This is a genomic window from Mesorhizobium sp. B2-2-3, assembly GCF_006442405.1.
In the GTDB taxonomy this organism is placed as follows: Bacteria; Pseudomonadota; Alphaproteobacteria; order Rhizobiales; family Rhizobiaceae; genus Mesorhizobium.
This window is the reverse complement of record NZ_VFWC01000010.1, coordinates 1-110,036: the sequence shown is the minus strand read 5'-3', so window position 1 is coordinate 110,036 and position 110,036 is coordinate 1. Positions and strand designations below refer to the sequence as shown.

The following is a 110,036-nucleotide window of genomic DNA, read 5'->3' as shown; positions in this document are numbered from 1 at the left end:
ATTCCGGGTAGGTGAGGAAGGTCGATTCCTCAGGTCGCTGGTAGCCGGGGATTTCGGCGCGCACCCTGGCGGCGAGCGCCGGCTGCGGTGCACCTTCGGCGATACCCGGCAACGGTGTCTTGTCCAGCGACGGCGTCGTCAGGAAACCGTAGGCCAGCCCGGCGATCGGGATCAAGACAATGATGACGATCAGCCAGAGGATCGTCCTGATGATACGCTTCATGAAGCGAAACAGGACCATGGCCGGTCAGGCCATGGCGGCGGCAAGCTTCTGGATCAATGTCATGAAATATCCCCCTTCAGCGAACCCGCCAGCAAACGCAAACGGACTCTGACAGGGCGATACTAACCGATTTTGGCGCGCGGTGAAGCGGCGCCCGCAACTTCGCCGGGAAGGCGCTTGAGCGGGAAGCAAAAAGACAGTCGGCGCCGGGATTTCTCCCAGCGCCTCCCTGTCAGACCAGGACACGGTCACGGCAGCAACTCCCCTAAAGTCGTCGCACCAAGCCGGCCTTGATTTTGACGGTCCTGCCAGTCGCCGCCCGAAGGCCGCGCCCGTTCCAGACCACGCCGGTCTGCACCCTTGCGGGCTTTGCCCTGCGGCCATCGAAGGTTTTTGCCGTCCTTCATGGCAGCATCGGTCCGCCGTCGGCGTTGGCACGCTTTCCGCGGCCCCGTAGGTCTCGGCTTCCGTCCCTCGAAGCAGGCGAGCCTGCTCTCGCTTCGGGCCGTACGGGCCTCAGGAAATCCGCCTTTCACTTTCGCCTTTCGGCTGGGCGATCGGTAGCCGCCTGAGATGGGTTGAACTTACGCCGGCCAAGGGTGCTGGGGAATGCCCGCGGGCCTGTGGATAGCGGGATTATCGGGGACCATTGCCAGATGCCTCGGAATTTCACGCTCCAAGGCCTTACACAGCCTGCCCTGCTTTTTTCGGCACGCGAACCGAGAGCGCCTATTGCTCCGCCAACGGGCGCGGGCTTCAATGCCGGCAAAGGGTCGGGCAGTGCGTGCCTGGCGCCTTGCGGGGAGGGATGCGCATTGAAGGTCGGGGTGGTGCTCAATCCGATTGCCGGCGGCGGCTGGCTGAAACGGCACTGGTCGGAGGTCGCCGCTTCGTTGAAAACTCACTTCGGCGATTTCGAACTGCGCGAAACGCAGGCCGAAGGCGATGCCGAAAGGCTGGCGCTCGACCTCGCGGCAAACGGGTTCGACCTGGTGATCGCGGCCGGTGGCGACGGCACGGCCAGCGAGGTGGCCGACGGCCTGTTGCAGGCGTCCAAGGAAAACGGCCGCGCGCCCGAACTCGGTCTGCTGCCGTGCGGCACGGGTATCGATTTCGCGCGCGGGCTCGGCCTGCCGAAGGAGGTGGACGCGACGCTGAAGCGGATCGCCGGGGCCAAGGGCAGGGCGGTCGATGCAGGGCGCATCTGCTATATCGACGACCATGGCGCGCTGGCCAGCCGGCACTTCGTCAACATTGCGAGCCTGGGGCTCTCGGGCACTACCGATCGCGCCGTCAACGCCGACAAGCGCAAGGGCAAGGTTGCGGCCAAGATGTTGTTCCTGTGTCGCACCGTGGTCGAATTCGCCCGCTACCGGTTCCAGGATGTAACGATTTCAGTCGATGACGGCGCGCCGGTCGAGGCGCGCATGGCGCTGGTCGCGGTGGCCAATGGCAAATTCTTCGGCGGCGGCATGATGATCGCGCCGGACGCCGAACTGACCGACGGCCAATTCGACATCGTCATCCTGCGCGCGGCCAGCAAGCTGAAGCTGATCTGGGATATCCGCCTGCTCTATGGCGGCAGGCATCGCAACCATCCGGCCATCACCATCCTGCGCGGCAAGAAAGTGGTTGTCGAACCGCTCGGCGACGTGGAAAAGAACGGCGCGCTGGTCGACATCGACGGCGAGTCGCCCGGGCGCATACCAGCGACCTTCGAGATCCTGCCCGGCGCTCTGACGCTCAGATATTGAATCAAGACGTTGCGGCTTTGATTCAGGTCGCTCCGGTCCTGATTCCAGATGAGCGCTCAACCTTTTGAAACCGCTTCAAGTTTCCCGGATTCAGATTTCCAGTTTGGACGGAAAACCGGGCGCGCGCAGGTCGGCGCCGACAGCGTCCTCGAGCAATTTGACGATCTGGGTCGACCAGGCGCCGCCGCCGTAAGCCGCCTTGCCCTGCTCGAAAATCGCATTGACGCGCGATGCCAGTTCCACCGGCACACCGAAATCCCGACCCAGGCCGAGCGCGAAGCCGAGGTCCTTCAGCGCCAGGTCCATGGTGAAGCCGATGTCGTAGGAGCCGTTCAGGATGAGTTGGCTTTCGGTTTCGTGGACGAAGCTGTTGCCGGAGGAGGCAACGATGGCGTGATAGGCTTGGGCGAGGTCGAGCCCGCCTTGCCTGGCCAGCATCAGCGCCTCACCGGCGGCGACGAGATGGATGAAGGCCAGCATGTTGGTGATGACCTTGATCACCGCCGCCGAGCCGATCGGGCCCATCAGGAACGACTTCGCGCACATCGCATCGATGGCAGGGCGATGACGCTCGTAGAGGGCGGCATCGCCACCGACCAGCGCGGTGATTTTCCCGGCCGCCGCCAAATGCACGCCGCCGGTAACCGGGCATTCCAAGGTCTCGATTGCGCTGGCCGAGGCAAGGCCCGCGAGGCGCACGATCTCGTCGCGGCCGTTGGTCGACATCTCGATCCAGGTGCCGCCGGCGGGCAGGCCCTTGAGCAATCCATCAGGACCGGCGAGAACCGCCTCGCTGGCCTTCGGCGACGGCAGGCAAGTTATGGCATTGCCCGCCCGCTCAGCCGCCTCGGCGGGGCTGCCGGCAGCAATAGCGCCGAGCGCCACGAGGCGCTGGACGGCGGTGGGCTCCCGGTCGAACACGGTGACGGCAAAACCGTTGCGCACCAGGCTGGCGGCAAGTTTGCCGCCGAGATGGCCAAGGCCGATGAAGGCGTAGCGTTCGCTCACGGCACCAGCGGCGTTTGCATCATCTGCAAATGCAGGTCCTTGCCGGTGTAGGGGTGAGCGTCGCAGACGTCTTCGTTGAGTTCGACGCCGAGGCCAGGTTCCTTCGACGGGATGACGTTGCCGTCCTGCCACTCGATCTTCTTCTTGAGCAACGTCGCGTGGAAACCGTCCCACTGCTTCAGCGATTCCAGGATCAGGAAGTTGGGCAGCGTCACCGCCAGCTGGATGTTGGCGGCGCCGACGATCGGTCCGCAATAACAATGCGGTGCGATCTGGATGTGGTAGGCCTCGGCCATGGCGGCGATCTTCTTGGTTTCGAGAATGCCGCCGGAGCGGCCGAGGTCCGGCTGCAATATGGTCGCGGCGCGGTTCTCGATGACGCGGGCGAATTCGAACTTGGTCGTCAGCCGTTCGCCGGTGGCGATCGGGATGGAAGTCGCGCGGGCGACCTGCGCCATGACTTCGGGCATATCGGGCGGCACCGGCTCCTCGAACCACAAGGGGTCATAGGGCTCGATGGCACGGGCAAGGCGCAGGGCGCCGGAGGCGGTGAACTGGCCGTGCGTGCCGAACAATATGTCGGCACGCGTGCCGACCGCCTCGCGGATCGCCTTGATCATGCGGGTCGAGACGTCGATGTCGAGCAGGCGCGGCTGGTGGCCGTCAAAGGCGGTGTAGGGACCGGCCGGGTCGAGCTTGACGGCATTGAAGCCCTGCTCGACATATTCGAGCGCGCAGGCCGCCGCCATTTCGGGGTCGTTGTAGACATTCCTGCCGTCCGGGGCGTCCTCGGAATGGACGCTGCCGGTATGCGGATAGAGATAGGTGTAGGAGCGCAGCGTCTCGTGCACCTGGCCGCCGAGCAGCTTGTAGACGGGTTTGTCCGCTTCCTTGCCAATAATGTCCCAGCAGGCCATTTCCAGCGCCGAGAAGCAGCCCATGCCGGACACGTCGGGCCGCTGCGTGAAGCCGGAGGAATAGGCGCGGCGAAAGAAATTCTCGATGTCGTGCGGATCGCGGCCGACGAGATAGCGCTCGGCCATGTCCTCGACCATCCCGGCCGTGACATGGGCGGAGAAGGTGGCGTTGTAGGCCTCGCCGTAACCCACCACACCGCCATCGGTGGTAAGCTTGACGAAGATGAAATACTTGCCGCCGATGCCGGGCGGCGGATTGCCGACAACCCAGGTCTTGACGTCGGTGATCTTCATTCTTGGTCCTCCAGAACCAGTTCGGCGCCTTTCCATCCGGTCAGTATCGAGGCGGCGTTGGTGTTGCCGGTTATGTTGTCGGGAAAGATCGAGGCGTCGATCACGCGCAAGCCTTCTAGCCCATGTACCTTGAGCCGCGGATCGACCACGGCGCGCGCGGGATCGGGTCCCATGCGGCAGGTCGAAACCGGATGATAGACGGTGCCGGAGCGTTTCCTGAAATCCGTGATCAGGTCGGCGTCCGAAGTGATTGATGGGCCTGGCAAAACCTCCTCCGCGATGATCTCGGCCATAGCCGGCATCGAGGCGATCTTGCGCACGAATTTCACCGCCGCCAGCATCTCCTCGACATCGGCATTGGTCGAATAGGCGTTGGCGGCGATCTTGGGATGGTCCAACGGATTGCTGGAGCGGATCATGATCTCGCCGCGGCTCGACGGGCGGCAGTTGGACAAGCCGATGGAGAAGCCAGGCCAAGGGTCCGGCGTCAGGATCGGGCGCTCGCCACTCTTCGGGATGACGGTCGAAAACGCCTGGAAATAGAGCTGCATGTTGGGGCGCGAAAAGGCCGGGTCGGTGCGGAAGAAGCCACCGCCGTGGTTCATCGACAGCGACAGCGGGCCGGAACGCGTCAGGATGTACTGCATGCCGACCATGAGCTTGCCCCACCAGGGACGCAGGATCTGGTTCAGCGTCGGCAACCTGCCCTTGAAGGTGTAGTTGATGCCGACATGGTCCTGCAGATTGGCGCCGACATTCTCGTTGGCGTGAATGACCGGGATGCCCAGCCCGTGGAGCAGCGCCGCCGGACCGACGCCGGAGAGTTGCAGAAGCTGCGGCGAGTTGATCGAGCCGGCGGACAGGATGATTTCGCGGCCGGCGCGGGCCGTCTTCGTCTGGCCCTTCTGCAGATATTCGATGCCGACCGCACGCTTGCCTTCGAAAAGGATGCGGCTTGCCAGCGCGTTGGTCTCGACACGGACGTTTGCGCGCTTCATCGCCGGGCGCAGGAAGGCGCGCGCGGCCGACATGCGGCGGCCGTTGCGGGTCGAGATCTGGTAGACGCCGACGCCTTCCTGGGCAGCGCCATTGAAATCGGAGTTGAACGGCAGTCCGGCCTGCTGGCCGGCGGCGAGGTAGCGCCTCGTCAGCGGGTGGACGGCATCAGACGTATCGCTGATGTGCAGCGAGCCACCTCTGCCACGCCATCTGTCGGCCCCGGCTTCATTGTCCTCCAGCGCCTTGAAGGCCGGCAGCAGGTCGTCATAGCCCCAGCCGGGATTGCCCGCGTCGCGCCAGTCGTCGAAATCCTCGCGCGCGCCGCGGATCCACACCATGGCGTTGATCGAGCTGGACCCGCCAAGCAACTTGCCGCGCGGCCAGTGGTCGACATTGCCGCCAAGACCGGGATCCGGCTCGGTCTTGTAGTTCCAGTTGACCGTGGGATCGAAGAAGGTCTTGCCGTAGCCGAGCGGCATCTGCACGTAGAAGCGGCGGTCGCTGCCGCCGGCTTCGAGCACAAGCACCGAAAAGCGGCCCGAGGCCGACAATTTATCGGCGAGCACCGAACCGGCCGAGCCGGAGCCGACGATGATGAAGTCGTAGGTCTGCATGATGGGTATGGCCGGCTCCGGAAATCTGGCCGCAGCCTAGACGGGGCGGGCTTGCCGCGTCGCTGGGCCTTCCGGCATGCGTTGTGAAAAAAGCGACCGCGATGCCGGATCCAGTTGCGGGGAACCCTTAACAATCCCGCTTGATACGCATGGGGTCGACAGCTTATGCGAGGACATCGGCCAATCTGCGCAAGGCAGGAGATCCCATGCGCGTCCTGTCGGATGCTTTCATTCCCGAACTGCCGGGTCACTACAAGGGCAAGGTCCGCGAGAATTACGACCTCCCGGACGGGAGGCGCATCATCATCGCCACAGACCGCCTCAGCGCCTTCGACACCATCCTGACCTCGATCCCGTTCAAGGGCGAGGTCCTGACGCAGACGGCGCGGTACTGGTTCGAGGAAACCGCCGATATCTGCCCGAACCATGTTCTCGAATATCCCGACCCGAATGTCGTCGTCGGCACCAGGCTCGACATCCTGCCGGTCGAGATCGTCGTGCGCGGCTATCTGGCGGGCACCACCAGCACCTCGATCCTGACCCGCTATCGTCGCGGCGAACGGGACATGTATGGCATGCGGCTGCCGGACGGCCTGCGCGACAATGAAAAGCTGGCCGAACCGATCATCACGCCGACCAGCAAGGCCGCGCATGGCGGCCATGACGAGCCGCTGTCCAAGGCCGAGATCATCGAACAGGGCCTGCTCACCCAGGCGCAGTGGGACACCGTCTCGGGCTACGCCTTGAACCTGTTCGCCCGCGGCCAGGCGCGCGCCGCCGAACGGGGCCTGATCCTCGCCGACACGAAATACGAATTCGGCATCGACCAAAACAGGACGATCATCCTGGCCGACGAAATCCACACGCCCGACAGCAGCCGGTACTGGATCGCCGGGAGTTACGAACAGGCCCTGGCGAACGGCACTCGGCCGGAAAGTTTCGACAAGGATTTCATCCGATCGTGGGTGACGGCGCGCTGCGATCCCTACAGGGAGCCTATTCCGGAAATCCCGGATGAGATCGTCGAACAGGCCTCCAAAGTCTATGCGCAGGCTTACGAGGCCATCACCGGCAAGACGTTCGTCCCCGACGTTTCCGGGCATACTGTTCTGGATCGCATTCGAGCGAACCTCGAGCGCTATTTCTAGAAGGCCGCGAGCCCTTGCGGGGGGATTCGAAATGAAGGTCCGAGCCGTGGATCGCGATCGTCTCGCGTTGACGCGTTGGCGCCTTGACGATACGGGATCAGGGCAGTCAATCTCTGGGGATAACTCGCATGGTGCATTACGCGGACGGGCGGCCGATCGGCGATCTGACGCTGCGCACGCTGGCCATGCCTTCGGACGCCAATGCCGCCGGCGACATTTTCGGCGGCTGGGTGATGGCGCAGATGGACCTGGCCTGCGGCATCCGCGCCGCCGAGCGCGCCAAGGGCCGCGTGGTGACAGCGGCGGTCAAGGAGATGTCCTTCGCCAAGCCGATGAAGATCGGCGACACGCTGTGCATCTACACCCATGTCGAGCGCGTCGGCCGCACCTCGATGACGCTCAAGGTCGAGGCCTGGGCGCAGCGCTATCTCTCCGACCTGATGGAAAAGGTCACGCACGCCGATTTCGTCATGGTGGCGCTGGACGGCGAGGGCAAGCCGAAGGCCGTTCCGGCCGAAAGCTAAAGCCTGGGACCGCTGTGAAACTGTCTTTCAGCCCTGCGGCGGCGGTGCGGACACGAAGACAATCAGTCAATGATTGCTGAACGACTGTAGAATTTCAGCCATGCAGGCCATCGAATTTCGCACGCGCGGCCCGCACGCGCGTGGTGTTCCTGCGCGCCCATTCGCCGAGCGCGCTGACGGGGACCAGCAGTTCATGGCCGAGTTCGGTCAGCTCGTAGTCGACGCGCGGCGGAATGGTCGGGAACACGGTGCGGGTGACGAAACCGTCGCGTTCCAGCCCTCGCAAGGTGGTGGTCAGCATCTTCTGCGAGATGCCGCCGACAGCCGCGCGCAGCTCATTGAAGCGCAGCGGTCCGTCGCCGAGCTTGCCGACGACGAGCACGGTCCACTTGTCGCCGACGCGCTGCAGGATTTCCGAAACGGCACGGCAGTCTTCGGTGTTGTGCGGGTTCCTCAGTAACAAAAAGGTGCCTCCTTGCGCATGAAGTTGACAGGAACTCATATAGCCCCGGTATCCAAATGATACCAGTCTTACCTGCCCAGGAATTGCTTACCAGGAGAGCCCCTATGTCCAAACCCAAGATCGCCATCATCGTCGGTTCGACACGCGCCGCGCGCTTCGCCGACGTGCCCACCCAATGGATCGCCAAGATCGCCAAATCGCATGCCGATATCGAGGTCGATGTCGTTGACCTGCGCGATTTCCCGATGCCCTTCTTCGACGAGGTCGCATCCTCCGCCTGGGTGCCATCGACCAACGAGGTGGCGCAGCGCTGGCAGAAGAAGGTCGCCGAATATGACGGCTTCATCTTCACCGCCGCCGAGTACAATCACGGCCCGACGGCCGTGCTGAAGAACGCCATCGACTACGCCGCCAATGAATGGAACAAGAAGCCGGCCGGCTTCGTCGGCTATGGCAGCGTCGGCGGTGCCCGCGCTGTCGAGCAGCTGCGCCTCCACGCGGTCGAATTGCAGATGGCGCCGGTCAAGTCGGCCGTCCATATCGCCTGGGGCGATTTCCTCGCGGTGCGCCAGGGCGAGAAGAAGCTCGAGGAGATCGAGCACCTGAACCAGGCCGCGACCGCGCTCGTCAACGACGTCGCCTGGTGGGCCAAGGCGCTCAAGACCGCGCGCCAGGCCGACGCCATAGACGAGGAAATCAAGGCGGCCTGACCGCCTCGAAATCATCCTCCCAAGAATGTGGGGCGGCGCTTGCGCCGCCCTTTTCAATTGCGAAAGGCTGCTTGCTCGTCCCGCCCTGGTCGTGGCCGGATGACGCAGTCGGCAAGACGATGCTTTTCGTTCAGTTCGTCGGCGTGGTGCTGGCCCCATTGGCACAGCGCCAGCAGGATGGGCTCGAGGCTGAGGCCGAGCGGGGTGGCCGAATATTCTACCCGCACGGGCACTTCGGCGAAGATTTCGCGGCTGACGAGACCGTGCTCCTCCATTTCGCGGAGCTGCTGGATCAGCACTTTCTGGGTGATGCCCGGCATCAGCGCCTTGAGTGCGGTCAGCCGCCTTGGGCCGTCGAAGAGATGGTAGAGGATGACCGCCTTCCAGCGCCCTGCGATCACTTTCAGGGCACGCTCCGCCGGCAGCAACGGCAGTCTCTTGGTTATTCCGGCCATGGTCACTACCTGGTCAGCAGGGGACAAATGAGTGTGTAGTCGAGGCCCCGCAGATAGTGGCAAACCGCGGCCGATGCCATAGCGATCGGAGTTTGCCATGAAAGCCGTACAATTCAGCCGTTTCGGCGGCCCCCAGGTGCTGGAGATTGTCGACCTGCCGACACCGGAGCCGCAGGCCGGCGAGGTGCTGATCCGCGTTCATGCCGCCGGCATCAACTTCTTCGAGGTGCTGATGCGCGCGGATCGTTATGCGGTCACGCCGCAATTGCCGATGGTTCCCGGCGTCGAGGCGGCGGGGGTCGTGGAGGCCGTCGGGCAAGGGGCGGACGATACGCTGATCGGGACCCGGATCGCGGCGCCTTTGTTTGCCTCGACACGCCCCTTTGGCGGCTATGCCGAGTATGTGACGATCGACGCAGGCTTGGCAGTGCCCCTGCCGGATCCGCTTTCGTCCGAGGAGGCGACGGCGTTGATGGTGCAGGGGCTGACCGCCTTTCATCTGTTGCGGCAAAGTCCGCCGGCGAACAGGACGGTTTTGGTTCCCGCCGCCGCGGGCGGGGTCGGTTCGTTGCTCGTCCAGTTGGCGAAGCGCCAAGGCGCGCGCCGGGTCATTGGGCTCGCCGGCGGCAAGGCCAAGCTCGACGTCGCCATGTCGCACGGTGCCGACATCGCCATCGATCGTCATTCCGGAGACTGGGTGGCCGAAACCAGAGACGCCGCGCAGGGTGGTCTCGATACGATCTATGACACCGTCGGCGGAACGATGACCGGGGACTTCCTCGATATGCTGGCGCCCGGTGGCGAGCTCGTGTTTGCAGCACTTGGCCGCTATGCGCTTGGCGTTGCCCGGCTTGAGGCGATGATCGGCAGGAATCAGTCGTTGAAGGGCTTCGCGCTGCTCCCGCTGCTGTCCCCTGGAGTGCTGAGAGCGAGCCTTTCGGAGCTTTTCGATCTGGCTGCCAGCGGCGACATTGTCGTCACGACTGGCGGGCGCTTTCCGCTCGACCAAGCCGGCGAGGCGCATCGCCTGCTCGAAGAGCACCGCTCGATCGGCAAGGTCGTGCTGATGCCTTAGTGTCGGGCTGCCGGGCAATCCGCTGGGGATGGAAATAGCCTTCGGCCCAAAATCGTGCGTGTCAAACGCCCGCGATCGCGAACAGCCAGGCGAGGATATCGAACAACAAAAGAACCAGCGCGATCTGCAATGCTACCCGAAGCCGCTGGATGATGCGCCAGTTGCTGGCCATGTCGGCCTTGATGCGAAGGGCAAGCGCGCGCTGCATGGCCGATATCTTCAGCGGCCTGTCGCCATCGACATATTGATGGAGCAGCTCTTCCGGATCGAAGCGGAACGTGTATTTGTGATAGGGCCAAAGCAGGAAGACGATTAGTCCGCCGATGCCGAACAGCAGGGCGACTGCGATCCAATCCCAGAGCCCGAGCCCGTCGGAAAGCGCCCTTGCGCCAAGCAACGAGTTTACAAACGCGGTGGCGAAGATGAGGCTGCCCGCGCGCGTGTTCATGTTCTCGACGAGATTCTGCTGATGATTGAGGCCTCGCACCGCCTCCTGATAGATAAATGCCAGGCGAGGATCGTCGTCGGCAGGATCGCTTGCGACTGCCGTGTTGCTGTCTCCGGCGCCGGTACGTTCAGTCATGAGAATGCTCTATGCCGCATCGGTGATGCGTCACCTTAGCTCAAAATCCCTTGGCGCTAAAACGTGCCGGAGCATCAGTGGCGAGGTGAAACCACTTGGCGTCGCAGAAAAGCCGAACCAGGCGGCAAACGCCATGCACGTTTCCTGGAGTTGTTCTAGCCACCCCATGAAAGCGCGAAGCGCCGATCATTGTAGTCCTTGAGATATCGGGAGTGGATCGGCGCGGCGAGATGCCGGGATTTCATGTAGACATATGCCGAGACAGGCGGCCCGCCATCGACAGGCTCTGCTTCGATCAGCACGCGCAAATTTCCGGGCGTGCCAACGGATTCGATCCTGTCGAGGTTTGCCAAGGCGCGATCGTCCACGGCGTAGAGTTCGCCGCCGACCTGGAAGCCGACGCCTGGTTCATTGAACATCATCGGAGCGAAGCGAGGTCCAGCGATCAGCATCGGGAAGCGCTCTCGCGTCCTGTAGGCGCCCAGAAATGCGGCTTCGGACAAACCCTCGCCGTGAAGGGGAAAGCCTTTCTTCAAGGTACCAAACACGAAGAGTTTCCGCATCATGCGCGGGGAACGCCGGCCAAGCTTGGGAGTTCATCTGTTTTCATCGGCGTTCGGGGCAGCGGAAGTGAGCAAGACAGCGGATTCAGCATCGTATCCGGGCTGAGGCGTGGAGCTGTGAAGGTTGCTTTCGCGCGATGCCGGACCGATACGGGTTGGCCCTCCATATGGGCGGAGCTGCCATCTGGCTCGGCCGTTCTGCCCTGATATATCCGGCCGCGATCCATCACATGAGCAAAGCCCCGTGAAGTCATCCAGCCTGGCAGGCGTCGTTTCCCCCATGATCCCGGTGCTGGTGTGCGCGCTCGGCATCTTCCTTCTGTCGGGGATGGATGCGGCGATGAAGGTTCTGGTCATTGCCGTGGGCGTCTACAACACGGTGCTATGGCGCAGCATGCTGGCGACCGTGGTCGCGGGCGCCGGCTGGTCGGCAGGGTCGCGTTCATTTCCCGCCCTTTCCGTGTTGAGGCTGCATGCGCTGCGTGCCGTTGTTGTCGGCATTGTCTTGCTGTCGTTCTTCTGGGGGCTTGCCAGGCTGCCGCTGGCGGAGGCGATCGGCCTCAGTTTCGTGGCGCCGCTGTTTGCGCTCCTGCTGGCCGCGCTGTTGTTGGGCGAACGGATACAACGGCAGGCGATCTGGGCATCGCTGGCCGGCATTGCCGGTGTCGCAATCATAATAGCCGGGCAGTTCGGGCATGCGACCTATGCCGAGGATGCCCTGCTCGGCACGGCCGCCGTGCTGGTATCGACGGTGTTCTACGCCTACAATCTGATCCTTGCGCGGCAACAGGCGCTGCTGGCCAAGCCGATCGAAATCATGCTGTTCCAAAACCTTTGCGTTGCCGTCATCCTCGGTCTCGCGGCACCCTGGCTTGCCATTGCGCTGCCAAGCGAGCTCTGGCTTCCTCTCGCAGGGGTGACGGCGCTTTCGCTCGCCGGCCAATTCCTGATGAGCTGGGCCTACGCGCGCGCCGAAGCGCAATATCTGATCCCGACCGAATACTCCGCCTTCATCTGGGCGATTGCGCTTGGGTGGTTCTTCTTCGACGAGGCGGTGACCTGGACCACGCTGGCGGGAGCGGGCCTCATCGTGGCCAGTTGCCTGATCGCCTCGCGCTCGAACCCGAAGCTTTCCGAACCGATCGAAGCCGCGGTTTGACGGTGTTCCCCTGCGACAAATAGCAGGCACTGCGCCGCCGGCCCGAGGCCTGTTCCCTCGCTCGATGCGCCAGCCCTCGAATTCTCCCATCGCTCCAGAGCGGCAATGTTACGGCCCGCCAGAAAGCCGGAATCGCTTTTTTGTGACCTACGCCAGGCGTGGCAGCAAGTATATCGCCGTTTTCTCGGTATAAGCGAAAATTTTATTAAAAGTTTTACTGACTTCATTACGATTTATAGACCATTTCTTGGCCTCTAGTGCTTTCGTTTCGAAAAATGTCACCCAACAGTCGATGTAATGCTGAACTGTGTGGCAAGCTCCTGGAACGACATCGTGCATGGCAACGTTGCTCCGTAAGCGGTTGCCGTTCGAATGACCTGAACAGGCGCGAGGAAAGGATTTCCTGATGAGCACCGTCGTGAACGCCAAAGGCATCCCTCTCCCCTACACGGGCACGTCCACCCATTGGTTCTCGGCGACCGGATCCGGGCCGGAATTGCACGGCACCTCCGGCAACGACTCCTTCTGGGGGGACGCCAGCGTCAACGTCACCATCTATGGCGGCGCGGGCGACGACTACTATCACCTCTATTCCACCAACAACAAGGTGGTGGAGGATCCCGGGGCTGGCATCGACACGATCGACACATGGATGAGCTACAAGCTCCCCGACAATTTCGAGAATCTCGTCGTCACCGGCAACAATCGCTATGCGTTCGGAAATGCGTTGGACAACATCATCAAGGGTGGCTCGGGCCATCAGACGCTGGATGGCGGCCAGGGCAACGACGTGCTGATCGGCGGCAGCGGCGCCGACACTTTCATCATCACCAAGGGCAATGGAAGCGACCTGATCACCGATTTCGGCGCGGACGACACGGTCCGCCTCAATGGCTACGACTTCATGTCTTTCGACGACGTCAAGGCACATATGACCCAGGCAGGATCGAACCTTCTGCTGAACCTCGGATCCGACGAGGTGCTGGTCTTCAACAACACGACGGTGGACAAGCTGGCGCCCAGCCAGTTCGAACTGCCGATCGACAAGTCCGGAATGACGCTGTCCTTTTCCGACGACTTCAACACGCTCAGCCTTTGGAACGGCCATGATGGCACCTGGAATTCCAACTTCTGGTGGGGAGCGCCGAACGGAAGCACGTTGAGCAGCAATGGGGAGCTGCAATGGTACGTCGACGCCAATTACGGCCCGACCAGCTCAGTCCACCCGTTCAGCGTGGAAAACGGGGTGCTCACCATCACTGCGGCGCAAGCGCCCGAAGACATCAAGCCACTGATCAACAATTACGAATACACCTCGGGCATCCTGACGACCCACGAAAGCTTCTCGCAGACCTACGGCTATTTCGAAATGCGGGCGGACCTGCCCGAAACGGCCGGAGCCTGGCCGGCCTTCTGGCTGCTGCCGGAAGACGGCTCGTGGCCGCCGGAACTGGACGTCCTGGAAGCGCGCGGGCAGGATCCGAACACGCTCATCATGACGGCGCACACGAACGAGACGGGACAGCACACCAAGGTCTCTTCCTCGGTGAATGTTTCGGACACCGACGGCTTCCATACCTATGGCCTGCTGTGGACACCGGATACGCTCGTCTGGACCTATGACGGCGTAAAGGTCGCCGAAGCCGCGACGCCGTCCGACATGCACACGCCCATGTACATGCTGGCCGATCTAGCCGTCGGCGGTTTTGCCGGCGCGCCTCCCGACCATCTCGCCACGCCGGCGGAGATGAAGATCGACTATATCCGCGCCTATACGCTGGATGACCTGCAGCACCACCCCCTGGACGTTGCGGGCGACCACTCGGTCTGAGCGCCGATGTCTCGGGACATGAGCCGCCAAGGGAGCGCGGGAACGATGGGACAGTCAGGTCTGCGGGCGGTCTTGTGGCGCGCCATCGCCGATGTCGGCGTTTTCTCGTTGCTGATCAACGTCCTGCTGCTGGTGATCCCGCTCTATCTGTTGCAGGTGTATGATCGGGTCCTGCCTTCCTCCAATGTCGAGACGCTTGTCTACCTGTCGGTCATCGCGGTTCTCGCGCTGGTCTTTCTGGGCTTTCTGGACGCGGTGCGCTCCATTTACACGCAGCGCGTCGCGGCCAGCATCGACAGCAAGCTCGGGGCGGAGACGTTCGCCGCTTCGCTTGGCGCCGACCACGCCTCCGCAGGCCTGTCGCCATTGCGTGATCTCGCCTCGGTATGCGCCTTCATCAGGTCGCGCGGCGTGGCGGTCCTGTTCGACCTGCCGTTTGCTCCGTTCTTCCTCGGACTGCTCTACCTAATCCATCCCGTCCTGTTCTGGCTCACCCTGGCTGGCGTGGCGATGCTGCTTGCACTGGTCCTGGCAACCCAGCTTGCCATCGGCAGGAACGACGCTTTGTTTTCACGACGTTCGGCGGTCGCCAGCCAGTCGGAGCAGGCCTTTGCCCGCGACGCCGAGACGCTGCGCGCCATGGGCATGGTCCAGAACGCCGCGCGGGCTTGGGGAAAGCACGTCGCCGAAGCGCTGATCGTTCACGACCGCGCGTCGACGGCTAATGCGATCTTCAGCGGAACGTCGCGGGCGGTGCGGATGATGCTGCAGCTGGCGATACTGGGCGTGGGTGCGTGGCTGGTCCTGCAAGGCAAGATGACGGCCGGGATGATATTCGCGTCTTCCCTGGTATCGTCGCGCGCGCTGCAGCCGCTCGACCAACTGATCGGCTCGTGGCGGCAGATCGTCGACGCCAGACGATCGTGGAAACGGCTGGAGGCAACCCTTTCGGCACGTCCGTCCGCGGTGCAAAAACTGGCCTTGCCTGATCCGTCAGGCGCGATTTCGGCGCAGGATCTGATCTACGTCGCGCCGAATACGCCCGGCGGTCCGCCCATCGTCAAGAGGCTGAATTTCCACATCGGGGCCGGCGAGGCGGTGGCGATCGTCGGCCCGAGCGGAGCCGGCAAATCGACGCTCGCCAGATTGCTTGTCGGTGCGCTCCAACCGGTCAGCGGCTCGGTCAGGATCGACGGTGCCGATCTCAGGACCTGGGACGAAAAGCAGCTTGGAAGGCATATCGGCTATCTCGCGCAGGAGGTGGAACTGTTCCCGGGATCGATCGCGGAGAACGTCGGCCGCTTCGACCCCGACGCGGATGACGCCTCGATCGTCGAGGCGGCAAAGCGTGCCCAGGCCCATGAACTGATTTTGACGCAGCGCGACGGCTACCAGACGATGATCGGTCTCTCTGACAGGGCGCTGTCGGGCGGCGAGCGCCAAAGGATCGGGCTGGCGCGCGCCCTGTACGGCAACCCCAGAATTCTCGTCCTGGACGAGCCCAACGCTCATCTCGACGGCGCCGGCGAAGCGGCGCTCGAAGCGGTGCTCTCGGATGCGCGGTCGGCGGGGATTACCTTGATCGTGATCACGCACCGCCCTTCGATCGCAGCGGCCTGCGACCGCGTGATGCTGCTGCGCGACGGCGCGATCGAAGCCTTCGGCCCGAGCAGCGATTTGCTGCGGCAGCCGCTCGCCGGCAATTCTTCCCGGCAGAATACAGTGGTGACGGGGTCGTTCGCCACGACCCTCCGCAGCGCCCCGCAAAAAACCCGCTTTGGATCGTAGATGATGGCAGTGCACAGCCTCGCCGGGGAACGCAATCCACGCACCGACACAGGGCGCGTGGCATTCGGCGGCTATGCGGCGATAGCGATATTTGCAGGTTGCTTCGGCTATTGGGCGGCCTATGCCCCCTTGTCCGGCGCGGTGATCACGCAAGGCACGATCTCGGCGATGGGCGGGAACATCCTCATCCAGCACCCCGAGGGCGGCATCGTCCAAGAGTTGCTGGTCCACGAAGGCGATCGCGTGCAGCAGGCGCAGGATCTGATAGTGCTGGATCCAACCGCCGCGCAGGCCGAGCTCAACCGGCTGACGAGGCAGTCGATCGCGCTCAGGGCAAGCGCGGCGCGGCTGGAGGCGGAGCGGGACGGGCTGGACAGGCTGGCGCCGATCACAACAGCGGCGCCGGCGCCGCTTCAGCACGATTTCGAAATGCTGGTTCGGGAACAGCAGAAGGAGTTCGACGCCAGGCTCGCCCGGTTCCGGTCGGAACGATCGATCCTCCAGCAGCGGGTCGTCATGCATCGGCAGTCCGTCGTGGGATTGGACGCCCAGAAACAAGCCATCCAGCAGCAGGTCGAGGTGGTGAAGAAGGAGCTCGGCATCAAGACCAGCCTTTTGGACAAAGGCCTGACCAACCGCACCGAATACTCCCAGCTTCTGCGCAGCGAAGCCGACCTCGTCGGCCAGGCGGGAGCGCTGGAGGCCAGTCTTGCATCGGCCAGCACCCAGATCGTCGAGGCGCAGGAGCAGACCGAGCGCTTGACCACGCAACGGGTGGAGGAGGCGCTGACGAAGCTGGACGAGGTTCGCTCCAACCTGGCCGACGTCGAGGAACAGATCAGGGCGGCCGCGGCGGTGCTGCGGCGCACGACAATCAAGGCGCCGGCAGCGGGCATCGTGGTGTCGTCGACCTACAATTCCAAGGGCAGCGTAATTGCCCCGGGCGAAAAGATCATGGAAATCCTGCCGACGGCATCGGGGTTGGTCGTGGACACGAAGCTGCGGCCGAAGGACATCGATCAGGTACGCGTCGGCCAGCCGGCGAAACTGCGATTGTCCGCCTTGAACGCGCGGCTCACGCCCGAGGTTCCAGCCACCGTGACACAGGTTTCCGCGGATCGGCTGATCGACGAGGCTACGCGTGAACCCTATTTCCGGGCGAAGCTGAAGATCGACGCCCTGCCATCCCGCGTGAAGCCCGAGCAGCTCTATCCCGGGACGCCGGTCGAGGCGTTCATCAGCACCGGCGACCGGACTTTCCTGGAATATCTCGCGCGGCCGATGCTCGATTCGTTCGCCCGCGCCTTCACGGAGCAGTAGGCGCGGACGGACGGCCAATGACCGCTTGACTCGAGGCAACGTTGGAAAAGTCAGCGCACCACTTCGCGGTGGCCGCTGGGCAGGCGCGTGGCGATCAGCTTGTCGATGCGGCGGCCGTCGAGATCGACCACCTCGAAACGCCAGCCTTGCGCGTCGACGCATTCGCCGGTCGCCGGCAGATGGTGCATGTGCGACAGCACATAGCCGGCGACGGTCTCGTAGTCGCGGTTTTCCGGCAAGTCGATGCCCAGCACCTCGGCCATCTCGTCGGCCTGCATATAGCCGGCAAGCAGCCATGAGCCGTCGTCACGCTTGACGGCATTCTCTTCCTCGCCGGCTTCGAGGTCCGAACGGAAGACGCCGGTGATGGCCTCCAGAATGTCGGCGGGTGTGACGATGCCTTCGAAATGGCCGTATTCGTCATGCACCAGCGCCATCGGCACGTCGGATTCCTTCAGCGTCTGCAGCACGTCGAGCGCGTCGGCCTGATCGTGCACGATGGGCGCGGTGCGCACGTGCCGACGCGGGTCGAGCGCGCGGCCGCCCAGCAATGCCGCGAGCACGTCGCGCGTCTGGACGACGCCGATCATGGCGTCGACGCCGCCGTCGCCGGCGGGCAGGCGCGAATGCTGCGTGTCCATCAGGAGCTTGCGGATGGTCGCATCGTCGGACTGGAGGTTGATCCAGTCGACCTCGGTGCGCGGCGTCATGACGGCGCGCACGGCGCGGTCGCCAAGCCGCATGACGCCGGCGATCATGCGGCGCTCGTCGGATTCGATGGTGCCGTGATGCTCGGCCTCGGCGACCAGCATCTTGATCTCCTCGTCGGTAACCTTCTCCTCGCTCTCGCCGCGCTGGCCGAGCAGCCAAAGCACGGCGCGGCCCGAAATATCGAGCAGGAAGACCAGCGGCGCCGAGACGGTGGCGAGGACGGTCATGGCCGGGGCGGCGCGCACGGCGACCCGCTCGGGGTCGCGCAGCGCGATCTGCTTGGGCACGAGCTCACCGATGATCAGCGAGGCATAGGTGATGATGGCCACGACGATGCCGACGCCGAGCGGATCGGCGATGTTTTCGCGGATGCCGTTCGAGGCCAGGAACTGCGCCAGCCTTTCGCCGAGCGTGGCGCCGGAAAAGGCGCCGGACAGCACGCCGACCAGGGTGATGCCGATCTGTACCGAGGACAGGAACTTGCCGGGGTTGGAGCCAAGCGCAAGCGCCCGGCCGGCGCCCTTAACCTCGCGATCGATCATTGCCTTGAGGCGGGCCGGCCGCGACGAGACGATGGCAAGCTCGGACATTGCCAGAAGGCCGTTCACGCAGATGAGGACGACCACGGTGGCGATTTCAACATATAGCATCAGGGGTCAATAGCATTGCCGTGCTGGATTGGAAAATAGTCAGCAGCCGTTTTCAGGAAGATGACAGCGCATGCGGCCCCGTCAGGCGGCATCCCAGGGCGGCGCCGAAAAATGCTCGACCAGCGCATCGACTACGACGCGGACCTTCGGCGTCACTGCTCGCGTCACCGGCCAAACGGCGTGGACGGCAATGTTTTCGACGAGGCGGTCCGACAGCACCATTTCGAGCGCACCGCTCCTGAGGCTGTCCGCCGCCAACCATGTCGGCAGGAAGGTGATGCCGCAGCCGGCAAGGGCGGCGTCGAGCATCGGCTCGCCATTGTCGAGGACCAGCCTTGCCCGCGGTGTGAACTTTCCGATTTGGCCGTCGGCGTGCCTTATGGTCCAGGGATGGGCGACGCCGTTACGGGTGTAGCCGATCAGCTTATGAGCGGCGAGCTCCTCGATCGTTCGCGGCCTGCCGTGCTCCTCGAGGTAGGCGGGGGCGGCCAATACGCACGAGCGTTGGACATAGAGCCGCCGCGCCGCGAGCGACAGGCTGTCGTCGAGCTCGCCCATGCGAACTGCCAGGTCGATGCCTTCTTCGATGAGATCGACGCGACGGTCGTTGAAGGAGATCTCCATCGCCAGATCGGGGAAGCGCTTGGAAATGTCGAACAAAACTGGGGCAACGCAGCGCTGGCCGAAGGCCGACGGCAAATCGACCCGAAGCCGGCCCGAGGGCACTTGCCGGTGCGCGGCAAGCAGCGACTGGGCGGCTTCGATTTCGGACAGCGCCCTGACGCAGGCTTCGTAATAGCTGAGGCCTTCGCTTGTCGGGCTCAGGCTGCGGGTGGTGCGATTGAGCAGACGCACGCCAAGCCGATGCTCCAGCTGTGCGATCGATTTGCCGACCGCCGATTTCGTCACGCGCAGCCGTTCTCCCGCACTGGTGAAGCTGCCGGCTTCGATCGTTTGAACGAAGGCGACAATGCCCTGCAGATCGGCGGATTCCATGGCTGTGCCCCTATTGTAGAATAATGATCTTCAATTCGTTTCCAATTATGCCACATAGAAGCACTTTTTTCCATAGTGGAATGACGTAAAGATCTCGCCAGCAACTCAATCCGGAGCAGACGAGATGAACAGGGACATCAACAGATCCTGGCAAATGACCGGTTTTGGCCTGTCCAAGCTGCAACCGGCGCAGGGAAAGGTACCCGCACCCGGGCCTCGTGAGCTGCTGGTGCGGATCAAGGCCATATCGCTGAATTACAAGGATCGAATGGTCCTAGACGGGGTGCTGATCCCGGACCTCGTCTTTCCCTTCGTGCCGACATCGGATGCGGTGGGCGAGGTCGTGGCGGTCGGCGGCGGCGTCAGCCGCTTCCAGGCCGGGCAACGCGTGCTGGGCCAAGTGATCGCCGACTGGCCTGACGGCGATGCGCCGCCGGTGCTTCACCAGCACACGTTGGGATTGTCACTGCCCGGCACCTTGTCCGAGTACGTGCTGCTTCACGAGGATGCCATCGTGCCGGCGCCGCCTTCGCTCAGCGACGCCGAGGCCTCGACGCTGCCGATCGCGGCGCTGACGGCGTGGTTTGCCTTGGCGGAGGCGACGAAGCCGGTGCCCGGCCAGACCATTCTTATCCAGGGTACCGGCGGCGTGTCGCTGTTTGCACTGCAATTCGCGGCCGCTTTCGGCCTGCGCGCCATCGTCACCTCGAGCAGCGACGACAAGCTCGAACGGGCCAGGAAACTCGGCGCCTGGCAAGTGATCAACTACCGCACCCAGCCGGCATGGGACGAAGCCGCGCGTGACCTGACGGGTGGAACCGGCGTCAACCATATCCTGGAGATGGTCGGCGGCGACAATGCGCGGCGATCGCTCGATGCCCTGGCCGCCGACGGCCGCCTGTCGGTCATCGGCCTGCTGGGCTCGATGGAACTCAGCTTTCCGATCGTGCCGTTCCTGCGCAATCGCATCGTCGTGCAAGGGATATCGATCGGTCATCGCCGCGCCTTCGAGCGGATGAACCAGGCGATCGAGGTGCTCGGTATCCGGCCGGTGGTCGACAAGGTCTTCGGCTTCGAGGAGGTGGAGCAGGCCTTCCAGCATCTGGAGAAGGGACCGTTCGGCAAGGTCGTGGTCGCCACGAGCTGACTTCAGGCATCACGGCAGTTGCTTCAGCACGCCGAGCACGGCCTTGCCGTCGGTGAAATAGGGGTCGCCGCCGCCATTGCGCCCGTGCGTGGTGGCGCCGATGCCTTCCAGGTCGCTGGTTGAGATCAGCATTCCGGCGGCGGTCAAATCCTGCATAAGAAAGTCGCGTTCGGCGTCGATGTCGGGGCCGATATGATGGGTGATGGCGCCGGTGTCGTGGCTCAGGCCCACGCCACGGTCGAAACTGGCCGAGCCCAGCCACAGCGGACGGCCATCGTCGCCGGTGGCATCAGTCTGCCAGAAGCGCACATGGTGACGGCGGTCGGCGCTGCCACCTACCGGCTTCTCGAAGGCAAGATCCTGGGCGCGACCTTCGAACAGCAGCCGGCTCACCGGCGCGTCCGGATAGGGGCGCGAAAACAAGACGCTTTCGCCGATGTCGATCGCTGTCCTCAATGTGATGGCGTCGGCCGTGTCCCAGCCAGCGACGGCGAAGGCATGGACAACCTCCTTTTGCGTGCCGATCAGGCCGACATTGATCGGGTCGCCCGGAATGCCTTGCGGGGTGTGCGTCACCATCTCGAAGCTTTGGCTGCGAAAGCCGCGATCGCGAAACGTCCAGAATTCCGGCGCGGCGACATAGGCCAGCACCAGATAGGTCGCCAGGAGCAACACCAGCCAGGTCGCAGCGCGTCGTCGGAAGCTTCTTTGGCTCATCGATGCCGCTCGAGTTCTACGACGTCACTGTAGGCGGCGAAGCCGCCGCCAGGCAAAGGGATCAGCGGCAGGCGCGATAGCCGCTCTTGCGGTTCTTGATGTCGAAGTGGAAATGGTTGCGGTGGTCGTAGTTGTAGCCGGGGCCGAGCACGGTGGTGAAATACTGGCAGCCGTCGGCGCGCACATTGTTGAGGAAGCCGCGGGTGCGGAAGGCGAACAGGCCGGGCTTGCGCACGTCGATGTCGTCGCCATTGTTGAGTTCGATGCTCATCACGTCGAGCGCGTTGCCCTTGCCGTGTTCCGACAGCACGCCTTCGCCGGCGATGTTGCGGCAGGAATAGCTGGAACCCTGGTGGATGGTCCTGACGCCGGAGAAGTAGCGCCAGCGGGCGGAAGGAACGAGCTCGTTCTTCGTCCACGCGGCGAAGCTGGCGGCCATGTCGCAGGTCAGCGTCGCGGCGGGCTTCATCTCGACGCTGCCGATGGCCGAAACCTTCACCGGATAGTCGATGCCGCACTGGCCTTCATGGATCGGCGCCAGGTCGGTGAAGGTGACGCCGAGGCGCCTCAGCTGCTGACGGCAGTCGGTCTCGCTGGCCGGCATCTGCTCGACCGGCGACATCGGCTCGTCCATGCGTGGATAGGCGGCCTGCGTCATGTAGGGATTGGAAGGAACCAGCCGCTGCATGCCTGAATATTGCGGCACGGCCGCGGTCTGCGCGCCGACATCGACGGCTGGCTCCAGTGCCAGCACGTTACCGGTGTTGCAGGCCGACACCGCGGCCAGCGCAAGCAGGGCGGCCAGCCCGCCGGCAGCGGCACGCGCGCGTTTCGATTGCCGCGCAAGCGCCAGCGCGGCACGAAATATCCCGTCCATCGGCAGTCCCTTTCCCGATAGGCGGGATTTTAACGATCAACGGTAAAGGAAAAATCAGCGCCGGCGTTCATGCCTGCGGCCGAATTGCGGCATCGCTTCTGAGCCGGCCCTACTGGCAGAAGGTACCGCCGTGGCGGCGCGGCTCGAGGTCGAGGTGCAAATGCAGCGAATGATCGGCATCGCTGCCCGGGCCCAGCACGGTCTTGAACGGCCCGCAGGCGGCCTTGCGCACCGCGTCGAGGAATTTGGCGTCCTTGTCCGGTGGCGCCGGGCCGACCTCGATCGTCCTGCCGTCCGCAAGTGTGAAGCTGGCAATATCGAGCGCATTGCCGAAGGCATGTTCGGACAGTTTGCGCGTGCCGTTGCGTGGCCGGCACACAAAGGCCGATGCCTGGCCGATCGATTTCAGGTCGGTGCCGAATTCGGCTTTCGCCGCCGGCTGGATGACGTTGCCGGCAAAGCGTGCCGCCGCCTCGGCCATTGCGCAATTGAGCTCGGCGCCCGGGGCAATGGCGATCGACTTGCCAAGGCTCTTCAGCACCAGGGGATAGGGGATCGAACAGCCGATATCGCGATCGCTTTCAGCCTTGTGCTCCTCGAATTCGACACCGAGACCCCTCAGCCGCTCGCGGCAGGCGACTTCCTCGGCAGGCATTTTCGCGTCTGGCAGGTCAGCCGAACGCGGATCGGGAAGCATCTCCTTTTTGTCCGCGTCCGCCGGCTTTGGCGGCGGTGGCGGGGCGAGGGCCGGCGGCTCAACCTCCGGTTCCGCAGTCTCAGGCCTTTGTGTCGGCGTCGGCGCCACGGCTGGCGGCTCCGGTTCGCCTTTCGCATCGGCTGGCGGCTCGGGCCGGGCTTGTTGCTTCCGAGGGGATCCTTCCTCCTGAAACCGGTCGGATGTTGCGGCTGGATTTTGCGTGTTCGGTTCTGTCGCCTCTGGCGCGTCAGCGGGGCGCGGTTCAGGCACGGGGACATCCGCACGTACCGGCTTCGGATTTTGCGTCCTCTGCCGTGCCGGCTTCGGCTTGCGATGCCTTTCGCCGCGCGGTTTCAGCGGCCGGTCAACCCGCGGCGTCAGTGGCTGTTCCACCCGTGGTGAAAGCGGCTCGTGATGCCTGTGACGATGCCTGGCATCGGCCGGCGTCACCAGCAGTGCTGTCACGGCCATGACCAATGCAATCCTGTATTTTCGGGAAAAGCTCAGTGTTGCCATCGCCTCGAAACGGTGCGGGGATGCTCGAAGTTGCCTGGAAGGCGCTTAGGCCCGATCACAATCGATTACCGGCGCGTTACGCACCGATCGCTTCCAGCCCTTCCTCCAGCCAATCGGCGAGCAACGGCAAGCCGAGCAGGTATTTGGCCGTGTGCTTGTTGGCGCGCTCGCGCGCGGCGGCGACGGCGTCGGCCCATTCCGAGGCATCGTAGTCGCCACGGCCGACCCAAGCGAGCGCGACGAGCTCGGCCGCCTCGTCGACATTGAGGTCGTTGATCAGCTCGCGCAGTTCCTCTTCGGTCAGGTTTTCCGAGCTTTCCTCGGCGAGTCCGTCATGATGATGATTGTCACGGGTGTGTCCATCGAACTCGATTTCGTGTTCGGCGCCGTCGGCATAGTCTTCATTGATCGCGGCGCTCAACGCCTTGCATTTGAGGATGAACAGCCGCACGGTGTCGGGCCCGATCGTCAAATCCCAGTTCTTTTCAAGCCGTCGCTGCACTGGCGGTCTCCGCTGGCTCAGCTTTCATCGCCGCCGATGATAGCGGATTTCGAGCATCCGTCACCTCATGTTAGCCCCTTGCTTTTTTCCGGGATGAAACCGCCGACACGCTGCGTTAGTGTTGCATTCTCACCCCTCCAGGAGGCTCCGATGCATAAAAGAGTGCTGATCCAGGCGGCGAGCGCGCTTCTCGCTCTGCAGTTCCTTGCCGTTCCGGTGTTTGCCGCAGGCAGCGGTGACGACACCAGTACGACCACCAAATGCAAGAAAGGCATGGTCTGGGACAAGAAGAAGAACAAGTGCGTCGCACCCCAGGAAGGCATGCTGGACGACGACAGCATCTATGATGCCGGGCATGACCTGGCGATGGCCGGCCGCTATGACGAGGCGATCGCCGTGCTCAGCCTCGCCGCCAACAAGCAGGACCCGCGCATCCTCAACTATCTCGGCTATTCGCACCGCCATTCCGGCCGCGTCGCCGTTGGCCTCGGCTATTACGAGGAAGCGCTGCGCATCGATCCCAACTACACGCTGGTGCGCGAATATCTCGGCGAAGCCCATCTCCAGATCGGCGACCTGGCCGGCGCCCAGCAACAGCTGATGGAGATCGAAAAGCGAACCGGCAAGGGTTCACGCGAATACGGCATGCTGGCCGAACAGATCGACCATTTCATGAGGAGCTGACCCCCCTCAATGCCTTTTCGAACCGGCCGCGAGCAATCACGGCCGGTTTTTTGTTGCCATGCCGGCTCCTGCGACGGCGCGCGCGAAAACGGTGATGATTTCTTCAGAAACCGATTTTTGGGCGTGAAAAGCCCGCAAAGATTGCTATATTCAGGGAAATTGCGGTGAACGGTTCCGTTAGCCCGAGGCTGCCGGACCGTTTTCTTTTTGCACCATCGATAAGGCTTTCCCCGAAATGCGGGGGTGGCGGCAGGAAAGGTCAGGTATCATGAACAAGGTCCCGATGACAGGCGAGGGGTTCGCGTCATTGAAGGAAGAACTGCGCTGGCGCCAGCAGGAGGAGCGGCCGCGCATCATCGAGGCGATCTCCGAAGCGCGCTCGCACGGCGACCTATCCGAAAATGCCGAATACCATGCCGCCAAAGAGGCGCAGAGCCTCAATGAGGGCCGTGTCAACGAGCTCGAGGATCTCATCGCCCGGGCCGAAGTCATCGATGTCACCAAGCTCAGCGGCGACAAGGTCAAGTTCGGCGCCACCGTGGTGCTGGTCGACGAGGACACCGAGGAGAAGAAGACCTACCAGATCGTCGGCGATCAGGAGGCGGACGTGAAGTCCGGCCGCATCTCGATCTCCTCGCCGATCGCGCGGGCGCTCATCGGCAAGGAAGTCGGCGACGCCATCGAGGTCAACGCGCCGGGTGGTGCAAGGGGCTACGAGATCGTACAGGTGCAGTTTATCTAAGGAGTTCGAGGGGCGCTGATCTGCGCGTTTTTAGCCAACGTTGGCGCCGCCCCTCATCCGCCTGCCGGCACCTTCTCCCCGTATAGTGACGGGGAGAAGACGGCTGAACGCGAAGTCGGCGTCTATTCTGCAAACGCTTAAAATTGGCGCAATCATCGGTGAAGGTGTCCTTCTCCCCGGCAGGGCGATGAGGGGCAGCGCCAGCTTTCCGATTGAATAGATCAGTTCTTGCCAGCGCCGGCCTGGCCATGCGTCTGGTGCTCCAGCAGCCTCTCAGCCTCAGCCACCACCCTCGCGGGCGACACTCGCTCACCGGGCGCGGCCTGCAGCGTCGATGCATAGGGGCCGCGCGGGCCGGTCAAACCCGGCTCCGTGGCCAAAAACACCGCGACCGTCGGCAGGCCGAAGGCGCTGGCGAGATGCGTGAGCCCCGTGTCGGCGCCGATTACCAGCCTCGAGCTGCCCAGGATCGCCGCGATGTCGGCCAATGGTGATTTTGGCACGATGCTCGTCGATGGAACTGCCCGGGCGATCGCTTCGGCCACCGCCTGTTCGCGCTCGTCCGACCAGGTCGTGACCGGCGTCATGCCGCGCTCAACCAGCAGGCGGCCGGTTTCGATCCAGTCTTCAACAGGCCACTTCTTGTCCTCGCGGCTGGTGCCGTGCAGCAGGAAGGCCGTGTTGCCGGCTATGCCGGTCAGATTGCCGGGCGGCGGCACAATGCCCGAATCCAGCATCGAAAGATCGGGCCGGTAGCCCAATGCCAGCCCGAAAAGCCGCCGCGTCCGTTCGATGGCGTGGAGGTTGCGAGGGACGGCGTGGCCGACGTCGTAAAGCAGCGTTGCCGAAGGCTCGCGCGCGCTTGAGCGGTCGAAGCCGGCGATCGGCGCTTTCGCCTGCCTGGCCACCAGCGCCGACTTCAACAGGCCTTGCGCATCGATGACCAGATCATAGCGGCACGCACGCAAGGCGCGTCGCAAGGCGGTCGCCTCGCGCCAGGTGGCCTTGTCGAAGAGATGTTTTCGCCAACGCCGGATGGCGACCGTGTGGATGGTTCCGACTGCGGGGTGCAGCGCGACGATGCCGGCGAAAGCCTCCTCGACGCACCAGTCGAAAGCAATATCGGGCCGTGCGCGGCGCGCATCCTGGAGCGCCGGAAAGGTGTGGACGACGTCGCCCATCGACGATGTCTTGACGATCAGCACCCTCATGCGCCGGCCGGGATGTCCAGCAGCCGGTCCGCCGCCGCCATGACCCGTGCGACCTCGAGCGTCTTCAGGCAATTGAGGTGGCCGAGCGGACAGATCTTGCGGTGGCAGGGCGAGCAGGACAGGCCGAGCCAGACCAGTTCGCGCCGTTCGGCCAGCGGCGGCGTGTTCTGTGGCGAGGTCGAACCATAGACGGCGACAACCGGCGTGCCGACCGCCGCCGCAACATGCATCAGCCCGCTGTCGTTGGAGACCGCCAGCCGCGCGGCCGCGATCAGGTCGATGGCGTCCTCCAGCCGCGTCTGGCCGGCCAAGTCGACCACGCCAGGAGCGAGGGCTGCGATCTCCGCTGTCACCTCGCGGTCGTTCTTCGACCCGAACAGCGCGACCTTGAACCTTCTGGCCATGAACTCCCGGGCAAGGCCGGCATAGTGTTCGCTCGGCCAGCGCTTGGCCGGGCCGAACTCAGCACCCGGCATCAGCGCCACGAATTTCTGCGGCCCCAGGCCGAAACGGTCGAGCAGGGTGGCCTGGTTTTTGGCGTCCACCGTCAGATGAGGCGCCCGAAAATCGCCACCCCGTGCAAGGCCGAAATAGGCCTGCGCGGTGCGCCGTTTCACGGCCTCCGGCAGCGGAACGATATCGGTCAACAGGCCGTAGCGCATTTCCCTGAGATGGCCGAAACGGCGTGGAATGCGGGCAAAGAACGGGATCAGCGCCGACTTCCAACTGCCCGGCAGGATATAGGCGCTGTCGTAACGGCCGCGCAGCAGGCGGCCGAAGCGGCGGCGGTGTGCAAATTCGAGCGCGCCGGGTTTCAGCGGGAAATCGATCTGCTGGCGGACCTCAGGCATACGCTTGACCAAAGGGGCCGCCCAGGCTGGCGCCAGCACGTCGATCGCCGCATTTGGATGAAGCTCCTTCAGCGCCGAGAACAGGCACTGCGCCATCACCATATCGCCCACCCAGCGTGGGCCGATCACGAGGATCGCTGGGCTTTCAGCCATTCGACATAGTCTCTGACGCCGGTTTCGACGCTGCGGAATTGCCCGTTGTAACCGGCCGCGCGCAGACGCGACATATCAGCTTGCGTGAAGCTCTGGTAGCTGCCCTTGAGGTGGTCGGGAAAGGGGATGTACTCGATCTCGCCCTTGCCCAGCGTGTCGATGACGGTTTCGGCAATGGCGCGGAAGGGTTGCGCCCGGCCGGTGCCGCAGTTGAAGATGCCGCTCGCGCCGCGCTTCCACAGCCACAGATTGACATCGGCGACATCGCCGACATGAATGAAGTCGCGGCTTTGCTCGCCGGGGCCAAAGCCGTCATGGGCGCCGAACAGCTTTGGATTCTCGCCACGCCCGACCTGGTTGAACAGATGAAAGGCGACCGAGGCCATGGCGTCCTTGTGCGCCTCGCGCGGCCCATAGACGTTGAAGTAGCGCAGGCCCGCGACCTGCGAATGATCGGTATCGAAGACATTGCGCCTGACATAGTCATCGAACAGCTTTTTTGAATAGGCGTAGACGTTGAGCGGCCGCTCAAGCTCCGCGTCCTCGCGGAACTCGGAGCCGCCGCCATAGACCGATGCCGAGGAGGCGTAGAGGAAGGGCACGCGCAGCGCCAGGCAGGCATGCAGCAGCCGCTTCGAATAGGCGTAGTTCACCTCCATCATGAACTTGCCGTTCCATTCGGTGGTGGTCGAGCAGGCGCCCTGATGGAAGACGGCCTCGATGCGGCCGAGCCCGCCGTCCTCGAGGCGGGCCAGGAAATCGTCCTTGTCGAGATAATCGGCGATCCGCAAGTCAGCAAGGTTGGCGATCTTGTGGCCATCGCTCAGGTCGTCGACGACCAAAATGTCGTCGTGGCCCTCCGAATTGAGCGCGGCGACGATGTTGGAGCCGATCATGCCGGCGCCGCCCGTGACGATGATCATGAACGCCTCTGGTTGCTTGCGATTCCGGCCCTTATAAGGGAGGCTTGCGAAGCTGTCGACAAAGCAGCGTTGCCGGGCGGCACTGGGATCCGCAAGAACAATCGAGGGGTGGACCCGCCCGCGATTGTCCTGCACGGCACAGCGCGCCACAGTGGCGCCGCAAAGCTGACGCTTCAGTCGGCTCGCGCCGCCGGACGCGATCATGAGGGCCAGGAATGCCATCGACAGAGCTGCTCGTCGCGTTTTTCGCCACCACCGCGATCTTCGCCTATATTCCAGGCCCGGCCATGCTCTATGCCGCCGCGCAGACGATGGCGCGCGGCCGCTGGTCCGGCCTGACGGCGGCGCTCGGCATTCATCTGGGCGGCTATGTTCACGTCTTTGCCGCCGCCGCCGGCCTGTCCGTGCTTTTCCACGCCGTGCCGCCGCTCTACATGGCGGTCAAGCTCGTCGGCGCGCTCTACCTGATCTGGCTCGGTGTGGCGCTGTTCCGCAAGCGCGCGGAAGGCGACATGGCACTGCCGGCGATCGAGCGGAAATCGGCTTACCGCGCCTTTTTCGAGAGCATCGCCGTCGAGGTGCTCAATCCGAAGACCGCGATCTTCTTCATGGCCTTCCTGCCCCAGTTCATCGATGCCTCTGCCGCATTCCCGGTCTGGCTGCAATTCGTCGTGCTGGGCACGACAGTCAACCTGATGTTCTCCTCGGCCGATATCGTCTGCGTGTTCCTGGCTGGTGCCGTGATCGGCAGGCTGCGCCGCTCCAGCAGCGCCCAGCGCATGATGCAGCGAGCCGGCGGCGCGGTGCTGGTCGGGCTTGGCGTCCATGTCGCCTTGCAGAAGAGTTGACGAGGCCAGCCGGCGTTGCGCTGGCTCGAATTGCGGTATATCGGCATCGCCATGAACGACCGATCCCGGCCAATTTGTCCTCCATGCATCTTCAAAACCGGTTTTTGCGCGTTGCCAGTGACATGACCAAGCACGACCCACTTTCCCCCGAGCCCTTGCACCGCGCCATCGCGCACTTCGGCCAGGCCACCGTGCTGGTGGTCGGCGATCTCATCCTTGACCGGTTCGTCAACGGCATCATCGAGCGGATTTCGCCTGAAGCGCCGATCCCGGTGCTCCATGGGCGCGGCGAGAGCCTGGCGATGGGCGGCGCCGGCAATGTCGTGGCCAACATCATCTCGCTCGGCGCCGCCGCCATTCCGGTCTCGGTGATCGGCTCTGATACGGCAGGCGACAGCCTGGTGCGCATGCTCGGCGAGCTTGGCGCCGACACGACAGGCCTGGCGCGGGAGCGCGGCCGCATGACGTCGTCCAAGAGCCGCTTCAGCGCGCTCAACCAGCAGGTGCTGCGCTTCGACGAGGAAGAGATCAAGCCGCTCGGCGCGGCGGAGCGCGCGGCGCTGGTCCGGCATTTCCGCGCCGCGCTGGCGCACGCCGACATCGTCATCCTGTCGGATTACGGCAAGGGCATCCTGCTCGACGGCGTCGCCGGCGAATTGATCGCGATCTGCCGCGAGGCGGGAAAGCCGGTGCTGGTCGATCCGAAGGGCCGGGATTATGGACGCTATGCCGGTGCGACCGCCATCACGCCCAACCGCAAGGAACTCGGCGAAGCGGTCGAACGGCCGGTGTTCAGCGATGACGAGATCGTGGCCGCTGCGCGCGAGCTGCTTGCGGCGCATGGCTTCGACTTCGTCGTCGCCACGCGCAGCGAAAAGGGCATGAGCGTCGTCAGTCCGACGGAGGCGCGCCACATCGCCACGCAGGCGCGCGAAGTGTTCGATGTGTCGGGCGCCGGCGATACGGTGATCGCGACCTTCGCGCTGGCGCTTGCCGCCGGCGCCGATCCGGTCGCGGCCGCCTCGATCGCCAATGCCGCCGGCGGCGTGGTCGTCGGCAAGCGGGGCACGGCGCGGCTGACGGTCGAGGAACTCAATGGCGCGCTGTTTCGATCGCACGGTCCGAGCGTCCACAGGGATGCCATCCTCGACGCCAAATCGGCCGCACGGCTGGTGGCGGCTTGGAAGGAGGAGGGCCTCAGCGTCGGCTTCACCAATGGCTGTTTCGACATCCTGCATGCCGGCCATGTCAGCCTGCTGCACGCGGCGCGCAGCCAGTGCGACCGGCTGGTGCTCGGCCTCAACAGCGATGCCTCGGTGCGCCGGCTGAAGGGGCCGGAACGGCCCGTCAACGACCAGCACGACCGCGCCTGCGTGCTGGCGGCGCTCGCGTCGGTCGACGCGGTGGTGGTCTTCGACGAGGACACGCCGCTGGCGCTGATCGAGGCGCTTCTGCCCGACATACTCGTCAAGGGCGCCGACTACACGGTCGACACCGTGGTCGGCGCGGACGTGGTGCAGAAAGCCGGCGGGCGCGTGGTCCTGGTCGATCTCGTCGCCGGCAAGAGCACGACCGGCACCATCGGCAGGTTGCGCTCGGCCGGCAACAAGAATTGAGGGTTTCATGTCCGAACTGAACGATTACCTGGTCCGCTCGGCGGCCGCGATCACGGCGCTGGTCGAGCGCGATCTCACAGGCGCGATGGAACGTGCGGCGACCGCGATCGTCGCCGCCCTTTCGTCGGGCAAGGCGCTGCTGATCTGCGGCAATGGCGGTTCGGCCAGCGACGCCATTCACATCGCCGGCGAACTGGTCGGCCGCTTTCTCAAGGAGCGCAAGGGCTACAATGTCATCGCGCTGCCGGCCAATGCCGCGGTGCTGACCGCCTGGGGTAATGATTACGGCTTCGACACCGTTTTTTCGCGCCAGGTCGAGGCGCATGGCGCGGCCGGCGGCGTGCTTCTGGCGATCTCGACCAGCGGCAATTCGCCGAGCATCCTGGCGGCCGCCGAACAGGCACGGACCATGGGCATGACGGTGATCGGCCTGACAGGCGACACAGGCGGCAAGCTCGCGCCGCTCACCGACATCCTGCTCAACGTGCCCTCGACCTCGACGCCGATCATCCAGCAAGGGCATCTGTGCCTCTACCATCACCTGTGCGAGGTGGTGGAAGCGCGCCTCAGCAATGGCTGACAAGGCGCCGCACCCGTTGGCCGAGCCGGGCCTGTGGGTGGAGCGGATCGGCGGCAGGGTTTTTCCCGCCGGCCAGCCGGCGCTGTTCCTCGATCGCGACGGCACCATCAATGTCGATACCGACTATCCCAGCGATCCGGCCGAGATCGAGCTCCGGCCGCAGATGTTGCCGGCGATCGCCGCCGCCAACAATGCCGGCATCCCGGTCGTGGTGGTGACCAACCAGTCCGGCATCGCGCGCGGCTATTTCGGTTGGAGTGCCTTCGCCGATGTGAACCGCCGCGTGCTCGACCTGTTGCGCGATCAGGGCGTTGTCGTGGACATGGTGCTGGCCTGCGCCTACCACGAGGCTGGCGTGGGGCCGCTGGGCATATCGGATCACCCGATGCGCAAACCCAATCCCGGCATGCTCTTCGAGGCGGCGAGACGCCTCGATCTCGATCTCCGGCGGTCCGTGATCGTCGGCGACAAGCTGGCCGACATGGAGGCAGGCCTGGGCGCCGGCCTGCCGCAGGGCTGGCTCGTCGGCGGCGAGGCGCAGCTTCGCTCCGGCTTCGTCATCAGGCCCTTGCGGGACAGCAGCGACCTCGACGGTCTCATCGCCGCCATAGGGCGGCTCGATGGCCGGGATAAGCGGTCTTGATCCGGACCTGACCGCTCACGCCGGTTCGCTGCCTTGCGAGGCCTCATACAGTTTGGCCTCGGTGGCGAAGGAATAGATCATCACCGACATCGAATAGACGAAGCCGTGCCGGCCGCACAGGAAGTAGCGCTTGGCCAGATAGAATTTCAGGAAGTTGCCGAGCGGCGAAAGCACCAGCCGCACCAGGCCCGGCTTCTTGCCTTTCTCGACCAGGGTGGCCGCCTTGAGGCTGGAATAGGCATTTGCCCGGGCCAGATCCTCCTCGACCGATATTTCGCGGCGATGCAGCAGCACGCCGTTTTCGATCGTGCTGGTCTCGCCGGAAACGCCGAAGGATTCATGGACCCGCGCGGTCACGTCCATGGTCGCACCTTCCCGGCGGAAAAGCCGCAACAGCCTGTTGTGCAGCACCCAGCGATGGGCATAGCCGTAGCCCTTCAGCCAGTCGCGGCGGCGGATGTACCATCCGCTGATGCCGGCATTCGCCGTCTCGACCGCCGCCACGATCGACTGCCGCAGCCGGTCGTCGACGCGTTCGTCCGGGTCGATCGAAAGACACCAGGGCTGCGTGGCGTGGTCGAGCGCGAATTGCCGCTGATGCGGAAAACCCGGCCAGCCATTGTGCAGCAGCTTTATCGGATAGCCCTCAGCGACAAACTGCCGAACGATGTCCAACGTGGCGTCGGTGGAGCCTGAATCGACGATGACGATCTCGGCGCAAAAATCGATGCTTTCGAGGCACGGGCCGATCATATCGGCCTCGTTCATGCAGATGATGAGCGCCGAAATCGGGCTTGCAAACCTGGTCATGGTCCCTTCCACGGCGGATTGTCCTTGGAACTTACGCTGCTTGGGCAAGGAAACCAATCAGGCGCCAAATCGCACAGGACGATCCGGCTGCCTGCGCCTGTCCGTTATCAACGCGGCGGCGATGTGGCGAAATTCCGGAATTCGCTTTGGCCGGGCGCCGCAATCGATCGGCGTCACGGCCGCTCGAACGAGACCAACCCTTCATCCTTGACCCGGCGGATGGTGAGGGCTGTGCGCACCGTGTCGACGTTCGGCGTGGAGGTCAGTTCCTCGATGACAAAGGTCTGGAAGGCGCCGAGGTCGCTTGCCACGCAGTGCAGGAGGAAATCGGATTCGCCCGACACCATCCAGGCATCGCGTACGACCGGCCAGCCGCGCGTGCGCTCAGCGAAGATGCGAAGCTCGGCATCGGCCTGATGGTGCAGGCCGACCAGGCAGAAGGCGACCACGTCGAGACCGAGCGCCGGCGCGTTGAGCAGCGCCCGATAGCCGCGAATGATGCCGGCTTCCTCCAGTCGCTTGACGCGGCGCAGGCAAGGCGGTGCCGAAATGCCGACGCGGTTCGACAGTTCGACATTGGTCATGCGCCCATCTGCCTGCAATTCGCGAAGGATCTTCCAGTCGATTGCGTCGAGGTCGGCCTTGAGCGGCATTTCGGGGCTTTCGATGGTTACGGGTGGCGAAAGAATCTTGCGGGATTTTGTAATTAAACGACTTTGCTGTCCACGCCATCCCCCACGCGGAAATCCACGCAGCACCAGAGCGGTTCGCCCGGTGCGACAAAGCTTTCCGGGGACGAGCGCCAACTTGCCTTGCTGGCGTCGTGGGCAACACTTACATTACGCGCGACATCGACGAGTTTTCCATGCCGCAAACGCCGGCAGCCCTCCGCAGAGGCTTTTCATGACCACCAAGCACGCGCCTGTCCTCATCATCGGTTCCGGCCCGGCCGGTTATACCGCGGCGATCTATGCCGCCCGCGCCATGCTGAAGCCGATGCTGGTCGCCGGCCTGCAGCAGGGGGGCCAGCTGATGATCACCACCGACGTCGAGAACTATCCCGGTTTCGGCGAACCTATCCAGGGTCCATGGCTGATGAGCGAGATGCTCAGGCAGGCCGAGCATGTCGGCACCGACATCATCGCCGACATCATCACCGAGGTCGATCTCAACGTGCGGCCGTTCCGCGCAACGGGCGATTCCGGTACCGTCTACACAGCCGATGCCCTGATCATCGCCACCGGCGCGCAGGCCAAATGGCTTGGCATTCCGACCGAACAGGCGTTCATGGGCTTCGGCGTATCGGCTTGCGCCACATGCGACGGCTTCTTCTACCGCGGCAAGGATGTCGCGGTGGTCGGCGGCGGCAATTCGGCAGTGGAAGAAGCACTCTATCTGTCGAACCTCGCCAAGAGCGTGACGGTCATCCACAGGCGCTCGGACTTCCGCGCCGAACGCATCCTGCGCGAGCGGCTCTTGAAGAAGGACAATGTCCGCGTCATCTGGGACACGGTTGTCGACGAGATCACCGGCCGTCCGGGCAAGACGCCACTGCCGCCTTCGGTCGAAGGGTTGAAGCTGCGCAACGTGGTGACGGGTGTCGAGACGCAGCTCGAGGTCGACGGCGTGTTCGTCGCGATCGGCCATGCGCCGGCGGTCGAGCTGTTCGTCGGCAAGCTGAAGCAGAAGCCGAACGGCTATCTGTGGACGGCGCCGGATTCGACCCGCACCGACGTGCCCGGCGTGTTCGCCGCCGGCGACGTGACCGACGATATCTATCGCCAGGCGGTGACTGCGGCGGGGCTGGGCTGCATGGCGGCGCTCGAGGCGGAGAAGTACCTGGCCGGCATCGAGGTGCATCGCGAGGCGGCCGAATAGCGGTTCGCAAACTGTTGAAAGAACGGCTTAGAAACGCCGTGTAAAAGCCTGATTTTTCATTCAGACGCCAAACAGGAACGAGGGGAATCATGGCGTTGGACTGGGACAAGCTACGCGTGTTTCACGCTGCGGCGGAAGCAGGGTCGTTTACACATGCGGCCGAGACGCTGCACCTGTCGCAATCGGCGATTTCGCGCCAGGTCAGCGCGCTCGAGCATGATGTCGGCGTGCCGCTGTTCAACCGCCACGCCCGCGGCCTGGTGCTGACCGAACAGGGCGAGATGCTGTTCCGCACGGCGCATGACGTGCTGATGAAGCTCGAGACCATCAAATCGCGGCTGACCGAGACCAAGGACCGCCCCTCCGGCGTGCTCAGGGTCACGACCACGGTCGGGCTCGGCGCCGGCTGGCTGACCGAACGCGTGCAGGAGTTCATCGAGCTCTATCCTGAAATCAGCCTGCAGCTGATCCTCGCCAACGAGGAGCTCGACCTGACCATGCGCCAGGCCGATTGCGCCATCCGGCTGCGCCAGCCGCAGCAGCCGGACCTTATCCAGCGCCGCCTGTTCACGGTGCATTTCCACCTCTATGCTTCGCCAGGCTATATCGCCAAGCATGGCAGGCCGGCTTCGGTGGCCGAGCTCAAGGCGCATCGCATCGTCACTTTCGGCGTGCCGGTGCCGGCGCATCTGTCGGAGCTGAACTGGCTGGAGACGGTCGGCGATTTCGAGGGCGGCCAGCGCGTGCCGACGCTGCAGATCAACGATATATTGTCGATCAAGCGCGCGGTCCAGGGCGGCGCCGGCATCGCCATGCTGCCCGACTATGTCATCTCCAAGGATTCCGGCCTGGTGCAGCTCCTGCCGGAAACGGAGGTGCCTTCCTTCGACACCTATTTCGCCTACCCCGACGCGATGAAGAACCAGGCGAAGCTGCACGTGTTTCGCGACTTCATCATCGCCAAGGCGCGGAGCTGGTCGTATTGACCCCGGAGATCGCGCAGACTCTCACCTCCGCCAGCGCGTCAGGCGGGGCAGCCAGGCGGGCACGTTGCGGCGGTAGGTTTCGTATTCATCGCCATAGCGGCGTGCGAGCGTCGGCTCCTCGTACAGCTTGACGAAGGTGGCCATGGCCGCGGCTGCCATGACGGCGTAGGCGACAAGCGTCCAGCTTGAAAACAGCAGTGCCTGGCCGATGATGATCGACAGCACCGCCACATACATCGGATTGCGGACATGGCGGTAGAGCCCGCCGACCACCAGTCTCTCGGTCGGAGCGACCGGAGCAGGCGTGCCGAGGCCTTCAAGCGCAAAGCAGGCGAATGCATGCAGCAGCGCCGCCACGGCGACCGCGATGAGGATCCAGCCGAGCGGGGCAAGACCCGGCAGGCTCGACCATGGCCGGTCCCAGCGATCCGTCAGCAGCCACGGCACGAGGCCGGCGACGATACAGGGTGCCGCGATGAAGAACGCAGCACTGCCGGCGATCGCCGAAAAGGTCCGCATTGCTTGTCTCCCGCCTGAAGCATGTCACGCCCAAACCGATTCCCGCGACGCGCTCAAGTCTTTGTTGTTCACGTCGCTGCCGAACCGAGGACACTTTGCGCGACATGCATTAGTTGCCTCGGAAATAAACGCCTGCTGCCTCATTCCACGCCATTGCGCATTTTTGACATTTCGGGATGAAAACCGAGCGTGATTCGCGATTCCGCCGTGACAATTGTCTCATTGCGGGTTCCGCTTCGGTGATTCTGCTGGTCCTATTGGGTCCAGAAATGGCTTAGACCACAGCCTGCGTCTTTTTGCATGCGTGTGTTGCAAAATAGATGCTTGTTTCTTGGGCATGATGAGCACATATATAGTTCATCTCCTGGGCGCGTTCTCCTCCCATTAGCGCCCTCGAGTGTTCCCCTCTGGAGGTTAGCCTTAACAGGCACTTCCAATCAAACTCAGCCGGATCTTCATTGATCCGGCTTTTTTGTTGCCCGGACGCTGCCGGAAGGGCGGGAAAATCCACCGAAATAGCCACGTAACAGTGACATGTAACCTCTGGTAACATGTCAAAGGCGCTCGGCTCCTGCTAAGCAGATCATAGGACGCGGTGTGGTCGGACGGGAGATGGGGGCATCACTCGGACGATCCGGGCTCAGGCGGCTACCGCGTCCGAACCTTCTTCCGCCGAAGCGGCGACTTCAAGATGCGGCGGACCTGCCGTTTCTCCTCCCAAGAAAACGGTCCGCAAACAAAACGGCGTCCGGCCCCCCCCGGGCGTCGTTTTTTGTTTGCGCCCTCTCGAACAAGGTCGAGAGGGCACTCACCCAAATCTTTGTGGATGTCGATGTCCCAAAGCCGAGATCACTTTAGACGACATGCATCAGTATCAGGCTGCCTTGCCGTTGGCATTCATCGCTTCGTCGGCGAGCCGGCCGGTGAGTTCGGCCATGTGGTCGAAGACGGCGCGGTAGCTGGCGACGCCCGAGGTGGCCGAGCGCAGCTCGATGATCAGATCGCCGATCTCGGATTGCGGCATGGTCGCCTCGACGACATCCCATCCTGGCCAGCCGGGCCGCGCGTCGTAGCCGAGGATCTGGCCGCGCCGCTGCGGGATCAGCGCGATGATCTTCGAGGTCGCATCGGAGGGCGTCACGATCTCGACCTTCATCACTGGCTCCAGGAGCACGGGCGAACAGCCCGCCATGCCTTCCTTCATGGCAAGCTTGGCCGCCATCTGGAAGGCCATGTCGGAGGAATCGACCGCGTGGTAGGAGCCGTCCGACAGGTTGACGGCGACGTCGACGACGGGAAAGCCGAGCGGGCCCGACTTCAGGTAATCGCGTATACCGCTTTCGACCGACTGGATGTAGGTCTTGGGCACCACGCCGCCGGTGATGGTATCGGTGAACTGGAAACCTGCGCCGCGCGGCAGCGGCTTTATCTCGATCACCACATCGCCGAACTGGCCGTGGCCGCCGGACTGCTTCTTGTGGCGGCCGCGTTGCTGCGCCGATTTGCGGATAGTCTCGCGGTAGGGCACCGCCGGCGGATGGCCTTCGACCGGAATCTGGTTCTTGCCCTCGAGCCGTTCGCGTACGACGCGCAGGTGCATTTCTCCATGGCCCGACAGCACGGTCTCGGCCGAGTCCTGGTTATGATGCAGGCTGAGCGAGGGATCTTCTTCGGCCAGCCGTTGGATGGCGGCCGACATCTTCACCTCGTCCTTGCGCTCCTTCGGCCGCAAGGCGAAAGCGAAGACAGGCTGCGGCGGCTCGAACTGGAGCAGCGGCTTCATGCCGCCCTTGGCCGAGGTCAGCGTCTGGCCGGTCTTGACCGCGTCCAGCTTGCCGAGCGCGACCGTGTCGCCGGTCTTCGCCGCGGTGAGCTTCGACTGGTCCTTGCCAAGCATCCTGTAGATGCCGGACACCTTTGCCATGTCGCCGCCGGGCAGCCAGAGCTCGGAGCCATCGGCGACCTGTCCCGAAAGGATGCGCGACACCGACAATTTGCCTCCGTGCGGCGTATGGATGGTCTTCATCACCTGAACCACGGTCGCGTTGCCTTCGGGGGCGCCGAGCCGTTTGCGGGTCGCGTCGATGTCGGGCGCATCATGGCGGATCGCCTTCAGGAGACGCAGCACGCCATTGCCTTTCTCTGCGGTGCCGATCAGCACCGGCGTGACGGCGCCGTCGCGCAGGTCGGCGGCAAGATCATCGAAGACCGCGTCCTTGGGCGGCTCGATCTCCTCGAGCAACTGTTCCATCAGCTGGTCGTCATGGTCGGCCAGTCTTTCCAGCATCGAAAAACGGGCTTCCAGCTCGCGCGCCTTTTCGTCGCCAGGGATCTGGGCCACCTCGCTCTCGGCATATTCGCGGTAGATATAGGCGCGTTCCAGCGCCAGATCGATCGAGCCGATGACGACGCCGTCCTTGCGCAGCGGTATCTGGCGCAGAAGCAACGGCACCGCACTTGCCGGCTGCAGCATCTTCAGCGTGTCGCGCACGCCCGCGATCGCCTTGTCGACCTTGTTGAGAAACAGGATGCGCGGCACGCCGAGATCGTCGAGCTTGCGCATGATGAGCTGGAGGGCGGGGATCTTCTTCTCGTCGGCCTCGGCGACGACCACCGCGAGGTCGCAGGCGGCCAGTACCGGTTCGGCCTCGAAGGAGAATTCGATCGATCCGGGACAGTCGACGAAGGTGAACTGCTCGCCCATGAATTCCGTGGTGGCGAAGGTCGCCTCGACGCTCATGGCGTGGGCGCGCGCCTCGGGCGAATGATCTGAAACGGTGTTTCCCGAGGAAACCGGGTTCTGGCGGGGAATGGCGCCCGTGCGGGCCAATATGGCTTCGAGAAGTGTCGTCTTACCGCTTGCGAAGGGACCGACTATGGCAATGCATTTCGGTCCCGTGCGTCTTCCTCCGGCGCGATTACCCATGACTGACCTCCACTCAGGCGTTTCCCTGGAGACCGACTGGCATTCATGGTTCAGGCCAAGGTCAGTCGGTCCTGAGCGGCGGCCGGCCTGTTCGACCGTCGCGGGCGGGCTTGTCTTCAACCGGCCCAAAGGTATCGTCCCACTTGTTTGCCGGCAGGGCAAGGAAAATAGGTAGCCTCAAGGGCCGAGCGCGCGGTGCGGTTGCCGCTGATTTGCAAAGCCGAACAGACCGGTTGCGTCGACGGCCATATCGGCCGAAACTAGGGTCTCGAAAGAAGAGCGGCGTCGCCGCCGCCCGCATCGCCACCAGTTCCAGGGATCGAACGATGAAGATCATTGCTTGCGGCAGCACGCCGACCGTCATCGCGCCGGAAAAGTACTTCACCGGCCGGGTGCTGCAGACGCCGATCATCGAGAAGGAGGCTCCGGCACGGCTGCGGGCGACATTGGTCAGCTTCGAACCGGGCGCGCGGACCCACTGGCACACGCATCCGCTTGGCCAGACGCTGTACGTCACGTCGGGCGCCGGCCTCGCCCAGACCTGGGGCGGTCTCATCCAGGAGATCAGGGCAGGGGACGTCATCTCGTTCGCGCCAGGCGAAAAGCACTGGCATGGCGCCGGGCCGAAAACGGCCATGACGCATATAGCCATGCAGGAAGCGCTCGAGGGCGTGCATGCCGACTGGCTGGAAGCGGTGACGCCGGCCCAATATGGCGGCTGAGTACCGTGTCGAGCCGATCTAAAAACCCGGCGTTTGGCCGGGTTTTGTTTTCACGATCAGGTCAGTGATGCCGTAAAGCGCTGGATGCGCGTGCACGCCTCCTCCAGCAGCGTCTCCGACGTGGCGTAGGAGATGCGGAAGTTCGGACCGAGGCCGAAGGCCGAACCGAATACCACCGCCACGCCCTCGGCCTCGAGCAGCTCCGAGCAGAAGGCCTCGTCAGTGTCGATCACCTTGCCGGCCTTGGTCTTCTTGCCGATCAGCTGGGCGCAGGACGGATAGACGTAGAAGGCGCCTTCCGGCGACGGACAAGAGATGCCGCGCGCCTGGTTGAGCATCGAGACGACGAGATCGCGGCGCCCCTGGAAGATCGCCTTGTTCTTGGCGATGAAGTCCTGCGGGCCGTTCAGCGCTTCGACCGAGGCCCATTGCGCGATGGTGCAGGCGCCCGACGTCTGCTGGCCCTGGATCATGTCCATCGCCTTGATCAGCTGGACGGGACCCGCGGCGTAGCCAATGCGCCAGCCGGTCATCGCATAGGCTTTCGACACGCCGTTCATGGTCAGCGTGCGCTCATAGAGCTTCGGCTCGACCTCGGCGATGGTCTTGAAGACGAAGTCGCCGTAGGTCAGATGCTCGTACATGTCGTCGGTCAGCGTCCAGACATGCGGATGCCTGAGCAGCACGTCGGCGAGCGACCGAAGCTCGGCCTCGGTGTAGGCGGCGCCCGACGGGTTCGACGGCGAGTTCATCAGCAGCCACTTTGTGCGCGGCGTGATGGCCTTTTCCAGCACAGCGGCAGTGAGCTTGAAGCCATTGTCGATCGAAGTGTCGGCGAACACCGAGGTGCCGCCGCAGATCGCCACCATCTCGGGATAGCTGACCCAATAGGGGCGGGGGATGATGACCTCGTCGCCGGGATTCAGCGTCGCCATGAAGGCGTTGAACAGGATCTGCTTGCCGCCGGTGCCGACAATGGTCTGCTCCGGCTTGTAGTCGAGATTGTTCTCGCGCTTGAATTTCTTCGCGATCGCTTCGCGCAGCGGCGCGATGCCAGACACCGGCGGATATTTGGTCTCACCACGGCGGATGGCCTCGATCGCCGCATTCTTGATGTTGTCGGGCGTATCGAAATCCGGTTCGCCGGCACCCAGGCCGATGACGTCGCGGCCGGCATTTTTCAGCTCGCGGGCTTTCTGCGTCACCGCGATGGTGGCGGAAGGCTTCACGCGGGAAAGGGTGTCGGCAAGGAAGGCCATGACCTTTTTTCTCTCCAGAAAGGATCAGCGCGGCCAGGAGCGGCCGCGGCGCTTCTCATGTCGCATCATTCCCGTGAGTGCAAGCATTGTCGGCTGGGCCAGTGCCGCAAGGAGGTCAATGAGCCGTGATCGGCAACAGAAAGTTCATTAACGGGCGGTAGAGGCTTGCGTGGCAGGATCGTAACCCAATTGCGCCAGTTCGCGGAGCGAGGAACCTTGTCGCGCAGCATCGGGCTTGCCCATATCATCCGTCATGATGACGGCACCTCGTCAGGTGTCTGGGGCATTTATACGTTGCAAAGCGCCTTCCAGCCGATCTTCGCCTTCAGGGAAGGCAAGCTGTCGGTTGCCGCCTTCGAGGGCTTGATCCGGCCGTTCCGCAACGGCGAGCCGCAATCGCCAATGAGCTTCTTCAGCACCTGCCCGGCCGCCGACCGGCTTCATGTCGAGGCGCTGACCAGGACGCTGCATCTGCTGAATGCCGGCGCCTGCCTGCCGCAGGAAGCGTCGATCTTCGTCAATTTCGATCCGTCGGTGTTCACCGAGCGCGCCGTTGCCGACAATGCCTTGCGCGAAATGCGCCTGGTGCTGCACGAGGCCGGCATCGATCCGGGCCGTGTCGTGTGCGAGGTGACCGAGCAGCGTCCAGCCTCGCAGGAGACCCTGCACGGTTTCGTCGCGGCGTTGAAGGGCAACGGCTTTCGCATTGCCGTCGATGACTATGGCGCCGACGATTCCGACATCAACCGCATCAAGGAGTTGAAACCCGACATCGTCAAGTTCGATGCCCACTGGATCACGCAGTTGATGGAGTCCGGCGCCGGCTTCGCGCTGCTGACGTCCATGGTGAAAAGCTTCGAGGCACAAGGCATCCGCACCGTGTTCGAGGGCATCGAGGAAGGCTGGCAGCTGGAGCTGGCCGAGAAATCCGGGGCTTCGATGGTCCAGGGTTTCGTGCTGGCACGGCCGGAACTGGCGCCGACCAGCTTCCGCGTCTTCGGCGAGGACGGGCCATCGCCTGCCGCCGACAGTGCCTCTTCCGTCCCGGCAGCCGCGCCGCATACCGCGCGGGCGGCGAAAGCCTTTGGGCGCAGGGGCACACGATGAGGCCCGAGCGGCGGCGCGATGTCGGCGATGCGATCTTCATGGACGAGGTCGGTATCGAATATGGCGTTTATGGCGACTTCCGCCTGCGCAGCGCCTACCAGCCGATCTTCGCGCCGCGCGGCCGCTTCCTGCACGCAATCGCGGTCGAGGGCCTGATAGAGCCGCATCGCGCCGGCCGGCCGGGCGCCGCACGGGCGTTCTTCGAAGGCGTCGCGGCCGAGGACCGGCTGTTCGTCGAAACCATGTGCCGCGTGCTGCATCTCAGGAACTTCCGCAACATCGGCGTCGACGGGCTCGATCTGTTCTTCAACTACAATCCATTGGTCAACGCCCATCGGGGCCGGGCCTTGGCCGAAATCCGGCTGATGAGCAGGCATCTCGGCGAGCTCGGCCTGGCCCCCGGCATGCTGGTCTGCGAAATCACCGAACAGGCGGCCGACGACACGCTGCTGGCCAGGCTGGTGCGCGAGATGCGCCGCGACGGCATCCGCATCGCCATCGACGATTTCGGCACCGGCCACTCGACCGAGGAGCGGGTCAGCCTGCTCAAGCCCGATATCGTCAAGATCGACGGTGGCTGGTTCGCGCAATTCTGCCGCCACGCCGCCGCCGAGCGGTTCTTCCGCCCGCTGGTCTCCAGCCTGCACGACCGCGGCGCCAAGGTCCTGGTCGAGGGCATCGAACAGCCCACCCATCTGCGCGTCGCGCTCGATGGCGGCGTCGACCTGCTGCAAGGTTTTCTACTCGCCCGGCCGGCGCTGGCCGGGGTGATCTTCGACGAGCGACCGCTCGCCATCGACGCGCTGCTGGGCAGGGACAGCAAGGTGGTGCCGCTGTTCGGGTAGCGCCGTGTGCTACACATCAGCGGCGCTGATCGTCGCGCCAAAACTAATCATTGGTGAGGACGGCGCGGCTACGATAATCGCGTCTGCACATGGCAGCGCTCGGGGGACCAGCGATGATACTTTACAGCATGATCGACAGCGGCAACTGCTACAAGCCGCGCCTGCTGATGGCCAAGCTCGGCCTCCCTTTCACCACTGTCGAGGTGAGTTCGCACACGGGCGATACGCGAAAAGCGGATTTCGTCGCCAAGAATCCGAACGCCATGGTGCCGCTGCTGGAGCTCGACGACGGAAGGCGGATCGCTGAATCCAACGCCATCCTGCTCTACCTCGCCGAGGGCACGCGCTTCCTGCCCGCGGACAAGTATGAGCGCGGGCTCGCCTATCAATGGCTGTTCTTCGAACAGTACAGCCACGAGCCCTATATCGCCGTGCGCAAGGCGCTGCTGACCTTTCCCGAAAGGGCCAAGGACGCGACGCCCGAGCGGCTGGCGGTGACACTGGAGCGCGGCAACAAGGCGCTCGGTGTCATGAATAAATACCTGGAGAACAACGCGTTCTTCGCCGGAAGCGCCTACAGCATCGCCGACATGGCGCTTTACGCTTATACGCATACGGCGGAGCAGGGCGGCTTCCAGCTCGACGCCTATCCGGCGGTGGCTGCGTGGCTTGACCGCGTGGTGGCGGATCCGGGGCACGTCTCTATGGAGTGGGCAGGGTAGCGATGCCGGTGATTGGCGAAAGCGGCGATTAGAGCGTCCTTCGCCCCGTTCACGGGGAGAGAAGATGGCGGCAGCCAGATGAGGGGCGCAGCCGCCCTTCGTTGTGCTTGGCTCTGCGATCGTTCCTCTTGAAGTGCCGGCGCGCCGCCCCTCATCGCCCTGCCGGGCACTTCTCCGCGTATAGTGGCGGGGAGAAGGACGCTGTGTCGCCGTTTCGCCTGAATCCAGGCAAATAAAAAGGCGGGACAATGCCCGCCTTCCCATTTCGGTAGCCTGATCGGGAGCGTCCGGTCCGGGCTGGCAGCTATCTGCTGATCCGGCTTGTCGGGTCTTTCCGCTCCGGCGCGCTTCTCGCGCGACCGTCAGTACATCCGTGACTTGCCGCGCGCCCCGGGCTGTCGCCCGGCGCGCGCCATTTTCAAAATCAGGCTGCCTTGCTCAGAGATCCAGCGGACGACTTGCCAGTGCGGCGGTCCTGCTCGATCTCGAAGTTGATCTTCTGGCCTTCGACCAGGGTCGACAGCCCAGCGCGCTCGACAGCGGAGATGTGGACGAAAACGTCCGCGCCGCCCGCGTCAGGCTGGATGAAGCCGAAGCCCTTGGTGGCGTTGAACCACTTGACCGTTCCAGTTGCCATAAAAATAGTCCTTCACATTTGCTTTGGTTTGACCGAACCGAGGTCCAGCCGGTGTGCATCGAGATTTTGGAGATAGACGTCAGCAAACGCGAAGATCGCGAGGCCCGGATCGATCGGCCGAAATATCAATGGGGCTGATATAGGCTGCTTTCGCACGAAATACAAGACTGCGTGAGAAAGCCGTGATCGAGGGACCGCCCAATGGCCGCCCCAATCCGGTGAAACCGTTGCGTCAGATGGCGCTGTCCGTGAGCCGCGCATCAGGGGAGAGGACCATGAAGACCATTCTGCTGGCAGCATGCCTGACGCTGATTGCCGCCGAGGCGCAGGCGATCTCGCGCTACGATCCGACGCGGATGGAGTGTGGCCGCGTGCAGGCGACGATCGCGCGGCAGGGCGCCGTCATCCTGCGTTACCAGTCGAGGCGGGTACCGGGACTGCCACTCTACGACCGCTATGTGCAGAGCCAGCAATTCTGCACAACGGGCGAGGTGAGGACACGCGCCTATGTGCCGAGCGCCGATACGAAATCCTGCCCGGTCTATAATTGCAAGCGCCCGGACAACGATCGGCATTTCCGCCGGCGGTTTTTTCATAACGACTAGGCCATAGCCTGGCGCGGCGGCTATCGTTTCAAAATCCGAATGAGACCTGCGCGGGCGGCGGCGGGCCGACGCGCACGCCTTCCATGGCCAGCATCTTTTCCTTGGTGGTCGAACCGCCGGGCGCCGAAAAGCCGCCGATCTTGCCGCCGGCCGCGAGGATACGGTGGCAGGGAATGACCAGCGGCACCGGATTGGCGCCAAGCGCGGCACCGGTTTCGCGCGGCAGGCCGGCATGGCCGGCGCGCTTGGCCAGTTCTCCATAGGTGGTGGTTTCGCCATAGGCTAGCTTTCGCGCCGCGCCATAGATGGCGAGGCGGAAATCGTCGATGCCGTCGAGATCGACCGGCACGCCGGAGAAATCGATATCCTCGCCCGCCGCATAGGCCTTGATCGAGGCGATCAGCTCGACCACCCACGGCGGCTGCACGGTAGCGGCCGAAACGCCGGCGTGGCGCATCAGCCGCCGCTCGACCGCCTCGCGGCTGCGTTCGGGCAGGCAGAGCCGGATCAGGCCCTTTTCGCTCCAGGCAATACCCATGAAGCCGATCACTGTTTCTAACACTGCGTGGCCGGCTGTGATCTGCGACGGCGTTTGCATGGCGTGCTCCTTTCGCAAAATGGCCAGAAACCGGCATTCGTGCCGGTACATATCAGGAACAATATGGCATTTCGGCCCGAGTCTCGCCACCCGAAAACCACCTGAGCGCCCCGATTGCTCGCCAGGAATCGCTGGTGTAAGGGATTTCTTAACATCCGACGAACCGGACCCGAACGCGGCTTGCCAGCAAAACAAACCCTTATCGCGCTCGGCGTGATCGCGGCCATGGCCTGCGTCAGCGGTTGCACGTCGACATCGCAGATGAAATCCGCGTCTTCCCTCACCGAAACAGCGACCGTCGCCGGCACCGATGCCGGCTTCACCATGCCGTTGCCGGAGACGGTTTCGGTGCTGCCGGAATCGTCGGGGATTACGCCCGTTCAAACCGCTGAGTTGTCCGCCGGCCCGACCACACAGGCGGCCGCGGCAACCGCGGCCTTTGCCGGAGCGACCCCAACCGCACCGGCCGTGCCGGCGGTGATGACCGCCAATGCCTGGCAGGCGCCGCCGCCGGCTGGCGCCGGCGCACCAATCAAGGCGGCAGCCACCTACGCCACCGCCGGGCTCATCGTGCCGGCGATCGCCAGGAACGATCAGAAAGCCATGCCCGGCGTGCAGCAGGCGGCCTATGTTGTGCCGCAGAATCCGGCTGCCCTCGTCCAGTTTCCTGCCGCTCCGGTGCAGGAAGAGCATGCGACCGGCGTGCGCGGCGATATCGACCGGCTGATCGTAAAATACGCCGCGTTTTATCAGGTGCCGGTCGACCTTGTGCGCCATGTCGTCAACCGCGAAAGCACCTTCAATCCCAAAGCCTACAACAACGGCCATTGGGGGCTGATGCAGATCAAGCACGCGACGGCGCGCGGCATGGGCTATGACGGACCGGCCAGGGGCCTGTTCGATGCCGAAACCAACCTGAAATACGCCGTCAAATACCTGCGTGGCGCCTGGCTGGTGTCGGACGGCAACGCCAAGCGCGCCGACTGGCTCTACCAGACCGGCTACTATTTCGACGCCAAGCGCAAGGGCCTGCTCGAGGCGACCGGCCTCGGCGTCGACCGCAAGCGGCGCCGCCTGCTGCCCGACGCCTGAGCGAAATGCCCGAACCGCGCCCGCCGGCTCCGAACGACATCCGGCTGCGCAAGATCCTCGACGAGACGCTGGTTCCCGCGCACTGGTCGGATGGCTTTGTCATGCGCACCCTCGAGCCCGGCGATGCGCCGGCCTTGCATGCGCTGCTGACCGAAGTGTTCGACGATGGCGCCGACGGCCCGTTCGACGAATGGTGGCCACGCATCTCAGGCGACCCCGAATTCGATTCTGCGCTCTGTTTCCTCGTCATCGACGCCAAGGGCCTGCTGGTGGCGGCGGCGCTGTGCTGGACGAGCGCCTTCGTCAGGGATCTCGCCGTGCATCCGCAGGCGCGCGGCAGGGGCATCGGCGAGGCGCTGATGTGGCACGCCTTCGCCGTCTTTCGCGAACGCGGCGCAGACCATGTCGACCTCAAGACCAACACGGTGGAAAACGCCGCCGCTGTCAGGCTCTATCAGCGGCTTGGGATGAGCCCTGTCGCCTGGGAAGGCTGAAGCCGCGGCCCGGCCCACCGCCGCTCGCGGGCATCGCTCGGGAACCCAGAGCGCCGCTCCGCATTCAAAGAATGGTGGAGGGGTCCGACGAGCTTCCGGAGCCTCGAAGGCTTGCGTCGCCGTTCCGAAAGGAGATCCTCCGCCGCCATGAGGCTCTTTCACGCATTTGCCACGTTGGTCGCTGCCGCGATGATTGCGGCTGTGCCTGCGCGAGCCGTCGAATTGTCGATCGTATCGGGCGACACAGGCATCGGCATCAAGGTGCTGCGTGAAATCCTCGACCGCTATGAGAAGGACAGCGGCAACAAGGTCAGCATCGCCGTCATGCCGGCGTCCGGGACCGACCAGTTCGGCCAGTACCGGCTGTGGCTTGCCGCCGGCAATAGCGATATCGACGTCTACCAGACCGATGTGATCTGGGCGCCGCAGCTCGCCAGCCAGCTCGTCGACCTGACCGCGGCGACCAAGGATGTCGTCGGCGCCCATTTCCCCTCGATCATCCAGTCGCAGACCGTCAACGGCAGGCTGGTGGCGCTGCCGATCTTCACCGATGCGCCGGCGCTCTACTACCGCAAGGACCTGCTCGACAAATACGACGCCAAGGTGCCTGCCACCTGGAAGGAGCTGGCCGACACCGCCAGGCTGGTCATGGACAAGGAGCGGGCTGCCGGCAACAAGGACATCTGGGGCTTCGTCTTCCAGGGCAATGCCTATGAGGGGCTGACCTGCGACGCGCTCGAATGGGTGATGTCGAATGGCGGCGGCCAGATCATCGAGCCGGACGGCACCATCTCGATCAACAATCCAAAAGCGGCGGCAGCGCTCGACATGGCCAAGGGCTGGGTCGGAAGCATCGCGCCACCCGGTGTGCTCGCCTATCAGGAAGAGGAATCGCGCGGCGTGTGGCAGACCGGCAATGCGGTCTTCATGCGCAACTGGCCCTACGCCTATGCACTAGGCAATTCCGAAGGCTCGCCGATCAAGGGCAAGTTCGACGTAGCGCCGCTGCCGGCCGGCACCGGCGAAGGCGCGCGTCCGGCGGCGGTGCTGGGTGGCTGGAATCTTGCCGTGTCCAAATATTCCAAGCACCCGGACGCGGCGATCGGGCTCGTCAAATTCATCGCCTCGCCCGCGATGCAGAAATACCGCGCGCTGAGGAACTCCAGCCTGCCGACCATCCAGGCGCTCTATGACGATGCCGACATCGCCAGGCAACAGCCGATCGTCCCGCGCTGGAAGCAGATATTCCTCAATGCGGTGCCGCGTCCCTCGGCCGCGGCCAAGATCAAGTACAACGAGGCGTCGAGCCAGTTCTGGAACGCCGTCCACAAGACGCTGTCGGGCGATGGCACCGCCGGCGACAATCTGGCCGACCTCGAAGCCATGCTGACAAGGCTGAAGGGGCGTGGCTGGTGACGCCACAACGCGCCTCCATATCCCGCCCAGCAGGAGGGATGAAAGAAGCGGAGCCGATGCCTGAAGCCGTGGCGACCCACCGCCCGCGTTCGCGGCTGATGCGCCAGCGCGTGCGCTCGGCCTGGCTGTTCTTGGCGCCGATGCTCCTGGTGCTTGCCGCCGCCGCCGGCTGGCCGCTCGCCCGCACCATCTATTTCAGCTTTACCGACGCTTCGCTGGCCGACCTCGACGCCCGCCAGTGGGCAGGCTTCGCCAATTACTTCTCGGTGCTGCGCATGCCGAGCGGCCGGGTGCTCTACGATGGCGTGCTGGCCGACCCGGTGTGGTGGAGCGCCGTCTGGAACACGGTGCGTTTCGCGGTGATTTCGGTCACCTGCGAGACGATCCTCGGCACGATCGTCGCGCTGGTGCTCAATGCCGAATTCCCGGGCCGCGGCATCGTCAGGGCGGCGATCCTCATCCCCTGGGCGATCCCGACCATCGTCTCGGCCAAGATGTGGCAGTGGATGCTCAACGACCAGTTCGGCATCATCAATGTGGTTCTGCTCAATCTCGGCCTGATCGACACCAAGATCGCCTGGACGGCCAACGCGGACACGGCGATGGCCGCCGTGCTGGTCGTCGACATCTGGAAGACGACGCCGTTCATGGCGCTGCTCATCCTTGCCGCGCTGCAGATGCTGCCGCGCGAGATCATCGAGGTCGCCAGGCTCGACGGCGCCAATCCGTGGCAGATCTTCTGGCGGGTGACCTTGCCGCTGATCCGGCCTGCGGTGATGGTGGCGGTGATCTTCCGCGCGCTCGATGCGCTGCGCATCTTCGACCTGATCTATGTGCTGACGCCCAACAACGTGCACACCAAGTCGATGTCGGTGTTCGCGCGCGAGAACCTGTTCGAGTTCGACAAATTCGCCTACGGCTCGGCCGCTTCGACGCTGCTCTTCCTCATTCTTGCGCTTCTCACCATGGCCTATATCCGGATCGGTGGGGTCAGCCTCGAGGGCGGGCGCTGAGATGTGGATCCTGAAGCGGACGGCTTTCTACCTGCTGGTCGCGGCCATCGTGCTGGTCGCGGTATTCCCCTTCTATTACGCCATCGTTACCAGCCTGAAATCGGGCACCGAACTGTTCCAGGCCGACCTCTGGCCGAAGACGTTCAGCCTCGGCAATTATCGCAACGTGCTGACCGAAGGCGCCTTCGCACGCAACCTGATCAACTCACTGGTGGTCTCCGGCGCGGTCGTCGCGCTCTCGCTGTTCCTCGGCGTCACCGCGGCCTACGCGCTGGCGCGCATCCGTTTTCGCGGCCGCTCAGCGCTACTATTCGCCATCCTGTCGGTATCGATGTTCCCGCAGGTGGCGGTGCTGGCCGGACTGTTCGAACTGGTGCGGATGTTCGGCCTCTACAATTCGCTTGTCGCGCTGATCTTCTCCTACATGATCTTCACCTTGCCGTTCACCGTCTGGGTGCTCACCGCCTTCGTGCGCGACCTGCCGGTCGAGGTCGAGGAGGCGGCGATCCTTGACGGCGCGACGCCGTGGATCATCATCACGCGCATCTTCCTGCCGCTGATGTGGCCGGCGTTGGCGACCACCGGGCTTTTGGCGTTCATCGGCGCGTGGAACGAGTTCCTGTTTGCGCTCACCTTCACCTCCAACAACGCGCAGCGGACCGTGCCGGTGGCGATCGCGCTGCTGTCGGGCAATTCGCAGTTCGAGATTCCATGGGGCAACATCATGGCCGCATCGGTGATCGTCACCGTGCCGCTGGTGGTGCTGGTGCTGATCTTCCAGCGCAAGATCGTCTCGGGCCTCACCGCCGGCGGCGTGAAAGGGTGAAGGGGAAATTGTCGGAACCGGCCGCAGCGGTCCGTCCTTAGGTCTTAGAGCAACCGCGCCGGGACGCCGGCGCTGTGACCCAAGGAGCCGATCATGATAACCTTCCCCAACGAATCCGCCAAATACCGCGCCGCCCGCGAAAAGCTGCTGAAGAAGGAAATCGCGCTGCGCCGCGCCATGGAGGATGTGGCCGTGGCACGCCGCGCGTTGCCGCCGGGCGGGCTGGTGCCACAGGATTACGTGTTCGACGGGCTGGATGCCGAGGGCAGGGCGGCCGAGATAAAGCTGTCGGAACTGTTCGCGCCCGGCAAGGACACGCTGATCCTCTACCAGATGATGTTTCCGCGCCATCCGCAGGAGACGCGCGACGTGGCAATGACGGGCGGCACGGCGAAGCTGGCACGGCCGGACCAGCCATGCCCGTCCTGCACGGCGCTGCTCGACCAGTTCGACGGCGCGGTCGGCCATCTCCAGGCGGCCGGGTTCAACTTCGCCGTGGTGGCGAAAACGGCGCTCGAAAACCTCGTCACGCTCGGCCGCGACCGTGGGTGGCAAAAGATGCGGCTGGTGTCGTCGGCCTCCAACAGCTTCAAGCGCGACTACAATGCCGAGGATGCCGACGGTGCGCAGATCCCGCTTTTGTCGGTGTTTCATCGCGACGCTGACGGCATCAGGCATTTCTGGTCGTCCGAACTCGGCTTCGCCCCGCCGGAGCCCGGCCAGGACCCGCGCGCCATCGGCACCTGCGAGATCCTGTGGAACCTGATGGATTTCACCCCGGAAGGAAGGCCGAACTGGCACGAGCAGCTGCAATATGGCGAGGCATGCTGCCATTGACGGCAAGGTGCTTTGCGCAACTTCCGCTCATCTGCGGCGTTGGAATCCCGAGGGAACCATTCCGACCGGAGATTGCAGATGAAAACGCTTCTGACCATGACCGCCGCGGCCTTGCTCGCCGCCGCGCCCGCCGCGCTTGCCCAATCCACCGCCCAAACGACGCCGTTGGCGGCCGACAGCAAGGTCGACACGCAGACCTTCATCAAGACGGTGCCCGGCGCCAACGAGTTCGAGATTCAGTCGAGCAAGCTCGCCGAGCAGAAATCGGCGTCGGCCGACGTCAAGGCCTTCGCCAAACAGATGATCGAGGACCACACCAAGGCCGGCGAGGACTTCAAGGCGGCGCTCGCGCAGGGCCAGACCACCGCCTCGACCAAACCGGCCGGCCCGGCGCTTCAGCCGAAAGAACAGGGCCAGCTCGACGAGCTCAAGGCCGCCAGCGGCAAGGACTTCGATACCAAATACATCATGATGCAGACAGCAGCTCACAAGGACGCCGTCGCGCTCTTCAGCACCTACGCCCAATCGGGCGATGATCCGGCGATGAAGGAATTCGCCAAGAAGACGCTGCCGACGCTGAAGATGCACGAGAAGCATGTGAAGGAACTGGGCGCGGCGCATCAGGGGTGAGGGCGTGAACGGCAGGAGCTGAATGGCAGACGAAAGCACTCTACGGCGCCCCCCTCTGTCCTGCCGGACATCTCCCCCACAGGTGGGGAGATTGGCTGTCGCGAATGCTTTCGCTAATCTTCAGCGCTGGAAGAAAGAGCGCCGTCGCCGAAGCTGCCACTCTCCCCCCTTGAGGGGGAGATGTCCGGCAGGACAGAGGGGGGCGCCGTAGGGCGGCGCGACGGCCAGGGTTCTTCCCATGCCTGCGTGGGACTACACTGCCGCACCACCCACCCGGGGAAGTACCCATGCCCAAACTCGACCTCGCATTCCTGCCCCTCCGCAAGGGCTCGGGCTATCCCGCGCCCTTCGATGGCCCTTGCGCCGGCCGCACGCGCCGCCGGCTTGGCGATGCCGGCGGGCTCACCGATTTCGGCGTCAACCTGATGACGCTGCCGCCCGGCGGCTGGTCCAGCCAGCGCCACTGGCACAGCCACGAGGACGAGTTCGTCTATGTTTTGGAAGGCGAGCTGACGCTGGTCGAGGATGGCGGCGAGACGCTGCTCAAGCCCGGCGACTGTGCCACCTTCGCCAAGAACAGCGGCAACGGCCACCATCTCATCAACCGGTCATCCACGACGGCGCGCTACCTTGAGGTCGGATCGCGGAACCCGGACGATGTCATCACCTGCTCCGACATCGACATGATTAGTCCGAGTTCGGATGGACGCTTCCTGCACAAGGACGGCACGCCTTATCCGGGGCAAGGGTGAAGGCTGGACAACGCGTCGGCGCCAGCCCCCCTCCGTCCCGGCTTCGCCGGGCCACCTCTCCCCCACCTTGTGGGGGCGAGGAACCCAAGCGTTCCGGTGTCGCGACCTCAGTGATTGGCTTTTCCTCGCCCCCATGAAATGGGGGAGAGGTGGCCCGGCGAAGCCGGGACGGAGAGGGGGAGCGCCCGACGAGATTTCGCAGGCGAGGGACGAGTTCCGGCTCTGGACTGCGGGTCGGCGCTGGCGTTCCCCGGCCGGCACTATAAGCTCCCCCAAACCCAGGGAGCACCACCATGAAGAAAGAACTCATCGAAGTGCCCGTCATGTCGGCCAAGGTGCGGGCGCTCGGCCTGCCCTGTTCGACAGCGGTCAAGGCCAACGGCTTCGTGTTCATCTCGGCGACCCCGCCGGTGGACATGGTGACCGGCGAGATGGTGCGCGGCGACATCGAGACGCAGACCGAGGCATCGCTCAAGGCGCTGAAGCACTGCCTGGAGGCGGCCGGCACCTCGCTCGAAAATGTGGTGATGGTGCGCATCTACGCCGTCAATTCCGGCTTCTACAACGCGATCAACCGGGTTTATGCTAAGTACTTCAGCGTGAACCCTCCGGCGCGGAGTTTCGTGCCGGTGGCGTCGTGGCCGATGGAGTTCGATATCGAGATTGAGTGTGTGGCTGTGGGGTGACGCCCCAAGGCTCGCTGGCAATGATAAAATGTCTTCGGCCGACTAGGGACTGGCACTTTGATCGTGGGTTCTTTGCTTCGCGGCAGTTGCTCGATCAAACATAAACATTCGTGAGCGCTGAGCTTGCTAATCTCTTCGGCGCGCTGTTATTAATTTCACGGGCTATTCCAGTCGACATATTTGAAAAAGGGGGGAAAAATGGCCGAGTCGGTAGTTCTTGACGCTATGATTAAGCGGGATGATTTTGCTATCACAAGCACGGCGCCCTCCTCGGGAGAACCGATAAAGACTCTGTCTATCGAAACATTGAGTTCTAGTGGAATGCTAGTTCCACTGCTTAGGAAGCCAGATTTTCAACGTGAAACTAATCATTGGTCTCCCGCTCAGGTCGTATCGTTTCTCGAAAGCTTTTTGGACAACGAGCTTATACCTTCAATAATCTTGTGGCGGTCTACTCAATTTGTCTTTGTGATTGATGGTGGTCATAGGTTGAGCGCTCTTCGAGCCTGGATAGACGATGACTACGGCGATGGACCAAATTCAATAGGATATTATTCAAACGAAATTAACAACGCGCAAAAGAGAATTGCAAACAAGGCAAGAGCCCTGGTGGAGTTAAAGATTGGCAAGTATTCATTGCTGCGAGACGCTTTGATAAAACCTGAGAATCATCCTGAGCAGCGTGTTGTTCGTGCGAGAAATATGGCGACCAGATCACTCTCGCTGCAGTGGGTTGAAGGCGATGCCGATAAGGCTGAAACGTCATTTTTCAAAATAAATACGCAAGGAACTCCCTTGGACGACGCGGAGGAGACGCTCCTCCGAAATCGCAATCGTTCAATCGCAATTGCCGCCCGCTCGATTATTCGAGCAGCCACCGGCCATAAATACTGGTCGAAATTTCTGGATGACAATCGAACAAAGATCGAGGCTTCTGCGAAGAAATTGCACTCTCTTTTCTTCAACCCTGAGATAAATCAACCCATAAAGACATTGGATTTACCCCTTGGTGGTACTAGATCCCCGATACAATCTTTGGACATGCTTATGAACTTGATCTCGCTCACGAATGCTGAGCAGGGTACAATTCGGCGACCTCTAAGCGAATTTCCCGAAGATCCTGATGGGAGCGAGACCGTCAAGGTTTTGGAGACGTGCAGCAGGGTTGCAGCTAGATTGACAGGTACGGGTCCTGGCAGTTTGGGACTTCATCCCGCCGTGTATTTTTATACCGAGCGCGGGCGGCATCTTCCCGATTTACTCCTTGGATTTTTGCTTCTGTGTAGAAACAAATTGCAGAGCAATGATCCTGCTTTCTTTCGAAAATTTACTGAGAATAGGGAAAAAATAGAAAACTTCTTAATAGAGAATAAAGCAATAATTACTCAAGCCTTGCAGATTGTGAGAAGCAAGAACCGTGTTGAGAAGGTTTCTGATTTATTCAACTATTTGATACAATCTTACGCGGAAGGAAAAAATCCAACAGACAATGAGATTATTGCAGTCATTGCGCCCAATTCGGTTTCGAAGATTTTATCGATAACTCAAGGAGCTGATGGGGAGCGTTTTTCTGATGATGCAAAAAGTGCAATATTCATTAGACAAGCATTAAAGAACGCAATGAAATGCCCAATTTGTCACGGCTATCTCGATCCCGCAAAGTCAGGCTCCTACGATCATGTAGTGCGAGTGCAAGATGGTGGAAAGGGTGGTGATTCTAACGGCCAGATAACGCACCCTTACTGCAATACTGCGATGAAAAATTGACGCCATCTGGCTTACAAACCAGTGCTGCCCCTCATCCGCCTGCCGGCACCTTCTCCCCGTTCAACGGGGAGAAGGAAGCTTCCTCAAGCAAAATACTCCTGCAGCGGCCTTACTTCCAAACTCCCCGCCTTCAACGCCGCGATCGCCTCGGCCACTGCCGCCGCACCCGACAGAGTCGTGTAATACGGCACCTTCTGCATCAGCGTCGCTCGCCGCAACGACTTCGAGTCCGACACCGCCTTCTGGCCATCCGTCGTGTTGAAGACGATCTGCACCTGGCGGTTGCGGATGGCGTCCTCGATGTGGGGGCGGCCTTCGAGCACCTTGTTTATTTTCTCGGCGACGACGCCGTTTTCGGCGAGGAAGCGGGCGGTGCCTGATGTGGCCATCACCTTGAAGCCGAGGCCGGCGAGGCGCTTGACCGCCGGCAATATGCCTTTCTTGTCCTCGTCGCGCACCGAGACGAACAGCGTGCCTGAGCGGGGGAGATCAACACCCGCCCCTAACTGGCTCTTGGCGAAGGCCAGCGCAAAGTCGCGGTCGAGGCCCATGACCTCGCCGGTCGAGCGCATTTCCGGGCCGAGCAGGATGTCGACGCCAGGGAAGCGGGCGAAGGGGAAGACGGCTTCCTTGACCGCGATGTGGCCCGGGTTCCTGGGGTCGGGCATGGCGCCGTAATGGGCGAAGGCGTCTTCCAGGCTCTCTCCGGCCATGATGCGGGCGGCGATCTTGGCGATGGGGCGGCCGATGGTCTTGGCGACGAAGGGCACGGTGCGCGAGGCGCGCGGGTTGACCTCCAGCACATAGACCGTGCCGTCCTTGATCGCGTATTGCACGTTCATCAATCCGCCGACATTGAGCGCGTGGGCAAGGGCCGCCGTCTGCCGCTCCAGCTCTTCGACCAGCTCCGAAGGCAGCGAGTGAACGGGGAGCGAGCAGGCCGAGTCGCCCGAATGGATGCCGGCCTCCTCGATGTGCTCCAATATGCCCGACACGAAGGTCGCCTTGCCGTCGCAGAGGCAGTCGACATCGACCTCGATTGCGCCCGAGAGATAGGTGTCGAACAAAAGCGGGTTCTTGCCCAGCAGCGTGTTGATCTGGCCGGTCTTGTCGTTGGGGTATTTCTGCTTGATGTCCTCCGGCACCAGGCCGGGCACGGTGTCGAGCAGGTAGGATTGCAGCATGCCCTCGTCATGGATGATCTGCATGGCGCGGCCGCCCAGCACATAGGAGGGGCGCACCACCAGGGGGAAGCCGAGCTCGCCGGCGACGAGGCGGGCCTGCTCGACCGAATAGGCGATGCCGTTCTTCGGCTGGCTAAGGTTGAGCTTGTGCAGCAGTTTCTGGAAGCGGTCGCGGTCCTCCGCCAGATCGATCATGTCGGGCGAGGTGCCGAGGATCGGGATGCCGGCCTTCTCCAGCGCGTCGGCCAGCTTCAGCGGCGTCTGGCCGCCGAACTGGACGATGACGCCGACCAGCTCGCCCGAGGCCTGTTCGGCGCGCAGGATCTCCAGCACGTCCTCCGCCGTCAGCGGATCGAAGTAGAGCCGGTCCGACGTGTCGTAGTCGGTCGACACCGTCTCCGGGTTGCAGTTGATCATGATCGCTTCATAGCCGGCATCGCGCAGGGCAAAGGCGGCATGGCAGCAGCAATAGTCGAACTCGATGCCCTGGCCGATGCGGTTCGGCCCGCCGCCGAGGATGACCACCTTCTTGCGCGACGAAACCTGCGCCTCGTTTGCAAGCGCGCCGGCGAAGGGCACTTCATAAGTGGAGTACATGTAGGCGGTCGGCGAGGCGAACTCGGCCGCGCAGGTGTCGATGCGTTTATAAACCGGATGAACGTCGAGCTTTTCGCGAATCTTCTGAACGACTTCCACGTCGCTCTTCGTCAGCGACGCGAGGCGGGCGTCCGAAAAGCCCATGGCCTTCAGCATGCGCAGATTGGCGGCATCCTCAGGCAGGCCGTGCTCGCGGATGCGGGCTTCCATGGCGAGGATGCCGGCGATCTGCTCGAGGAACCACGGATCGATCTTGCACATTGCGTGCACGTCTTCGAGCGAGGTGCCCATGCGGATCGCCTGCGCCACCATGCGCAGCCGGTCGGGCGTCGGCGTGCCGAGTGCTGCACGGATGGCGTTGCGGTCGTCAGTGCTGTTGGCCGAGCCGAGGCCGGGGATCTCGATCTCGTCGAGACCGGTGAGGCCGGTTTCCAGCCCGCGCAGCGCCTTCTGCAGGGATTCCTGGAAGGTGCGGCCGATGGCCATGACTTCGCCGACCGACTTCATGGCGGTGGTCAGCACAGGCTCGGCGCCGGGGAATTTTTCGAAGGCAAAGCGCGGGATCTTGGTGACGACGTAATCGATAGACGGCTCGAACGAGGCCGGTGTCGCGCCGCCGGTGATATCGTTCTCCAGCTCGTCCAGCGTGTAGCCGACGGCGAGTTTCGCCGCGATCTTGGCGATCGGGAAGCCGGTCGCCTTCGAGGCCAGCGCCGAGGAGCGGGAGACGCGCGGGTTCATCTCGATGACGACAAGGCGGCCATCGGCCGGGTTGACGGCGAACTGAACGTTGGAGCCGCCGGTCTCGACGCCGATCTCGCGCAGCACCGCGATCGAGGCGTTGCGCATCATCTGGTATTCCTTGTCGGTCAAGGTCAGCGCCGGCGCGACGGTGATCGAATCGCCCGTGTGCACGCCCATCGGATCGATGTTCTCGATGGAGCAGACGATGATGCAATTGTCCGCTCTGTCGCGGACGACCTCCATCTCGTATTCCTTCCAGCCGAGCACGCTTTCCTCGATCAGCACCTCGGTGGTCGGCGAGGCGTCGAGGCCGGACTGGACGATGTCGAAGAATTCGGCCCTGTTGTAGGCGATGCCGCCGCCGGTGCCGCCCATGGTGAAGGAGGGGCGGATGATGGCGGGCAGGCCGACATGGTCGAGCGCCTGGGCGGCGACCGCCATGGCGTGGCTGATGTAGCGCTGCTTGCGGTCGCCTTCGCCGAGGTTCCAGCTTGTCTCCAGCGCGTCGAGCGCGGCATCGAGATTGTCGGGCTTTTCGGCCTTCAGTGCCGCGCGTTCGGCTTCATGCGTCTTGCGGTCGGCATTCTTGACGTCGGTGGCGTTGGCCAGCATCGACTTCGGCGTTTCCAGGCCGATCTTCTTCATCGCTTCGCGGAAAAGCGCCCGGTCCTCGGCCTTGTCGATGGCCGTGGCGTCGGCGCCGATCATCTCGACATTGTAGCGCTCCAGCACGCCCATGCGGCGCAGCGACAGCGCGGTGTTGAGCGCGGTCTGGCCGCCCATGGTCGGCAGCAGCGCATCCGGGCGCTCCTTGGCGATGATCTTGGCCACGACTTCGGGGGTGATCGGCTCGATATAGGTGGCGTCGGCCAGTTCCGGGTCGGTCATGATGGTGGCCGGGTTGGAATTGACCAGGATGACGCGGAAACCCTCTTCCTTCAGCGCCTTGCAGGCCTGCGTGCCGGAATAGTCGAACTCGCAGGCCTGGCCGATGACGATGGGGCCGGCCCCGATGATCAGGATCGACTTGATGTCGGTGCGTCTTGGCATCTTTATGAATTCCGTTCGGCGAGCGGCTTGCACGAAAAACCGGGACGGGAGACCCGGCCGGTTGTGCTTGCGATTCTGGTATCAGGCTAGGAGGGCCTTATAGGGAAGAGTTTTGCCTGATGTAACCCCGAAAATGAGGGCAGTAGGGCAGTAGCTCCAGGCACTTCACATATTGCCTTACTGCCCTACTGCCCTGTTGCCTTCCAAACTAATGCCCAAACGCCACCGCGTCCGTAATCTCGAATCGCTCCGAGACGCCGACGCGGATCATGCTGAGGCCGCCTTCGCGGGTGAAGCGGAAATCGCTGTCGCCATCGGAGCCGGCGGGCAGTCCGCCGTAGAAGGAGATGACGCGGCTGCCGCCGTCGGGCCAGGTCACGGTGACGTCGGCCTTGTCGCTGCCCTTGTGCTCGACGCTTGCCGCGCAAAGGGTCATCGGCTGGCCGACATTGCGCGCGCAGGGAATTTCAATGGCGGCGCCTCCGGCGGTGGCCTCCGCCTGAGGCGGATTCTCCCCAGTGGGCAGCGGTTCATTCGCCACCAGCGCCAGGCCGTAAGCATCCTGCATGGCGATTACTGCGGCGGATTTCGGCGTGGTTGCGGGGGCAGCCGCATTGTCGGCTCCGCCCAGCCTCGCCGTCAGGTCGGGCGGCAACGCGGGCGGCGGAGCGGCAGCGGGGCTAGCCGTTGCGGCGCCGAGCGCCTGGCCTGCATCGTTGGTCGCGGCAGCGGACGCATCCGCCTGACCCGGATCGGGCGGCGAAGCCGGATTGACGGGGTTCAGGTAGCGGGCAGGGGTCCAGCCGCTGATTTTCGGGTTCTCGGCCTCGACCTTGCACCATTGCCGGCCGTCTACGTCGATGCAGCCGAGATTGTTCACGCTGGCGCCATTGGCCAGACGCGCCTCGGTCTTGCCGATCGGCGATGGCTGGGCGCGGACGTTGAGGAGATCGTCCGGGGCGAGGCCGGTGACGATGGAGATGAACGGCCCATCTTCGGCATGAGCCACCGTCAGAAGCACAGGAGCGGCGATCAGCGCGAAGAGCGTCGTTCGGAACGTAGACCGGCGTTTCATCGCTTCGCCGTGGCCGATAGATTGCATTACCAAAGGCACCGCCAGATACGAAAACGCCGCCACACGCGAAGCCGATTTTATAGGCGACGACGCTGCGCCATGTCCAGAAGCGAGATTTTCTTCCGGCAGGGACGGATCTGCGTGAAGGCGATCATCGGAGGAGCGAAGAGCGAGCTCAGCCGGGCGGCATGAATGCGAAGAGCATTCAGCCGGGCATGCAAGGGCATTCAGTCGGGCATGAATGCAAAGAGCATTCAGCCTGGCGGCATGAATGCAAAGAGCATTCAGCCGGGCATGAAGCCGGTTCGCAGCGCATGGGCCCATTCGGGCCGTCCCGCCTGTTCGGCCTGGCTGGCGGCTGTCTCGTGATCGTAGTCGACGGCGATGGCCTCGAAACGGTCGGGCCGGCCGGGCTCGCCTGAAATGACGATGCCGTAGCGCGCATGCGGCGCGCCCTGCTCGGAGGAATGCGACGGCGGCGTCGAGTCTTCATAGGCGGGACAGCCGACGCTGCCCGGGTTGAAGATCATCGGACCGCCGGGCAAGCGGATCAGTTCGGCCCGGTGGCTGTGGCCGCACAGGGCCAGGCGGCAGGCCGGATCGAGCGCCTTCAACCGCCGCCGGATCGCCGCCAGCGGCGCGCGCACCAGCCGGCCATCGGTGATCGTATCGAGCAGGTATTTCTCGTCGTGATCGGGCCTGGCATGGAAAGCGATCACGCCGAGCGCGATCTCCAGCGTCAGAGGCTGGGCGAACAGCACCTCGCGCTGCGCCCCGGTCAGTCGTTCCTGCGCGTAGATGTCGGAGGCCCACATGGTCTCATCGGCCGGATCGGCGGCGACGCGGCGGTCATGATTGCCGCGCACCGTCGGCAGGTCCAGCGCTTCCAGGCGCGCAAACGTCTCGCGCGGCCAGAGCGGACCCGAAACGCTATCGCCGAGATTGACCGTAAGATCGGCACCGCCGCGCTGCTTGAGGTCGTCGAGCACGGCGTCAAGCGCCAGCACATTGCCGTGGATATCGGCGAGGACAGCGATGCGCATGGGGAGCTCCGGTTGTGAGGCAGCGTTTCCTCTCCCCACTACCGTGGGCGAGAACCCAGATCCCGCGAGTCAGGCCGTCACTTCGATATCATGGCCGCCGACCGCCGGCAGCGCCGGATCGTCGCCTGCGGCGGCAATAATGCTGTCGAGCAGGCCGGGGAAGCGGGCATCGAGATCGGCGCGGCGCAGCGTGATCATGCGGTTGGTGCCGGCCACTTCTGCGCGGGTCACGCCGGCCTCGCGCAGCTTTGCCAGGTGGTAGCTCAGATTGGTCTTCGAGGCGAGATCGAGGAATTTGCTGCAGTTCAGCGGCACGCCTTCCTTGCTGGCGAGATAACGCACGATCGCCAGCCGCGTCGGGTCGCCGAGCACGGCGAGCACGATCGGCAGGCTGATCTGGTCCGTATTGGGATGTGGCAGGCTCATGGCTGCAACCTAAGCACAGTTCCGGCCGATTTCAACGCATCCGCTCCGCGTCTGCCGTGCACACGGCTCTCCCCTTCACGACCGTGCTGACACAGGGCTGTCAGGATGGTTGTGCTATTTTTCCCTGGCTTCATTGACATCCTGCCCGGTTATGTCCAATTGTTCAATAACCTTTGAACTAAGGACACATCGCCATGGACAAGCGGATCTTCTGGCTTGCGCTCGGATCGTTTGCGATCTCGACCGAAGGCTTCGTCATCTCCAGCCTTCTGCCCGACATCGCCAGGGACGCCGGCATCTCCGTTCCGCTCGCCGGCACGCTGATCACCGCCTTCGCGCTCGCTTATGCGGTCGGCACGCCGATCCTGGCGACGCTGACCGGCGAATGGGACCGGCGCCGCGTCATCCTGTGGACGCTGGTGTTCTTCGTCATTGGCAACGTTGCCGCGGCCTTGAGCTCCTCCTTCGAAGTGCTGCTCGCCGCGCGCATCATCATGGCGCTGTCGTCTGGCCTGTTCGCGGCGACCGCGCAAGGCACGGCGGTGGCGCTGGTCGATGACCATCACCGGGCCCGCGCCATTGCCGTCGTCGTCGGCGGCACCACGGTGGCGGTAGCGGTGGGCGCCCCGCTCGGCGCGCTGGTCGCGGCGATAGCCGGCTGGCGCGGCACGTTCTATGCCATCGCAGGCCTCGGCGCGCTCGCCGGCGCCATCCTCTGGTATCGGCTGCCGCGCGGCATCATCGGCACCAAGCTGCCGCTGAAGCGCCGGCTGGCGGCGGCAATGCGTCCCGGCGTGATGCCGATCCTGGTGACGACCACGCTTGCCCTCATCGGCGCCTTCACCGTGTTCAGCTTCATCGCGCCGCTGGCCATCGAAGCCAGCGGGCTCTCCCCGATAGCGCTGCCCGGCATGCTGCTCGCCTTCGGTGTCGGCGCCGTCATCGGCAACATCGCCGGCGGCCAGGCCGCGGACCGCTTCGGCGCTACGCGCACCGTCGGCTGGTCGCTGGCGCTGAGCGCTGCCATGCTCGTCACCTTCTCGCTGATCCCGGCCTTTCTGCCGCATCATCTCGCCGGGCCGGCGCTGATGGGCATGATGGTGCCATGGGGCATCGTCGGCTGGGCCTTCCCGCCGGCGCAGGCGAGCCGCATCATCAAGCTCGCCCCCGACGCTGCCCCGATCGTGCTGTCGCTCAACGCCTCGGCGCTCTATCTCGGCGTGGCGCTCGGCGCGGTGGTTGGCGGCGCCGTGCTGCGCTATGGCGGTCCGGCCGATCTGGGCCTCATCGCGGCCGTCTTCCCCGTCGTCGGGCTCGGCATCGTGCTGGCCGGCCGGATGCTGGCGCGGCCGGTCGCCATGCCGGCGGAGTAGAGGGCGCCGAGCTTTTCGTCACTGGTTCTTACGCGGCCGCTTCAACTGGAGGGAGCGGCCGCCGGCGTTTCGAGGTCCAGAGAGGCCACGTCATCCAGCGTCGCACGCAGCTTCGCGGCTTGCTCCGCGCCGATCATCTCCTCGAAGCGCTGCTGGGCGACACTCCACAGCCTGATCGCCTCTTCGAGCTTGGCCTGGCCGTGCGGCGTCAGCCGGACGCGCTTGACGCGGCGATCGTCCTTATCGGGGAAGGTTTCGACATAGCCGTCGCGGACCAGCGGCTTCAGCGTATGGCCGAGCGCCGAGAGATCCATGATCAGCGCCTCGGCAACGGTCCCCATCGCCGGTTCGCTGCTGGCACTGATCTGAAAGAGCAGGCCAAATTGCGTGCCTTTCAGCCCGGAAGGCGCAAGCGCGTCGTCGTAGAAGCGGCCGAGCCTGCGCGCGGTGCGCCGCAAGGTGGCATTGTTGCATCGGCTGAATCCCGGTTGCTGAAGATCGGTCATGTCAACTCCTCGCTGGCAAAGCCTGTGCCAGCCTGCCGCAGAAATAGTTTTCGCGGCCGCCGTTGACAAGATAGTGGCATATACCTACTTCGCCGAAAGTGGCATATGCCACCAATTGACGATCGAGAAGCTCGGCAGCCGGCGCATCCGTCGAAGCCGAACCAGAGCGAAGAGCGCGAAAGGAACAGGACAATGAGCAAGAATGAGAACAAGGGCACCGCCGTCGTCACCGGCGCTTCCTCCGGCATCGGCGCTGTCTATGCCGACCGGCTGGCGGGGCAGGGCTATGACCTGGTGCTGGTGGCGCGCCGCGCGGACCGGCTCGAGGAATTGGCTGAAAGGCTGCGATATGCCTACAGCCGCAAGGTCAGCGTGATCAGTGCCGATCTGGCCAACGACGATGATGTGCGGCGGGTGGAGCGGGCGGTATCGACGGATGACAGCGTCACGCTGTTGGTCAACAATGCCGGGCTTGGTGGTGCACAGGTGGTTGCGACGGCGGACGCCGATGCGGCTGAACGCATGATCAAGGTCAATGTCATCGCTTTGACGCGCCTGACCCGCGCGGTGCTGCCGGGATTTCTGGCGCGCAACCGCGGCGCTATCGTCAACATCGCCTCGGTGCTGGCCTTCGACACCTCGTTCGGCGGCATCTACAGCGGCACCAAGGCCTATGTCGTCAACTTCACCGAAGCCCTGCAGGGCGAGGTCGCCGGCACCGACGTCCAGGCGCAGGTGGTGCTGCCGGGGGCGACCCGGACCGATTTCTGGGAAGCCGCGGGAAGCGATATCGACCAGCTTCCGAAGGAAATCATCATGACCGCCGACGATATGGTCGATGCTGCCCTTGTCGGCCTGGCCAGGGGCGAAGCCGTCACCGTGCCCGCGCTTGCCGATACGGCCAAGCTGGACGCCTTCCTTGGCGCCCGGCAGACCTTCTACGGCAGCCTGCACGCCGATAAGCCAGCCGCGCGCTACGCGGCTTGACAGGATTCGGGTTCCTCGCCTCGCCTTGCGGGGGCGAGGAACCCAGGTTCTGCAGGCCCATCTTACGGCTGCCGCCACATCGGAATGATCGATGCCGCCAGCACCAGGCCGAGCAGGATGTTGAGCGTGCGCCATTGCTGCTCGGTCTTCAGCAGCCGGGCGAGCAGCATGCCGGCCACACACCATAGCGACAGCGAGAAGGCGGCGGTGAGGCCGAAGGTGGAGCCGAGCAGCAGGGCCAGCCGCGCCGGCCCGTCGGCGAGTGCGGCGAAGGATGCCGCGGCTCCAAGCCCCATCGCCCAGCCCTTGGGGTTCAGCCACTGAATGCCGGCACCGCCGAGAAAACTGTTCGGTTTGATCATCGTCACATCGAGCTTGGGCGCCCCCGCACGGCCGATCTTGAGCGCCAGCCAGACGAGGTAGAGCGAGCCGGCGATCTTCATGGCAAGCTGCAAGGACGGCATGGCGAGAAGCAGGCCGGCCAGCCCGGCGGCCGCCGCCCCAGTGACTGTGGCTAGGCCGGCCGCGCTGCCGACCACCAGCGGGATGGAGCGGCGAAAGCCGAACTGCGCGCCCGACGCCGTCGACAAGGTGGTGGCGATGCCGGGCGTGCTGGTCGCCACCAGGGCGAACAGGATCAGCGGGATGACGGGTTGGAGCATGCGGCGTCCTCTGTCGAAGGCCCCATGTTAGATGCAGCCGCATATCAGTAAATGCAATGTTTACGATGACAAGCATTAGCATCTATAATGCAGGACATGATCCGCAACCTCGATACGACGCTCATGCGCACCTTCGTAACCGTCGCCGACAAGGCCAGCATGACGGCGGCGGCCAATGCGCTGCACCTGACGCAAGGCGCCGTCAGCCAGCAAGTCCGGCGGCTGGAGGAGGCGCTCGGCCGCAGCCTGTTCGAGCGCGACCGGCGCGGCTTGCGGCTGACCTCTGCCGGCGAGCGGCTGTTCGGCAAGGCAAAGCGGCTGCTCAGCCTCAACGACGAGATCTGGGCCGAAATGGCTGCCAATGCCGTGGCCGGCCAGGTGCGGTTCGGCGTGCCTTACGACCTCGTCGGCACGACGCTGGCGCCGGTGCTGAAAGGCTATGCGCAAACCTATCCGCAGGTCGAGATATCGCTGGTCTGCGCCTCCTCGCCGGAACTGGCCGCGGCGCTCGCGGCCGGCACCATCGACCTGGCGGTCATCGAGGAACGGGTGGGGGCATCGGATGGCGAGTGCCTCGCCATCGATCGGCTGGTGTGGGTCGGCGCCAAGGGCGGTGTCGCGCGCGCCAAGCGCCCCCTACCGGTCTCGATGGTCGCCGACAGCTGCGCCTTCCGGCCGGTTGTGCTTTCGGCGCTCCACGAGCATGGGCTGGAATGGCGCACCGTGTTCGAGAACGGCAATATCGACGCGACGACCGCAACGGTGCGTTCCGATCTGGCCGTCACCACCTGGCTGGCCTCCACGGTGCCGGCCGATCTCGACATATTGCCGTCCGAATCCGGCCTGCCGCCGCTGCCGAATTTCTCGATCAACCTGCATCTGCCGAGGCACGGCGTCGGCCCGGCGGCGCAAGCGTTCGCACGGCATATACGCGACGGGCTGGCGCGCCGGCCGCAGGCGGCTTGAGGGAATTTTCAGAACCTGGTTTCCTCTCCTCCACGTTCTTGGAGGAGAGGAAAAAAAGCGTTTACTTCCAGGTCCTGCGCCGGTCGAGCTCGGCGTCGGATGGCTCCCCCGTGACGAAGGAACCGGTCCTGATTTCGCCGGCGCGCTCGTAGGTCGCCATGATGACGCCGGTGCTGGAAGTCTGCGAGCGGGTCAGCTTGAAGGCGGCCGGCATCGCGTCATCGCCGAACAGCCGCTTGCCCTTGCCCAGCAACAGCGGGAAGATCATCAGCCGAATCTCGTCGATCAGCCCATTGGCGAGCAGGGTCTGAATCAGATTGGCCGATCCCTGGATGAGCAGGTCAGGTCCATCTTCCTGTTTGAGGCGGCGCAACGCCGGGACGATATCAGGCCCAAGCGATTGCGTGTTCTGCCAGGTGAGCGAATCCGGACGATGCGTCGCCACATATTTGGTCGCAGGGTTGAAGGCATCGGCGATCGGATCTTTCTGATACGGCCAGTACGCGGCGAAGATGTCGTAGGTTCTGCGGCCGAGCAGCAGGGCGAAGGGTTTGGAGAATAGTTCATCCATCGCCGCGCTCGCCACTTCGTCAAAATAGTGGAACGTCCAGCCGCCGAACTTGAAGCCGCCGACGGGATCCTCCTCCGGGCCGCCCGGCGCCTGCATGACGCCGTCGAGGCTGACGAATGTCGCCGCTATGATCTTTCTCATGGGATGCTCCTCCTGTTTCGATCCACGCCGTCAGGGCCGGACTTCAGCCCAAGGACGGATGACTGGCTGGCCGTCCGACAGGGCGTGCCGAATTTCGGTTCGTCAGACCCGAGGCCGCGCATCGAGGCTGCGTGACGAAAACCAGACATGCTCAAAGGTCGCGGTGGCGGTGCGGTCCGGCAACTTGTCCGCTGTCAGCCAGATCGAGCGGCTGCGCGCGGCCTGGTCGCGCGTCGGGATTTTTGCCGCGGGGCTTGCAACCGACGCGCCGGAGCAAGGGATGAACCAGGAGCGCATGAAAGGGTCGCAGGCAAAACCTTTTTCGGTGCGGGTCACCAGAACGGCCAGGGGAACGCGCTCGGCCGGGCGCCACGGGAAGATCATGCGGCCGTCCGGCTTCAGCGCCTTGAGCCAGCCGGGTGGAGGTGCCGCGACGCCGGCATTGACATAGATGACGTCCGACGGCGGCAAATCCGATGTGACGGCATCGCCAGGAATGACAGTGACGTTCTCGTAGCCCGCAAGGTTTGCCTTTGCCCGCGAGGCAAGATCGGCGTCCAGTTCGAAGGCGGCAACGGTGCCGCCAGGTGAAACCAACCTGGCCAGCAAAGCCGTGTAGTAGCCGGTGCCGGCGCCGATGTGAGTGACAGCCTCGCCGGGCCTGGGCGCGAGTTTCCCGATCCACATGGCGTGCAGGAACGGCTCGCCATTGTTGATGCCCTTGTCGGCATCGAGCACCACCAGCACGTTCTGGTAGATGAAGCGCGGGTCGGCGCTCGGGGTCTCGACCGCCCCTTGGCCGGCGACGATCGTCCATGGGCCAGGACCGAGAAACGCCTCGCGCGGCACGGCCGCGAACACCTCTTCAAGACGCGGATCGGCGGAACGCGCCTGGGCAGCCATCAGCTTGGCATAGAAGCTTCGGGATTGGGCTATCGTGGTCATGATCGAGCGAGAAATAGCGCGGGCCGCGTCTTTGTCGCGGCCGATCTCAGCCGATCCCGAATAGCGTGTCGTAGAGCAGCTTGAAGTTGAGCACCAGGATGATGGCGGCGACCACCCAGGCGAGCGCCGCAACGCCGCGCGGAATGGCGAGATTGCCCATCTTCTTCCCGTCGGAGACGAACTGGACCAGCGGGATCACCGCGAAGGGCAGCTGCATCGACAGGATCACCTGGCTGAACACCAGCAACTGGCCAGTGCCCTTTTCGCCGTAGAGCGCGGTGACGACCACGACGGGGATGATGGCGAGGCCGCGCGTCAGCAGGCGCCGCGCCCATTGCGGGATGCGCAGGCGCAGGAAGCCTTCCATGATGATCTGGCCGGCAAGCGTGGCGGTCACCGTCGAGTTCAGGCCGGAGGCAAGCAGCGCCACGGCAAACAGGATCGAGGCGATGCTCAGGCCGAGCAGCGGCGACAGCAGTTCGAAAGCCTGGCCGATCTCGGCGACGTCGTGGTGGCCGGTGTTGTGGAAGGCGACCGCCGACACGATCAGGATCGAGGCGTTGACGAACAGGGCCAGCATCAGGGCGATGGTCGAGTCCGTCGTTGCCCATTTGATGGCGTCGCGCTTGCCTTTGTCGGTGCGTTCATAGGCGCGGGTCTGCACGATCGAGGAGTGCAGATAGAGATTGTGCGGCATGACGGTTGCGCCGATGATGCCGATGGCGATGTAGAGCATCGCCGGATTGGTGACGATTTCGGATGACGGCACGAACATCGAATGCAGGATGGTGCCGGCCGGCGGCGCGGCGACGAAGATCTGGATGGCAAAGCAGCTGAAGATGATGATCAGAAGCGCGACGACGAAGGCTTCGAGATAGCGGAAGCCCTTGTTCATCAACAAAAGCACCAGGAAGGCGTCGAGTGCGGTGAGCATGGCGCCGCCGATCAGCGGAATGCCGAACAGGAGCTGCAGCGCGATCGCGGTGCCGATCACTTCGGCGAGGTCGCAGGCGATGATGGCGAGCTCGCAGGCGATCCACAGCACGAAGTTGACCGGACGCGGGTAGTAGGCGCGGCAGGCCTGGGCGAGGTCGCGGCCGGTGGCGATGCCGAGACGCGCGGCCAGCGCCTGCAGCAGGATCGCCATCAGGTTGGACAGCATGATGATGAACAGCAGCGTGTAGCCGAACTGGGCGCCGCCGGCGAGGTCGGTCGCCCAGTTGCCCGGGTCCATATAGCCTACCGAGACCATGTAGCCCGGCCCCATGAAGGCAAACAGCCGACGGAACCAGACGCCCGAATTCGGTACGGCGATCGAGGAATTGACCTCGCGCAGGCTCGGCTGCTCATCGCCTGGCCTGTCGAACCGCCACGCTGGTCTGGCTATGGCGGTGGCGTCGGTCTCGGACATGGCGAATTCCGCTTGATGCAATGGATGATGTCTCCTATCTATGCCACGGCTCAACATTATGCAATATGCTATGTTTCATTGATCATGCTTTTGTGATGCGATCGATCGTGTTCCGACGCGGCGGCGATGCGGTTGCGCCTGGGCCCGAATGCAAATAAACGCCAGGATTGTCGGGGCCCGTGCTATGAATGCGGGCCGATTCAATCTTCGGGCAGCCAAGGAGGAGCGCATATTGGCGCTGAAGAACAGACCGGTCCCGCGTGAGCCGCTGCCCGATGCCGATGTCCATTCGGAAGGGTTCCGGCAGACGCGCGAAGCGCGCCGCAGCGCGCTGGTCGAGGACTATGTCGAGTTGATCGCCGACCTGATCGAGGACGGCAACGAGGCCCGCCAGGTCGACATCGCAGCCAGGCTGGGGGTCGCTCAACCGACAGTGGCCAAGATGCTGACCAGGCTGTGTGCCGACGGGCTGGTCTCCAGAAAGCCCTATCGCGGCGTGTTCCTCACCGAAGCCGGCCGCAAGGTCGCGGAAGAGAGCCGCATCCGCCACCAGACGGTGGAGGCTTTTTTGCGTTCGCTCGGCGTCAGCGCCGAGACGGCGCGCATCGATGCCGAGGGCATAGAGCACCATGTCAGCGCCGAGACGCTGGAAGCGTTCCGCAGGGCGATGACGGCGGGCTAGGGACTTTGCCAAGCCCGCAGGGCCCCGTTTCGGCGATGCCATAGACATTCCACAGTCGCGGCCAGAGCAGCGGAGCCATCATGCCAGCACGGCCACGGCTGCGAAAAATGCTGTGACTTGGCGCAACCATTGAGATAATTGTTCATGAGGTGGAGCCGGCCTCACGCCGGATCGATCAATAAATTCGCAGCGCGGGGAGTTGCCATGCTCTGGAGAGGCCGTCGTCAGAGTGACAATGTCGAGGACCAGCGCAGCAGCGGCGGCGGCGGATTTGGTGGCGGCGGACCCGGCCAGTTCCGCATTCCGATCGGCGGCAGCAGCGGCCGCGGCATGTCGCTCTCAACCATCATCATCCTCGTCGTGCTCTATTTCGGCCTGAAAGCCTTCGGCATCGATCCGATCCAGGTGCTGAGCGGCGGCGGTGGAGGCCTGCTGCCTGGCGGCGGCGAGATAACCGACAACAGCGGCAGCCAGGACGGCGGCACCGGTGCGCCGGCTTCCGACGAGATGAAGCAGTTCGTGGCAACCGTGCTGGCCGAGACCGAGGACACATGGACCGGCATTTTCAAGGCCAACGGACTGACCTATGAGGACCCTAAGCTGGTGCTGTTCAGCGGGCAGATCCGCTCGGCCTGCGGCTTCGCCTCGTCGGCGGCCGGACCGTTCTATTGCCCCGGCGACCACAAGGTCTATCTCGACATGACATTCTTCCAGCAGCTGGACCAGCAGTTCGGCGCCTCGGGCGAGTTCGCGCGGGCCTATGTGATCGCGCATGAGGTCGGCCATCACGTGCAGAATCTGACCGGCATCATGTCCAAATTCAACCAGATGCGGCAAAGCATGGGCGAGGCCGAAGCCAACCAGATGTCGGTGCGCGTCGAGCTTCAGGCCGACTGCTTCGCCGGCGTCTGGGCGCATTACACGGCGCAGAAGGGCATATTGGAGCAAGGCGATATGGAAAGCGCGCTCAATGCCGCCAGGCAGATCGGCGACGATACGCTGCAGAAGAAGATGCAGGGCTACGTAGTGCCGGAAAGCTTCAACCACGGCACGTCGGCGCAGCGGCAGACCTGGCTGGCGCGCGGCTACAAGAGCGGCAAGCTTTCCGACTGCGATACGTTCAACAACCCGATCTGAGCATCCGGTTCTTTCACGGGTGACCTGACGGCAAGGATGTCGTCAGGGGGTGTCAGGATGCGAACGTCCTGCTTGTTCCCTCATTGTTCCTGATGGCGGGCTCGCCTATAAGTGCCTCCGCCTGCGCGCCAGGCGCCGGGAAGGAGCAGACGAAACCATGATCGATCCCAAAACCGCCAAGCGGGGGCTTGCGCTCGTCTTCACGACGCTGCTCCTCGACATCATCGGATTCGGCATCATCATGCCGGTGCTGCCGGCCTATCTGCAAGAATTGACCGGCGTCGGCGTCTCGCAGGCGGCGATCGAGGGCGGATGGCTGTTCTTCGTCTATGCGGCCATGCAGTTCTTCTTCGCGCCCATCATGGGCGGGTTGAGCGACCGGTTCGGCCGGCGGCCGATCCTTCTCGCCTCCGTGCTGACGTTTTCCATCGACAATCTGATCTGCGCCATAGCCTGGTCCTACCCGATGCTGTTCATCGGGCGCGTGCTGGCCGGCATTTCAGGCGCCAGCTATTCGACCACATCAGCCTTCATCGCCGACATCTCGAACGATGAGAACCGGGCCAAGAATTTCGGCCTGCTCGGCATCGCCTTCGGCGTCGGCTTCGTCATCGGGCCGGTCCTTGGCGGGCTGCTCGGCACCTTCGGGCCGCGCGTGCCGTTTTATTTCGCCGCCGGACTTGCCTTTGTGAACTTCCTGATCGCGCTGTTCCTGCTGCCCGAAACGCTCGATGAAAAGCACCGCCGGCGCTTCGAGTGGAAGCGCGCCAACCCGGTCGGCACGCTTCTGCAGATGCGCCAATATCAAGGCATTGGCTGGATCGGGCTCGTCTTCTTCCTGATGACGCTCGGCCACATGATGTATCCGGCGGTCTGGTCGTTCGTCTCCAACTATCGCTATGGCTGGAACGAGCAGCAGATCGGTTTTTCGCTCGGCGCTTTCGGCCTGTGCGGAGCCATCGTCATGGCAACGGTGCTGCCACGCATCATTCCCAGGCTTGGCGAGTGGAGGACGGCGGTGATCGGTCTGGCGTTCACGGCGCTCAGTGCTTTCGGCTACGCCTTCGCGACGCAGGGTTGGATGATTTATGCGGTGATCGTCGTCGGCTGCCTGGAAGCGCTGGCCGACCCGCCGCTCAGGAGCCTCGCCGCCGCCAAGGTGCCGCCTTCGGCGCAGGGTGAATTACAAGGCGCGATGACGTCGATCTTCTCGATCACATCGATCGTCACGCCGCTGCTCTATACCGCGATTTTTTTCTGGTTCACCGGGCCAAGCGCGCCAGTGACCTTCGGCGGTGCGCCTTACCTGGTTGGCGCGGTTTTCCTAGTGCTGGCGCTCGTTGTCTTCGTTACGAAAGTGGCGAGGCCTGCGGCACTCGGAACCGTCACCAAAGGCGTCGCGGAAGATGGGGCACGAATATGAGGATCTGTCGGAACTAAGCCCGTTCGGCCAGCAGTTCCTCGCCGCGCTTTTCGCGGATCAGGTTGACGAAGCGGCGGAACAGATAATGCGAATCCTGCGGGCCGGGCGAGGCCTCGGGGTGGTGCTGGACCGAGAATACCGGCCGGCCTGTCAGCGCGATGCCGCAATTCGAGCCGTCGAACAGCGAGACATGGGTTTCCTCGACGCCTGACGGCAGCGAGTCGGCGTCGACGGCAAAGCCGTGGTTCATCGAGACGATCTCGACCTTGCCTGTAGTGTGGTCCTTGACCGGATGGTTGGCGCCGTGATGGCCCTGATGCATCTTGGCGGTCTTGCCGCCCAGCGCCAGCGCCAGCATCTGGTGGCCGAGGCAGATGCCGAACACCGGAATCTCGGTCCTGAGCAGGTCCTGGATGACCGGCACGGCGTAGGCGCCGGTGGCTTCAGGGTCGCCGGGGCCGTTGGACAGGAAGATGCCGTCCGGCTGCATGGCGAGGATTTCCTCGGCGCCGGTCTTGGCCGGAACCACGGTCACCTTGGCACCAAGCCCCGCAAGCAGGCGCAGGATGTTGCGCTTGACGCCATAGTCGATGGCGACGACATGCATGGAGGGCTCGTCCTGTTCGCCAAAGCCCTCGTCCCACACCCAAGGCGTCTCGCGCCACACCGAGGACTGGCCTGACGTGACCTCCTTGGCGAGGTCGAGGCCGATCAGGCCGGACCACGCGGCGGCGCGGCGTTTCAGGTCGTCGAGATCGAAGACGCCGTCGGTCGCATGCGCGATAACGGCGTTGGGCATGCCCTTTTCGCGGATCAACGCGGTCAACGCGCGGGTGTCGATGCCCGAGAGGGCGACGATGCCGCGCTTCTTCAGCCATTGATCGAGATGGCCGGCAGCGCGGTAGTTGGAGGGATTGGTGACATCGGCCTTGAACACGGCGCCGACGGCACCGGCGCGAGCAGCCGGATTGAGGTCCTCGACGTCTTCGCCGTTGGTGCCGATATTGCCGACATGCGGGAAGGTGAAGGTGACGATCTGGCCGGCATAGGACGGATCGGTGAGGATCTCCTGATAGCCGGTAAGCGCGGTGTTGAAGCAGACCTCGGCGACCGCCGAACCCGTTGCGCCGAGACCGCGACCCTCAATGACGGTGCCGTCGGCCAGCACCAGCAGGGCGGTCGGCTTTTGCGTGGCCCAGGCGGGCGTCATCTCGGCCATGGCGGCACTCCTATCAGGCCGCGCGCTTCAAACTGGCCCGGCGGACCATTTGCGCGGCAAACGGCGCGGAGCGGCGAATTCGCGGCCTCCACGCACTCAAGCTTCAGTTCATGCAAGGCCCAGTACATAGGGGAAGGGGGCAGGTCGGTCAATGATGATGGGAAATGCTGCTGCGATTTATTTCATTGAGCAATATCATAGGCTTGCCTCGACATATCAGGGTTTGCGTTGGTCTGCAGCCGGCGCTATTGTCCGCGCCGACCGAAGGAGAGAGCACGATGCGCGCAAAAATCGCCGAATCCCTGAAGAGCGCGATGAAGGCGCAGGACAAGCAGCGGCTGCCGACATTGCGGCTGATCCAGGCCGCCATCCACGATCGCGATATCGCCAATCGCGGTGCCGGCAAGGAACCGGCCAGCGACGAGGAGATCCTGCAGATCCTGGCCAAGATGGTGAAGCAGCGCGAAGAATCGGCCAAGGCCTTCGAAGACGGCAAGCGTCCGGAACTGGCCGCGCAGGAGCGCGGCGAGATGGAGATCATCCGCGATTTCCTGCCGACGCAGCTCGACGATGCCGCCATCACCGCCGCGGCGCGCGAGGCGATCGCGGCGACCGGTGCCGCCAGCCAGAAAGACATGGGCAAGGTGATCGCGGCGCTTAAGCAGAAATATGCCGGCCAGATGGATTTCGGCAAGGCAAGCGGCATCGTCAAGGGACTGCTGCAGTAGCCGGCGCGACCGTCGGTGCTTGCCTGCCCTATGGAACAACCTTCTGGGGCTCCAACGCGTGGCGCAATGCCGGCGCCTCCTGCTGGATATGATCCCACAAACGGTTGGCGACCGGCCCGTGGGGACGGTCGCGGCGGCGCGCCACCACCAGTTCGTCGGTGCGGCCCGGCATATGAGGGCCGGCGATGGACCGCAGGCGTCCATCACGCAGCTCCTCATCGATCAGGAAGCGTGGCAGGTGGCCCCAGCCGAGGCCCTGCAGGATGATCTCCTTCTTCATGCCCTGGTCGGCGACCAGGCATTGCGGCGCGCCTTCGACCATGAAGTAATCTTGTTGCGGTGAATGGCGGGCAGTGTCGCGCATCACGCATTGGGTGAGCGCCTGCATCTGGTCGGGTGTGATCGGCGGCTCGATGCGCTCCGGCAGAAAGCCCGGTGCCACCACGGGAATGAACGGCACCTTGCACAAGTCGATCCATTCCACCCGCGCATCGCCCTTGTCGATCCAGTGCAGGACCAGATCGGCCTCGTCGTCGAAAAGACGCTCCCAAGGGCCGCCGACGGCCTCGAAGTGCAGGTGCAGACGCGTGCCGGGACATTGCGCGAAGAACCGCCCGAGCAGGCCCAGCACCTGCGGTCGTGGGCAGAGGTCGCCGATCACCACATGGATTTCGCTTTCTTCGCCCATCGAGAGCTGGGCGGCATGCACGCGCAGGCCTTCCAGTTCGCGCAGCAGCGATTGCGCCCGGCGGTGGAACGACAGCCCGGCCTCGGTCGGGCGCACGCGATAGCCGCTGCGGTCCAGGAGAACGAGGTCGAGCTGCCGTTCCAGCTTGGCGACAGCGGCGAATACAGCCGGGTGTGAACGATGCAACAGGGCCGCCGCCGGCTGAAAGCCGCCGGTGCGGATCACGGCGTCGAAGCACTGCAGGTCGTGCAAGGTGAAGTCAGCCATGTCAGCTTTGATTACAGAGATTGTCCTGACTTTGTAATATCAACAAAACAACGACATGGCTACGCTCTGTCTCATTCAACCCTTCCAGAAGGATCTTTCATCATGAATGAGCTGAATTTCGTAACTGTTGGCGATGGCACGCGCATCGCCTACCGCTTCGACGGCGATGCGGCAAACCCGGTGCTGATGCTGTCGAACTCCATCGGCACCACGCTGCATATGTGGGATGGACAGGTCGGCGAGCTGTCCAGGCATTTCCATCTTCTGCGCTATGATTTTCGCGGCCATGGCGGATCGAGCGTGCCGGCCGGCGCCTATTCGCTCGATCGGCTCGGCGGCGACGTGATCGAGCTGCTCGACGCGCTCGGCCTTGGCCGCGTGCATTTCCTCGGCCTGTCGCTGGGCGGCTTCGTCGGGCAATGGCTCGGCATCCACGCGCCGGAGCGGATCGACCGGCTGATCCTGAGCAACACCTCATCGCATCTCGGACCGGCAAGCTATTTCGACGAGCGCATTGCCGCCGTCCGGCAGGCGCCCGACATGGCCGAAACCGCCGAAACGTTCCTCAACAATTGGTTCCCGGCAAAAATGGTGGCGGCCAACGAGCCCGTCATCGAGGAATTTCGCGCCATGCTGCTCGCCATCGACCGGCAAGGCCTGGCGGGCCTCTTTGCGGCGGTGCGCGACGCCGACCTTCGCCGCACCGTGGCGCTGATCTCGCGGCCGACGCTGGTGATCGCCGGCGAGCACGACACGGTGACGGCGGCCAGCCACAGCGAACTGATCGCCGCGGCGGTGCCCGGCGCGAAACTGGTCGTCCTGCCGGCGGTTCACCTGTCGAATGTCGAATATCCATCCGGTTTCATGCAGGCGGTGTTCGATTTTCTGCGCTGAGGGATGCGATCCCGTAGACCCCGCATCCCCGGAGCCGGGACGGACCTCACGGCTCCTTGCAGATCGGCACCGGCTGCGGCGGCGGTGCCGGGTGGTCCTTCCTGTATTGGGCAATGATCGGCTCGAGCGTCTTTCGCGGCCAGAATTTCGGCGTGCCGATTTCCTTCAGGCAGGATGCGTTCCAATAGGGGCCAGCGTCCGACAGCGAACGGCCCGCCGCCACGATTTGCGCAACGGCGGCGATGTCGCGCGATTCAGGGTAGATGTAGAGCGTAGTCGGATTGTCCTTCACCATCGGGATGATCTGCTGCGCATCCGCCGCCGACCAACTGGTGCAGCCATTGCTGCGGCCGCCGGCATAATCCACCAGTTTGCCGAACGGCACGTAGCCGTCATGGTCGGCATGCGAGCTGGCCGGGTCTTTGCGAAGACACATTCCCTTCAGCACTTCCGCCGGATGCCCGCCGATCACGCGCTGCCTGGCGTTCGCGGCCTCGCCCTCGCCATCGAACTGCACGAAGGTACGCATGAAAGCCACGTCCTGCTTCGCTGCGGTGCGATAATAGCCCTTGAACGAGGTTTTCGCCTCGCCGGTCATATAGGCGCCGCCGGCGGTCAGTGACGAATCCAGCGCATTGCCGAAGTTCTTCGCGCAGCGCTTGCCATTGGCGAAATCTGCGACGCCCTTCAGATTCCGGCCGCTGCCGTGGCCCGCCGAAACGGCGCGAAACGCCTGGCTGGCCTCGCAGATGATGTAATAACGGTGACCCAGTTTGTTGTTGCCCAGATCGCTAGGGCGCGTCGCATCCATGGCGAAGTAGCAGGGATTGTTAACGGCTCCTGCGCCGACTTTCTTCAGGTAAAGCGCTCGGGCCCGCTCCAGGACCACAGCTGAGATCTGGCCATCACCTTCGCCGACATGGGCCTGCAGCCAGGCCGGAATGGCCGAGGGCGCGGCAAAGGACCGTGCCGTCAAAGCGACGACAACGAGGAAGAGGCTGGCGACGACACCCAGCGGGATAGATCTCAACCGCACCAGACCCGTTCTCCTGTCGAAGCGTTTGTGTTTTGGCGGTGAATCACCCCCGGCACGATCATAAATCGGCTTATGCCGGCCGGCGAAACACATCTTGTTCAGCATTCCCGGCACGTATGCGCGTTTTCGACCCGTCAGCATTGGGGTATTGTCTGATTCCGGCGCGCCCACGCCTCCTCCCTCCGTCGGGAAAGCATCATTCATGCGGGGCAATCCGATCATCGAACCGACTGTTCGAGCACCAGGCATAAGGAGGGGTTGCGAAGACTGCTCGCACCAGGAGGTTTGCGATGATTGCGCCCATTTACCATCTGAAGCGTCAAGCCAGGCTGTTGTCCCGCAAGGAGAAGATTCCGCTCCATCAGGCGCTTGACCGTGTTGCAGCCCGCGAAGGTTTTGCGAGTTGGAGTCTGCTTGCGGCCAAGGCAGCCGAGACGACGGCCGCCGGCAGGCTGTTCTCGCGGCTGATGCCCGGCGACCTGGTTCTGGTCGGTGCGCGACCAGGCCACGGCAAGACGCTGATGAGCCTCGAGCTCGCGGTCGAAGCCATGAAGCGTGGCCATCGCAGCGTGTTCTTCTCGTTGGAATACACACATCGCGATGTGCTGGACCGGTTTCGCGCCATCGGGGCGGACCCCGCCCAGTTCGACCGATTGTTCGCGTTCGACACTTCCGATGGCATCAGCGCCGACTACATCGTCGAGGTGTTGGGATCGGCGGCGCGCGGGACGCTCGCCGTCATCGACTATCTGCAACTGCTCGACCAGAAACGGGACAATCCGGAGCTGATGGATCAGGTCCGCACGCTGAAAGCTTTTGCGCGTGACACGGGCGTGATCCTGGTCTTCATCTCGCAGATCGACCGCTCCTACGATCCGTCGACGAAGCCGCTTCCCGATCTGAATGACGTTCGGCTGCCGAACCCGTTGGATCTGTCGCTGTTCAGCAAGGCATGTTTCCTCAACAGGGGCGCGATCCGGTTCCAGCCCGCTTGAGCGTTCCAGTGGCCATCGCTATGCCTGCTTGCTTGCAAGGAAGCATGGATCATGATCGAAATCATCAAGCCCGGGCTCAAGCATCTGGCGTCCTACAAGGCTGCGCTCGAGCGCGGCTGGTCGCCCGACAATGTACGGCTCATGGAGGCAGCTCGCGAGCAGCTTGCCGCAATCGAGGAGGATCCGGCGGCGTTCCTGGCCAGCCTCGATGATCCCGAGGCCAAGGGGCCGCCGATCACCTTGCCTGACGGCAGACAGGTCCCGCGCCTGCCGGGCTTCAGGCGCTGGATGTGGGACGGCGAGACGTCAGGCTCGATCGGCCTGCGCTGGCAGAAGGGCACGTCGGCGCTGCCGCCGCACGTGCTTGGCCATATCGGCTACGCCGTGGTGCCGTGGAAACAGCGACGCGGCTACGCGACGGAAGCGCTGCGGCTTATGCTGGATGAGGCGAGGGCGGTCGGCCTGGCTCATGTCGACATCACCGCAAAACCTGGCAATCCGGCCTCGCACAAAGTGATCCTGGCCAACGGCGGCAGACTGGTCGAACGTTTCCTCGAAGATGCCGCCTATGGCGGAGCGGAGAGCCTGCGGTTCCGCATCGATCTGTAATGCGTTGGAGCTGCGCAGCCGCTGGGCGAGACATGACTGTTCATCGCGTCGTGCTTGCGCCGGTGGACGCCCGGATCAGGCATGATCGGTGGTGGATGTCCTGACGCGGATAATCTACTCAGCCGCTGCCGTCAGCGGTGGCGTGGCGTTGCTGCGCCACTCCCAGATGTGCGAGGCGAGCGCCACCGCGACGGCGACGAGCATCGCCACAGCGCCAAGCAGCGGCAGGCTGCGATAACCGTAACCGCCATTGAGCATGGCAGCACCGAGCGATGCCGCGAGCGCTATACCGACATTGAAGCCGGATGGGATCAGCGAGGAGGCCAGGTTCGAGGCATCCGCAGTCCAGGACAGGATGCGGGTCTGGATCGGCGTACCGACGGCGAAGTTGAGGCCGCCCCAGATGACGATCGCCACGATCATCGGCACGGGATAGGGGCTGACGGCATAGATCACCGCAAGCGTCACCGCCTGCAGGGCCAGCATGGTGATCAGCGAGGGCATCAGCTTCCAGTCGGCTAGCCTGCCGCCGAGGAAGACGCCAAGCGTGGCGCCGACGCCATTGAGCAAGAGCACCCAGGGCACCAGGTTCTCGTCGAGGCCGGTGATCTCAAGCAATGTCGGGGTGATGTAGGTGAACAGGCCGAACTGGCCGATCATCAGCATCAGCATCAGGATCAGCGAGGTCCAGACCTGCTGGCGGGCAAGCACGCGGACCTCGCGGGCGAGGCCGGCGGGTTTGGCCTGATAGCCTGCGGTGCGCGGCAAAAGGGCTGCCATGGCAAGCGTGGCCGCCACGCCCAATGCGCACATAACCCAGAAGGTCGCGCGCCAGCCCCAGATGTTGCCGATGGCAGTGCCCGCTGGCACGCCGATCACGTTGGAGACAGTGAGGCCCGACAGGATGACGGCCACCGCCATGCCGCGCTGGTCCCCGCGCACCAGCCCGACCGCAACCACCATGGCGACGCCGAAATAAGCGCCATGCGCGACTGCGACGGCAATGCGCAGAAGCAGCATCGAGGTGAAGTCGGGCGCCAGCGCGCAGGCCGCCTGACCGATGGTGAAGGCGACCGCGAGGCCGAGCAGCAAGGTTTTGCGCGGCAAGGACTTGGTGGCAAGTGCCAGAAGCGGACCGCCGATGGCAATGCCGCAGGCATAGCCGGAGACGAGATAGCCCGATGTCGGAACCGAAACGCCAAGCCCTTGCGCCACCTGCGGCAGCACGCCGGCGATGACGAATTCGGTGGTGCCGAAAGCGAAGGCAGCGATGAACAGGGCGATGAGCGGAAGCGACATGGCGGGAATTAAATCCTCGAATGCAGGCCTCAAACCACGGATGCGCGCTGCCGGCAATCCAGAAATTTTTGTCGCCGCTTTAGCTTTTCTTGATCTCCGGGTTCAAAATCTTGACCCCGGGTTCAGAACGGGGTCTTGCGTCCATAAGGAACCTTCAGCCATGCCCGCTCATGAAAATAATAGAGCAGCGACTTGGTGAAGACTTCTGTCACGCCGATGGCGGCCGCCAGCTTGACGCTTCCGGTCACCACCAGCGAGATGATCATCGTATCGATGGTGCCGGTCACGCGCCACGAAAGCGCCTTGGCGAAACTGCGCGAATGGGTGTCCATCGATCTCCTCCGAAAGCTTTGGCTGATATGCCTAGCCCGAGCGATGGAAACGCGGCAATGGCAATTTTGCCGCCGAAGGACCGACGCCATGCAATTCTGCCGCAATACAATTTTTTCGGCAGAGTGCGGCGCTCTTCCTTCTGCCCTTGTTTGTTGGGAGGTGGCGTCGCAAAGCGAGGTGGGGATGAGGTGTCTCAAAGAAGGGAGAGATGTCGTTGATCAGCTCGCCTTCAACCTGGATCCGCCGAGGAGGCCGCGTTCTTCCAGCACGGGATAGGCCATCGATGCCAGCAGCGAGTTGATCTGTTTGAGATCGCGGATGGTGTCGAGGTGGATCGAACTGGTCTCGACGCTTTTGGCAGTGCCTTCGCGCAGCCGCAGGAAATGGCTGGCGCTGGTCTCTTTTTCGGCGTCGCGCAGCCGTTCCTTCTCCAGCACCAATTGGCGAGCCGTCTCGGCATCGCGCGACACCAGCACGTTGAAGGCAAGCCGCGCATTGGCGAGCACCGAAGCGTGGAAGGCGCACAGCTCGCTCCAACCCTCGTCGGTGAATTCCAGTCCACGGTCGAACTTCTTCTTCACATGTACCAGCATGTTGCGCACGATGATGTCGCCGACCTGCTCCAGCTTGACGCAGGCGCCGATCAGTTCCTGGCAGCGCAACGCCTCGTCCTCGGTCAGCGGGTTCTTGGTGACCTTGGCGAGGTAGAGCTTGATCGCCGCGTGCTTGCGGTCGACGCGGTCGTCAAGGGCGGCCAGCGCCTTGATCTTGCCAGCATCGGCGCTCTCGTAGAGCTCGATGATGCGCTTGAGCATGATCTCGACCGTCTCGCAGACCCGCACCACCTCGCGGGTGGCATTGGCCAGCGCCTGGCTCGGCACGTCGAGCGCGCTTTCGTTGAGCGCCGAGAGTTCGACGACGTCGAGCGTGGCGGCTGGCGCCTTGGTGCCGAGCGCCACGATCTTCTCCGAGGCGCGGTAGACGAGACCCGCCAGCGGCAGGCCGGCGAGCAGGATCAGCACATTGAACAGGATGTGGGCATTGACGATCTGGTCCGCTGCCGTCGCGCCAAGGAACGCGAAATGCGGCCTGAAGATCATGACCAGGATCAGCATGACCAGCGAGCCAAGCCCGCGCATCAAGAGGTTGCCGATCGGCACGACGCGCACTTCGGGGCCGGAGGAGCGGGTCAGCATGGGCGCGATGATCGACGAACCGAGATTGACGCCCAGGATGAGGACGACGCCGAGTTCGGGCGTGATCAGGCCGCGGCCCGCCAGCGTCGCCATCAACAGGACCGCGGCGATGCTCGATTGGAACAGCCAGGTGATCAGCGCCGCCAGCAGATAGGCGGTGATGGAATCGCCGGAGAAGTAATTGATGATGACCGGCATCAACTGGCTGTTGCGCAGCGGCTCGGATGCCTGACCGATCATTTCCAGCGACAGGATCAAAAGGCCGATGCCGACCAGGATGCGACCGGTCTGGCGCCAGTCGCGCCGCTCGGTGGCCATGAACATGACCGTGCCGGTGATCAGGCAAAGCGGCACCAGCAGCGTGAGATCGAAGGTGAGCAGCTTGACCACGAGAGCCGAACCGATCTCGGCTCCGCGCACGGCCAGTTGCCCGGCCGCGCCCGAGACGATGCCGGAGCCCGCGAAGGAGCCGACCAGCAGCGTGACGGCGGTGGAGCTCTGCAGCGCTATAGCGAGGCCGGTGCCGGCCAGCACCGCCATGACAGGATTGCGCATGGTGGCGCGCAGCTTGTGGCGCAGCACGTCGCCATAGGCGCGCTCGACGCCGGTCTTTACCATGCGCGTGGCAAACAGCATCAGCGCCACGGCGCCGGCCAGATGCAGGAGAACCACGGAGCCGCTCATTGCGGCGCACCGATACGGACAAGGCCGGCGACACGGGCAGCGCGGCGGTCGGGAGAAAGAGGAGGGGTGCGAATCATGATCATGACGTTGGCCGATAATAGCTCGAATATTTTAGCCGGATAATAAAAATTTGTCGATTTCAAGGGCTGCCGGCGCGCGACGGGGCGTGTCGGAGAATGGACGGATGCCGAAATGGTTGCATGAGCCTCGCCGCCTTGACGCGGCGGATCGGCCGGTGTTGCCGCCCGCCCTTCGCCCGGAATTTGCGAAGATGTTCAACCAATCGATCTAAAGCTTCGGATTTATTACGGAATTGTAATGCTCATGTTCAGTTTCGGTTCATTCTTCGACGGCTATTTCTGCGGCATCGACAACCAAGGAGATTCCTTCATGAAACGCATCGTTCTTTCCGGTCTTGCTTTCTCGATGCTGGCCGCCACGTCCCTGACGGGCCAGGCCGCGCCGCTCAATGCGCCGGTCGCGCCGCAGTCGAACTATACCAATGTCGACTGGCAGAAGCCCACCAACCGGGATGTCAGGAAGCGCGTCATCCAGAAGCGGGTCATCCAGAAGCGCATCATTCAAAAGAAGGTCGTCGTGAAGCGGAACAACTGGCGCAATGGCCAGAAATATTCCGGCTGGCGGCAGCATCAGCCGGTCCGCGATTATGGGCGCTACGGCCTGCATCGTCCGGGCCGTGGCCAGGAATGGATCCGCGTCGGCAATGACTATGTGCTGGTCGGCGCCCTCTCCGGCATCATCTTTGGCGCCATCGCCGCGCAGTAAAGTCCCGATAGTGCCAGACTGGAGGAAGGGCGGCCCGCAACGGCCGCCTTTCCTTTTGCCCTGTGGAAACCGGGCATCGTCAGCATTAGGGGTCGCCGGACTTCGCGGGCATGATTATATGGGGGATAAACGAGTTCCCCGATGCGCTTTCCGCCCGCCTTCCTCGACGAGATACGCGACCGCGTGCCGATTTCGCAGGTCATCGGCCAGCGCGTCGCCTGGGATCGCAAGAAGACCAATGCGTCACGCGGCGATTATTGGGCCTGCTGCCCGTTTCATGGCGAGAAGAGCCCATCCTTCCATTGCGAGGACAAGAAGGGCCGCTACCATTGTTTCGGCTGCTCGGTCTCGGGCGATCACTTCAAGTTCCTGACCGAACTTGACGGACTGAGCTTTCCCGAGGCGGTCGAGAAGATCGCAGACATGGCCGGCGTGCCGATGCCGGTTCGCGACGTGCAGGAGGAGCGGCGCGAGAAGGAACGCGCCAGCCTTACCGACGTCATGGAAATGGCGACTGCCTTTTTCCAGGAGCGGCTACAGGGCGCGGAAGGCGCCAAGGCCCGTGCGTATCTGCGCGACCGCGGACTGACGCCCGCGACGCAGCATGCTTTCCGGCTGGGCTATGCGCCCGACAGCCGCAATGCGCTGAAGGAGCATCTGGCCGCAAAGGGCGTGCCGAAGGCTGATATCGAGGCCTGTGGGCTGGTGCGCCATGGCGACGACATTCCGGTCTCCTATGACTGGTTCCGCGACCGCATCATGTTCCCGATTCCGGATTCGCGTGGCAAGATCATCGCTTTCGGTGGGCGAGCGCTGGCGCCGGATGCGCTCGCCAAATACATGAACTCGCCCGATACCGAGCTCTTCCACAAGGGCAACGTGCTCTACAATTTCGCCCGCGCGCGAAAAGCGCTGGCCAAGGGCGGCACGGTCATCGCCGTCGAAGGCTATATGGATGTCATCGCATTGGCGCAGGCCGGCTTCGAGAATGTCGTCGCGCCACTCGGCACGGCGCTTACCGAAAACCAGCTCGAACTGTTGTGGCGTATGGCCGCCGAGCCGGTGCTGTGCTTCGACGGCGACAAGGCCGGGCTGAAGGCCGCATGGCGGGCCGCCGACATGGTGCTGCCCGTAGTCCAGGCCGGGCGCACGGCGCGTTTCGCGCTGCTGCCGGAAGGCAAGGATCCCGACGACCTGGTCAAGGCGGAGGGGCCGGATGCCTTCCGCGCCGTGCTGGCGGAAGCGCGTCCTCTTGCCGATCTGTTATGGATGCGCGAGACGGCGGGCGGCGTCTTCGACACGCCGGAGCGGCGGGCCGAACTGGAGAAGCGGCTGCGCGAACTGACCAGCCGCATCCGTGATGAAAGCCTGCGATATCACTACCAGCAGGAGATGCGCGAGCGCGTGCTTAGCTTCTTCGGTTCTCAGCGCGGAACGCGGCAAGGTCGTCCGGACTGGAAACCGGGGCAGGGCAAGGCGCCCGCTCCCGGCGGACAATTCGCTAAAGCCGGCGGTGGTCGCATCGCCATCACGGAAAGCCTCGGCCAGTCGGCACTGGTCAAGCGCGGCAACGAAGGCATGTCGGTGCGCGAAGCGACGATCATCGTCGCACTGGTCAACCACCCGGCGCTGATCGACCAGAATTTCGCCCATGTCGAGTTCCTTGATCTCGCCAACCCCGAGCTGAGGCGGCTGCACGGTGCCATCCTCGACGCGATGGCACATGACATGGCCAATGACCGCCACGCCGTGGTGGCGACGATCGAGCGCGCCGGCTGCGCCGAGATCTGGGAGCGTGCCGTCGGCCTGATCAGGCGGGCGCGGCAGTGGCCGGCGCTGGAGACGGCAGCGCTCGAGGATGCCCGCGACGCTCTGAACCAGGCGCTGCACTTGCAGCGCAGCGCGCGCACCTTACATAAGGAGCTGAAACAGGCGGAAGCGGCGATGGATGCGGATCCTTCGGACGAGAATTTCCGCCATCTGATCGAAATTCAAGCGCAATTTCGGGATGTACAAGCGACGGAAGCGCTGATCGAAGGCTTCGGTGTTTCGTCGGGCAGGGTTGGTCGGGCCTGAAGCATGGTTCCGAAAAGCGGGACCCGGTTTTCGGGAACGATCCTACTCCAGTAGTAGAAGAAAAGCGGAGCTCATTTCGGCCCGAGGGTTGGGACGGGCTCATGCCAGCAAGTGCAGGAAAGACGGCGTTGTCATGGATCTTCTAGAGCCGGACCGCGCTAAGTCGGGTAATTGATTCGCTTTTTTCATGCGAATCATGCGAGAGGCGCTTGACCTTCCGGCAGAATGGCGGAATCAGGACGATTCGAAACGTTAACCCGCACCCGCGTCGACGGGAAAAGCAGCGATGTGAGGTCTTGGTCACTGGACAGGCAGCCAGCCTGCCACAGATATCAGGGTTAATCTGGACTTAATGCATGTCGCCCAAAAATGGAAACCGGTTTTGGGCGACGACAGGGCACCAACAAAGAGATGATGCAGTTATTGGCCCGGTGAAGCGCGTTGCAAAAGCGAGCCCAGCCGATTTGACCGGTCCGACAGCTTGCGCGGCCTCGATGTCGGGCCGCTAGGAGAAGATAAAGACTATGGCGACAAAGGAAAAGGAAGAGGTCGAGACCGAACGCGAAGGCGCCACCGATGGCCCTCTGCTCGACCTTTCCGATGATGCTGTCAAGAAGATGATCAAGGCCGCCAAGAAGCGCGGCTATGTCACCATGGACGAGCTGAATTCGGTGCTGCCCTCCGAGGAAGTGACCTCCGAGCAGATCGAGGACACGATGGCGATGCTGTCCGACATGGGTATCAACGTCGTCGAGGACGACGAGCAGGGCGAAGAGGCCGAGGCCGGCGACACCGCGGCGGATGCCGAGGAAGACGCCAACGAACTGGCCGAGCAGACCGGCACCGCCGTCGCCGCCACAACCACGAAGAAAGAGCCGACCGACCGCACCGACGATCCGGTCCGCATGTACCTGCGCGAAATGGGTTCGGTCGAGTTGTTGTCGCGCGAGGGCGAAATCGCCATCGCCAAGCGCATCGAGGCCGGCCGCGAGACGATGATCGCGGGCCTGTGCGAAAGCCCGCTGACCTTCCAGGCCATCATCATCTGGCGCGACGAGCTCAACGAATCCAAGATCCTGCTGCGCGAGATCATCGACCTCGAAGCCACCTATGCCGGCCCCGAGGCCAAGCAGGCGCCAGTGGTGGAGCGCGTCGAGGAAGCGCCCAAGGTCGAGGAAAAGCCGCGCCGCGGACGCGACGATGAAGACGACATCACCAATGTCGGCGCTGACACGCGCGGCATCGGGGATGACGACGAGGAGGACGAGGACGAGGCCAGCCTGTCGCTGGCGGCAATGGAAGCCGAGCTGCGCCCGCAGGTCATGGAAACGCTCGACGTCATCGCCGACACCTACAAGAAGCTGCGCAAGCTGCAGGATCAGCAGGTCGAGAACCGGCTGGCCGCGGCCGGCACGCTGTCGCCCAGTCAGGACCGCCGCTTGAAGGAGCTGAAGGATCAGCTCATCAAGGCGGTGAAGTCGCTGTCGCTCAACACGGCGCGCATCGAGGCGCTCGTCGAGCAGCTCTACGACATCAACAAGCGCCTGGTGCAGAACGAGGGCAAGCTTCTGCGTCTCGCCGAAAGCTATGGCGTGCGCCGCGAGGAGTTCCTGAAGGAATATCAGGGCTCCGAGCTCGACCCGAACTGGACGCGCTCAATTGCCAATCTGACCTCGCGCGGCTGGAAGGAGTTCACCAAGAACGAGAAGGACGCGATCAGGGACCTGCGCGCCGAGATCCAGAATCTGGCCACGGAAACGGCCATCTCGATCCTGGAATTCCGCAAGATCGTCAACCAGGTGCAGAAGGGCGAGCGCGAAGCGGCTATCGCCAAGAAGGAAATGGTCGAGGCCAATCTGCGCCTCGTCATCTCCATCGCCAAGAAATACACCAATCGCGGCCTGCAGTTCCTCGACCTGATCCAGGAAGGCAATATCGGCCTGATGAAGGCCGTCGACAAATTCGAGTATCGCCGCGGCTACAAGTTCTCGACCTACGCGACATGGTGGATCAGGCAGGCGATCACGCGTTCGATCGCCGACCAGGCGCGCACCATCCGCATTCCGGTGCATATGATCGAGACGATCAACAAGATCGTGCGCACCTCGCGCCAGATGCTGCACGAGATCGGCCGCGAGCCGACGCCGGAGGAACTGGCCGAGAAGCTCGCAATGCCGCTCGAAAAAGTGCGCAAGGTGCTGAAGATCGCCAAGGAGCCGATCTCGCTCGAAACCCCGGTTGGCGACGAGGAGGATTCGCATCTGGGCGACTTCATCGAGGACAAGATGGCGATCCTGCCGATCGACGCGGCGATCCAGGCCAATCTGCGCGAGACCACCACGCGCGTTCTGGCCTCGCTGACGCCGCGCGAGGAGCGCGTGCTGCGCATGCGCTTCGGCATCGGCATGAACACCGACCATACGCTCGAGGAAGTCGGCCAGCAGTTCTCGGTCACCCGCGAGCGTATCCGCCAGATCGAAGCCAAGGCGTTGCGCAAGCTCAAGCACCCGAGCCGCTCGCGCAAGCTGAGAAGCTTCCTGGATAGCTGAGGCCTACCGATTGCGAAGAGATCAAGGGCGCCCATCGTGGCGCCCTTTTTCTTTGGCGCTCGCCATTGCGGCACGCGCCCTTAGGGAGGATAATTTCGTGTCGGATGCATTTTTCTGGGCGACAGCCCGGGAAGCCCGCCCCGGTCGAGGCCGTGTCGACATCGCCATGGCCTGAGCACCGTGCTCCGTGGCCCCGGAGGAGGCGTGCCATGACGACTTACATCATGCTGATGAACTGGACCGAGCAGGGCGCGAAGAACGTGCGCGAATCCCCCAAGCGCCTCGATGCCGCCAAGACGCAGCTGGGCGAGATGGGGGGATCGTTCAAGTCGTTCTACCTGACCATGGGCGAATTCGACATGGTGGCGGTGGTCGAAGCGCCCGACGATGCGGTGCTGGCGCGTTTCGCGCTGATGCTGGCCGCGGGCGGCAACGTCAAGTCACGGACCCTGAAGGCTTTCCCGGAGCTTGCTTACCGCGAGATCATCTCGTCGCTTGGATGATGCAAATCGGGACGTTCCGGAGCCGATGAGCAGGTGCCGGCTCGACGGCGCCTTGCGGCAAGACGGTGCGCTCCATCGTGATAGAGTGCAGCCAGCGGAGATCGCGATGAAGAAAGTTTCGATATTGGCTATCAGCTTTGCCGCGTGGTCGTCGATGCCGATTGATGCCCACACTGCCCCGCAAAAACCGGTCGGCATGTCCAATCCCGCATCGGTCCATTGCGGAGAGATCGGCGGGCGCCTGGTGGATCAAGAAGGACAAGGCTGGCAATGAATATGGATTTTGCCGCTTGCCCAATCGGCGGCTGTGGGAGCTGTTTCGCGACAACAAATGCGTCAGGCCGAAGACGGTGATGGGCCTGAAGTGATCGACAGCAGAACCAGGCCCTTGCTGACCGTCTGGTACAACACGCGCTGCCCGGTCTGTGATGCCGGAATTGCCAGGCAGAAGCGGCGGCTGATCGAGGCGATCAAGGCCGGGCGGATCGAATTTCGCGACATCAATCATGAACCGGAAGCCTTGGCCGGATTTGGCGCTTCGCTGGAAGACATCCGCCGCCGGCTGCACGCGACCGATGCTCAGGGCAGGCTGCTGGTCGGCGCCGATGTCGCCATCGCCGTGTGGGCGCTGACGCCGGGCGAGGGCTGGCTGGCAAAGCTGCTCGGCAACGCCCTTACGCTACCGCTCGCTCGCTTCGGCTACGACCGCTTCGCCGACCTGCTCTATGCCTGGAACCGGCGCAACGGCCGCTGGTAGCGCCGGCTACTCCAATCATGATGAACGCATGTTCGAGCGCGACCGACGGATCGGCGTCCGACAGATGCTGTTCGCTTCCGGCCCGATACATCGTAAGATATATCTTGACTCCACGCTGGCGTGTGCCTAGCTAAGATATGTCGTAAGATATAACTCAAGGAGCAATCAATGCACGGACACAATCATTTTGGCGATCGCGCCGAGCGCGTCTTCATGCACATGGCCGGCAAATTTGGCGGCAGAGGCGGGGGCGGCGGCTTTGGCCCGTTCGGCCATGGCAGGGGCGGCGGACGCGGCGGCCCGGGCGACATGTTCCGCGCCGGGCGCATGCTGGCTGATGGCGACCTCAAGCTGATCACGCTGTCGCTGCTGGCCGAGGCGCCACGCCATGGCTATGACATCATCAAGGCCTTGGAGGAGCGCACCAGCGGCATCTACAGCCCGAGCCCGGGCGTGGTCTACCCGACGCTGACCTTCCTGGAAGAGGCAGGCTATGCCGTGTCCTCGAGCGAAGGCAACAAGAAGGTGTTTTCGATCACCGAGGCCGGGCAGGCGCATCTTGCCGACAACCGTGAGATGATCGACGGCGTTCTAGACCATCTCGAGCGCTTCGGCCGCAAGATGGCCAAGGCGCGCGACTGGTTCGGCTGGAACGACGATAGCGAGGATCGGCGCGACGGCCGAGGCGGCCGTTCGGAAAAGCGCGACGAATTCCGTGCGCTGCGCCACCGGCTGCGCGCCGCGCTGAGCGACATCGTCGATGCGCCGGCGGACAAGCAGGCCGAGGCGATGAGCATCCTCGAAGACGCCGCCGCGGCGCTCGAAGCGCTGTCGCGCAAATAACCCGGCTTCGGTCCAACCGGCACGGCCCTTGCCCGTCCGAGCAAGGAGCGATAGTGAAATTCATCCTGCGCCACATTATGTGGTGCGGGATGAATGCTGTTGGAGGAAGCCCGATGTCTTTTCTGAAGCGTCTTTTCGGCGGTGGCGGTGATGAAGCGGCCGAGCCAAAGAGCGCCGCACCGGCCAAGCAGGTGGAGCACAAGGGTTTCACGATCAGCGCCACGCCCTACAAGGCCGATGGCCAGTACCAGACCTGCGGCGTCGTCTCCAAGGACGTCGACGGCGTCCTGAAGGAACACAGATTCATCCGCGCCGATCGCTTCGCCGGGTTGGACGACGCCGTCGACATCTCGATCAAGAAGGGCATCCAGCTCGTCGACGAGCAGGGCGAGCGGATGTTCGGGTAGACCGCCGACGAACGGCTCAAGAATTCCAGAGATCCGAGGGCCGGTCCAGATATGGGCCGGCCCTTTCGTTTGCTCCGCTATGCCGGCTGCAACGCTCTGCGCGGCAGTGGCGGGAAGGCGATGGCGATGCCCGCCGCACCCAGCCCGATGAGGGCCGAACCGATGAACAGCCAATGGTAGTTGGCGTAGGCGTCGAACACCATGCCGCCGGCGAGCGGGCCGAGCGCCATGCCGAGGCTGGACAGCATGGTGGCGGCGCCGAACACGGTGCCCAGGATGCGCTGGCCGAAATATTCGCGCGCCAGCACTGCGTAGAGCGGCATGACGCCGCCATAGGTGGCGCCGAAGACGACGGCCAGCATGTAGAACTGGTCGAGCTGGCTGATCGAGAGATAGGCGGCGATCACCACGGCCTGGATCAACAAGCCGGCGATCAGCACCGGCTTGACGCCAAGCCTGTCGGCGAGCACGCCATAGAGCAGGCGGCCGCCTAGCCCGGCAAGGCCCTCGACGCTGTAGATCGAAACGGCGGCCATGGGCGCCACGCCGCACAGCATGGCATAGCTGACCATGTGGAAAATCGGCCCCGAATGCGCCGCGCAGCAGGCGAAGAAGGTCAGCCCCAAGACGATGAATTGCGGCGAGCGCAGCGCTTGGCCGACGCTCAGGCCGGCGCCCTCGGCAACCGGCGAGGAGCCAGTGTCGGTTAGGACAGGCTTCGGTGGCTGGCGCACCAGAAGCACCGCCGGCAGGAGCAGCACCCAAGCCATGATGCCGATGTCGAACATGGCGGTGCGCCATTCATAGGCCGAGATCAGCCAGCGGGCGAAGGGCGAGATCGTCATCGGCGCGACGCCCATGCCGGCCGAGACCAGCGACACGGCAAGGCCGCGATTGGTGTCGAACCAGCCTGTTGTAAGCGCGATCATCGGTGCGAAGAAGGCGCTGGCCGCGAGCCCGACGAGCACGCCAAAGGTGATCTGGAAGGTGATAAGCGAGCCCGCGCGGCTGGCCAGCACCAACGCCAGGCCGAGGAGCACCGCGCCGATCGTGACGACGATGCGGGCGCCGAAGCGGTCCGACAGCGCGCCCCAGGCGAAGCCGCCAAGGCCCATGACCAGGAAATTGAGCGTCATCGCGCTCGATATGCCGGCGCGTGACCAACCGGTATCGAGCGCCATCGGCTCGAGGAAGATCGCCAGCGAAAACATCGTGCCGATGGCGACACAGGACATCAGCGCGCCGGCCGCGACAATGACCCAACGATAGGAAAGGCTCATGGTTTTCTCCCATGCCGTAAGGCATTTGTTGTGCGGCACGGCCTGACTTGGCCTGCCGCTTGCGTCCGAAGGACGCCGGCGCCGGCACCAATCCTACAATCCGGTTGCATTTTTTATCCAGTCTGAGATGAGGCCATTTCCCGGCGCCTAGATCGGCAGTTCCGATGTGTATTTGATGGTCTGGCTGGGAACGTCGGTCTTGACGTTCTGCACGCCCTTGATGCGGCTGAGATGTTCCGACTGGAAGCGGCGGTAGTCGTCGATGCCGGCCGCCACCACGCGCACCATGGCGTCGCAGTCGCCGAGCATCAGATAACATTCCATCACCTGCGGCAGCTTGGCCACTTCGGTGGCGAAATGCTCGATCGTGTCTTCGTCCTGCGCTTTCAGCCAGATGCGGGTGAAGAAGGTCAGGCCCTTGCCGATGCGGGCCGGATTGAGCACTGCGACGTAGCGGTCGATGACGCCGGCCTCCTCCAGGAGCTTGACGCGGCGCAGGCACGGGGACGGCGACAGGCCGACTTCAGCGGCCAGCTCATTGTTGGCCATGCGCCCATCGCGCTGCAGCGCCCGCAGGATGCGCCTGTCGATCTCGTCAAGTTTCATGGCTCTAAATTCCGTTTCTCTGGTGATTAATGGTACAAGATGCCAAAATTTGATGAAAGACAACAATCTTCGCAACCAAATTGCGAGGCCTGGCGGCTATGGTCGCCCTGACATCAGCGACATCCAACGGAACCGGCAGAGGCGGCCGCGCGGCGCGGCCGGAGGAAGATCATGAGCATTGCGAGATCGGCGGCGGGCGGCGGATTGAACTCCGAGTTCCGGCGGGGCGTGGCCTCCTGCGCGCCCGTGCTGTTCGGCACCATCCCTTATGCGCTGGTGCTTGGTGCACAGGCCACACAGAGAGGGCTCAGCACCGCAGAACTGTCGCTGCTGACGGGACTGAACTTCGCTGGCGGCTCGGAATTCGCGGCGATTCAGCTGTGGACGTCGCCGCCGCATGTCCTGCTCATCGTCGCCATCACCTTCCTGGTCAACAGCCGCCATCTCCTGATGGGGGCGGCACTGGCGCCGTTCCTGCGCGACCTGCCGCGGCGCAAGGCGTTTTCCGCGCTGTTCTTCATGTGCGACGAAAGCTGGGCGCTCGGCCTGGCCGACGCCAAACGGCGCGCCGCCGACGGCGTCGCGCCGGCCTTCAGCCGGCGCTACTATAAGGGCGCGGCACTGGCGATGTACCTGACCTGGGTGGCCTTCACCACAATTGGCGCCTTGCTCGGCCCGGTGCTGGGCGACGCCGAGACCTACGGCTTCGACATGGCGTTCGCGGCCGTCTTCCTGGTACTGCTGCGCGGCATGTGGAAGGATGTTGCCGCTGCGCGGCCGTGGCTGGTCAGTCTGATCATCGCGGCGCTGACCTACCTTTTCGTTCCCGGCGCCTGGTATGTAGCGGCGGGCGCGCTGGCGGGGCTGGTCTCGGCCTGGCTGTTGTCGAGGGATGAGGCATGATCGACGCGCAGACGGCTCTCACCATCGTGTTGATGGCTGGTGTCACGTACCTCAGCCGCGTCGGCGGCTATGTCGTGCTGCGCAATCGGGTGCTCAGCGCGCGGGCAACGGCCGTGATGGAGGCGGCGCCCGGCTGCGTGCTGATCTCGGTGATCGCGCCTGCCTTCGTATCGAAAAACCCGGCTGATCTTCTGGCCCTGGCCGCCACGCTGATTGCCGCCACGCGATTTTCAATGCTGCCGACCGTGCTGATCGGGGTCGCTTCGGCGGGACTGCTGCGGCACATCATTGGATAGGCCAAAAAAGGCAGGCGCGGGCGCCTGCCTTCGATCTGGTTGGCAATCAGAGCTTTTACGCGGCTGCCGCGACATCCCGGCTGGCAGCCACCACGGCGTCGACCTTGGCGGTTGCCTTGGCGAGCGCTTCGCTTACTGCGTCAGGACCCTTGGCGACGCCTTCGATGCGGATGACGTCGACGTCGGTCATGCCGATGAAGCCGAGCACCGAGCGCAGATAGGGAACGGCGTGATCGAACTGCACGGCCGCGCCTTCCGAGTAGATGCCGCCGGATGCCAGCACGATATAGACCTTCTTGCCGGTGACGAGGCCTTTGGGGCCGTTTTCGCCGTAAGCAAAGGTTTTTCCGGAACGGGCGACATGGTCGACCCAGGACTTCAGCGTCGAGGAGATGTTGAAGTTGATGAAGCCCGTCGCCAGGATCACCGTGTCGGCGGCAAACAGTTCGTCGAGCACGGCATCCGAGACTCCGACCACTTCGGCCTGACGCGGCGTGCGGGCTTCGGCGGGCGTATATATGCCGGTCGCATAGTCGGTATCGATATGCGGCAGCGGATTGGCGACGAGGTCGCGCACGACAAGCGTGTTCGACGGGTCGGCGGCGAGCAGCTTCTGAGCGAATTCGGTGGCGATACGGGTCGAGTGCGAGGCAGCGCCGCGCGGGCTCGACGTGACGAGAAGAATGGACATGTTGGGTCTCTCCAGTGGAATTGGATTGTCCCGCTACATATGGGCTTTCAACCCATCAGATAAACTGGTATATTTTCTATATGATCCATCCATTAATTAGATAGAATGATGCAGCCTAATCCGACACTCGACCAGCTTCAGATCCTCGTGGCCGTTGCCGACACCGGCAGTTTTTCCGCCGCCGGCCGCAAGCTCAACCGGGCGCAATCCGTCATCAGCTACGGCATCGCCAATCTCGAGGCGCAACTCGGGCTGAAGCTGTTCGAGCGCGAGGGCACGCGAGAGCCGCAGCTGACCGAGATCGGTCGGGCGATGCTGGAAGACGCGCGGCGGATGATCAGCGTGCTGCACCGCATACGCTCGCGCGTCGATGGTCACCATCGGGGGCTGGAGGCGGAAGTCGCGCTGTCGGTGGATGCGGCGCTGCCTTCGCCAGTGCTGGTGCGGGTGCTCAAGGCGTTCGAGGCGCAATTTCCGACCGTGATGCTGCGCCTGCACATCGGCACACTCGGCCTGATCCCCGACCATGTTGTCGGTGGCCAGGCCGATCTCGGCATTGGCGGCCTGCTGGGCGATGTCGACGTCCACTTGGTGGGCATAGGCTTCATGTCGATAGTGCTGGCGGCCGCGCCCAGTCACCCGCTGGCGCTGCTGCCCAAACCGGTAGCGATCGAGGACGCGCGCGAACACACGCAACTCGTCGTCACCGACCAGTCGGAGCGTACCAAGGGGCGCGATTTTGGCGTTTTCGCCTACCGAACCTGGCGACTGACGGACCTGCGCACCAAACATATGTTGATGCGTGAGGGGCTGGGCTGGGGCGGGCTGCCGCGTTGGCTGATCGCTGACGATCTGGCCACCGGCCGTCTTGTGGAACTCGACCTCGAGCCTTTCAGGGAGGTGCGTTCGCCGCTCTATGCTATGCATCGCGCCGACCGCAGCCCGAAGCCGGCGGCGGCCTGGCTGATCGACCAGTTCAAGCGCCAACTTGGCTGCTTCAACGAGTTCGAGCCGGGCGAGGTGCCCGACGAAGAGCCGGAAATTTCCAGCGCACAGATTTGATTCCAACCTTTACCCTGGATCTCATCGGCGGGAAGCCTCGGATCACGCGCGGGACAACCCATCGATCACTGCCGTGAGAACGGTGCGGTAGTCTTCGGCCGAACCGCCCGCCTCAATGGCAAGTGCCGCGCGGTCGAAGGCGGCGGCGAGCAGGGCGGTCGTCGCTTCGGCCGGAAGCTTCTTTATGGTCCGCGCCCGCATCGCCGCGACCAGCCCTTCGCGCAGCGAGCGATTGCCATGGCGGTTGTCGATGACGTCCATTTCGGCGCGGCCGAGCACGGCCGGGCCGTCGAGCAGCAGGAGCCGCGTGCGGCCGGGCGCGCGCATGGCGGCAAGATAGGCGTCGGAGCCGGCAATGAGCGCGTCGCGGGCATTGAGCGAAGGCGGCGCTGCGCCCTCGATCTCCCGCGCCACGGCCTCTGCCTCCTGCTCGACGACGGCGCCGAACAGCGCCTGCTTGTCGGAGAAGTGGTGGTAGAGCGCGCCGCGCGTCACGCCGGCCGCGGCGACGATCTCTGGTGTGCCGGTCTCGGCGTAGGATTTTTCGATGAACAGTTTTCGCGCCGCGGCGATCAGATCGGCGCGTGTCGCCTCGGTGCGGTCACGGTTGGAACGGCGCGCTGATCTCTGTTGCATACATGCAGCCTGTATGTTAATTCAATTTACATGCAGACTGTATGTTGCTTGACGGGAGAAGGAAAGATGAAGACGACCAGCTATTATCCGGTGCTGATGACCGGGGACGTTGCCGGCACAGCGGCGTTCTATGTCGAACATTTCGCCTTCCGGCCGCTGTTTACGAGCGACTGGTACGTGCATCTGCAATCGGTGGAGAGCAAGCGCGTCAATCTCGGTATCGTGCAAGGCGACCATGAGACGATCCCGGAAGAGGGACGGGGTCGGAGCTCGGGCCTGCTGATCAACTTCGAAGTCCGTGATCCCGATGCGGTCTATGAGCGGATCACAGCCGCCGGCCTGCCCATCCTTCGGTCCCTGCGCGACGAGCCTTTTGGTCAGCGCCATTTCATCACCAGGGATCCCAACGGCGTCCTGATCGATGTCATCAAGCCGATCCCGCCAAGCGAGGAATTCCTGGCACAGTATGCGCAGGGTGCAGTGAGCGCCTGAGTGGAAACCCTCAACCAGCCCTTGCCACTGGCGTCACTGTCACCTGGCTGACACCGGTGCGGCGCACCACCGTGCACCGCGTCTCGCGGCCGATCCGCTCGGCGTCGAGCAAACGCACCAGGTCGTCGACGCCGGTGACCGGTCGGCCGTCTATCGCGGCGACGATATCGCCTTCCCTGAGGCCGGCCTTGGCCGCAGGGCCCTCCTTCTCGACGCCGCGCAGCCGAACCGCGGTCTTGCTCGATACTTGTGACAGAAGGGCTGCGCGACGGGGCAGGTTGACGGTGTCGGCCGACACCCCGATGAAGGCGCGACGGACGCGGCCGAAACGGATGATCTCCGAAATGACGAAATTGGCGGTGTTGGAGGCGACGGCAAAGGCAATGCCTTGCGCACCATGGATCATGGCGGTGTTGACGCCGATCACCTCGCCCGCCGAGGATACCAACGGTCCGCCGGAATTGCCGGGGTTGAGCGCGGCGTCGGTCTGGATGACGTCGTCGATCAGCCGCCCGGTGGAAGCGCGCATCGAGCGGCCGAGCGCCGAGACGACGCCCGAGGTGACGGTCCATTCGAAGCCGAGCGGGTTGCCGATGGCTATGGCGATCTGGCCGCGCCGCAGGCGCTTGGAATCGCCCAGCGGCGCGACATCGGCAAAGCTGCCGTCGGCGCGCACCAGCGCGATGTCGGTGTCGGCGTCGCGGCCGAGCACGCGGCCTTCGCTGGAGGCGCCGTCGGGCATCGATACGCGCACCGTTCTGGCATCGCCGACGACGTGGAAGTTGGTGACGACGAGCCCATCATGCGCAATGACGAAGCCCGACCCATGCCCGCCCTGGCCACCGATGCGCTCGATGCGGCAGACGGCCGGGCCGATGCGGTCGACAGCATCGGCCACCGTCGTCGAGTAGGCGTCGAGCAGCGCGGCGTCGGATTGGAATTTGGCGGCAGCAACGGCCATTGGCAGGCTCCATGTTTTCAGGCGCAACGATGACTATATGTGCGGAGCGGCTTCATCCGCCGCGACCTGACCAGATGGCCAGTCGCCCGGCCGACTAGCCGTCAGGCGAGTATCTCCAAGCGCGCTGCCGCGCGATATCTGGGGCATGGATGAACCCAGGAGACTGCTATGAGCGGATTCAATCTAAGTGCCTTTTCGGAAGCCATTGCCGATCTGGCAGCCAAGGCGGCACCGGCGACCGCGAGCTTCACCACCCACAATCATCGCACAGCGAGCGCTTTCCATTGGCGCGACGGCTACTTCGTTGCCGCCGAGGAAGCCGTCGAGGCCGGCGAGGAGATCGAGCTGACGCTGGCTTCGGGCGAGACGGTGAAGGCCGATCTTGTCGGCCGCGATCCCTCGACCGGCGTCGCCCTGCTCAAGCCGGCCGGTGCTACCAATGCCGAGCCGTTGGCCAAAGCGGATGCGGTGCGGCCCGGCAATATTGCCGTCGCCATCGGCAACAGCCGGGGTTCGGCGTTGGCAGTTTCAGGCTCGGTCGGCGAAGTCGGCCCGGCCTGGCGCTCAATGCGCGGCGGCACCATCGACCGGCGCATCAACCTGGCGGTGGGCGCCGGCGGCCGTTTCGAGGGCGGCCCGGTGCTCGATGCCAAGGGCGCGCTGATCGGCATGCTGTTGTTCGGGCCGCGCGGCCGCGCGCTGGTCATGCCTTACGAGACGATCGAGCGAGCGGTCGCAACGCTGCGCGAAAAAGGCCATGTCGCCCGCGGCTATCTCGGCGCCGGTCTGCATCCGATCCGTGACGGCGAGGCCCGCGGCGCCATCGTCATGAGCCTTGATGACAACGGTCCGGCCAAGGCCGCCGGCCTTTCCCTCGGCGACATCATCGTCGCCTGGAACGGCGAGGCGGTGAGCGGCCCGCGCGAGCTGATCCGCAGGCTCGGCCCCGACAGTGCCGGAGCTTCGGTTACGCTCGGTGTCGTGCGCGGCGGAGAACAGCGCGACGTGGCGCTGACGGTCGGCGAAAAGCCGCTCAGCTGAGAGGATTAATGGACGCGATCGCGACAGGCGAGATGACGCAAAGCAGCACCGGCGAGCGGCAGCTGGTCGTGCTGGTCGCGCTCGGTGATGCCGCGCGCGCCGAGCGGCTGTCCGCGTCGCTTGCCGCGACCGACGATCTGCTGCCGGTGACGCCGGGCAGCAGCGAAGCGGTTGATGTCGCCATCGTCGACGAGACCGCCGGCCCCACGGGTGCGGGAACAGGGAAGGGCGACGCCGTTCCCGCCGCGACCGCGCGGGTGCTGTTGTCTTCGCAGGCCGGCCTGGCACGGCCGCAGGGGCAGGTGTTCGCCGTGCTGCCGACGGCGGCGGATGCAATGCTGATTGCGGCCGCCGCCAGGCTGGCGGCGGCCGGCTACCGCGTCTTTGGCGACAGCGGATCCGTTCCTGGCCGCCGCGATGATTTCCACGGCGGCGATATTGGCGGCGACGGCCTTTTCGACGAGGAGCATCCCGACGAGCATGCCGCCCGCCCGGCGCTGTCGCCGCGAGAAGCGGAAGTGCTGGCGCTGCTGGCCGAGGGCGCCCCCAACAAGGTAATCGCGCGGCGGCTCGACATTTCCGTTCATACGGCGAAGTTCCATGTCGCCGCGATTCTGATCAAATTGGGCGCTGCCAACCGCACGGATGCCATCGCCATTGCGATGCGGCAGGGGCTGGTGCTGGTCTAGGGTGACGTCTCAGCCAGGATTTGACGATCATCGTCAAAGTCAGCGCTGCCCCTATAGCTCCAGATCATTTACAGCGGCAAGGAACGGACCCTCCGCAGCGTCACCGTCAGCCGCTGCCGCAAGCTCTTGTATCCGGGGACCGCCACAGGCAAGGATCGCGCCACCGGACAATGCAAGCGGAGGAAAAATGTCGCTCAAGGGAAAGACGCTGTTCATCTCCGGCGGGTCGCGCGGCATCGGGCTGGCGATCGCCTTGCGCGCCGCGCGCGACGGCGCCAATGTGACGATCGCGGCCAAGACCGCTGAGCCACATCCGAAGCTGCCGGGCACGATCTACACCGCCGCTGAAGAGATCGAGCAAGCCGGCGGCAAGGCGCTGCCGGTCCTGTGCGACATTCGCGAGGAGGCGCAAGTGGCCGAAGCGGTGTCGAAGACGGTCGAAAAATTCGGCGGCATCGATATCTGTGTCAACAATGCCAGCGCTATCCAGCTCACCGGGACCCTGGAAACCGACATGAAGCGTTACGACCTGATGCACCAGATCAACACGCGCGGCACGTTTCTCGTTTCCAAAATGTGCATTCCGCATCTGAAGTTGGCCGGGAATCCTCATATCTTGAATCTGGCGCCGCCGCTCGACATGAAGGCCAAGTGGTTCAAGAACCATGTCGCCTACACCATGGCCAAGTTCGGCATGTCCATGTGCACGCTGGGCATGAGCGCGGAGTTCGCCAAGGACGGCATCGCGGTCAATTCGCTGTGGCCGATCTCGACCATCGATACCGCGGCGGTGCGCAATCTTCTGGGCGGCGCGACGGTGGCCGCGATGAGCCGTTCGCCCGAAATCATGGCCGATGCCGCGCATGCCATCTTCATGCGGCCATCACGCGAAGCGACCGGCAATTTCTACATCGACGAGGAAGTGCTGCGCGCCGAGGGGATCAGCGATTTTTCGGTGTATGCGCCGGGTGCGGCCGGGCCGCTGGCCGGCGACTTTTTTGTCCCGGACGAGGTGTTTGCCAATTCCGACACGAAGATCAGGACGGCTTTCTAAAGATGTATCGAGGCGCAAATTCCGGATGGAACTCGGTTTCAGACATTCCTGGAGTTGCTCTAAGCAAAAAGCCCCGCCGGAGAGGGCCGGCGGGGCTCAGTGCGTCCCGCTGGAGTCGGGACGGGGCAGGGAACGCCCGATCCTGAATCTGGGGTAGGCCATCTCGCGATTCAATGAGCGGGACCCGACGCCAGGACAATTCTTGTTGAACTTGGGCCGTTGCCGCGATCTCGCCCATCCCGGCGAAACCGGGATGGGCTTTTTACCGATCCGATTCCAGAAGCCTGCTCAAGCGCCTGGAAATGCAGACATTTGTGGACCATGATCTTTTCCGAAAGCCGGTTTCCGGCTCCCGGATCGTGGTCAGTTGTTGCTCGCCACCGGCGCCACCAGCGAGGTGATGCGGCGGATGGCGACACGCCGGTTCTCGCGATTGGGGCCTGAGGTGTCGACCTTCAGATATTCCTCGCCATAGCCCTGCGTGGTCAGGTTTTCAGGCGGTATGCCGAAGGCGTTGGTCAGCGCTTCGGCCACCGCTTCGGCGCGGCGGTCCGACAGAGCGAGGTTCGCCTCCGGTGTGCCGACAGCGTCCGTGTGGCCTTCGATAAGGAAGGTCTCGGCCGGGTTCTTCTTCAACAGCTTCTCCATGGCCGTGGCGACACCCTCGAGCTTCTGCACCTCGGCATCGGAGATCGAGGAAGAGCCGAATTCGAAGTTCAGCGTGTCAAGATCGATGCGTCGGGCAATGTCGCGCACCCGTGCGGAACGCTTGACCTCGTTGATCGAATAGAGGCGCTGCACCTTCTCCACCGGCGGTTGCTCGAGGAAAGTATAGTAGTCGTCCGGGCTTTCGGCCTCTTCGGAGTCAAGGATGTAGTCCCGGCGCGGAATGGTCAGCCGCATCGGTGGCAGGTCGTCGCCCGGATCGCGCCAATCGTTATCGTCGTCGTAGCTTCGTTCGTCGACATAGCTCAACACATACTCATGGCCGTCGGGCATGATGCGCGACCGTTGGATGATGTCGCCGTAGCGGTTGCGGATGGTGACGATCTGCACGCCGTTGTCGCGCTCGACTGTCTCGCGCGTGCGGCCTTGCGACAGATCCTCATAGTAGACATCCTTGGCGCCGCGGGTCAGGCGCGGGCGGTCACTGCTCTGAACGTATGTCTGATCGTTGAGCTGAATGATGACGCGATCGCCGATCTCCTTGAGCACGTCGACACCCTTGGGGCGGCGGCGGTCGCGGATGTTCTCGTCCGGTGCGCGCTCGAGGCGTTTGCCCTTCTCCTCGGTAACCGGGACGATTTTTTCCGGTTTGATCTCCTGCTGAGCAGCTCTATCGTCGGTCGGAGGCGGACCCTGGTCGACGGGAGCGACCGCGGGCTGGCGGCCCTGAGCACCGCCCTGCCGGGCGTTTTGCCCACCATTCTGCTGCTCGCCATTTTGCTGCTCGCCATTCTGGTTGGCGGGGTTCCTGCTGGCCTGGCCGTTCTCGCCGCGGCCGCGGCGTCTGGCATCCTTCTGGCTGTCGAGAATGGGGGCAGCGTTCTTGTCGGCGGACGTCTCGGCCTGCTCGGGGTTTTGCCCCTGGACAGGCGCGGCCTTGCCGGCACTGGGCTGTTCACCCGTGGCCGGCTGCTCGCCCGTTGCAGGCTGCCTGCCGGTTTGCTGTTGTTCGCCATTGGCCGGCTGCTGTTCGCCATTGGCCGGCTGCTCGCTAGCCGGTTGTCTGGCGTTCTTTTTCCTCTTGTCCTGGGGTTGTTCGCCCTGGGCTGCCGGCCTCTCGCCTGAGGGTGCCGGTTCTGCCTTGGGTGCTTCTGCGGCAGGTGCTTCCTTCGGTGTCGGCACGGCGCTGGGCTCGGCCTGCTGCTCCTGTTTGCGCTTCTTGCGCTGGTTGTCGTTGGCAGGTTCCGTTTGGCCCGCCGGTGCCTGTTCGGTCTGCTGTTGTTGGTCGCGCTTCTTCCTGCGCGGCTGCTGTTCCTCGGTGGCGGGTGCTGCCTCACCGGCTGGCGCCTGCTCGGTCTGCTGCTGCTGGTCGCGCTTCTTCCTGCGCGGCTGCTGTTCCTCGACAGCGGGCGCGGCTTCACCGGCGGGCGCCTGCTCGACCTGCTGCTGGTCGCGCTTCTTCCTGCGTGGCTGTTGTTCCTCGGCAGCTGGTGCGGCCTGATGCGCGGGGGCCTGTTCGGTCTGCTGTTGCTGATCGCGCTTCTTCCTGCGCGGTTGTTGTTCCTCGACGGCGGGCGCGGCTTCACCAGCGGGCGCCTGCTCGACCTGCTGCTGATCGCGCTTCTTCCTGCGTGGCTGTTGTTCCTCGGCGGCTGGCGCGGGCTGCTGTGCGGGTGCCTGTTCGGTCTGCTGTTGTTGCTGATCGCGCTTCTTCTTGCGTAGCAGTTCCTGGTCGCTCTGCTGTGCATCGTCAGTCTGGGTGTCCTGGGCCAGGACCAGCGGCATTGCGCTGTCTCGCATGGGGCCGAACGCGGCACTTCCCTGAAGCGGGGATGCGCCCAACGGCGCGGATGCCATCAGCAGGCCGAGTGCGGTGCCTGCCAGAATCCGTGGTTGGCGTTTCATCGAAATTCTCCTTGTGGGGTCCCATCCTTGCCGAAACCGATTTTAACGAAATTGGTTCCGGCGGCTCATGGTTAGGGACCGTACGGGGCGATTGGCCGGCCTTTTGAAGGCAACTTCATGTCTTTCGACGGGGGTGCCGCCCCATTCCAGCCTTTGCCCTGCTTGACCTTCGCGGCGGCTGGGGCCACATGCCGGAGATGGAAACGCCGTTCTGGAAAACAAAGACGCTGGAAGCAATGAGCCCGGCCGAGTGGGAATCGCTCTGCGACGGCTGCGGCAAATGCTGCCTGTCGAAGCTCGAGGACGAGGATACTGGCGACATCTACTGGACCAGCGTCGGCTGCCGCCTGTTCGACGCGCAGACATGCCGCTGTTCAGACTATCACAACCGGCTGGCGCGCGTTCCCGATTGCGTCGGGCTGACGCCGCAAAATGTACGCACCATCAGTTGGCTGCCCAGCACCTGCGCCTACCGGCTGGTCGCGGAGGGGCGCGATCTCTACTGGTGGCACCGTCTGGTGTCGGGCAGTGCCGAGACGGTGCATGAGGCCGGCATGTCGATGCGCGGCCGGGTCAAGGCCAGCGAGACGGACCTGGCCGAGCCGGAGGATTATTTCGACTATATGCTCGATGACGAGCCATAGCTCGCATCGGGATGACGAGCCATAGCGCGCATCGATATGCCGAGCCTGGCTCGCATCGGTATGCCGAGCCCTGAGGCCGGTGTCCGCAAGGGCGCGCAGGAACCAGGAACCATGCGAGACGTTTGGGGCACATTGTTGGAAAACCGGCAGAAGCTTCCTTTTTCCGCCACATGAACCGCGGATGAACGGCGGGTTCGTAAATAGTTCAGACAGGCGGGTGCATTCTCCCATCATCGATTTCAAGAGGACGGGCGAGAGCCCGCAACAAGGAGAGAAGACCATGTTCAACTCGGTGAAAACGGCAGCCCTTTCGGCCCTCGTCGGCCTCGGCACGCTGGCGGCCGTTCCCGCCCATGCCGACAGCCTTTACCTGGGCTTCGGCAACAACAACGATCCGCGCTTCGGCGTCTATGCCGGCGATGACGGCTATCGCCACCGCCGCGATGAACGCCGCGACGACTGGCGCCGCGGCTGTTCGCCCGACTGGGCCCTGAACAAGGCCGAACGCATGGGGCTGCACCGTGCCCGCGTCGTCGACGTCAGCCGCCGCACGGTCAAGGTGATGGGCCGCCAGTATGGCGACCGCGTCGTCATCGTGTTCGCCAATGAGCGTGGTTGCCCGATCATCAACCGCTGAGCCTCTTAAGGCGCGACCTTCTGCGAGGGTTGGTAGCGGCATGATCCTCTGCGGGGTCAGTCGGCAGACACCCACCCTCTGCGAAGATCGATCCTGTGAGGATCAGTCTGGAGACACGACCTTCTGCTAAGGTCGGTCTGGAGTAGTGGAGCCGCTTTCCTTCGGGAAGAATGCGGCTCAAAAAACCCGCGGGAGCGATCCCGCGGGTTTTTCATGCACCACGGCGGACGGTTCAGGGTCGGGCTCGGCCATGGACCATCGAAGACGCTTATTTCAGTTCGAAGGTAACGGTGACCTGGACATTGTAGGCGTTCTCGCCGGCCTGCACCGGAGCAGCACCGACGGCCGCGTCGAAGGCCTTGGCGTTGATCGGCATCGGTGGCGGCGCGATGTTCTGGTCAGTGATTTCGATCACCCGGCCTATACTGACGCCGGCTGCTTCCGCCAGCGTCTTGGCCTTGGCCATGGCATCGGCCACCGCCTTTTTGCGCGCTTCGGTGACGGTGGCAGCCGGATTGTCGTTGGTGAAGACGATGCCGCCGCCCTGGTTGACGCCCAGCGACACCGCCTTGTCGAGGATCTCACCGGTCTTGTCGACGTCGCGCACGCGCACCGACAGTGTGTTGGTTACCTGGTAAGCAATCAATTCGGCCTCCTGGCCGCCGTCGGGCTTGTTTGTGTAGTTATAGCGCGGATTGATCTGGATGCCCGCGGTCTGGAGGTCGCGGTCCTTGATGCCGGCCGACTTCATCGCGGCGATCACGGCCGCCATGGCGTCGTTGTTGGCATCCAGTGCGGCGCGCGCCGTCTTGGCTTCGCGCATGACGCTGAGCGTCAGGACCGCCAGGTCGGGCGCTACAGTCGCCGCCCCTTCGCCCGAAACCACGATACGGGGCGGTGTCGGCGACTCAGCGGCCGCGGCCAGCGTCGGAAAGGCGATGGCGGCGGCGAGTGCGAGGGGCAAAAGAGGTCTGGTCATGAAATCTCCTCGGGTAAGCATATCCGCGCCCAGCGGGCGCACGCGGCTCCTTATGGCGCGATTATGGGCTGATTTGGACGATTGTGACCAGCGGTCCCGGAAAGCCTTGTGCCGCGATGCGAAAAACATTAATCCAGCCCGCGTGGGGCCTGTAGCTCAATGGTTAGAGCCGGCGGCTCATAACCGCTTGGTTGGGGGTTCGAGTCCCTCCGGGCCCACCATTATCGTTGTTTATCAAATGTCTTAGAGGTCGGTTCGCCACGGGGTTCGCCAATAGGTTCGCCAAGCATCGGCTTGCGCGTGACCAGCCGCACGACTCGATCCATGCCCTGGACCGCCAACCGTACCTGCGATGCCTCGCGCGAATAGAGCTCCGCATGATCGATATCGTCGTGCCCGAGCACGTCCATCGAGCGCCGGCGCTTCGGCTACCGGCGGCTGTTCATCTTGCTCAGGCGCGAGGGCGAGGCATCTGGGGTCAACCGCATCTACCGGCTCTACCGCGAGGAGAGCCTGACGGTGCGCAAGCGTCGGGCAAGACGGCGAGCGGTCGGCACGCGGGCGCCGATCCTGGTCGAGGCAAAGCCGAACGCGCGCTGGTCGGTGGATTTCGTCCATGACCAGTTCGCCAGCGGGCGGCGCTTCCGCGTGCTCAACATCGTCGACGACGTGACGCGCGAATGCCTGGCGGCGATCCCCGACACATCGATCTCCGGCCGCCGCGTCGCTCGCGAACTGACCGATCTGTCGGCCGACGCGGCAAGCCGGCAATGATCGTTTCCGACCACGGCACGGAGTTCACCTCGAACGCCATCCTCGCATGGTCGAAGGATCATCGGGTGGAATGGCACTACATCGCCCCGGGCAAGCCGATGCAGAACGGTTATGTCGAGAGTTTCAACGGCCGGATGCGCGACGAGCTGTTCAACGAGAGCCTGTTCTTCGGCCTCGACCACGCCCGAAACGCCATCGCCGAATAGCGGGAGGACTTCAACACCGCGAGGCCGCATTCCTCGCTCGGCTACCAGACCCCGGCGGCCTATGCCGGGGTCATCACCGCAACCGGCTCCGACGCTGCGCTGATCGAAGGCTCCGCGCCTCCGCCGGTTGCTTCCCCCGCGCCCCATGGCGTAACAGAAACTGCCGAGGCTCTAATCGCCGCTGGATGACAGTTCAGTGGCAGGTCACTTTTCCTTGGTGTCAGGATCACGGATCGGCGCAATGATAGCTTCGACTTTGTTGTCCCAAAGCCTAAACCTTTCGCACACCCTGCCTGGCGTACACCGGCCCGCGAAGATGCCCATTATGTGGGGGCAGAAAAGGGGACCTAACCCACCATTTGAAGCGGCATAGTGCGACGAGAAATGATGCGTTCGAGTTCGCCTTCGTCCTCGATGCCGGCCTGGAACAGTGCCATCAGCTCACATGCTGCGTCATGGGCCGTGTTGGAATCAAGGCTGCACCGCCTGTCTGAGCAATATCGGATAAGAACCCGCTGCAGCATTTCGAGATCGTTTGGGTAAATGGCGATGTCGGCCGGATGCAACCGCATGCTGTAGTCCCTTTCAAGCCAATGCTTTCATTGAGCAGCTCAGGGAGCCGCTGACGACCTTCAATCGCACTTCGCTCCGGCTCCGTCATTTAACAATGATATCCCCGCCCCAGTCTGCCGCAGCCAGCCACGCCGTGGCCCCCCTTTACCGATTTTGCTCGTTGGAACCAATAACTCGGCTAGAACGCATGGAAGACAGCTGACGCGGGCTCGTCCATTGACAACAACAGCCCCGTGAGTTGGATGTCATTTGTGTCGACAAATCGAGAGGTAGTCTGGTCAAGTGCTATGATCGTTACAAACAACAAAGGGAGGCAAATCAAAATGAATATTCCTGGATTTGCTGCAGAAGCCGCTCGCTTACAAGAAAGAACCGGGCGCTGCCTCATGCGATTTCCGATTCAAGCAAGGCCAATGGCGCCGAGTCATGAAGGACGTTGGAGCAAGCTGGTGAATCCCCAAGCGCTGAGTTGGGGAGGAAGTCGACCGGGGAGCTGTGTGGACGGTTGTTTGGCGTCGTGCCCAAGGCACTCCGTTGGTGGAATTGCGGCCGCGTGTGCCCTCAACTGCCTTTGGATCTGCTTCGGATCTCGAGTTCTTGGGTGTGCTTGCCACCTAAGTGCCCGTGCTCATAAACTCAGTCCCGAAATGTAGGTCATTCGATCTCGTCAGTGGCATTCAGCACTGCAAGCACGGGAACAACCTGGTGTGTCCGAAGTGGCGCACGCGCTTCGCCCGGGAATCTCGAGCACGGCTTCTCAAACGATATTGACGTGCCGCATTACCTGGCCATTGCTCTCCAGTATGTGTGCTTTTTTGCAATCAAAGGATCGTCCATAGCCGGTTGGTTGACCTGGCGACCGTGGTGGCGATCTTCTTGATGAACTCGCCGATCGGGCCGGCGTTCGAGGCGCTCTGGCGCCAGGAGCTCGGCATGAGCTAGGGCAACGCATCCTTTCGGATGTCCATCCTCCATTGGGTCGATGACGGCCTGCTGACGGTGTTCTTCCTCGTCGTGGGAATGGAAGTGAAGCGCGAGATGACAGTCGGTCACCTCGCAAGCCGCCGCTCCGCCGCGCCTCCGATCGCGGCTGCGCTCGGCGGCATGGTCGTGCCCGCGCTTCTCTATGCGCTCGTCGTCCCGGCGGGACCGTAGTCGCGCGGGTGGGGCGTTCCGATGGCGACCAACACTGCGTTTGCAATTGCTTGATCGCCGTGATGGGTGCTCGCGTCCCCGTCGAGCTGCGCATCTTCCTCACAGCAGCCGCTATCGTCGAGGCGCCGCAAAGCGCTGGCACGCAAATATCATAGCCCGCTGACGTTTATGTGGGGTCTTGAACATGAGGTTTTTGGATGGTTCTACCTACCGGCACGACAGTAGCAGTTGCTGACGGCGAGAGGGTCCGCCTGTTCCACAATACGGGCGTGAAATCTGGGGCGCATTTGGCCGAGATCACGGCGGCTTCGCCAACGTCCGCCCATCCGGGTTCCGGCGTGCGCCACCACACCGGCTCCGCCAACCCGGACAGTAGACAACTCGTGGAGGACGACTTCGCGGCAGCGACGGCGGCGTTCCTCAACAAGCTCAGTCTGGACGGGACCATAGAGCACCTGGTCCTTGTCTCCGACCCCGGACCTTGGGGGAGATGCGCAAGCATTTTGACCGCGACCTGAAGGGCAAGATCATTGGCGAGCTCGCGGAGGACTTCACCCGGCGTCCGCTCGAGGACATCGCCTGTTTGATCGCCGATGCCTGACGCACCTCTGGAAACGGCTGCTCATGCAACTCCGTGCAGGCATAACCTGCGCGAAGTCAAAGTTGCCGACGACGACTGCTCTTGGAGGTCCGACAGGTCTTCTCCATCCGCCGCCAGTTCTCTCCGGCGGTAGCGCACTTCGCCGAATTCCTGCGCCAGAGGCAACGACAATATCGCCACGCTTCCAAACAATCCGCTTGCGCCTTCTGGTGATCGTAACCTGACAGATGGCGGCCCTAAGGAGAGGCGGCTCAACTCGCAACCCGGCGGCGCAGCACTCAAAGTGTCTAAAAGCCTGCTGCCATGATTATTGAATTTGCAACAAAAAAATGCCTAGTGGGGCGATGACGGTACCTTCACGTTGGTGTGGTCACGCCGTCGAATGCCGCAAAATATGAAAAATCGTCCGATTGGTCCCGATAGTTAGTGAAACCTCGAAATTTTTTTCGCAATAGTTTTCCTTTTAAAATCAATAGCGTAACTTTTTGACGGTTCTTGAGTCGGATTCTATGCGGTTGCAGGAAATATTTGACAGCAATTTCAATGGGTTAAATGTTGTTTAAACAATCGGGTGGGAAATCATGCCCGCGAAGGGCATTTATCTCACACCGAGTGGCAGCTTTGCGCCCAAACTCCGTCCTAGAGTTGCGCTTTGCCGTTGACCCAAAGCTGCCGTTCGTCGGATCATGAAATTAGAAGGCGGCGTGGCCAAGACCGTGCCCTGTTCTTCTCACGCTAAAACTGCGCAGAGGTTCAGCCTCATCGTTCGAGGCAGATCGCCACGCCCTGGCCGCCGCCGATGCAGAGTGAGGCCAGGCCTTTGCGGGCGTTGCGCCTCGTCATCTCGTGGAGCAGCGTCACCACGATGCGGCAGCCGGATCCGGCCAGCGGATGGCCGAGCGCGATGGCGCCGCCACTGATGTTGATGATCTCCTCGTTCCAGCCCATCTCGCGGTTGACCGCGATCGCCTGCGCGGCGAAGGCTTCGTTGATCTCCATAACGTCGAGGGCGGACGGCCGCCAGCCGGCCTTCTGCAGCGCAAGGCGTGACGCCGCGATGGGACCCAGCCCCATATCCATCGGCTCGACACCCGCCGAAGCATAGGACGCGATCCGGGCGAGGGGCTTTAGCCCGAGTTCGTTCATCCGTGTCTCCGCCATCACCAGCACGGCGGCGGCACCATCGTTGAGGCCGGAGGAGTTGCCGGCGGTGATTGTCCCCGCCGGGTTGAAGACCGCTTAAGCCGGCCAAGCCCTTCGAGGGTGGTCGAGGGGTTTGGATGCTCGTCCCGGTCGACGACGGCATCGCCTTGCCTGGTCTTTACGGAGACAGGCACAACCTCATCGTCGAACCTTGCCGAGCGGATGGCTGCGCCGGCTTTCTCCTGTGACCGAAGCGCGAAACGGTCCTGCTCATCGCGCGTCATCTGGTAGCGCAGCGCCAGCGACTCGACCGTGACGCCCATGTGAACTTGATGGAATGCGTCCCACAGCCCGTCGGTGATCATCGAATCCTTGACGGCCTGGTCGCCCATGCGCACGCCGCCGCGAACGCCTGGAAGGAAGTGCGGCGCCGATATCATCGAGTCCTGTCCGCCGGATGCGCGGCAGCTTCTCCCATTGATGGAAGGGCGGCGGCGATGACAGCTGCCATTCCAGCGTGGTCGCCCCTTCGCCCCAAGGATTGGCGCTTGCCTGGCGTCTGCGGCTGAAGGCCTCGGCAACCGCGATGAAGAAAACGACGAGCCCGGCCGTTGAGATGTAGGAACCGATC

The 110,036-nt window shown here is 63.6% G+C and carries 111 protein-coding genes, 1 tRNA gene and 4 pseudogenes (1 of these 116 running past the window's edge); 65 read left to right on the top strand and 51 right to left on the bottom strand.

Annotated features, from left to right (window positions below; genetic code table 11):
• Positions 1–241 carry the start of a hypothetical protein gene (locus tag FJ951_RS19655; RefSeq protein ID WP_140516848.1) on the bottom strand. Its footprint begins 890 nt before the window's first position, so only the first 241 of its 1,131 coding nucleotides appear in the window; it begins with the start codon at positions 239–241; the stop codon falls past the left edge of the window.
• A 797-nt stretch (positions 242–1,038) separates the two neighbouring features.
• Here FJ951_RS19655 and FJ951_RS19650 point away from each other — a divergent pair.
• Entirely contained in the window at positions 1,039–1,977 is a 939-nt protein-coding gene (locus tag FJ951_RS19650) for a diacylglycerol kinase family protein (protein ID WP_140516846.1), read from the top strand.
• A 90-nt stretch (positions 1,978–2,067) separates the two neighbouring features.
• Here the strand turns inward: FJ951_RS19650 and FJ951_RS19645 are convergent, their stop codons facing one another.
• The 3 genes from FJ951_RS19645 to FJ951_RS19635 are packed head-to-tail and all read right to left on the bottom strand — an operon-like array spanning position 2,068 to position 5,809.
• Positions 2,068–2,985 carry an NAD(P)-dependent oxidoreductase gene (locus FJ951_RS19645; RefSeq protein ID WP_140516844.1) on the bottom strand — a complete coding sequence of 306 codons (918 nt, stop codon included), beginning with the start codon at positions 2,983–2,985 and terminating at the stop codon, positions 2,068–2,070.
• Complete coding sequence (locus tag FJ951_RS19640; protein WP_140516842.1) at positions 2,982–4,196, bottom strand: mandelate racemase/muconate lactonizing enzyme family protein; 1,215 nt, start codon at positions 4,194–4,196, stop codon at positions 2,982–2,984. Before FJ951_RS19640 ends, FJ951_RS19645 begins: the two co-directional genes overlap by 4 nt.
• On the bottom strand, positions 4,193–5,809 hold the full coding sequence (locus FJ951_RS19635) for a GMC family oxidoreductase N-terminal domain-containing protein (RefSeq protein ID WP_140516840.1): 1,617 nt from the start codon (positions 5,807–5,809) through the stop codon (positions 4,193–4,195). The genes FJ951_RS19640 and FJ951_RS19635 overlap by 4 nt, the downstream gene beginning before the upstream one ends.
• Positions 5,810–6,015: 206 nt before the next feature.
• Between FJ951_RS19635 and FJ951_RS19630 the strand changes: the two genes are divergently transcribed.
• Both FJ951_RS19630 and FJ951_RS19625 read left to right on the top strand, forming a co-directional pair.
• Positions 6,016–6,957, top strand: coding sequence for a phosphoribosylaminoimidazolesuccinocarboxamide synthase (locus tag FJ951_RS19630; RefSeq protein ID WP_140516838.1), 942 nt, complete (start codon positions 6,016–6,018; stop codon positions 6,955–6,957).
• A 128-nt stretch (positions 6,958–7,085) separates the two neighbouring features.
• A complete protein-coding gene (locus FJ951_RS19625; RefSeq protein WP_091579483.1) occupies positions 7,086–7,481 on the top strand; it encodes an acyl-CoA thioesterase in 396 nt (131 codons plus the stop codon).
• A gap of 94 nt (positions 7,482–7,575) precedes the next feature.
• On the opposite strand, the gene FJ951_RS19620 is transcribed toward FJ951_RS19625, so the two are convergent.
• Positions 7,576–7,944, bottom strand: coding sequence for a helix-turn-helix domain-containing protein (locus FJ951_RS19620; RefSeq protein WP_181165214.1), 369 nt, complete (start codon positions 7,942–7,944; stop codon positions 7,576–7,578).
• Between the two features lie 104 nt (positions 7,945–8,048).
• On the opposite strand from FJ951_RS19620, the gene FJ951_RS19615 reads away from it, so the two are divergent.
• A complete protein-coding gene (locus tag FJ951_RS19615) occupies positions 8,049–8,654 on the top strand; it encodes an NADPH-dependent FMN reductase (protein ID WP_140495977.1) in 606 nt (201 codons plus the stop codon).
• 53 nt (positions 8,655–8,707) lie between these two features.
• On the opposite strand, the gene FJ951_RS19610 is transcribed toward FJ951_RS19615, so the two are convergent.
• Positions 8,708–9,109 carry a helix-turn-helix domain-containing protein gene (locus FJ951_RS19610; RefSeq protein ID WP_140516836.1) on the bottom strand — a complete coding sequence of 134 codons (402 nt, stop codon included), beginning with the start codon at positions 9,107–9,109 and terminating at the stop codon, positions 8,708–8,710.
• 97 nt (positions 9,110–9,206) lie between these two features.
• On the opposite strand from FJ951_RS19610, the gene FJ951_RS19605 reads away from it, so the two are divergent.
• Positions 9,207–10,184 carry a zinc-binding dehydrogenase gene (locus FJ951_RS19605; RefSeq protein ID WP_140516834.1) on the top strand — a complete coding sequence of 326 codons (978 nt, stop codon included), beginning with the start codon at positions 9,207–9,209 and terminating at the stop codon, positions 10,182–10,184.
• Between the two features lie 61 nt (positions 10,185–10,245).
• Here FJ951_RS19605 and FJ951_RS19600 read toward each other — a convergent pair whose 3' ends face one another.
• A complete protein-coding gene (locus FJ951_RS19600; RefSeq protein WP_181167232.1) occupies positions 10,246–10,767 on the bottom strand; it encodes a hypothetical protein in 522 nt (173 codons plus the stop codon).
• A 155-nt stretch (positions 10,768–10,922) separates the two neighbouring features.
• Complete coding sequence (locus FJ951_RS19595) at positions 10,923–11,315, bottom strand: gamma-glutamylcyclotransferase family protein (RefSeq protein ID WP_246671754.1); 393 nt, start codon at positions 11,313–11,315, stop codon at positions 10,923–10,925.
• Between the two features lie 295 nt (positions 11,316–11,610).
• Here FJ951_RS19595 and FJ951_RS19590 point away from each other — a divergent pair, with 295 nt between their 5' ends.
• The 4 genes from FJ951_RS19590 to FJ951_RS19575 all read left to right on the top strand — a co-directional run bounded on the left by FJ951_RS19590 (position 11,611) and on the right by FJ951_RS19575 (position 17,428).
• The gene (locus tag FJ951_RS19590; protein WP_140516990.1) at positions 11,611–12,489 is read left to right on the top strand and encodes a DMT family transporter; all 879 of its coding nucleotides are present in this window, start codon (positions 11,611–11,613) and stop codon (positions 12,487–12,489) included.
• 406 nt (positions 12,490–12,895) lie between these two features.
• Positions 12,896–14,320, top strand: a complete 1,425-nt coding sequence (locus FJ951_RS19585) for a family 16 glycosylhydrolase (RefSeq protein WP_140516832.1) — start codon at positions 12,896–12,898, stop codon at positions 14,318–14,320.
• A 45-nt stretch (positions 14,321–14,365) separates the two neighbouring features.
• Positions 14,366–16,108 (top strand): type I secretion system permease/ATPase, encoded by a 1,743-nt coding sequence (locus FJ951_RS19580; RefSeq protein ID WP_140495973.1) that lies wholly within the window; start codon positions 14,366–14,368, stop codon positions 16,106–16,108.
• 3 nt (positions 16,109–16,111) lie between these two features.
• Entirely contained in the window at positions 16,112–17,428 is a 1,317-nt protein-coding gene (locus FJ951_RS19575) for an HlyD family type I secretion periplasmic adaptor subunit (RefSeq protein ID WP_140516830.1), read from the top strand.
• A 50-nt stretch (positions 17,429–17,478) separates the two neighbouring features.
• On the opposite strand, the gene FJ951_RS19570 is transcribed toward FJ951_RS19575, so the two are convergent.
• Together FJ951_RS19570 and FJ951_RS19565 are read right to left on the bottom strand one after the other, a co-directional pair.
• Entirely contained in the window at positions 17,479–18,789 is a 1,311-nt protein-coding gene (locus FJ951_RS19570) for a hemolysin family protein (RefSeq protein WP_140516828.1), read from the bottom strand.
• Positions 18,790–18,870: 81 nt separating this feature from the next.
• Entirely contained in the window at positions 18,871–19,785 is a 915-nt protein-coding gene (locus FJ951_RS19565; protein ID WP_140516826.1) for a LysR family transcriptional regulator, read from the bottom strand.
• A 124-nt stretch (positions 19,786–19,909) separates the two neighbouring features.
• On the opposite strand from FJ951_RS19565, the gene FJ951_RS19560 reads away from it, so the two are divergent.
• The gene (locus FJ951_RS19560; protein WP_140516824.1) at positions 19,910–20,932 is read left to right on the top strand and encodes an NAD(P)-dependent alcohol dehydrogenase; all 1,023 of its coding nucleotides are present in this window, start codon (positions 19,910–19,912) and stop codon (positions 20,930–20,932) included.
• A gap of 9 nt (positions 20,933–20,941) precedes the next feature.
• On the opposite strand, the gene FJ951_RS19555 is transcribed toward FJ951_RS19560, so the two are convergent.
• The 4 genes from FJ951_RS19555 to FJ951_RS19540 form a co-directional block, all read right to left on the bottom strand.
• A complete protein-coding gene (locus FJ951_RS19555; protein WP_140516822.1) occupies positions 20,942–21,649 on the bottom strand; it encodes an LssY C-terminal domain-containing protein in 708 nt (235 codons plus the stop codon).
• A 61-nt stretch (positions 21,650–21,710) separates the two neighbouring features.
• Positions 21,711–22,526 (bottom strand): extensin family protein, encoded by an 816-nt coding sequence (locus tag FJ951_RS19550; RefSeq protein WP_140495967.1) that lies wholly within the window; start codon positions 22,524–22,526, stop codon positions 21,711–21,713.
• A 109-nt stretch (positions 22,527–22,635) separates the two neighbouring features.
• The gene (locus FJ951_RS19545) at positions 22,636–23,616 is read right to left on the bottom strand and encodes an extensin family protein (RefSeq protein ID WP_224646967.1); all 981 of its coding nucleotides are present in this window, start codon (positions 23,614–23,616) and stop codon (positions 22,636–22,638) included.
• Positions 23,617–23,815: 199 nt separating this feature from the next.
• Positions 23,816–24,241: a DUF3775 domain-containing protein gene (locus FJ951_RS19540; protein WP_140516820.1), complete on the bottom strand. Its 426-nt coding sequence runs from the start codon at positions 24,239–24,241 to the stop codon at positions 23,816–23,818.
• 150 nt (positions 24,242–24,391) lie between these two features.
• On the opposite strand from FJ951_RS19540, the gene FJ951_RS19535 reads away from it, so the two are divergent.
• A complete protein-coding gene (locus FJ951_RS19535; RefSeq protein WP_140495965.1) occupies positions 24,392–24,925 on the top strand; it encodes a tetratricopeptide repeat protein in 534 nt (177 codons plus the stop codon).
• 268 nt (positions 24,926–25,193) lie between these two features.
• Complete coding sequence (gene greA, locus FJ951_RS19530; RefSeq protein WP_008877613.1) at positions 25,194–25,667, top strand: transcription elongation factor GreA; 474 nt, start codon at positions 25,194–25,196, stop codon at positions 25,665–25,667.
• A 221-nt stretch (positions 25,668–25,888) separates the two neighbouring features.
• Here greA and waaC read toward each other — a convergent pair whose 3' ends face one another.
• Genes waaC through rfaD form a run of 3 tightly spaced genes read right to left on the bottom strand, consistent with a single transcriptional unit; the run spans position 25,889 to position 28,805 of the window.
• Positions 25,889–26,878 carry a lipopolysaccharide heptosyltransferase I gene (waaC, locus tag FJ951_RS19525; RefSeq protein ID WP_140516818.1) on the bottom strand — a complete coding sequence of 330 codons (990 nt, stop codon included), beginning with the start codon at positions 26,876–26,878 and terminating at the stop codon, positions 25,889–25,891.
• Entirely contained in the window at positions 26,875–27,882 is a 1,008-nt protein-coding gene (gene waaF, locus FJ951_RS19520) for a lipopolysaccharide heptosyltransferase II (RefSeq protein WP_140516816.1), read from the bottom strand. Before waaF ends, waaC begins: the two co-directional genes overlap by 4 nt.
• Positions 27,855–28,805: an ADP-glyceromanno-heptose 6-epimerase gene (gene rfaD, locus FJ951_RS19515; protein WP_140495962.1), complete on the bottom strand. Its 951-nt coding sequence runs from the start codon at positions 28,803–28,805 to the stop codon at positions 27,855–27,857. The genes waaF and rfaD overlap by 28 nt, the downstream gene beginning before the upstream one ends.
• A gap of 215 nt (positions 28,806–29,020) precedes the next feature.
• Here rfaD and FJ951_RS19510 point away from each other — a divergent pair, with 215 nt between their 5' ends.
• From FJ951_RS19510 to FJ951_RS19495, 4 genes are all read left to right on the top strand, one after another.
• Positions 29,021–29,653 carry a LysE family translocator gene (locus tag FJ951_RS19510; protein WP_140495961.1) on the top strand — a complete coding sequence of 211 codons (633 nt, stop codon included), beginning with the start codon at positions 29,021–29,023 and terminating at the stop codon, positions 29,651–29,653.
• A 122-nt stretch (positions 29,654–29,775) separates the two neighbouring features.
• Positions 29,776–31,269, top strand: a complete 1,494-nt coding sequence (gene rfaE1 / locus FJ951_RS19505) for a D-glycero-beta-D-manno-heptose-7-phosphate kinase (protein WP_140516814.1) — start codon at positions 29,776–29,778, stop codon at positions 31,267–31,269.
• A 7-nt stretch (positions 31,270–31,276) separates the two neighbouring features.
• Entirely contained in the window at positions 31,277–31,849 is a 573-nt protein-coding gene (locus FJ951_RS19500; protein WP_140516811.1) for an SIS domain-containing protein, read from the top strand.
• Positions 31,842–32,492 (top strand): HAD family hydrolase, encoded by a 651-nt coding sequence (locus tag FJ951_RS19495; RefSeq protein ID WP_140516809.1) that lies wholly within the window; start codon positions 31,842–31,844, stop codon positions 32,490–32,492. Before FJ951_RS19500 ends, FJ951_RS19495 begins: the two co-directional genes overlap by 8 nt.
• 15 nt (positions 32,493–32,507) lie before the next feature.
• On the opposite strand, the gene FJ951_RS19490 is transcribed toward FJ951_RS19495, so the two are convergent.
• Both FJ951_RS19490 and FJ951_RS19485 read right to left on the bottom strand, forming a co-directional pair.
• Positions 32,508–33,302, bottom strand: coding sequence for a glycosyltransferase family 2 protein (locus FJ951_RS19490; protein WP_140495957.1), 795 nt, complete (start codon positions 33,300–33,302; stop codon positions 32,508–32,510).
• Positions 33,303–33,475: 173 nt separating this feature from the next.
• The gene (locus tag FJ951_RS19485) at positions 33,476–33,955 is read right to left on the bottom strand and encodes an Lrp/AsnC family transcriptional regulator (RefSeq protein ID WP_140495956.1); all 480 of its coding nucleotides are present in this window, start codon (positions 33,953–33,955) and stop codon (positions 33,476–33,478) included.
• A gap of 250 nt (positions 33,956–34,205) precedes the next feature.
• Here FJ951_RS19485 and trxB point away from each other — a divergent pair, with 250 nt between their 5' ends.
• Complete coding sequence (gene trxB / locus FJ951_RS19480) at positions 34,206–35,180, top strand: thioredoxin-disulfide reductase (protein WP_140516807.1); 975 nt, start codon at positions 34,206–34,208, stop codon at positions 35,178–35,180.
• Between the two features lie 89 nt (positions 35,181–35,269).
• On the top strand, positions 35,270–36,166 hold the full coding sequence (locus FJ951_RS19475) for a LysR family transcriptional regulator (protein ID WP_140495954.1): 897 nt from the start codon (positions 35,270–35,272) through the stop codon (positions 36,164–36,166).
• Between the two features lie 21 nt (positions 36,167–36,187).
• On the opposite strand, the gene FJ951_RS19470 is transcribed toward FJ951_RS19475, so the two are convergent.
• On the bottom strand, positions 36,188–36,685 hold the full coding sequence (locus FJ951_RS19470) for an isoprenylcysteine carboxylmethyltransferase family protein (protein WP_140516805.1): 498 nt from the start codon (positions 36,683–36,685) through the stop codon (positions 36,188–36,190).
• Positions 36,686–37,559: 874 nt separating this feature from the next.
• Positions 37,560–39,611 (bottom strand): elongation factor G, encoded by a 2,052-nt coding sequence (locus tag FJ951_RS19465; RefSeq protein WP_140495952.1) that lies wholly within the window; start codon positions 39,609–39,611, stop codon positions 37,560–37,562.
• Positions 39,612–39,937: 326 nt separating this feature from the next.
• On the opposite strand from FJ951_RS19465, the gene FJ951_RS19460 reads away from it, so the two are divergent.
• Positions 39,938–40,333 carry a cupin domain-containing protein gene (locus FJ951_RS19460; protein WP_140495951.1) on the top strand — a complete coding sequence of 132 codons (396 nt, stop codon included), beginning with the start codon at positions 39,938–39,940 and terminating at the stop codon, positions 40,331–40,333.
• A 56-nt stretch (positions 40,334–40,389) separates the two neighbouring features.
• On the opposite strand, the gene FJ951_RS19455 is transcribed toward FJ951_RS19460, so the two are convergent.
• On the bottom strand, positions 40,390–41,592 hold the full coding sequence (locus tag FJ951_RS19455; protein WP_140516803.1) for a pyridoxal phosphate-dependent aminotransferase: 1,203 nt from the start codon (positions 41,590–41,592) through the stop codon (positions 40,390–40,392).
• 216 nt (positions 41,593–41,808) lie between these two features.
• Between FJ951_RS19455 and FJ951_RS19450 the strand changes: the two genes are divergently transcribed.
• From FJ951_RS19450 to FJ951_RS19440, 3 genes are all read left to right on the top strand, one after another.
• Positions 41,809–42,699 (top strand): EAL domain-containing protein, encoded by an 891-nt coding sequence (locus FJ951_RS19450; RefSeq protein ID WP_140516801.1) that lies wholly within the window; start codon positions 41,809–41,811, stop codon positions 42,697–42,699.
• Complete coding sequence (locus tag FJ951_RS19445) at positions 42,696–43,544, top strand: EAL domain-containing protein (protein ID WP_140495948.1); 849 nt, start codon at positions 42,696–42,698, stop codon at positions 43,542–43,544. Before FJ951_RS19450 ends, FJ951_RS19445 begins: the two co-directional genes overlap by 4 nt.
• A 113-nt stretch (positions 43,545–43,657) precedes the next feature.
• Positions 43,658–44,266 carry a glutathione S-transferase family protein gene (locus tag FJ951_RS19440; RefSeq protein ID WP_140516799.1) on the top strand — a complete coding sequence of 203 codons (609 nt, stop codon included), beginning with the start codon at positions 43,658–43,660 and terminating at the stop codon, positions 44,264–44,266.
• Positions 44,267–44,690: 424 nt separating this feature from the next.
• On the opposite strand, the gene FJ951_RS19435 is transcribed toward FJ951_RS19440, so the two are convergent.
• Positions 44,691–44,903: a cold-shock protein gene (locus FJ951_RS19435; protein ID WP_010910991.1), complete on the bottom strand. Its 213-nt coding sequence runs from the start codon at positions 44,901–44,903 to the stop codon at positions 44,691–44,693.
• Positions 44,904–45,178: 275 nt separating this feature from the next.
• Here FJ951_RS19435 and FJ951_RS19430 point away from each other — a divergent pair, with 275 nt between their 5' ends.
• Positions 45,179–45,508, top strand: a complete 330-nt coding sequence (locus tag FJ951_RS19430; protein ID WP_140516797.1) for a hypothetical protein — start codon at positions 45,179–45,181, stop codon at positions 45,506–45,508.
• Between the two features lie 28 nt (positions 45,509–45,536).
• Here FJ951_RS19430 and FJ951_RS19425 read toward each other — a convergent pair whose 3' ends face one another.
• Positions 45,537–46,106 (bottom strand): methylated-DNA--[protein]-cysteine S-methyltransferase, encoded by a 570-nt coding sequence (locus FJ951_RS19425; RefSeq protein WP_140495944.1) that lies wholly within the window; start codon positions 46,104–46,106, stop codon positions 45,537–45,539.
• 180 nt (positions 46,107–46,286) lie between these two features.
• Between FJ951_RS19425 and FJ951_RS19420 the strand changes: the two genes are divergently transcribed.
• The 10 genes from FJ951_RS19420 to FJ951_RS19370 all read left to right on the top strand — a co-directional run bounded on the left by FJ951_RS19420 (position 46,287) and on the right by FJ951_RS19370 (position 55,619).
• Complete coding sequence (locus tag FJ951_RS19420; RefSeq protein WP_140516795.1) at positions 46,287–47,198, top strand: lytic transglycosylase domain-containing protein; 912 nt, start codon at positions 46,287–46,289, stop codon at positions 47,196–47,198.
• Positions 47,199–47,203: 5 nt separating this feature from the next.
• Positions 47,204–47,692 (top strand): GNAT family N-acetyltransferase, encoded by a 489-nt coding sequence (locus tag FJ951_RS19415; RefSeq protein WP_140516793.1) that lies wholly within the window; start codon positions 47,204–47,206, stop codon positions 47,690–47,692.
• Positions 47,693–47,839: 147 nt separating this feature from the next.
• Positions 47,840–49,108, top strand: coding sequence for an ABC transporter substrate-binding protein (locus tag FJ951_RS19410; RefSeq protein WP_140516791.1), 1,269 nt, complete (start codon positions 47,840–47,842; stop codon positions 49,106–49,108).
• A 56-nt stretch (positions 49,109–49,164) separates the two neighbouring features.
• On the top strand, positions 49,165–50,121 hold the full coding sequence (locus tag FJ951_RS19405; protein ID WP_140516789.1) for a sugar ABC transporter permease: 957 nt from the start codon (positions 49,165–49,167) through the stop codon (positions 50,119–50,121).
• A 1-nt stretch (position 50,122) separates the two neighbouring features.
• Positions 50,123–50,947, top strand: coding sequence for a carbohydrate ABC transporter permease (locus FJ951_RS19400; RefSeq protein WP_140516787.1), 825 nt, complete (start codon positions 50,123–50,125; stop codon positions 50,945–50,947).
• Between the two features lie 93 nt (positions 50,948–51,040).
• Positions 51,041–51,784, top strand: coding sequence for a DUF899 family protein (locus FJ951_RS19395; RefSeq protein ID WP_140516785.1), 744 nt, complete (start codon positions 51,041–51,043; stop codon positions 51,782–51,784).
• Positions 51,785–51,862: 78 nt separating this feature from the next.
• The gene (locus tag FJ951_RS19390; RefSeq protein ID WP_140516783.1) at positions 51,863–52,414 is read left to right on the top strand and encodes a DUF4142 domain-containing protein; all 552 of its coding nucleotides are present in this window, start codon (positions 51,863–51,865) and stop codon (positions 52,412–52,414) included.
• Between the two features lie 287 nt (positions 52,415–52,701).
• Positions 52,702–53,166 carry a cupin domain-containing protein gene (locus FJ951_RS19380; RefSeq protein WP_140516781.1) on the top strand — a complete coding sequence of 155 codons (465 nt, stop codon included), beginning with the start codon at positions 52,702–52,704 and terminating at the stop codon, positions 53,164–53,166.
• Positions 53,167–53,459: 293 nt separating this feature from the next.
• Complete coding sequence (locus tag FJ951_RS19375) at positions 53,460–53,852, top strand: RidA family protein (protein WP_140516779.1); 393 nt, start codon at positions 53,460–53,462, stop codon at positions 53,850–53,852.
• A 198-nt stretch (positions 53,853–54,050) separates the two neighbouring features.
• Complete coding sequence (locus FJ951_RS19370) at positions 54,051–55,619, top strand: DUF262 domain-containing protein (protein WP_140516777.1); 1,569 nt, start codon at positions 54,051–54,053, stop codon at positions 55,617–55,619.
• 83 nt (positions 55,620–55,702) lie between these two features.
• On the opposite strand, the gene carB is transcribed toward FJ951_RS19370, so the two are convergent.
• From carB to FJ951_RS19350, 4 genes are all read right to left on the bottom strand, one after another.
• Positions 55,703–59,194: a carbamoyl-phosphate synthase large subunit gene (carB, locus tag FJ951_RS19365; protein ID WP_140516775.1), complete on the bottom strand. Its 3,492-nt coding sequence runs from the start codon at positions 59,192–59,194 to the stop codon at positions 55,703–55,705.
• A gap of 208 nt (positions 59,195–59,402) precedes the next feature.
• Positions 59,403–60,269 (bottom strand): SH3 domain-containing protein, encoded by an 867-nt coding sequence (locus FJ951_RS19360; RefSeq protein WP_140516773.1) that lies wholly within the window; start codon positions 60,267–60,269, stop codon positions 59,403–59,405.
• Positions 60,270–60,553: 284 nt separating this feature from the next.
• Positions 60,554–61,312, bottom strand: coding sequence for a metallophosphoesterase family protein (locus FJ951_RS19355; protein WP_140516771.1), 759 nt, complete (start codon positions 61,310–61,312; stop codon positions 60,554–60,556).
• 69 nt (positions 61,313–61,381) lie between these two features.
• Positions 61,382–61,738: a helix-turn-helix transcriptional regulator gene (locus FJ951_RS19350; RefSeq protein ID WP_140495932.1), complete on the bottom strand. Its 357-nt coding sequence runs from the start codon at positions 61,736–61,738 to the stop codon at positions 61,382–61,384.
• Positions 61,739–61,932: 194 nt separating this feature from the next.
• On the opposite strand from FJ951_RS19350, the gene FJ951_RS19345 reads away from it, so the two are divergent.
• The gene (locus FJ951_RS19345) at positions 61,933–63,111 is read left to right on the top strand and encodes an MFS transporter (RefSeq protein WP_140516769.1); all 1,179 of its coding nucleotides are present in this window, start codon (positions 61,933–61,935) and stop codon (positions 63,109–63,111) included.
• A gap of 41 nt (positions 63,112–63,152) precedes the next feature.
• On the opposite strand, the gene FJ951_RS19340 is transcribed toward FJ951_RS19345, so the two are convergent.
• Complete coding sequence (locus FJ951_RS19340; protein WP_140495930.1) at positions 63,153–63,617, bottom strand: MarR family winged helix-turn-helix transcriptional regulator; 465 nt, start codon at positions 63,615–63,617, stop codon at positions 63,153–63,155.
• Between the two features lie 192 nt (positions 63,618–63,809).
• On the opposite strand from FJ951_RS19340, the gene FJ951_RS19335 reads away from it, so the two are divergent.
• A complete protein-coding gene (locus FJ951_RS19335; protein WP_140516767.1) occupies positions 63,810–64,604 on the top strand; it encodes an SDR family oxidoreductase in 795 nt (264 codons plus the stop codon).
• A gap of 62 nt (positions 64,605–64,666) precedes the next feature.
• On the opposite strand, the gene FJ951_RS19330 is transcribed toward FJ951_RS19335, so the two are convergent.
• Complete coding sequence (locus FJ951_RS19330; protein WP_140516765.1) at positions 64,667–65,266, bottom strand: LysE family translocator; 600 nt, start codon at positions 65,264–65,266, stop codon at positions 64,667–64,669.
• An 87-nt stretch (positions 65,267–65,353) separates the two neighbouring features.
• Between FJ951_RS19330 and FJ951_RS19325 the strand changes: the two genes are divergently transcribed.
• Positions 65,354–66,232, top strand: a complete 879-nt coding sequence (locus FJ951_RS19325; protein WP_281405592.1) for a LysR substrate-binding domain-containing protein — start codon at positions 65,354–65,356, stop codon at positions 66,230–66,232.
• A gap of 61 nt (positions 66,233–66,293) precedes the next feature.
• Here FJ951_RS19325 and FJ951_RS19320 read toward each other — a convergent pair whose 3' ends face one another.
• The 3 genes from FJ951_RS19320 to FJ951_RS19310 form a co-directional block, all read right to left on the bottom strand.
• Positions 66,294–66,944, bottom strand: coding sequence for a dihydrofolate reductase family protein (locus tag FJ951_RS19320; protein ID WP_140516763.1), 651 nt, complete (start codon positions 66,942–66,944; stop codon positions 66,294–66,296).
• A gap of 102 nt (positions 66,945–67,046) precedes the next feature.
• The gene (locus FJ951_RS19315; RefSeq protein ID WP_181169668.1) at positions 67,047–67,889 is read right to left on the bottom strand and encodes a protein-L-isoaspartate O-methyltransferase; all 843 of its coding nucleotides are present in this window, start codon (positions 67,887–67,889) and stop codon (positions 67,047–67,049) included.
• Between the two features lie 46 nt (positions 67,890–67,935).
• A complete protein-coding gene (locus FJ951_RS19310) occupies positions 67,936–69,300 on the bottom strand; it encodes an Nramp family divalent metal transporter (protein WP_140516761.1) in 1,365 nt (454 codons plus the stop codon).
• A 232-nt stretch (positions 69,301–69,532) separates the two neighbouring features.
• Between FJ951_RS19310 and mntR the strand changes: the two genes are divergently transcribed.
• The 3 genes from mntR (at position 69,533) to FJ951_RS19295 (ending at position 72,542) form a co-directional block, all read left to right on the top strand.
• Positions 69,533–69,982 carry a manganese-binding transcriptional regulator MntR gene (mntR, locus tag FJ951_RS19305; protein ID WP_181172257.1) on the top strand — a complete coding sequence of 150 codons (450 nt, stop codon included), beginning with the start codon at positions 69,533–69,535 and terminating at the stop codon, positions 69,980–69,982.
• Between the two features lie 204 nt (positions 69,983–70,186).
• Complete coding sequence (locus FJ951_RS19300; protein WP_140516757.1) at positions 70,187–71,119, top strand: neutral zinc metallopeptidase; 933 nt, start codon at positions 70,187–70,189, stop codon at positions 71,117–71,119.
• 121 nt (positions 71,120–71,240) lie between these two features.
• Positions 71,241–72,542: a TCR/Tet family MFS transporter gene (locus FJ951_RS19295; RefSeq protein ID WP_281405593.1), complete on the top strand. Its 1,302-nt coding sequence runs from the start codon at positions 71,241–71,243 to the stop codon at positions 72,540–72,542.
• 13 nt (positions 72,543–72,555) lie between these two features.
• Here the strand turns inward: FJ951_RS19295 and carA are convergent, their stop codons facing one another.
• Positions 72,556–73,761, bottom strand: a complete 1,206-nt coding sequence (gene carA / locus FJ951_RS19290) for a glutamine-hydrolyzing carbamoyl-phosphate synthase small subunit (RefSeq protein WP_140516753.1) — start codon at positions 73,759–73,761, stop codon at positions 72,556–72,558.
• Between the two features lie 278 nt (positions 73,762–74,039).
• Between carA and FJ951_RS19285 the strand changes: the two genes are divergently transcribed.
• Complete coding sequence (locus FJ951_RS19285) at positions 74,040–74,489, top strand: GatB/YqeY domain-containing protein (protein WP_140516751.1); 450 nt, start codon at positions 74,040–74,042, stop codon at positions 74,487–74,489.
• 28 nt (positions 74,490–74,517) lie between these two features.
• Here the strand turns inward: FJ951_RS19285 and FJ951_RS19280 are convergent, their stop codons facing one another.
• The gene (locus FJ951_RS19280; RefSeq protein ID WP_140495921.1) at positions 74,518–75,444 is read right to left on the bottom strand and encodes a LysR family transcriptional regulator; all 927 of its coding nucleotides are present in this window, start codon (positions 75,442–75,444) and stop codon (positions 74,518–74,520) included.
• 102 nt (positions 75,445–75,546) lie between these two features.
• On the opposite strand from FJ951_RS19280, the gene pcaD reads away from it, so the two are divergent.
• Positions 75,547–76,338 (top strand): 3-oxoadipate enol-lactonase, encoded by a 792-nt coding sequence (gene pcaD, locus FJ951_RS19275; RefSeq protein ID WP_140516749.1) that lies wholly within the window; start codon positions 75,547–75,549, stop codon positions 76,336–76,338.
• 46 nt (positions 76,339–76,384) lie between these two features.
• Here the strand turns inward: pcaD and FJ951_RS19270 are convergent, their stop codons facing one another.
• Positions 76,385–77,374, bottom strand: a complete 990-nt coding sequence (locus FJ951_RS19270) for a hypothetical protein (RefSeq protein WP_140516982.1) — start codon at positions 77,372–77,374, stop codon at positions 76,385–76,387.
• Between the two features lie 290 nt (positions 77,375–77,664).
• Between FJ951_RS19270 and FJ951_RS19265 the strand changes: the two genes are divergently transcribed.
• Positions 77,665–78,369, top strand: coding sequence for a DNA helicase (locus tag FJ951_RS19265; protein WP_140516747.1), 705 nt, complete (start codon positions 77,665–77,667; stop codon positions 78,367–78,369).
• A 51-nt stretch (positions 78,370–78,420) separates the two neighbouring features.
• Positions 78,421–78,978, top strand: a complete 558-nt coding sequence (locus tag FJ951_RS19260) for a GNAT family N-acetyltransferase (RefSeq protein WP_140495917.1) — start codon at positions 78,421–78,423, stop codon at positions 78,976–78,978.
• Between the two features lie 114 nt (positions 78,979–79,092).
• Here the strand turns inward: FJ951_RS19260 and FJ951_RS19255 are convergent, their stop codons facing one another.
• From FJ951_RS19255 to FJ951_RS19245, 3 genes are all read right to left on the bottom strand, one after another.
• Entirely contained in the window at positions 79,093–80,277 is a 1,185-nt protein-coding gene (locus tag FJ951_RS19255; RefSeq protein WP_140516745.1) for an MFS transporter, read from the bottom strand.
• A gap of 122 nt (positions 80,278–80,399) precedes the next feature.
• Complete coding sequence (locus tag FJ951_RS19250) at positions 80,400–80,609, bottom strand: DUF2061 domain-containing protein (protein ID WP_140495915.1); 210 nt, start codon at positions 80,607–80,609, stop codon at positions 80,400–80,402.
• A 219-nt stretch (positions 80,610–80,828) separates the two neighbouring features.
• On the bottom strand, positions 80,829–82,490 hold the full coding sequence (locus tag FJ951_RS19245; protein WP_140516743.1) for a Na/Pi cotransporter family protein: 1,662 nt from the start codon (positions 82,488–82,490) through the stop codon (positions 80,829–80,831).
• Positions 82,491–82,880: 390 nt separating this feature from the next.
• Here FJ951_RS19245 and FJ951_RS19240 point away from each other — a divergent pair, with 390 nt between their 5' ends.
• The 8 genes from FJ951_RS19240 (at position 82,881) to FJ951_RS19205 (ending at position 90,411) form a co-directional block, all read left to right on the top strand.
• Positions 82,881–83,276 carry an RcnB family protein gene (locus tag FJ951_RS19240; protein ID WP_140495913.1) on the top strand — a complete coding sequence of 132 codons (396 nt, stop codon included), beginning with the start codon at positions 82,881–82,883 and terminating at the stop codon, positions 83,274–83,276.
• A gap of 141 nt (positions 83,277–83,417) precedes the next feature.
• Positions 83,418–85,352, top strand: coding sequence for a DNA primase (gene dnaG, locus FJ951_RS19235; protein ID WP_140516741.1), 1,935 nt, complete (start codon positions 83,418–83,420; stop codon positions 85,350–85,352).
• A gap of 524 nt (positions 85,353–85,876) precedes the next feature.
• Complete coding sequence (gene rpoD / locus FJ951_RS19230; protein ID WP_140495911.1) at positions 85,877–87,901, top strand: RNA polymerase sigma factor RpoD; 2,025 nt, start codon at positions 85,877–85,879, stop codon at positions 87,899–87,901.
• 209 nt (positions 87,902–88,110) lie between these two features.
• Positions 88,111–88,404 (top strand): GYD domain-containing protein, encoded by a 294-nt coding sequence (locus FJ951_RS19225; protein WP_140495910.1) that lies wholly within the window; start codon positions 88,111–88,113, stop codon positions 88,402–88,404.
• A gap of 106 nt (positions 88,405–88,510) precedes the next feature.
• Positions 88,511–88,678, top strand: coding sequence for a hypothetical protein (locus tag FJ951_RS28860; RefSeq protein WP_246671753.1), 168 nt, complete (start codon positions 88,511–88,513; stop codon positions 88,676–88,678).
• 114 nt (positions 88,679–88,792) lie between these two features.
• Complete coding sequence (locus FJ951_RS19215) at positions 88,793–89,161, top strand: DCC1-like thiol-disulfide oxidoreductase family protein (protein ID WP_140496404.1); 369 nt, start codon at positions 88,793–88,795, stop codon at positions 89,159–89,161.
• 168 nt (positions 89,162–89,329) lie between these two features.
• Positions 89,330–90,004 (top strand): PadR family transcriptional regulator, encoded by a 675-nt coding sequence (locus FJ951_RS19210; RefSeq protein WP_140516739.1) that lies wholly within the window; start codon positions 89,330–89,332, stop codon positions 90,002–90,004.
• Positions 90,005–90,117: 113 nt separating this feature from the next.
• The gene (locus tag FJ951_RS19205; protein WP_140495907.1) at positions 90,118–90,411 is read left to right on the top strand and encodes an HlyU family transcriptional regulator; all 294 of its coding nucleotides are present in this window, start codon (positions 90,118–90,120) and stop codon (positions 90,409–90,411) included.
• 77 nt (positions 90,412–90,488) lie between these two features.
• Here FJ951_RS19205 and FJ951_RS19200 read toward each other — a convergent pair whose 3' ends face one another.
• Both FJ951_RS19200 and FJ951_RS19195 read right to left on the bottom strand, forming a co-directional pair.
• Positions 90,489–91,691, bottom strand: a complete 1,203-nt coding sequence (locus FJ951_RS19200) for an MFS transporter (protein ID WP_140516737.1) — start codon at positions 91,689–91,691, stop codon at positions 90,489–90,491.
• A 147-nt stretch (positions 91,692–91,838) separates the two neighbouring features.
• Complete coding sequence (locus tag FJ951_RS19195) at positions 91,839–92,297, bottom strand: Lrp/AsnC family transcriptional regulator (protein ID WP_140495905.1); 459 nt, start codon at positions 92,295–92,297, stop codon at positions 91,839–91,841.
• A gap of 171 nt (positions 92,298–92,468) precedes the next feature.
• Between FJ951_RS19195 and FJ951_RS19190 the strand changes: the two genes are divergently transcribed.
• Together FJ951_RS19190 and FJ951_RS19185 are read left to right on the top strand one after the other, a co-directional pair.
• Positions 92,469–93,200 (top strand): AzlC family ABC transporter permease, encoded by a 732-nt coding sequence (locus FJ951_RS19190; RefSeq protein WP_140516734.1) that lies wholly within the window; start codon positions 92,469–92,471, stop codon positions 93,198–93,200.
• Positions 93,197–93,496, top strand: a complete 300-nt coding sequence (locus FJ951_RS19185; RefSeq protein WP_140516733.1) for an AzlD family protein — start codon at positions 93,197–93,199, stop codon at positions 93,494–93,496. The genes FJ951_RS19190 and FJ951_RS19185 overlap by 4 nt, the downstream gene beginning before the upstream one ends.
• 55 nt (positions 93,497–93,551) lie before the next feature.
• On the opposite strand, the gene FJ951_RS19180 is transcribed toward FJ951_RS19185, so the two are convergent.
• Positions 93,552–94,187 carry an FMN-dependent NADH-azoreductase gene (locus tag FJ951_RS19180; RefSeq protein ID WP_140495902.1) on the bottom strand — a complete coding sequence of 212 codons (636 nt, stop codon included), beginning with the start codon at positions 94,185–94,187 and terminating at the stop codon, positions 93,552–93,554.
• A 108-nt stretch (positions 94,188–94,295) separates the two neighbouring features.
• Between FJ951_RS19180 and FJ951_RS19175 the strand changes: the two genes are divergently transcribed.
• Positions 94,296–95,249, top strand: coding sequence for a LysR family transcriptional regulator (locus tag FJ951_RS19175; protein ID WP_140516731.1), 954 nt, complete (start codon positions 94,296–94,298; stop codon positions 95,247–95,249).
• Positions 95,250–95,291: 42 nt separating this feature from the next.
• On the opposite strand, the gene FJ951_RS19170 is transcribed toward FJ951_RS19175, so the two are convergent.
• Complete coding sequence (locus FJ951_RS19170) at positions 95,292–95,885, bottom strand: TetR/AcrR family transcriptional regulator (protein ID WP_140516729.1); 594 nt, start codon at positions 95,883–95,885, stop codon at positions 95,292–95,294.
• 66 nt (positions 95,886–95,951) lie between these two features.
• On the opposite strand from FJ951_RS19170, the gene FJ951_RS19165 reads away from it, so the two are divergent.
• The gene (locus tag FJ951_RS19165) at positions 95,952–96,377 is read left to right on the top strand and encodes a VOC family protein (RefSeq protein ID WP_140495899.1); all 426 of its coding nucleotides are present in this window, start codon (positions 95,952–95,954) and stop codon (positions 96,375–96,377) included.
• Positions 96,378–96,387: 10 nt separating this feature from the next.
• Here the strand turns inward: FJ951_RS19165 and FJ951_RS19160 are convergent, their stop codons facing one another.
• Entirely contained in the window at positions 96,388–97,338 is a 951-nt protein-coding gene (locus FJ951_RS19160) for a trypsin-like peptidase domain-containing protein (RefSeq protein ID WP_140495898.1), read from the bottom strand.
• Between the two features lie 168 nt (positions 97,339–97,506).
• Between FJ951_RS19160 and FJ951_RS19155 the strand changes: the two genes are divergently transcribed.
• The 3 genes from FJ951_RS19155 to FJ951_RS19145 all read left to right on the top strand — a co-directional run bounded on the left by FJ951_RS19155 (position 97,507) and on the right by FJ951_RS19145 (position 100,122).
• Positions 97,507–98,379, top strand: a complete 873-nt coding sequence (locus FJ951_RS19155; RefSeq protein WP_140516727.1) for a S1C family serine protease — start codon at positions 97,507–97,509, stop codon at positions 98,377–98,379.
• An 8-nt stretch (positions 98,380–98,387) separates the two neighbouring features.
• Positions 98,388–99,068: a helix-turn-helix transcriptional regulator gene (locus FJ951_RS19150; protein ID WP_140516725.1), complete on the top strand. Its 681-nt coding sequence runs from the start codon at positions 98,388–98,390 to the stop codon at positions 99,066–99,068.
• 187 nt (positions 99,069–99,255) lie between these two features.
• The gene (locus FJ951_RS19145; protein ID WP_140495895.1) at positions 99,256–100,122 is read left to right on the top strand and encodes an NAD(P)-dependent oxidoreductase; all 867 of its coding nucleotides are present in this window, start codon (positions 99,256–99,258) and stop codon (positions 100,120–100,122) included.
• Positions 100,123–100,485: 363 nt separating this feature from the next.
• Here FJ951_RS19145 and FJ951_RS19140 read toward each other — a convergent pair whose 3' ends face one another.
• On the bottom strand, positions 100,486–102,693 hold the full coding sequence (locus FJ951_RS19140; RefSeq protein ID WP_140516723.1) for an OmpA family protein: 2,208 nt from the start codon (positions 102,691–102,693) through the stop codon (positions 100,486–100,488).
• Between the two features lie 197 nt (positions 102,694–102,890).
• Here FJ951_RS19140 and FJ951_RS19135 point away from each other — a divergent pair, with 197 nt between their 5' ends.
• Both FJ951_RS19135 and FJ951_RS19130 read left to right on the top strand, forming a co-directional pair.
• On the top strand, positions 102,891–103,337 hold the full coding sequence (locus FJ951_RS19135) for a YcgN family cysteine cluster protein (protein WP_140496402.1): 447 nt from the start codon (positions 102,891–102,893) through the stop codon (positions 103,335–103,337).
• Between the two features lie 280 nt (positions 103,338–103,617).
• Positions 103,618–103,974 (top strand): hypothetical protein, encoded by a 357-nt coding sequence (locus FJ951_RS19130; RefSeq protein WP_140516721.1) that lies wholly within the window; start codon positions 103,618–103,620, stop codon positions 103,972–103,974.
• 268 nt (positions 103,975–104,242) lie between these two features.
• Here FJ951_RS19130 and FJ951_RS19125 read toward each other — a convergent pair whose 3' ends face one another.
• A complete protein-coding gene (locus tag FJ951_RS19125) occupies positions 104,243–104,953 on the bottom strand; it encodes an SIMPL domain-containing protein (RefSeq protein WP_140495892.1) in 711 nt (236 codons plus the stop codon).
• Between the two features lie 145 nt (positions 104,954–105,098).
• On the opposite strand from FJ951_RS19125, the gene FJ951_RS19120 reads away from it, so the two are divergent.
• Positions 105,099–105,174 (top strand) — tRNA-Ile (locus FJ951_RS19120).
• Between the two features lie 84 nt (positions 105,175–105,258).
• On the opposite strand, the pseudogene FJ951_RS19115 reads toward FJ951_RS19120, so the two are convergent.
• A pseudogene (locus tag FJ951_RS19115) lies at positions 105,259–105,372 on the bottom strand (integrase); the annotation flags it as partial.
• Between FJ951_RS19115 and FJ951_RS19110 the strand changes: the two are divergent.
• A pseudogene (locus tag FJ951_RS19110) lies at positions 105,365–106,122 on the top strand (IS3 family transposase); the annotation flags it as partial. The pseudogenes FJ951_RS19115 and FJ951_RS19110 overlap by 8 nt on opposite strands.
• Before the next feature lie 158 nt (positions 106,123–106,280).
• Here FJ951_RS19110 and FJ951_RS19105 read toward each other — a convergent pair.
• Positions 106,281–106,505, bottom strand: coding sequence for a hypothetical protein (locus tag FJ951_RS19105; protein ID WP_140516719.1), 225 nt, complete (start codon positions 106,503–106,505; stop codon positions 106,281–106,283).
• Positions 106,506–107,466: 961 nt separating this feature from the next.
• On the opposite strand from FJ951_RS19105, the gene FJ951_RS28635 reads away from it, so the two are divergent.
• From FJ951_RS28635 to FJ951_RS28855, 3 genes are all read left to right on the top strand, one after another.
• Entirely contained in the window at positions 107,467–107,661 is a 195-nt protein-coding gene (locus tag FJ951_RS28635) for a Na+/H+ antiporter NhaA (RefSeq protein ID WP_210239747.1), read from the top strand.
• A gap of 197 nt (positions 107,662–107,858) precedes the next feature.
• Positions 107,859–108,179, top strand: a complete 321-nt coding sequence (locus tag FJ951_RS19095) for a host attachment protein (RefSeq protein WP_246671752.1) — start codon at positions 107,859–107,861, stop codon at positions 108,177–108,179.
• Entirely contained in the window at positions 108,152–108,262 is a 111-nt protein-coding gene (locus FJ951_RS28855; protein ID WP_246671751.1) for a hypothetical protein, read from the top strand. The genes FJ951_RS19095 and FJ951_RS28855 overlap by 28 nt, the downstream gene beginning before the upstream one ends.
• A 759-nt stretch (positions 108,263–109,021) precedes the next feature.
• Here the strand turns inward: FJ951_RS28855 and FJ951_RS28850 are convergent.
• From FJ951_RS28850 to FJ951_RS28840, 3 genes and pseudogenes are all read right to left on the bottom strand, one after another.
• Entirely contained in the window at positions 109,022–109,408 is a 387-nt protein-coding gene (locus FJ951_RS28850; protein WP_246671756.1) for a hypothetical protein, read from the bottom strand.
• 66 nt (positions 109,409–109,474) lie between these two features.
• A pseudogene (locus FJ951_RS28845) lies at positions 109,475–109,845 on the bottom strand (acetyl-CoA C-acetyltransferase); the annotation flags it as partial.
• A gap of 13 nt (positions 109,846–109,858) precedes the next feature.
• Positions 109,859–110,036, bottom strand: a pseudogene (locus FJ951_RS28840) (cytochrome c oxidase subunit I); the annotation flags it as partial.

Excerpts from the sequence above, each read along its gene's own strand:
- FJ951_RS19640 (WP_140516842.1), bottom strand. The coding sequence starts at position 4,196 with ATGAAGATCACCGACGTCAAGACCTGGGTTGTCGGCAATCCGCCGCCC.
- FJ951_RS19635 (WP_140516840.1), bottom strand. The coding sequence starts at position 5,809 with ATGCAGACCTACGACTTCATCATCGTCGGCTCCGGCTCGGCCGGTTCG.
- FJ951_RS19630 (WP_140516838.1), top strand. The coding sequence starts at position 6,016 with ATGCGCGTCCTGTCGGATGCTTTCATTCCCGAACTGCCGGGTCACTAC.
- FJ951_RS19625 (WP_091579483.1), top strand. The coding sequence starts at position 7,086 with ATGGTGCATTACGCGGACGGGCGGCCGATCGGCGATCTGACGCTGCGC.
- FJ951_RS19615 (WP_140495977.1), top strand. The coding sequence starts at position 8,049 with ATGTCCAAACCCAAGATCGCCATCATCGTCGGTTCGACACGCGCCGCG.
- FJ951_RS19610 (WP_140516836.1), bottom strand. The coding sequence starts at position 9,109 with ATGGCCGGAATAACCAAGAGACTGCCGTTGCTGCCGGCGGAGCGTGCC.
- FJ951_RS19605 (WP_140516834.1), top strand. The coding sequence starts at position 9,207 with ATGAAAGCCGTACAATTCAGCCGTTTCGGCGGCCCCCAGGTGCTGGAG.
- FJ951_RS19600 (WP_181167232.1), bottom strand. The coding sequence starts at position 10,767 with ATGACTGAACGTACCGGCGCCGGAGACAGCAACACGGCAGTCGCAAGC.
- FJ951_RS19590 (WP_140516990.1), top strand. The coding sequence starts at position 11,611 with ATGATCCCGGTGCTGGTGTGCGCGCTCGGCATCTTCCTTCTGTCGGGG.
- FJ951_RS19585 (WP_140516832.1), top strand. The coding sequence starts at position 12,896 with ATGAGCACCGTCGTGAACGCCAAAGGCATCCCTCTCCCCTACACGGGC.
- FJ951_RS19580 (WP_140495973.1), top strand. The coding sequence starts at position 14,366 with ATGGGACAGTCAGGTCTGCGGGCGGTCTTGTGGCGCGCCATCGCCGAT.
- FJ951_RS19575 (WP_140516830.1), top strand. The coding sequence starts at position 16,112 with ATGGCAGTGCACAGCCTCGCCGGGGAACGCAATCCACGCACCGACACA.
- FJ951_RS19570 (WP_140516828.1), bottom strand. The coding sequence starts at position 18,789 with ATGCTATATGTTGAAATCGCCACCGTGGTCGTCCTCATCTGCGTGAAC.
- FJ951_RS19565 (WP_140516826.1), bottom strand. The coding sequence starts at position 19,785 with ATGGAATCCGCCGATCTGCAGGGCATTGTCGCCTTCGTTCAAACGATC.
- FJ951_RS19560 (WP_140516824.1), top strand. The coding sequence starts at position 19,910 with ATGAACAGGGACATCAACAGATCCTGGCAAATGACCGGTTTTGGCCTG.
- FJ951_RS19555 (WP_140516822.1), bottom strand. The coding sequence starts at position 21,649 with ATGAGCCAAAGAAGCTTCCGACGACGCGCTGCGACCTGGCTGGTGTTG.
- FJ951_RS19550 (WP_140495967.1), bottom strand. The coding sequence starts at position 22,526 with ATGGACGGGATATTTCGTGCCGCGCTGGCGCTTGCGCGGCAATCGAAA.
- FJ951_RS19535 (WP_140495965.1), top strand. The coding sequence starts at position 24,392 with ATGCATAAAAGAGTGCTGATCCAGGCGGCGAGCGCGCTTCTCGCTCTG.
- greA (WP_008877613.1), top strand. The coding sequence starts at position 25,194 with ATGAACAAGGTCCCGATGACAGGCGAGGGGTTCGCGTCATTGAAGGAA.
- waaC (WP_140516818.1), bottom strand. The coding sequence starts at position 26,878 with ATGAGGGTGCTGATCGTCAAGACATCGTCGATGGGCGACGTCGTCCAC.
- waaF (WP_140516816.1), bottom strand. The coding sequence starts at position 27,882 with ATGGCTGAAAGCCCAGCGATCCTCGTGATCGGCCCACGCTGGGTGGGC.
- rfaD (WP_140495962.1), bottom strand. The coding sequence starts at position 28,805 with ATGATCATCGTCACGGGCGGCGCCGGCATGATCGGCTCCAACATCGTC.
- FJ951_RS19510 (WP_140495961.1), top strand. The coding sequence starts at position 29,021 with ATGCCATCGACAGAGCTGCTCGTCGCGTTTTTCGCCACCACCGCGATC.
- rfaE1 (WP_140516814.1), top strand. The coding sequence starts at position 29,776 with ATGACCAAGCACGACCCACTTTCCCCCGAGCCCTTGCACCGCGCCATC.
- FJ951_RS19500 (WP_140516811.1), top strand. The coding sequence starts at position 31,277 with ATGTCCGAACTGAACGATTACCTGGTCCGCTCGGCGGCCGCGATCACG.
- FJ951_RS19495 (WP_140516809.1), top strand. The coding sequence starts at position 31,842 with ATGGCTGACAAGGCGCCGCACCCGTTGGCCGAGCCGGGCCTGTGGGTG.
- FJ951_RS19490 (WP_140495957.1), bottom strand. The coding sequence starts at position 33,302 with ATGACCAGGTTTGCAAGCCCGATTTCGGCGCTCATCATCTGCATGAAC.
- FJ951_RS19485 (WP_140495956.1), bottom strand. The coding sequence starts at position 33,955 with ATGCCGCTCAAGGCCGACCTCGACGCAATCGACTGGAAGATCCTTCGC.
- trxB (WP_140516807.1), top strand. The coding sequence starts at position 34,206 with ATGACCACCAAGCACGCGCCTGTCCTCATCATCGGTTCCGGCCCGGCC.
- FJ951_RS19475 (WP_140495954.1), top strand. The coding sequence starts at position 35,270 with ATGGCGTTGGACTGGGACAAGCTACGCGTGTTTCACGCTGCGGCGGAA.
- FJ951_RS19470 (WP_140516805.1), bottom strand. The coding sequence starts at position 36,685 with ATGCGGACCTTTTCGGCGATCGCCGGCAGTGCTGCGTTCTTCATCGCG.
- FJ951_RS19465 (WP_140495952.1), bottom strand. The coding sequence starts at position 39,611 with ATGGGTAATCGCGCCGGAGGAAGACGCACGGGACCGAAATGCATTGCC.
- FJ951_RS19460 (WP_140495951.1), top strand. The coding sequence starts at position 39,938 with ATGAAGATCATTGCTTGCGGCAGCACGCCGACCGTCATCGCGCCGGAA.
- FJ951_RS19455 (WP_140516803.1), bottom strand. The coding sequence starts at position 41,592 with ATGGCCTTCCTTGCCGACACCCTTTCCCGCGTGAAGCCTTCCGCCACC.
- FJ951_RS19445 (WP_140495948.1), top strand. The coding sequence starts at position 42,696 with ATGAGGCCCGAGCGGCGGCGCGATGTCGGCGATGCGATCTTCATGGAC.
- FJ951_RS19440 (WP_140516799.1), top strand. The coding sequence starts at position 43,658 with ATGATACTTTACAGCATGATCGACAGCGGCAACTGCTACAAGCCGCGC.
- FJ951_RS19435 (WP_010910991.1), bottom strand. The coding sequence starts at position 44,903 with ATGGCAACTGGAACGGTCAAGTGGTTCAACGCCACCAAGGGCTTCGGC.
- FJ951_RS19430 (WP_140516797.1), top strand. The coding sequence starts at position 45,179 with ATGAAGACCATTCTGCTGGCAGCATGCCTGACGCTGATTGCCGCCGAG.
- FJ951_RS19425 (WP_140495944.1), bottom strand. The coding sequence starts at position 46,106 with ATGCAAACGCCGTCGCAGATCACAGCCGGCCACGCAGTGTTAGAAACA.
- FJ951_RS19415 (WP_140516793.1), top strand. The coding sequence starts at position 47,204 with ATGCCCGAACCGCGCCCGCCGGCTCCGAACGACATCCGGCTGCGCAAG.
- FJ951_RS19410 (WP_140516791.1), top strand. The coding sequence starts at position 47,840 with ATGAGGCTCTTTCACGCATTTGCCACGTTGGTCGCTGCCGCGATGATT.
- FJ951_RS19405 (WP_140516789.1), top strand. The coding sequence starts at position 49,165 with ATGCCTGAAGCCGTGGCGACCCACCGCCCGCGTTCGCGGCTGATGCGC.
- FJ951_RS19400 (WP_140516787.1), top strand. The coding sequence starts at position 50,123 with ATGTGGATCCTGAAGCGGACGGCTTTCTACCTGCTGGTCGCGGCCATC.
- FJ951_RS19395 (WP_140516785.1), top strand. The coding sequence starts at position 51,041 with ATGATAACCTTCCCCAACGAATCCGCCAAATACCGCGCCGCCCGCGAA.
- FJ951_RS19390 (WP_140516783.1), top strand. The coding sequence starts at position 51,863 with ATGAAAACGCTTCTGACCATGACCGCCGCGGCCTTGCTCGCCGCCGCG.
- FJ951_RS19380 (WP_140516781.1), top strand. The coding sequence starts at position 52,702 with ATGCCCAAACTCGACCTCGCATTCCTGCCCCTCCGCAAGGGCTCGGGC.
- FJ951_RS19375 (WP_140516779.1), top strand. The coding sequence starts at position 53,460 with ATGAAGAAAGAACTCATCGAAGTGCCCGTCATGTCGGCCAAGGTGCGG.
- FJ951_RS19370 (WP_140516777.1), top strand. The coding sequence starts at position 54,051 with ATGGCCGAGTCGGTAGTTCTTGACGCTATGATTAAGCGGGATGATTTT.
- carB (WP_140516775.1), bottom strand. The coding sequence starts at position 59,194 with ATGCCAAGACGCACCGACATCAAGTCGATCCTGATCATCGGGGCCGGC.
- FJ951_RS19360 (WP_140516773.1), bottom strand. The coding sequence starts at position 60,269 with ATGAAACGCCGGTCTACGTTCCGAACGACGCTCTTCGCGCTGATCGCC.
- FJ951_RS19355 (WP_140516771.1), bottom strand. The coding sequence starts at position 61,312 with ATGCGCATCGCTGTCCTCGCCGATATCCACGGCAATGTGCTGGCGCTT.
- FJ951_RS19350 (WP_140495932.1), bottom strand. The coding sequence starts at position 61,738 with ATGAGCCTGCCACATCCCAATACGGACCAGATCAGCCTGCCGATCGTG.
- FJ951_RS19345 (WP_140516769.1), top strand. The coding sequence starts at position 61,933 with ATGGACAAGCGGATCTTCTGGCTTGCGCTCGGATCGTTTGCGATCTCG.
- FJ951_RS19340 (WP_140495930.1), bottom strand. The coding sequence starts at position 63,617 with ATGACCGATCTTCAGCAACCGGGATTCAGCCGATGCAACAATGCCACC.
- FJ951_RS19335 (WP_140516767.1), top strand. The coding sequence starts at position 63,810 with ATGAGCAAGAATGAGAACAAGGGCACCGCCGTCGTCACCGGCGCTTCC.
- FJ951_RS19330 (WP_140516765.1), bottom strand. The coding sequence starts at position 65,266 with ATGCTCCAACCCGTCATCCCGCTGATCCTGTTCGCCCTGGTGGCGACC.
- FJ951_RS19325 (WP_281405592.1), top strand. The coding sequence starts at position 65,354 with ATGCAGGACATGATCCGCAACCTCGATACGACGCTCATGCGCACCTTC.
- FJ951_RS19320 (WP_140516763.1), bottom strand. The coding sequence starts at position 66,944 with ATGAGAAAGATCATAGCGGCGACATTCGTCAGCCTCGACGGCGTCATG.
- FJ951_RS19315 (WP_181169668.1), bottom strand. The coding sequence starts at position 67,889 with ATGACCACGATAGCCCAATCCCGAAGCTTCTATGCCAAGCTGATGGCT.
- FJ951_RS19310 (WP_140516761.1), bottom strand. The coding sequence starts at position 69,300 with ATGTCCGAGACCGACGCCACCGCCATAGCCAGACCAGCGTGGCGGTTC.
- FJ951_RS19300 (WP_140516757.1), top strand. The coding sequence starts at position 70,187 with ATGCTCTGGAGAGGCCGTCGTCAGAGTGACAATGTCGAGGACCAGCGC.
- carA (WP_140516753.1), bottom strand. The coding sequence starts at position 73,761 with ATGGCCGAGATGACGCCCGCCTGGGCCACGCAAAAGCCGACCGCCCTG.
- FJ951_RS19285 (WP_140516751.1), top strand. The coding sequence starts at position 74,040 with ATGCGCGCAAAAATCGCCGAATCCCTGAAGAGCGCGATGAAGGCGCAG.
- FJ951_RS19280 (WP_140495921.1), bottom strand. The coding sequence starts at position 75,444 with ATGGCTGACTTCACCTTGCACGACCTGCAGTGCTTCGACGCCGTGATC.
- pcaD (WP_140516749.1), top strand. The coding sequence starts at position 75,547 with ATGAATGAGCTGAATTTCGTAACTGTTGGCGATGGCACGCGCATCGCC.
- FJ951_RS19265 (WP_140516747.1), top strand. The coding sequence starts at position 77,665 with ATGATTGCGCCCATTTACCATCTGAAGCGTCAAGCCAGGCTGTTGTCC.
- FJ951_RS19260 (WP_140495917.1), top strand. The coding sequence starts at position 78,421 with ATGATCGAAATCATCAAGCCCGGGCTCAAGCATCTGGCGTCCTACAAG.
- FJ951_RS19255 (WP_140516745.1), bottom strand. The coding sequence starts at position 80,277 with ATGTCGCTTCCGCTCATCGCCCTGTTCATCGCTGCCTTCGCTTTCGGC.
- FJ951_RS19250 (WP_140495915.1), bottom strand. The coding sequence starts at position 80,609 with ATGGACACCCATTCGCGCAGTTTCGCCAAGGCGCTTTCGTGGCGCGTG.
- FJ951_RS19245 (WP_140516743.1), bottom strand. The coding sequence starts at position 82,490 with ATGAGCGGCTCCGTGGTTCTCCTGCATCTGGCCGGCGCCGTGGCGCTG.
- FJ951_RS19240 (WP_140495913.1), top strand. The coding sequence starts at position 82,881 with ATGAAACGCATCGTTCTTTCCGGTCTTGCTTTCTCGATGCTGGCCGCC.
- dnaG (WP_140516741.1), top strand. The coding sequence starts at position 83,418 with ATGCGCTTTCCGCCCGCCTTCCTCGACGAGATACGCGACCGCGTGCCG.
- rpoD (WP_140495911.1), top strand. The coding sequence starts at position 85,877 with ATGGCGACAAAGGAAAAGGAAGAGGTCGAGACCGAACGCGAAGGCGCC.
- FJ951_RS19225 (WP_140495910.1), top strand. The coding sequence starts at position 88,111 with ATGACGACTTACATCATGCTGATGAACTGGACCGAGCAGGGCGCGAAG.
- FJ951_RS28860 (WP_246671753.1), top strand. The coding sequence starts at position 88,511 with ATGAAGAAAGTTTCGATATTGGCTATCAGCTTTGCCGCGTGGTCGTCG.
- FJ951_RS19210 (WP_140516739.1), top strand. The coding sequence starts at position 89,330 with ATGCACGGACACAATCATTTTGGCGATCGCGCCGAGCGCGTCTTCATG.
- FJ951_RS19205 (WP_140495907.1), top strand. The coding sequence starts at position 90,118 with ATGTCTTTTCTGAAGCGTCTTTTCGGCGGTGGCGGTGATGAAGCGGCC.
- FJ951_RS19200 (WP_140516737.1), bottom strand. The coding sequence starts at position 91,691 with ATGAGCCTTTCCTATCGTTGGGTCATTGTCGCGGCCGGCGCGCTGATG.
- FJ951_RS19195 (WP_140495905.1), bottom strand. The coding sequence starts at position 92,297 with ATGAAACTTGACGAGATCGACAGGCGCATCCTGCGGGCGCTGCAGCGC.
- FJ951_RS19190 (WP_140516734.1), top strand. The coding sequence starts at position 92,469 with ATGAGCATTGCGAGATCGGCGGCGGGCGGCGGATTGAACTCCGAGTTC.
- FJ951_RS19185 (WP_140516733.1), top strand. The coding sequence starts at position 93,197 with ATGATCGACGCGCAGACGGCTCTCACCATCGTGTTGATGGCTGGTGTC.
- FJ951_RS19180 (WP_140495902.1), bottom strand. The coding sequence starts at position 94,187 with ATGTCCATTCTTCTCGTCACGTCGAGCCCGCGCGGCGCTGCCTCGCAC.
- FJ951_RS19175 (WP_140516731.1), top strand. The coding sequence starts at position 94,296 with ATGCAGCCTAATCCGACACTCGACCAGCTTCAGATCCTCGTGGCCGTT.
- FJ951_RS19170 (WP_140516729.1), bottom strand. The coding sequence starts at position 95,885 with ATGCAACAGAGATCAGCGCGCCGTTCCAACCGTGACCGCACCGAGGCG.
- FJ951_RS19165 (WP_140495899.1), top strand. The coding sequence starts at position 95,952 with ATGAAGACGACCAGCTATTATCCGGTGCTGATGACCGGGGACGTTGCC.
- FJ951_RS19160 (WP_140495898.1), bottom strand. The coding sequence starts at position 97,338 with ATGGCCGTTGCTGCCGCCAAATTCCAATCCGACGCCGCGCTGCTCGAC.
- FJ951_RS19155 (WP_140516727.1), top strand. The coding sequence starts at position 97,507 with ATGAGCGGATTCAATCTAAGTGCCTTTTCGGAAGCCATTGCCGATCTG.
- FJ951_RS19150 (WP_140516725.1), top strand. The coding sequence starts at position 98,388 with ATGGACGCGATCGCGACAGGCGAGATGACGCAAAGCAGCACCGGCGAG.
- FJ951_RS19145 (WP_140495895.1), top strand. The coding sequence starts at position 99,256 with ATGTCGCTCAAGGGAAAGACGCTGTTCATCTCCGGCGGGTCGCGCGGC.
- FJ951_RS19140 (WP_140516723.1), bottom strand. The coding sequence starts at position 102,693 with ATGAAACGCCAACCACGGATTCTGGCAGGCACCGCACTCGGCCTGCTG.
- FJ951_RS19135 (WP_140496402.1), top strand. The coding sequence starts at position 102,891 with ATGGAAACGCCGTTCTGGAAAACAAAGACGCTGGAAGCAATGAGCCCG.
- FJ951_RS19130 (WP_140516721.1), top strand. The coding sequence starts at position 103,618 with ATGTTCAACTCGGTGAAAACGGCAGCCCTTTCGGCCCTCGTCGGCCTC.
- FJ951_RS19125 (WP_140495892.1), bottom strand. The coding sequence starts at position 104,953 with ATGACCAGACCTCTTTTGCCCCTCGCACTCGCCGCCGCCATCGCCTTT.
- FJ951_RS19105 (WP_140516719.1), bottom strand. The coding sequence starts at position 106,505 with ATGCGGTTGCATCCGGCCGACATCGCCATTTACCCAAACGATCTCGAA.
- FJ951_RS28635 (WP_210239747.1), top strand. The coding sequence starts at position 107,467 with ATGTCCATCCTCCATTGGGTCGATGACGGCCTGCTGACGGTGTTCTTC.
- FJ951_RS19095 (WP_246671752.1), top strand. The coding sequence starts at position 107,859 with ATGGTTCTACCTACCGGCACGACAGTAGCAGTTGCTGACGGCGAGAGG.
- FJ951_RS28855 (WP_246671751.1), top strand. The coding sequence starts at position 108,152 with ATGCGCAAGCATTTTGACCGCGACCTGAAGGGCAAGATCATTGGCGAG.
- FJ951_RS28850 (WP_246671756.1), bottom strand. The coding sequence starts at position 109,408 with ATGAACGAACTCGGGCTAAAGCCCCTCGCCCGGATCGCGTCCTATGCT.